The organism is Stenotrophomonas sp. Bg11-02, assembly GCF_002836635.1.
Lineage (GTDB): Bacteria > Pseudomonadota > Gammaproteobacteria > Xanthomonadales > Xanthomonadaceae > Stenotrophomonas > Stenotrophomonas lacuserhaii.
In genome coordinates, this window is record NZ_PJAY01000070.1 from 1 (window position 1) to 113474 (window position 113474).

Annotated in this window: 109 protein-coding genes, 1 tRNA gene and 1 pseudogene (1 of these 111 running past the window's edge); 39 read left to right on the forward strand and 72 right to left on the reverse strand. The window is 65.1% G+C overall.

Annotation, left to right across the window (positions count from 1 at the left end; all coding sequences use genetic code 11):
* Positions 1-111: 111 nt before the first annotated feature.
* Complete coding sequence (gene glmS, locus CXG43_RS17160) at positions 112-1950, reverse strand: glutamine--fructose-6-phosphate transaminase (isomerizing) (RefSeq protein WP_101101194.1); 1839 nt, start codon at positions 1948-1950, stop codon at positions 112-114.
* A gap of 204 nt (positions 1951-2154) precedes the next feature.
* Between glmS and CXG43_RS17165 the strand changes: the two genes are divergently transcribed.
* From CXG43_RS17165 to CXG43_RS17190, 6 genes are all read left to right on the forward strand, one after another.
* A complete protein-coding gene (locus tag CXG43_RS17165) occupies positions 2155-3432 on the forward strand; it encodes an efflux RND transporter periplasmic adaptor subunit (RefSeq protein WP_042614583.1) in 1278 nt (425 codons plus the stop codon).
* 30 nt (positions 3433-3462) lie between these two features.
* Positions 3463-4179, forward strand: a complete 717-nt coding sequence (locus tag CXG43_RS17170; RefSeq protein WP_042614582.1) for an ABC transporter ATP-binding protein — start codon at positions 3463-3465, stop codon at positions 4177-4179.
* Positions 4180-4187: 8 nt separating this feature from the next.
* Positions 4188-5492, forward strand: coding sequence for an ABC transporter permease (locus CXG43_RS17175; protein ID WP_101101196.1), 1305 nt, complete (start codon positions 4188-4190; stop codon positions 5490-5492).
* Between the two features lie 21 nt (positions 5493-5513).
* Positions 5514-6728, forward strand: coding sequence for an FtsX-like permease family protein (locus CXG43_RS17180; protein ID WP_101101198.1), 1215 nt, complete (start codon positions 5514-5516; stop codon positions 6726-6728).
* Positions 6729-6839: 111 nt separating this feature from the next.
* Positions 6840-8183, forward strand: a complete 1344-nt coding sequence (locus tag CXG43_RS17185) for a sigma-54 dependent transcriptional regulator (protein ID WP_101101200.1) — start codon at positions 6840-6842, stop codon at positions 8181-8183.
* The gene (locus tag CXG43_RS17190) at positions 8180-9526 is read left to right on the forward strand and encodes an ATP-binding protein (protein WP_101101202.1); all 1347 of its coding nucleotides are present in this window, start codon (positions 8180-8182) and stop codon (positions 9524-9526) included. Before CXG43_RS17185 ends, CXG43_RS17190 begins: the two co-directional genes overlap by 4 nt.
* A gap of 49 nt (positions 9527-9575) precedes the next feature.
* On the opposite strand, the gene glmU is transcribed toward CXG43_RS17190, so the two are convergent.
* A complete protein-coding gene (gene glmU / locus CXG43_RS17195; protein ID WP_101101204.1) occupies positions 9576-10943 on the reverse strand; it encodes a bifunctional UDP-N-acetylglucosamine diphosphorylase/glucosamine-1-phosphate N-acetyltransferase GlmU in 1368 nt (455 codons plus the stop codon).
* An 82-nt stretch (positions 10944-11025) separates the two neighbouring features.
* Here glmU and CXG43_RS17200 point away from each other — a divergent pair, with 82 nt between their 5' ends.
* A complete protein-coding gene (locus CXG43_RS17200) occupies positions 11026-11409 on the forward strand; it encodes a GtrA family protein (RefSeq protein ID WP_101101207.1) in 384 nt (127 codons plus the stop codon).
* Positions 11410-11518: 109 nt separating this feature from the next.
* On the opposite strand, the gene CXG43_RS17205 is transcribed toward CXG43_RS17200, so the two are convergent.
* The 11 genes from CXG43_RS17205 to CXG43_RS17255 all read right to left on the reverse strand — a co-directional run bounded on the left by CXG43_RS17205 (position 11519) and on the right by CXG43_RS17255 (position 21644).
* Complete coding sequence (locus CXG43_RS17205) at positions 11519-13720, reverse strand: YfhO family protein (protein WP_232767860.1); 2202 nt, start codon at positions 13718-13720, stop codon at positions 11519-11521.
* 15 nt (positions 13721-13735) lie between these two features.
* The gene (gene aroQ, locus CXG43_RS17210; RefSeq protein ID WP_101101210.1) at positions 13736-14284 is read right to left on the reverse strand and encodes a gamma subclass chorismate mutase AroQ; all 549 of its coding nucleotides are present in this window, start codon (positions 14282-14284) and stop codon (positions 13736-13738) included.
* 197 nt (positions 14285-14481) lie between these two features.
* Complete coding sequence (locus CXG43_RS17215) at positions 14482-14904, reverse strand: F0F1 ATP synthase subunit epsilon (RefSeq protein WP_042614575.1); 423 nt, start codon at positions 14902-14904, stop codon at positions 14482-14484.
* A gap of 113 nt (positions 14905-15017) precedes the next feature.
* Positions 15018-16424 carry a F0F1 ATP synthase subunit beta gene (gene atpD / locus CXG43_RS17220; protein WP_042614574.1) on the reverse strand — a complete coding sequence of 469 codons (1407 nt, stop codon included), beginning with the start codon at positions 16422-16424 and terminating at the stop codon, positions 15018-15020.
* 37 nt (positions 16425-16461) lie between these two features.
* On the reverse strand, positions 16462-17325 hold the full coding sequence (atpG, locus tag CXG43_RS17225; protein ID WP_042614573.1) for a F0F1 ATP synthase subunit gamma: 864 nt from the start codon (positions 17323-17325) through the stop codon (positions 16462-16464).
* A gap of 58 nt (positions 17326-17383) precedes the next feature.
* Positions 17384-18931, reverse strand: a complete 1548-nt coding sequence (atpA, locus tag CXG43_RS17230; RefSeq protein ID WP_101101212.1) for a F0F1 ATP synthase subunit alpha — start codon at positions 18929-18931, stop codon at positions 17384-17386.
* A gap of 44 nt (positions 18932-18975) precedes the next feature.
* A complete protein-coding gene (locus CXG43_RS17235) occupies positions 18976-19503 on the reverse strand; it encodes a F0F1 ATP synthase subunit delta (RefSeq protein WP_057508091.1) in 528 nt (175 codons plus the stop codon).
* A gap of 1 nt (position 19504) precedes the next feature.
* Entirely contained in the window at positions 19505-19975 is a 471-nt protein-coding gene (locus tag CXG43_RS17240; RefSeq protein ID WP_042614570.1) for a F0F1 ATP synthase subunit B, read from the reverse strand.
* Positions 19976-20089: 114 nt separating this feature from the next.
* Positions 20090-20392 (reverse strand): F0F1 ATP synthase subunit C, encoded by a 303-nt coding sequence (atpE, locus tag CXG43_RS17245; protein ID WP_042614569.1) that lies wholly within the window; start codon positions 20390-20392, stop codon positions 20090-20092.
* 65 nt (positions 20393-20457) lie between these two features.
* On the reverse strand, positions 20458-21246 hold the full coding sequence (atpB, locus tag CXG43_RS17250) for a F0F1 ATP synthase subunit A (RefSeq protein ID WP_101101214.1): 789 nt from the start codon (positions 21244-21246) through the stop codon (positions 20458-20460).
* A 32-nt stretch (positions 21247-21278) separates the two neighbouring features.
* A complete protein-coding gene (locus CXG43_RS17255) occupies positions 21279-21644 on the reverse strand; it encodes a hypothetical protein (protein WP_182657364.1) in 366 nt (121 codons plus the stop codon).
* A gap of 549 nt (positions 21645-22193) precedes the next feature.
* On the opposite strand from CXG43_RS17255, the gene CXG43_RS17260 reads away from it, so the two are divergent.
* Complete coding sequence (locus CXG43_RS17260) at positions 22194-23012, forward strand: hypothetical protein (protein ID WP_042614566.1); 819 nt, start codon at positions 22194-22196, stop codon at positions 23010-23012.
* 91 nt (positions 23013-23103) lie between these two features.
* Here the strand turns inward: CXG43_RS17260 and lpdA are convergent, their stop codons facing one another.
* The 3 genes from lpdA to CXG43_RS17275 form a co-directional block, all read right to left on the reverse strand.
* On the reverse strand, positions 23104-24918 hold the full coding sequence (gene lpdA / locus CXG43_RS17265; protein WP_101101469.1) for a dihydrolipoyl dehydrogenase: 1815 nt from the start codon (positions 24916-24918) through the stop codon (positions 23104-23106).
* Between the two features lie 107 nt (positions 24919-25025).
* On the reverse strand, positions 25026-26759 hold the full coding sequence (gene aceF / locus CXG43_RS17270) for a dihydrolipoyllysine-residue acetyltransferase (protein WP_101101216.1): 1734 nt from the start codon (positions 26757-26759) through the stop codon (positions 25026-25028).
* A gap of 181 nt (positions 26760-26940) precedes the next feature.
* Complete coding sequence (locus CXG43_RS17275) at positions 26941-27495, reverse strand: DNA-deoxyinosine glycosylase (protein WP_101101218.1); 555 nt, start codon at positions 27493-27495, stop codon at positions 26941-26943.
* A gap of 155 nt (positions 27496-27650) precedes the next feature.
* Between CXG43_RS17275 and CXG43_RS17280 the strand changes: the two genes are divergently transcribed.
* The 4 genes from CXG43_RS17280 to glpK all read left to right on the forward strand — a co-directional run bounded on the left by CXG43_RS17280 (position 27651) and on the right by glpK (position 32372).
* Positions 27651-28304: an OmpW family outer membrane protein gene (locus CXG43_RS17280; RefSeq protein WP_101101220.1), complete on the forward strand. Its 654-nt coding sequence runs from the start codon at positions 27651-27653 to the stop codon at positions 28302-28304.
* A 159-nt stretch (positions 28305-28463) separates the two neighbouring features.
* Positions 28464-29969, forward strand: a complete 1506-nt coding sequence (glpD, locus tag CXG43_RS17285; protein ID WP_101101223.1) for a glycerol-3-phosphate dehydrogenase — start codon at positions 28464-28466, stop codon at positions 29967-29969.
* A gap of 21 nt (positions 29970-29990) precedes the next feature.
* Positions 29991-30824 carry an MIP/aquaporin family protein gene (locus tag CXG43_RS17290; RefSeq protein WP_101101225.1) on the forward strand — a complete coding sequence of 278 codons (834 nt, stop codon included), beginning with the start codon at positions 29991-29993 and terminating at the stop codon, positions 30822-30824.
* A gap of 57 nt (positions 30825-30881) precedes the next feature.
* Entirely contained in the window at positions 30882-32372 is a 1491-nt protein-coding gene (gene glpK / locus CXG43_RS17295) for a glycerol kinase GlpK (RefSeq protein WP_101101227.1), read from the forward strand.
* Between the two features lie 45 nt (positions 32373-32417).
* Here the strand turns inward: glpK and CXG43_RS17300 are convergent, their stop codons facing one another.
* Entirely contained in the window at positions 32418-33209 is a 792-nt protein-coding gene (locus tag CXG43_RS17300; protein WP_101101471.1) for a MetQ/NlpA family ABC transporter substrate-binding protein, read from the reverse strand.
* Positions 33210-33234: 25 nt separating this feature from the next.
* Positions 33235-34200, reverse strand: a complete 966-nt coding sequence (locus CXG43_RS17305; RefSeq protein ID WP_101101229.1) for a YafY family protein — start codon at positions 34198-34200, stop codon at positions 33235-33237.
* A gap of 83 nt (positions 34201-34283) precedes the next feature.
* Between CXG43_RS17305 and CXG43_RS17310 the strand changes: the two genes are divergently transcribed.
* Positions 34284-34958 carry a hypothetical protein gene (locus tag CXG43_RS17310; RefSeq protein WP_101101231.1) on the forward strand — a complete coding sequence of 225 codons (675 nt, stop codon included), beginning with the start codon at positions 34284-34286 and terminating at the stop codon, positions 34956-34958.
* 100 nt (positions 34959-35058) lie between these two features.
* A complete protein-coding gene (locus CXG43_RS17315) occupies positions 35059-35835 on the forward strand; it encodes a DUF481 domain-containing protein (RefSeq protein WP_042614557.1) in 777 nt (258 codons plus the stop codon).
* 68 nt (positions 35836-35903) lie between these two features.
* Here CXG43_RS17315 and hemC read toward each other — a convergent pair whose 3' ends face one another.
* The 11 genes from hemC to CXG43_RS17365 form a co-directional block, all read right to left on the reverse strand.
* Positions 35904-36812, reverse strand: a complete 909-nt coding sequence (gene hemC / locus CXG43_RS17320; protein WP_101101473.1) for a hydroxymethylbilane synthase — start codon at positions 36810-36812, stop codon at positions 35904-35906.
* Between the two features lie 488 nt (positions 36813-37300).
* Positions 37301-38029, reverse strand: coding sequence for a LytTR family DNA-binding domain-containing protein (locus CXG43_RS17325; protein WP_057507507.1), 729 nt, complete (start codon positions 38027-38029; stop codon positions 37301-37303).
* A gap of 12 nt (positions 38030-38041) precedes the next feature.
* Positions 38042-39085, reverse strand: coding sequence for a histidine kinase (locus CXG43_RS17330; RefSeq protein ID WP_198551470.1), 1044 nt, complete (start codon positions 39083-39085; stop codon positions 38042-38044).
* 3 nt (positions 39086-39088) lie between these two features.
* The gene (locus tag CXG43_RS17335; RefSeq protein WP_101101233.1) at positions 39089-39748 is read right to left on the reverse strand and encodes an alpha/beta hydrolase; all 660 of its coding nucleotides are present in this window, start codon (positions 39746-39748) and stop codon (positions 39089-39091) included.
* 39 nt (positions 39749-39787) lie between these two features.
* Positions 39788-41698 carry a glucans biosynthesis glucosyltransferase MdoH gene (mdoH, locus tag CXG43_RS17340; protein ID WP_101101235.1) on the reverse strand — a complete coding sequence of 637 codons (1911 nt, stop codon included), beginning with the start codon at positions 41696-41698 and terminating at the stop codon, positions 39788-39790.
* Positions 41699-42087: 389 nt separating this feature from the next.
* Positions 42088-42261, reverse strand: coding sequence for a hypothetical protein (locus CXG43_RS19340; protein ID WP_198551471.1), 174 nt, complete (start codon positions 42259-42261; stop codon positions 42088-42090).
* A gap of 126 nt (positions 42262-42387) precedes the next feature.
* Positions 42388-45603 carry an error-prone DNA polymerase gene (locus CXG43_RS17345; RefSeq protein ID WP_198551472.1) on the reverse strand — a complete coding sequence of 1072 codons (3216 nt, stop codon included), beginning with the start codon at positions 45601-45603 and terminating at the stop codon, positions 42388-42390.
* On the reverse strand, positions 45600-47018 hold the full coding sequence (locus tag CXG43_RS17350) for a DNA polymerase Y family protein (RefSeq protein WP_101101237.1): 1419 nt from the start codon (positions 47016-47018) through the stop codon (positions 45600-45602). Before CXG43_RS17350 ends, CXG43_RS17345 begins: the two co-directional genes overlap by 4 nt.
* Positions 47019-47027: 9 nt before the next feature.
* Complete coding sequence (gene imuA, locus CXG43_RS17355) at positions 47028-47654, reverse strand: translesion DNA synthesis-associated protein ImuA (RefSeq protein WP_101101239.1); 627 nt, start codon at positions 47652-47654, stop codon at positions 47028-47030.
* Between the two features lies 1 nt (position 47655).
* Positions 47656-48261, reverse strand: a complete 606-nt coding sequence (lexA, locus tag CXG43_RS17360) for a transcriptional repressor LexA (protein ID WP_101101479.1) — start codon at positions 48259-48261, stop codon at positions 47656-47658.
* 66 nt (positions 48262-48327) lie between these two features.
* Positions 48328-49518, reverse strand: a complete 1191-nt coding sequence (locus CXG43_RS17365; RefSeq protein WP_232767861.1) for an MFS transporter — start codon at positions 49516-49518, stop codon at positions 48328-48330.
* A 95-nt stretch (positions 49519-49613) separates the two neighbouring features.
* On the opposite strand from CXG43_RS17365, the gene CXG43_RS17370 reads away from it, so the two are divergent.
* The gene (locus CXG43_RS17370; RefSeq protein ID WP_101101244.1) at positions 49614-50570 is read left to right on the forward strand and encodes a LysR family transcriptional regulator; all 957 of its coding nucleotides are present in this window, start codon (positions 49614-49616) and stop codon (positions 50568-50570) included.
* Between the two features lie 12 nt (positions 50571-50582).
* Here CXG43_RS17370 and CXG43_RS17375 read toward each other — a convergent pair whose 3' ends face one another.
* The 4 genes from CXG43_RS17375 to CXG43_RS17395 all read right to left on the reverse strand — a co-directional run bounded on the left by CXG43_RS17375 (position 50583) and on the right by CXG43_RS17395 (position 54646).
* The gene (locus CXG43_RS17375; protein ID WP_157825028.1) at positions 50583-51548 is read right to left on the reverse strand and encodes a hypothetical protein; all 966 of its coding nucleotides are present in this window, start codon (positions 51546-51548) and stop codon (positions 50583-50585) included.
* A gap of 347 nt (positions 51549-51895) precedes the next feature.
* Positions 51896-52936, reverse strand: coding sequence for a hypothetical protein (locus CXG43_RS17385; protein ID WP_157825298.1), 1041 nt, complete (start codon positions 52934-52936; stop codon positions 51896-51898).
* Positions 52937-53066: 130 nt separating this feature from the next.
* The gene (locus CXG43_RS17390; RefSeq protein ID WP_101101250.1) at positions 53067-53957 is read right to left on the reverse strand and encodes a hypothetical protein; all 891 of its coding nucleotides are present in this window, start codon (positions 53955-53957) and stop codon (positions 53067-53069) included.
* A 2-nt stretch (positions 53958-53959) separates the two neighbouring features.
* The gene (locus CXG43_RS17395; RefSeq protein WP_157825101.1) at positions 53960-54646 is read right to left on the reverse strand and encodes a hypothetical protein; all 687 of its coding nucleotides are present in this window, start codon (positions 54644-54646) and stop codon (positions 53960-53962) included.
* 352 nt (positions 54647-54998) lie between these two features.
* Between CXG43_RS17395 and treA the strand changes: the two genes are divergently transcribed.
* Positions 54999-56618, forward strand: coding sequence for an alpha,alpha-trehalase TreA (gene treA / locus CXG43_RS17400; protein ID WP_101101254.1), 1620 nt, complete (start codon positions 54999-55001; stop codon positions 56616-56618).
* Between the two features lie 21 nt (positions 56619-56639).
* Here the strand turns inward: treA and CXG43_RS17405 are convergent, their stop codons facing one another.
* On the reverse strand, positions 56640-57074 hold the full coding sequence (locus CXG43_RS17405; protein ID WP_101101256.1) for a BLUF domain-containing protein: 435 nt from the start codon (positions 57072-57074) through the stop codon (positions 56640-56642).
* A gap of 229 nt (positions 57075-57303) precedes the next feature.
* Here CXG43_RS17405 and CXG43_RS17410 point away from each other — a divergent pair, with 229 nt between their 5' ends.
* Positions 57304-57906 carry a hypothetical protein gene (locus tag CXG43_RS17410; protein ID WP_101116326.1) on the forward strand — a complete coding sequence of 201 codons (603 nt, stop codon included), beginning with the start codon at positions 57304-57306 and terminating at the stop codon, positions 57904-57906.
* 80 nt (positions 57907-57986) lie between these two features.
* Entirely contained in the window at positions 57987-58760 is a 774-nt protein-coding gene (locus CXG43_RS17415) for an EAL domain-containing protein (RefSeq protein WP_101101260.1), read from the forward strand.
* A 94-nt stretch (positions 58761-58854) separates the two neighbouring features.
* Here CXG43_RS17415 and CXG43_RS17420 read toward each other — a convergent pair whose 3' ends face one another.
* Complete coding sequence (locus CXG43_RS17420) at positions 58855-59316, reverse strand: VOC family protein (protein WP_101101262.1); 462 nt, start codon at positions 59314-59316, stop codon at positions 58855-58857.
* A gap of 110 nt (positions 59317-59426) precedes the next feature.
* On the opposite strand from CXG43_RS17420, the gene CXG43_RS19520 reads away from it, so the two are divergent.
* The 6 genes from CXG43_RS19520 (at position 59427) to CXG43_RS17450 (ending at position 63975) form a co-directional block, all read left to right on the forward strand.
* Positions 59427-59531 carry an SOS response-associated peptidase gene (locus CXG43_RS19520; protein ID WP_223181836.1) on the forward strand — a complete coding sequence of 35 codons (105 nt, stop codon included), beginning with the start codon at positions 59427-59429 and terminating at the stop codon, positions 59529-59531.
* A gap of 659 nt (positions 59532-60190) precedes the next feature.
* Positions 60191-61036 (forward strand): HNH endonuclease signature motif containing protein, encoded by an 846-nt coding sequence (locus CXG43_RS19525; protein WP_232767862.1) that lies wholly within the window; start codon positions 60191-60193, stop codon positions 61034-61036.
* A gap of 114 nt (positions 61037-61150) precedes the next feature.
* Complete coding sequence (locus CXG43_RS17435) at positions 61151-61681, forward strand: hypothetical protein (protein ID WP_143570088.1); 531 nt, start codon at positions 61151-61153, stop codon at positions 61679-61681.
* Positions 61682-61894: 213 nt separating this feature from the next.
* The gene (locus CXG43_RS17440; RefSeq protein WP_099476181.1) at positions 61895-62113 is read left to right on the forward strand and encodes an AlpA family phage regulatory protein; all 219 of its coding nucleotides are present in this window, start codon (positions 61895-61897) and stop codon (positions 62111-62113) included.
* A gap of 6 nt (positions 62114-62119) precedes the next feature.
* Complete coding sequence (locus CXG43_RS17445) at positions 62120-62518, forward strand: hypothetical protein (RefSeq protein WP_101101264.1); 399 nt, start codon at positions 62120-62122, stop codon at positions 62516-62518.
* Positions 62515-63975, forward strand: coding sequence for a YfjI family protein (locus CXG43_RS17450; protein WP_101101266.1), 1461 nt, complete (start codon positions 62515-62517; stop codon positions 63973-63975). Before CXG43_RS17445 ends, CXG43_RS17450 begins: the two co-directional genes overlap by 4 nt.
* Positions 63976-64188: 213 nt before the next feature.
* Here CXG43_RS17450 and CXG43_RS17455 read toward each other — a convergent pair whose 3' ends face one another.
* The 9 genes from CXG43_RS17455 to CXG43_RS17495 form a co-directional block, all read right to left on the reverse strand.
* Positions 64189-65049: a MobA/MobL family protein gene (locus CXG43_RS17455; protein WP_228756291.1), complete on the reverse strand. Its 861-nt coding sequence runs from the start codon at positions 65047-65049 to the stop codon at positions 64189-64191.
* A gap of 186 nt (positions 65050-65235) precedes the next feature.
* Complete coding sequence (locus CXG43_RS17460; protein ID WP_101101268.1) at positions 65236-68565, reverse strand: type I restriction endonuclease subunit R; 3330 nt, start codon at positions 68563-68565, stop codon at positions 65236-65238.
* A gap of 4 nt (positions 68566-68569) precedes the next feature.
* A complete protein-coding gene (locus CXG43_RS17465; protein ID WP_101101270.1) occupies positions 68570-68926 on the reverse strand; it encodes a hypothetical protein in 357 nt (118 codons plus the stop codon).
* 3 nt (positions 68927-68929) lie between these two features.
* Positions 68930-69265 (reverse strand): type II toxin-antitoxin system Phd/YefM family antitoxin, encoded by a 336-nt coding sequence (locus tag CXG43_RS17470; protein WP_101101272.1) that lies wholly within the window; start codon positions 69263-69265, stop codon positions 68930-68932.
* A gap of 71 nt (positions 69266-69336) precedes the next feature.
* Positions 69337-70536, reverse strand: a complete 1200-nt coding sequence (locus tag CXG43_RS17475) for a restriction endonuclease subunit S (protein WP_101101274.1) — start codon at positions 70534-70536, stop codon at positions 69337-69339.
* Positions 70533-72713 (reverse strand): class I SAM-dependent DNA methyltransferase, encoded by a 2181-nt coding sequence (locus CXG43_RS17480; protein ID WP_101101276.1) that lies wholly within the window; start codon positions 72711-72713, stop codon positions 70533-70535. Before CXG43_RS17480 ends, CXG43_RS17475 begins: the two co-directional genes overlap by 4 nt.
* Positions 72710-74605, reverse strand: a complete 1896-nt coding sequence (locus CXG43_RS17485) for an N-6 DNA methylase (RefSeq protein ID WP_101101278.1) — start codon at positions 74603-74605, stop codon at positions 72710-72712. The genes CXG43_RS17480 and CXG43_RS17485 overlap by 4 nt, the downstream gene beginning before the upstream one ends.
* Positions 74606-74607: 2 nt before the next feature.
* Positions 74608-74853, reverse strand: coding sequence for a DUF4258 domain-containing protein (locus CXG43_RS17490; RefSeq protein ID WP_101101280.1), 246 nt, complete (start codon positions 74851-74853; stop codon positions 74608-74610).
* Between the two features lie 197 nt (positions 74854-75050).
* Positions 75051-76502 carry a phage tail tape measure protein gene (locus CXG43_RS17495; protein ID WP_101101282.1) on the reverse strand — a complete coding sequence of 484 codons (1452 nt, stop codon included), beginning with the start codon at positions 76500-76502 and terminating at the stop codon, positions 75051-75053.
* Positions 76503-76673: 171 nt separating this feature from the next.
* On the opposite strand from CXG43_RS17495, the gene CXG43_RS17500 reads away from it, so the two are divergent.
* The gene (locus CXG43_RS17500) at positions 76674-77579 is read left to right on the forward strand and encodes a hypothetical protein (protein WP_157825097.1); all 906 of its coding nucleotides are present in this window, start codon (positions 76674-76676) and stop codon (positions 77577-77579) included.
* Between the two features lie 99 nt (positions 77580-77678).
* On the opposite strand, the gene radC is transcribed toward CXG43_RS17500, so the two are convergent.
* From radC to CXG43_RS17525, 6 genes are all read right to left on the reverse strand, one after another.
* Positions 77679-78182, reverse strand: a complete 504-nt coding sequence (radC, locus tag CXG43_RS17505) for a DNA repair protein RadC (protein ID WP_101101285.1) — start codon at positions 78180-78182, stop codon at positions 77679-77681.
* A gap of 131 nt (positions 78183-78313) precedes the next feature.
* A complete protein-coding gene (locus CXG43_RS19230; protein ID WP_157825095.1) occupies positions 78314-78472 on the reverse strand; it encodes a hypothetical protein in 159 nt (52 codons plus the stop codon).
* 24 nt (positions 78473-78496) lie between these two features.
* Positions 78497-79396, reverse strand: coding sequence for a hydrolase or metal-binding protein (locus CXG43_RS17510; RefSeq protein WP_228756293.1), 900 nt, complete (start codon positions 79394-79396; stop codon positions 78497-78499).
* Positions 79393-80370 carry a lambda-exonuclease family protein gene (locus tag CXG43_RS17515; RefSeq protein ID WP_101101288.1) on the reverse strand — a complete coding sequence of 326 codons (978 nt, stop codon included), beginning with the start codon at positions 80368-80370 and terminating at the stop codon, positions 79393-79395. Before CXG43_RS17515 ends, CXG43_RS17510 begins: the two co-directional genes overlap by 4 nt.
* Before the next feature lie 76 nt (positions 80371-80446).
* A complete protein-coding gene (locus tag CXG43_RS17520) occupies positions 80447-80764 on the reverse strand; it encodes a hypothetical protein (RefSeq protein WP_101101290.1) in 318 nt (105 codons plus the stop codon).
* 3 nt (positions 80765-80767) lie between these two features.
* Positions 80768-81724 (reverse strand): DUF932 domain-containing protein, encoded by a 957-nt coding sequence (locus tag CXG43_RS17525; protein WP_101101292.1) that lies wholly within the window; start codon positions 81722-81724, stop codon positions 80768-80770.
* A 451-nt stretch (positions 81725-82175) separates the two neighbouring features.
* Here CXG43_RS17525 and CXG43_RS17530 point away from each other — a divergent pair.
* A pseudogene (locus CXG43_RS17530) lies at positions 82176-82907 on the forward strand (transposase); the annotation flags it as partial.
* Positions 82908-83001: 94 nt separating this feature from the next.
* Here CXG43_RS17530 and merA read toward each other — a convergent pair.
* From merA to merT, 3 genes are read right to left on the reverse strand one after another with little or no spacing between them, the layout of a single operon-like run.
* Complete coding sequence (gene merA, locus CXG43_RS17535) at positions 83002-84696, reverse strand: mercury(II) reductase (protein ID WP_101101294.1); 1695 nt, start codon at positions 84694-84696, stop codon at positions 83002-83004.
* 7 nt (positions 84697-84703) lie between these two features.
* Positions 84704-84982 (reverse strand): mercury resistance system periplasmic binding protein MerP, encoded by a 279-nt coding sequence (gene merP / locus CXG43_RS17540; RefSeq protein WP_028839823.1) that lies wholly within the window; start codon positions 84980-84982, stop codon positions 84704-84706.
* Between the two features lie 11 nt (positions 84983-84993).
* Positions 84994-85344 carry a mercuric ion transporter MerT gene (gene merT / locus CXG43_RS17545; protein WP_046621378.1) on the reverse strand — a complete coding sequence of 117 codons (351 nt, stop codon included), beginning with the start codon at positions 85342-85344 and terminating at the stop codon, positions 84994-84996.
* A 71-nt stretch (positions 85345-85415) separates the two neighbouring features.
* On the opposite strand from merT, the gene merR reads away from it, so the two are divergent.
* Positions 85416-85877 (forward strand): Hg(II)-responsive transcriptional regulator, encoded by a 462-nt coding sequence (gene merR, locus CXG43_RS17550; protein WP_046621380.1) that lies wholly within the window; start codon positions 85416-85418, stop codon positions 85875-85877.
* 385 nt (positions 85878-86262) lie between these two features.
* Here the strand turns inward: merR and CXG43_RS17555 are convergent, their stop codons facing one another.
* The 5 genes from CXG43_RS17555 to dsbD all read right to left on the reverse strand — a co-directional run bounded on the left by CXG43_RS17555 (position 86263) and on the right by dsbD (position 91425).
* Positions 86263-86883 carry a hypothetical protein gene (locus tag CXG43_RS17555; RefSeq protein WP_101101296.1) on the reverse strand — a complete coding sequence of 207 codons (621 nt, stop codon included), beginning with the start codon at positions 86881-86883 and terminating at the stop codon, positions 86263-86265.
* 360 nt (positions 86884-87243) lie between these two features.
* Positions 87244-87750 carry a DsrE family protein gene (locus CXG43_RS17560; RefSeq protein ID WP_157825093.1) on the reverse strand — a complete coding sequence of 169 codons (507 nt, stop codon included), beginning with the start codon at positions 87748-87750 and terminating at the stop codon, positions 87244-87246.
* A gap of 41 nt (positions 87751-87791) precedes the next feature.
* Positions 87792-88622: a thiol:disulfide interchange protein DsbG gene (dsbG, locus tag CXG43_RS17565; RefSeq protein WP_101101300.1), complete on the reverse strand. Its 831-nt coding sequence runs from the start codon at positions 88620-88622 to the stop codon at positions 87792-87794.
* The gene (locus CXG43_RS17570; protein WP_232767863.1) at positions 88622-89476 is read right to left on the reverse strand and encodes a TlpA disulfide reductase family protein; all 855 of its coding nucleotides are present in this window, start codon (positions 89474-89476) and stop codon (positions 88622-88624) included. Before CXG43_RS17570 ends, dsbG begins: the two co-directional genes overlap by 1 nt.
* Positions 89473-91425, reverse strand: coding sequence for a protein-disulfide reductase DsbD (dsbD, locus tag CXG43_RS17575; RefSeq protein ID WP_232767865.1), 1953 nt, complete (start codon positions 91423-91425; stop codon positions 89473-89475). The genes CXG43_RS17570 and dsbD overlap by 4 nt, the downstream gene beginning before the upstream one ends.
* 155 nt (positions 91426-91580) lie before the next feature.
* Between dsbD and CXG43_RS17580 the strand changes: the two genes are divergently transcribed.
* Together CXG43_RS17580 and CXG43_RS17585 are read left to right on the forward strand one after the other, a co-directional pair.
* Positions 91581-92246 carry a response regulator gene (locus CXG43_RS17580; protein WP_036210692.1) on the forward strand — a complete coding sequence of 222 codons (666 nt, stop codon included), beginning with the start codon at positions 91581-91583 and terminating at the stop codon, positions 92244-92246.
* Positions 92243-93571 carry an ATP-binding protein gene (locus CXG43_RS17585; RefSeq protein ID WP_101101304.1) on the forward strand — a complete coding sequence of 443 codons (1329 nt, stop codon included), beginning with the start codon at positions 92243-92245 and terminating at the stop codon, positions 93569-93571. The genes CXG43_RS17580 and CXG43_RS17585 overlap by 4 nt, the downstream gene beginning before the upstream one ends.
* 39 nt (positions 93572-93610) lie before the next feature.
* Here the strand turns inward: CXG43_RS17585 and CXG43_RS17590 are convergent, their stop codons facing one another.
* From CXG43_RS17590 to CXG43_RS17605, 4 genes are read right to left on the reverse strand one after another with little or no spacing between them, the layout of a single operon-like run.
* Positions 93611-94375: an MBL fold metallo-hydrolase gene (locus CXG43_RS17590; protein WP_036210686.1), complete on the reverse strand. Its 765-nt coding sequence runs from the start codon at positions 94373-94375 to the stop codon at positions 93611-93613.
* A complete protein-coding gene (locus tag CXG43_RS17595; RefSeq protein WP_052101369.1) occupies positions 94372-94812 on the reverse strand; it encodes a sulfur transferase domain-containing protein in 441 nt (146 codons plus the stop codon). Before CXG43_RS17595 ends, CXG43_RS17590 begins: the two co-directional genes overlap by 4 nt.
* A gap of 36 nt (positions 94813-94848) precedes the next feature.
* Positions 94849-95634 (reverse strand): sulfite exporter TauE/SafE family protein, encoded by a 786-nt coding sequence (locus tag CXG43_RS17600; protein WP_036210683.1) that lies wholly within the window; start codon positions 95632-95634, stop codon positions 94849-94851.
* Positions 95631-95945 (reverse strand): metalloregulator ArsR/SmtB family transcription factor, encoded by a 315-nt coding sequence (locus CXG43_RS17605; RefSeq protein ID WP_036210680.1) that lies wholly within the window; start codon positions 95943-95945, stop codon positions 95631-95633. Before CXG43_RS17605 ends, CXG43_RS17600 begins: the two co-directional genes overlap by 4 nt.
* Before the next feature lie 117 nt (positions 95946-96062).
* Between CXG43_RS17605 and CXG43_RS17610 the strand changes: the two genes are divergently transcribed.
* The 5 genes from CXG43_RS17610 (at position 96063) to CXG43_RS19350 (ending at position 98760) form a co-directional block, all read left to right on the forward strand.
* Positions 96063-96935 (forward strand): MBL fold metallo-hydrolase, encoded by an 873-nt coding sequence (locus CXG43_RS17610; protein WP_101101306.1) that lies wholly within the window; start codon positions 96063-96065, stop codon positions 96933-96935.
* On the forward strand, positions 96932-97348 hold the full coding sequence (locus CXG43_RS17615) for a YeeE/YedE family protein (RefSeq protein ID WP_101101308.1): 417 nt from the start codon (positions 96932-96934) through the stop codon (positions 97346-97348). The genes CXG43_RS17610 and CXG43_RS17615 overlap by 4 nt, the downstream gene beginning before the upstream one ends.
* Positions 97349-97350: 2 nt before the next feature.
* Positions 97351-97767, forward strand: coding sequence for a DUF6691 family protein (locus tag CXG43_RS17620; RefSeq protein WP_101101310.1), 417 nt, complete (start codon positions 97351-97353; stop codon positions 97765-97767).
* A gap of 9 nt (positions 97768-97776) precedes the next feature.
* Entirely contained in the window at positions 97777-98316 is a 540-nt protein-coding gene (locus CXG43_RS17625) for a sulfur transferase domain-containing protein (RefSeq protein ID WP_100441027.1), read from the forward strand.
* Between the two features lie 249 nt (positions 98317-98565).
* Positions 98566-98760: a hypothetical protein gene (locus CXG43_RS19350; RefSeq protein WP_198551474.1), complete on the forward strand. Its 195-nt coding sequence runs from the start codon at positions 98566-98568 to the stop codon at positions 98758-98760.
* 406 nt (positions 98761-99166) lie between these two features.
* On the opposite strand, the gene CXG43_RS19235 is transcribed toward CXG43_RS19350, so the two are convergent.
* The 7 genes from CXG43_RS19235 to dtd all read right to left on the reverse strand — a co-directional run bounded on the left by CXG43_RS19235 (position 99167) and on the right by dtd (position 105348).
* Entirely contained in the window at positions 99167-99808 is a 642-nt protein-coding gene (locus tag CXG43_RS19235; protein WP_157825091.1) for a hypothetical protein, read from the reverse strand.
* 183 nt (positions 99809-99991) lie between these two features.
* Positions 99992-100162, reverse strand: a complete 171-nt coding sequence (locus tag CXG43_RS19240; RefSeq protein WP_153854612.1) for a hypothetical protein — start codon at positions 100160-100162, stop codon at positions 99992-99994.
* 14 nt (positions 100163-100176) lie between these two features.
* Positions 100177-101355 (reverse strand): integrase arm-type DNA-binding domain-containing protein, encoded by a 1179-nt coding sequence (locus tag CXG43_RS17635; RefSeq protein WP_101101312.1) that lies wholly within the window; start codon positions 101353-101355, stop codon positions 100177-100179.
* A 179-nt stretch (positions 101356-101534) separates the two neighbouring features.
* Positions 101535-101610 (reverse strand) — tRNA-Ile (locus CXG43_RS17640).
* A gap of 112 nt (positions 101611-101722) precedes the next feature.
* Positions 101723-102634: a cyclic nucleotide-binding domain-containing protein gene (locus CXG43_RS17645; RefSeq protein ID WP_198551475.1), complete on the reverse strand. Its 912-nt coding sequence runs from the start codon at positions 102632-102634 to the stop codon at positions 101723-101725.
* A 331-nt stretch (positions 102635-102965) separates the two neighbouring features.
* On the reverse strand, positions 102966-104816 hold the full coding sequence (gene rpoD, locus CXG43_RS17650; RefSeq protein WP_101101316.1) for an RNA polymerase sigma factor RpoD: 1851 nt from the start codon (positions 104814-104816) through the stop codon (positions 102966-102968).
* Positions 104817-104907: 91 nt separating this feature from the next.
* The gene (gene dtd, locus CXG43_RS17655) at positions 104908-105348 is read right to left on the reverse strand and encodes a D-aminoacyl-tRNA deacylase (protein ID WP_101101318.1); all 441 of its coding nucleotides are present in this window, start codon (positions 105346-105348) and stop codon (positions 104908-104910) included.
* 60 nt (positions 105349-105408) lie between these two features.
* On the opposite strand from dtd, the gene CXG43_RS17660 reads away from it, so the two are divergent.
* The 4 genes from CXG43_RS17660 to CXG43_RS17675 all read left to right on the forward strand — a co-directional run bounded on the left by CXG43_RS17660 (position 105409) and on the right by CXG43_RS17675 (position 109603).
* Positions 105409-106326 (forward strand): lauroyl acyltransferase, encoded by a 918-nt coding sequence (locus tag CXG43_RS17660; RefSeq protein ID WP_101101320.1) that lies wholly within the window; start codon positions 105409-105411, stop codon positions 106324-106326.
* Positions 106327-106388: 62 nt separating this feature from the next.
* Positions 106389-107504, forward strand: coding sequence for a GTP cyclohydrolase II RibA (ribA, locus tag CXG43_RS17665; RefSeq protein WP_101101322.1), 1116 nt, complete (start codon positions 106389-106391; stop codon positions 107502-107504).
* 84 nt (positions 107505-107588) lie between these two features.
* Positions 107589-108062, forward strand: a complete 474-nt coding sequence (locus tag CXG43_RS17670) for a PH domain-containing protein (RefSeq protein ID WP_101101324.1) — start codon at positions 107589-107591, stop codon at positions 108060-108062.
* A complete protein-coding gene (locus CXG43_RS17675; RefSeq protein WP_101101326.1) occupies positions 108059-109603 on the forward strand; it encodes a PH domain-containing protein in 1545 nt (514 codons plus the stop codon). The genes CXG43_RS17670 and CXG43_RS17675 overlap by 4 nt, the downstream gene beginning before the upstream one ends.
* A 19-nt stretch (positions 109604-109622) precedes the next feature.
* Here the strand turns inward: CXG43_RS17675 and CXG43_RS17680 are convergent, their stop codons facing one another.
* Positions 109623-110657, reverse strand: a complete 1035-nt coding sequence (locus CXG43_RS17680) for a CDP-glycerol glycerophosphotransferase family protein (RefSeq protein ID WP_101101328.1) — start codon at positions 110655-110657, stop codon at positions 109623-109625.
* 100 nt (positions 110658-110757) lie between these two features.
* On the opposite strand from CXG43_RS17680, the gene CXG43_RS17685 reads away from it, so the two are divergent.
* A complete protein-coding gene (locus CXG43_RS17685) occupies positions 110758-111552 on the forward strand; it encodes a glycosyltransferase family 2 protein (protein WP_101101330.1) in 795 nt (264 codons plus the stop codon).
* 6 nt (positions 111553-111558) lie between these two features.
* Here CXG43_RS17685 and CXG43_RS17690 read toward each other — a convergent pair whose 3' ends face one another.
* Positions 111559-112869 carry an O-antigen ligase gene (locus tag CXG43_RS17690; RefSeq protein ID WP_317450769.1) on the reverse strand — a complete coding sequence of 437 codons (1311 nt, stop codon included), beginning with the start codon at positions 112867-112869 and terminating at the stop codon, positions 111559-111561.
* 103 nt (positions 112870-112972) lie between these two features.
* On the reverse strand, positions 112973-113474 hold the 3' end of the coding sequence (locus CXG43_RS17695) for a glycosyltransferase family 39 protein (protein WP_101101332.1). 1220 nt of this gene lie beyond the right edge of the window; the window shows 502 of its 1722 coding nt (coding positions 1221-1722); its start codon lies beyond the right edge, outside the window; its stop codon occupies positions 112973-112975.

The following is a 113474-nucleotide window of genomic DNA, read 5'->3' on the forward strand; positions in this document are numbered from 1 at the left end:
TGGACGTACTTGCGCGTGCCCCGCACAGCCTCCCCGCCCGGCCCACCCCCAGCTGTGGCTTCAAATACCAGCCACCCGCGAGGAGGTCTCTTTCCGTCCCGCCTCCGGGATTTACTCGACCGTTACGCTCTTGGCCAGGTTGCGTGGCTTGTCCACGTCGGTGCCGCGCGCCAAGGCGGTGTGGTACGCCAGCAGCTGCACCGGGATGGTGTGCACGATCGGGCTCAGCACACCGGCATGGCGCGGCGTGCGGATAACGTGCACGCCTTCGGATTCGACGAAGTGGCTGTCCTGGTCGGCGAACACGAACAGCTCGCCACCACGCGCGCGCACTTCCTGCATGTTGGATTTCACCTTCTCCAGCAGGCTGTCGTTGGGCGCGATCACCACCACCGGCATGTCTTCGTCCACCAGCGCCAGCGGGCCGTGCTTGAGTTCGCCGGCCGGGTAGGCCTCGGCGTGGATATAGGTGATTTCCTTCAGCTTGAGCGCACCTTCCAGCGCGATCGGGTAATGCAGGCCGCGCCCCAGGAACAGCGCGCTGCTCTTGCGTGCGAAGCGCTCGGCCCACGCGGCGATCTGCGGCTCCATGTTCAGCGCATGCTGCACGCTGCCCGGCAGGAAACGCAGCTGCTCCAGGTAGTCCGCTTCCTGGGCGGCATCGACACGCCCATGCAGCTTGCCCAGCACTACGGTCAGCTGGAACAGCGCCGCCAGCTGGGTGGTGAACGCCTTGGTCGAGGCCACGCCGATTTCGGCACCGGCCCGGGTGTAGCAGACCAGCTCGCTGGCGCGCGGGATCGCACTTTCCGGCACGTTGCAGATGGACAGCGTGTGCAGGTGTCCCAGTGACTTGGCGTACTTGAGCGCTTCCATCGTATCCAGCGTTTCGCCGGACTGGGAAAGGGTAACCACCAGGTGCTTCGGATCCGCGTACGCAGCGCGGTAGCGGTATTCGCTGGCGATCTCCACGTTGCACGGCAGGCCGGCGATCGATTCGATCCAGTAACGCGCGGTCATGCCGGCGTAGTAGCTGGTGCCACAGGCCAGGATCTGCACTCCGGTGATGCCCGACAGCACCGCTTCGGCGTTCTTGCCGAACAGTTCGGCCGGGAATCCACCCGCGTCGATCGCCGCTTCGATGGTATCGCCCAGCGCGCGCGGCTGCTCATGCACTTCCTTCTGCATGAAATGGCGATACGGACCGAGTTCCAGCGAGGCCAGCGAGACATCGGACAGGTGCTCGCCACGATCGATCGGCTGGTCATGCGCGTCATACACCTGCACGCCATCGCGGCGCACGTCGGCGGTGTCGCCCTCTTCAAGGAAGATCACCCGGCGCGTGGAGGAAATGATCGCCGATACATCGGAGGCGACGAAATTCTCGCCTTCGCCCAGGCCAACCAGCAGCGGGCAGCCCATGCGGGCGCAGACGAAGTGCTCCGGCTCGGCCCGGCTCATCACCGCCAGCGCATAGGCGCCGGTCAGTTCCTTGACCGTGCGCTGCAGCGCGGACAGCAGGCTTCCGCCATCCTTGAGGTGATGGTGCATCAGGTGGGCGATGACTTCGGTATCGGTCTGCGATTCGAACACGTAGCCCAGCGCGCGCAGTTTCTCGCGCTGCGCTTCGTGGTTTTCAATGATGCCGTTGTGCACCAGCGCCACGCCGTCGCTGATGTGCGGGTGGGCGTTGGCCTCGGTGACGCCGCCATGGGTTGCCCAGCGCGTATGCCCGATGCCGAGCACGCTGTTGAAGCCTTCGGCACCGGCGGCAGAGGCCATCTCCGAAACGCGCCCGGTGCGGCGTACGCGGCGGATCTCCGCTTGGTCTCCAGGCTCAAGCACGGCGATGCCCGACGAATCGTAGCCGCGGTATTCCAGCCGCTTCAGGCCTTCGATGAGCACCGGCACCACATCGCGATCAGCGATCGCACCCACGATTCCGCACATAGTCCCGCATCCCTTGGTGTTGATCCGCACATTCTAGCGTGGCTGTCCGCCCTGGCCGCCTGGCCGCTTAACGAAAGTGTCCGCGCGCCTGTCCGCGGACACACGGACACCCGCGCGGAAATCACAACTGCTTGATCGTAAAGGGATGAAAAGTTGGCATGCTCCCTGCTTCCCTACAGGCAGTCCGACCACCCAGGCCCTTCGATGATCCGTGACACTTCTGCCCAGGACCAGATCGTTTCCACCGCCACGCCCGGTTCGGCCGCCAGCACCTGGCGCCGTTACCGCTGGCCGGCGCTCGCCGCGCTGCTGGTGCTGGCTGGCATTGCCTTTGCCGTGCATGGCTGGCTCAACGCCAGCCGCTCGTTCGACAGCAGCCGGGTGCGCATCGCGCAGGTGGAGCGCGGCGACCTGGTGCGCGACATCGCCGCCGACGGCCGGGTGATCGCGGCCAACAGCCCGGTCCTGTACGCGATCTCCGCCGGCACGGTCACGCTGAAGGTGGTGGCCGGTGACGTGGTCAAGAAGGGCCAGGAGCTGGCCTTGATAGACAGTCCGGAACTGCGCAGCAAGCTGGCACAGGAAGAGGCCACCCTGGCCGGGCTGGAAGCCGAATCCAGCCGTGCCGCACTGGATGCCACCCTGACCCGCGCCAAATCGCGCAAGGACACCGACCAGGCCGGCATCGAGAAAGTCGCCGCCGAGCGCGACCTGCAGCGCTACCAGCGTGGTTTCGACGGCGGCGCGGTGCCGCAGATCGACCTGGCACGCGCGCAGGACGCCTTGAAGAAAGCCGACATCAACCTGGTGAACGCCCAGGCCGACACCCGGCTGCAGGGCCAGGGCGCCGACCTGGACGCGCGCAACAAGCGCCTGCTGGCCGACCGCCAGCGCGCGGTGGTGGCCGAGGTCAAGCGCCAAGTGGACGCGCTGACCCTGCGCGCACCGTTCGACGGCCAGGTCGGCCAGGTGCAGGCGGTGCAGCACACCAACCTGGTCGCCAATGCGCCGGTGCTGGGCGTGGTCGACCTGTCCAATTTTGAAATCGAGATCAAGGTGCCGGAAAGCTTCGCCCGCGACCTGGCGATCGGCATGCCGGCGCAGCTGACCAGCGGCAGCGGCCAGCCGTTCGCCGGAGAGATCAGCGCGGTGTCGCCGGAGGTGGTCAACGGCGAGGTCAATGCCCGCGTGCGCTTCGCCGACAAGCAGCCGGCCGGCCTGCGCCAGAGCCAGCGCATGTCCGTGCGCGTGCTGCTGGATACGCGCAAGGACGTGCTGAAGGTGGAGCGTGGCCCGTTCGTCGAACAGGGCACCGGCAATGCTTACGTCATGGACGGCAGCACCGCCGTGCGCCGCCCCGTGCAGCTGGGCGTGAGCAGCCTGGGTGAAGTGGAGATCCTGTCCGGCGTGCAGCCGGGAGATCGCATCGTGGTCGCCGGCAGCGACCTGTTCAAGGACGCCGAGCGCGTTTCCATCAACTGACACCACCCCTTACCGAATCTGGAGAGAACCATGCTTGAGATGCGCGCTGTCGCCAAAGTGTTCCGCACCGAACAGGTGGAAACCCATGCCCTGCGTTCGCTTGACCTGCTGGTCAACGAGGGCGAGTTCGTCGCCGTGACCGGTCCGTCCGGCTCGGGCAAGACCACGTTCCTCAACATCGCCGGCCTTCTGGAAACCTTCACCAGCGGCACCTACCTGCTCGATGGCCAGGATGTCAGCAAGCTCGGCGACGATGCGCGCAGCCGCCTGCGCAACCAGAAGATCGGCTTCATCTTCCAGGGCTTCAACCTGATCCCCGACCTCAACCTGTTCGACAACGTCGATGTGCCACTGCGCTACCGCGGCATGTCCGCGGCCGAACGCCGCGAGCGCATTGAAAAGGCGTTGAGCCAGGTCGGCCTGGGCTCGCGCATGAAGCACTATCCCAGTGAGCTGTCCGGCGGCCAGCAGCAGCGCGCGGCGATCGCCCGCGCACTGGCCGGCAGCCCGCGCCTGCTGCTGGCCGATGAGCCGACCGGCAACCTGGACAGCACCATGGCGCGTGGGGTGATGGAGTTGCTGGAGGAAATCAATGCCGCCGGCACCACCATCGTGATGGTCACCCACGATCCGGAACTGGCCGCGCGTGCGCAGCGCAACGTGCACATCGTGGACGGCCAGGTGACCGACCTGCTGCGCGAGCCGGTGCTGGCCACCGCGCGGCGCATCGCCGCTGTCAACGAGTGAGGTCGGCCATGTTCGCTTACTACGTCCGCCTGGCCGTACGCAGCTTCCGCCGCAACAAGGTGCTGACCGCCTTGATGGTGGTGGCCATCGCACTGGGCATCGGCGCTTCGATGACCACCCTGACGGTCTTCCACGTACTGTCCGGCGATCCGATCCCGGGCAAGAGCGACCGCCTGTTCTACGTGCAGCTGGATCCGCGCCCGAAGTCGGGGTATGTCCCCGGTGAAGAGCCCGAAGAACAGATGACCCGCTTCGATGCGGAGGCGCTGCTGCGTGACAAACGCGCGCAGCGCCAGGCCGTGATGACCGCCGGCGGCGCCACGATCGTGCCGGAGAGCAGCACGCTGAAGCCGTTCTCGGTGGATTCGCGCTACACCTCGGCCGACTTCTTCCCCATGTTCGAGGTGCCGTTCCAGTACGGCAACCCCTGGACCGCCGCCGACGACGAGGGACGCGGTCGGGTGGTGGTGCTGTCCAAGGCGCTCAACGACAAGGTGTTCAACGGTGCCAACAGCGTAGGCCGCAACCTGACCGTCAGTGGCCATTCGCTGCGCGTGGTCGGCGTGCTGAAGGCCTGGCAGCCCCAGCCGCGCTTCTTCGACCTGTCCTTCAGCGCCTACGGCCAGGAAGAAGACGTGCTGATGCCGTTCTCCACGTCGGTCGACCTGAAGATGGGCAGCACGGGCAACATGAACTGCTTCGGCGACGGCTCCCCGGACGGCTCCAGCTCCGACCTCAACGCCCCCTGCACCTGGCTGCAGTACTGGGTCGAACTGGACCCGGCCAAGGCCGATGACTTCCGCCAGTACCTGGTCAACTATTCGGACCAGCAGCGGGCAGCGGGTCGATTCCAGCGCCCGGCCAATACCCGCCTTTCCAGCGTGATGGAATGGCTGGACTACAAGAAAGCCGTTCCCAGTGACGTGCGCCTGCAGGTCTGGCTGGCCCTCGGCTTCCTGGTGGTATGCCTGATCAACACCGTCGGCCTGTTGCTGGCCAAGTTCCTGCGCCGCAGCGGCGAGATCGGCGTGCGCCGCGCCCTCGGTGCCAGCCGTGGCCAGATCTTCCTGCAGTGCGTGGTGGAAGCGGGCGCGGTCGGCGTGGCCGGCGGATTGCTGGGCATCGTACTGGCGTTGATCGGCCTGTATGCCGTGCGCCAGCAGCCGGTGGAATACGCAAAGCTCGCCCATCTGGACGGCAGCATGCTGGTGCTGGCCATCGGCCTGACCCTGTTCGCCAGCCTGGCCGCCGGCATGCTGCCAGCGTGGCGCGCCATGCAGGTCACCCCGGCCATCCAGCTCAAGTCGCAGTAAGCACGTCAACGAGGAATCACCATGGACATCCGCCCCATCCTCAGCACGCTGCGCCGGCACAAGACCGCCGCCTCGCTGATCGTGCTTGAAGTCGCACTGACCTGCGCCATCGTCTGCAATGCGCTGTTCCTGGTCAGCCAGCGCGTCGAGAAAATCAGCCAGCCCAGCGGCCTGGCCGAAAAAGAACTGGTGGTCGTGCGGGTCAGTGGCATCGGCAAGCAGACCGATGCCATGGCGCGCACCCGCGAAGATCTGGCATCGCTGCGCGCGATCCCCGGCGTCACCAGCGTGACCCGGGCCAGCCAGCTGCCGTTCCGCACCAGTTCGTCCAACAGCGGTATCTCGCTCACGCCCGAACAGGAAAAGCCGACCATCCATTCCACCATGTACTACGTCAACGAAAACGCGCTGCCTACGCTGGGGTTGAACCTGGTGGCCGGACGTGACTTCCAGCCCGGCGAATTCGTCGATCGCGAAGAAGCCATGAAGGCCTTCCCCAACGACAAGGCCGTGGCGGGCATCTTCAGCAAGGCCGCTGCCGACCGGCTGTCGCCGGGCACGTCCGCTGTCGGCAAGACCTTCTACATCGGCACCCAGCCGGTGCATGTGGTGGGCGTGGTGGAGTATCTGGCGACGCCTACCGGTTGGGACGACAACACCGACATGTCCTTGCTGCTGCCGATGCGTACCGCGTTCACTGAGGGGCTGTACCTGCTGCGTACCGATCCGCAGCGCCGGCAGGAAGTGCTGAGCGCTGCGTTGGCGGCGCTGGAACGCAACGATCCGAACCGGCTGGTGCGCGAGAAGCTCACCTACGAAGAGCAGCGTGACAGCTACTTCAAGAACGACCGGGCGATGGTCGGCCTGCTGATCACCGTGTGCGTGGCCCTGCTGGTAGTGACCGCGCTGGGCATCGTCGGCCTGGCCAGCTTCTGGGTGCAGCAGCGCAGCAAGCAGATCGGCATCCGCCGCGCACTGGGTGCGACGCGGGGACAGATCCTGCGCTACTTCCAGACCGAGAACTTCCTGCTGGCCACGGTGGGTATCGTGCTGGGCATGCTGGCCGCCTACGCGATCAACCTGGCGCTGATGAACACCTACGAGCTGCCACGCATGCCGCTGGTCTACCTGCCGGTGGGCGCGGTGCTGCTGTGGCTGCTGGGCCAGGTGGCGGTGTTCGGGCCGGCACGGCGCGCCGCCGCAGTACCGCCGGCGGTGGCCACCCGCGGCAGCTGAGGCATACCCGCCCCGGCTTGTATATCCTGCTGCCATGATGTCCGTAGCGCCGTGCCCTGCCCGGCGCCTGCATTCGGCCGAGCACGGCTCGGCGCCAACTGAAGCTGCCGCATGCCCGCGATCCTGATCATCGACGACAACACCAGCGTGGCCACCGCGCTGGACGTGCTGTTCTCGCTGCACGACATCGATACCCTGCAGGCGACGTCGCCGGAACAGGGGCTCGCGCTGCTGCGCGACCATCCGGTGGACCTGGTGATCCAGGACATGAACTTCACCGAGGACACCACCTCCGGCGAAGAAGGTGAGGCATTGTTCGCCCGCATCCGCCAAGCCCATCCGGACCTGCCGGTGATCCTGCTGACCGCGTGGACCCACCTCGGCACGGCGGTGGAGCTGGTGAAGGCCGGCGCGGCCGACTATCTGCCCAAGCCGTGGGATGACCGCAAGCTGCTGACCACGGTCAACAACCTGCTGGAACTGTCCGAGGCGCGCAGCGAGCTGGATCGTCGGCGTCAACGCGAGCAGCGCCAGCGCAGCGCCCTGGAGCAACGCTACGATCTGTGCGGTGCGGTCTTCGCCGATCCTGCCAGCGAGCGCGTGATCGCGCTGGCCTGCCAGGTCGCGCGGTCGGCGCTGCCCGTGCTCATCACCGGCCCGAACGGCGCCGGCAAGGAAAAGATCGCGCAGATCATCCAAGCCAATTCCGCGGCGGCGAAGGGCCCGTTCGTGACGGTCAACTGTGGCGCATTGCCGGCCGAGCTGATCGAAGCGGAACTGTTCGGTGCCGAGGCAGGTGCCTACACCGGAGCCAACAAGGCGCGCGAAGGAAAATTCGAGGCCGCCGACGGTGGCACGCTGTTCCTGGACGAGATCGGCAACCTGCCGCTGGGCGGCCAGATGAAGCTGCTGCGCGTGCTGGAAACCGGCCGCTTCGAACGGCTCGGCTCCAACCGCGAACGCCAGGTCAAGGTGCGCGTGGTCAGCGCCACCAATGCCGACCTGGGCGCGATGATCCGCGAGGGCAGCTTCCGCGAAGACCTGTATTACCGGCTCAACACTGTCGAGCTGACGCTGCCGCCACTGGCCGAGCGGCCCGGCGATATCGTGCCGCTGGCCGAGCACTTCCTGGCAGCTGACAAACCACTGTCCGCCGCTGCGCGCACGGCATTGCAGCGCCACCCCTGGCCAGGCAACGTACGCGAACTGCGCAACGTGATCCAGCGCGCCGAACTGCTGGCCATCGGCAACCGCATCGAAGTGGCCGACCTCAACCTGCCGCGCGCGCCCGCCGCCCCGCGTGGCGCCGGCGCGATGATCGACCCCGACCGCCAGCGCATCGAAGGCGCGTTGGCCAGCAACCACGGCATCATCGCCCAGGCCGCTGCCGAGCTGGGGCTGAGCCGGCAGGCCCTGTACCGGCGCATGGACCGCTTCGGCATTCCGCGCGAATGAAGCAACGCTCCTTCACCTTCCAGCTGTTCCTGCGCCTGCTGCCGGTATTGGCCCTTGCAGCGGCACTGCCGTGGCTGCTGGCGTATTGGATGGACCACGGTTGGGGCGTGGCCATCCTGTCGGGAATCGTGCTGCTGGCGCTGATGTGGTTCAGCCTGAACCGCGCCATCGCACCGGTCCGCTCGCTGATGCGCGCGCTGTCCGGCGTGGTCAGCAGCTACAAGGACGGCGAGTTCAACTTCAGCGTGCACTGGTCGGCGCAGGACGAGCTGGGCCATCTGGTGGAGGCGCACCGCGAACTGGGCGACGTGCTGCGTGAACAGCGGCAATCGCTGGTGCAACGCGAACTGCTGCTGGACACGATGGTGCAGAACACCCCGGTGGCGATGCTGCTGCTGGCGGCCGGCGGTGATGGGCTGCAGCGTGTGGTGTTCTCCAACCTGGCCGCGCGCAAGCTGCTGCACGGCGGGTTCAAGCTTGAAGGACAGCGCTTGGCCGAACTGCTGGAACAGATGCCGATCGCCCTGCGCGATGCCATCTCGCGCGGCGGTGACAGCCTGTTCGCGGTGCGCGAAGAGGACAGCGAGGACGAGGAAGACGAGCAGATCTACCATCTATCGCGACGCGCCTTCCATCTCAATGGACGACCGCACGACCTGCTGCTGATCCGCCTGCTCACCGCCGAACTTCGCCGGCAGGAAGTACAGACCTGGAAAAAAGTCATCCGCGTGATAAGCCACGAGCTCAATAATTCATTGGCTCCCATTGCGTCCCTGGCGCACTCCGGCGGTGAACTGGTCAAGCGTGAACGCTTCGACCGCCTGCCGGAGATCTTCTCTACCATCGAAGACCGCGCACGCCATCTGGAGGGCTTCATCCGCGGCTACGCGCGGTTTGCCAAGTTGCCGCAGCCGCAGCTGCAGACGGTGCACTGGGCACCGTTCCTGGCCAGCCTGCAGCAGCAGATTCCGTTCCAGATGGACGCGCTGGATGAAGACCTGCACAGCCGGGTCGACATCGCCCAGCTCGGCCAGGCGCTGCTGAACCTGGTCAAGAATGCGCACGAAGCCTGCGCCGACGCCGACCCGCCCAACGACGACGTGCGGGTCAAGGTCACCCGCCTGCCGCAGTGGCTGCGGCTGGACGTACTGGATCGCGGCAAGGGCATGAACGAGGCCGTGCTGCAGAACGCACTGACGCCCTTCTATTCCACCAAGCGCAACGGCACCGGCCTGGGGCTGGCGTTGACCCGCGAGATCGTGGAAGCGCACGGCGGTCGCATCGCGCTGCAGAACCGCACCGAAGGCGGCCTGTGCGTGTCGCTGTTGTTGCCGCAGAACTGACCCGCGACGCCGAGCATGGCCCGGCGCTGCCGGGCGTGCCGGGAACCGCTCAGGATTTCTTCTGCGGCCGCTGCCAGCCTTCGACCACCTGCTGGCGTGCCCGCGCCACGGTCAGCTGGCCATCCGGCGCGGTGCGGGTGATCACCGATCCCGCGGCGATGGTCGCGCCCTCGCCCACCAGCACTGGCGCCACCAACGAACTGTTGGAGCCGATGAAGGCGTTGTCGCCGATCGTGGTCTGCGACTTGTTCACGCCGTCGTAGTTGCAGGTGATGGTGCCGGCGCCGATGTTGACCTTGCTGCCGATGACCGCATCGCCCAGGTAGCTCAGATGGTTGGCCTTGCTGCCCACGCCCATGCGGATCTTCTTGGTTTCCACGAAGTTGCCCACGTGCACGCCGTCGGCCAGCACGGTGCCGGGGCGCAGCCGCGCGAACGGCCCGATGTGCGCAGCGCCTTCGGCCACTACGCCCTCCACGTCGCAGTGGGCCAGCACGGTGGTGCCCGGGCCCAGGGTGACGTCCTTGAGCCGCGTGAAGGGCCCAATGCTGACCCCATCGCCCAGTTCCACGCGACCTTCCAGGATCACGTTGACATCGATCTGCACGTCGCGGCCGACGATCACCTCGCCCCGGATATCAACCCGGGCGGGGTCCAGCACGCGCGCGCCCTGCACGCACAGCGCACGCACCGCGCGCTGTTGCCAGGCCCGTTCCAGCTGCGCCAGCTGCCACGGATCATTGGCCCCTTCGGCGTCCTGCGGATCGGCGACCAGGGTCATGTCCGCAGCGGTGTACTCGTTGGCGGCAAAGGCGAACACGTCGGTCAGGTAGTACTCGCCCTGCGCGTTGGCATTGGACAGCTGCGACAGCCAGCGACGCAGCGCGGTGGACTCGGCGGTGATGATGCCCGTATTGATGGTGCGGATCCGGCGCTGTTCCTCGCTGGCGTCCTTCTGCTCCACGATCGAGCCGACCTTGCCCTCGGCATCGCGCACGATGCGTCCGTAGCCGGTCGGGTTGTCCATTTCCGCCGCCAGCACCGCCAACCGGCCGGGCTGGTCCAGCAGCTCGCGCAGGGTCTGCGCACGGATCAGCGGCACATCGCCGTACAGCACCAGCACCTGCGCGGCGTCCGGCACCTCCGGCATCGCCTGCGCCACGGCATGTCCGGTGCCCAGCTGCTGCGCCTGCTCGGCCCACAGAAGGTCGGGCTGGCTGGAAAAATGCGCGCGCACGGCATCACCGCCATGGCCGTACACGATGTGGATCGCATCCGGCTTCAGCTCGCGTGCGGTGGCGATCACGTGGGCCAGCATGGGTTGTCCAGCCACCGGCTGCAGCACCTTCGGCAATACGGACTTCATGCGCTTGCCGGCGCCAGCGGCGAGGATGATGACGTGCAGGGCTTGGGTCATGGAAAAAGGGGTCCGCGATGGTTTCGCGACATTCTAGAACGGCCGCCGTTAACATGACTCACGCATCCTGCATCTTCCGTCCATGACCCTGCTCCGCCAAGGTGGCTCCTACCTCATCGTCGGCCTGCTCCAGCTGCTGCTGGACTGGTGCGTGTTCGTCGCCGTGACCGCGTTGGGCGTGCCGGTGGTGCCGGGCAACGTGATCGCACGCGCCTGCGGGATGCTGTTGGGCTTCTGGCTCAACGGACGCTACACCTTTGCCGATGCCGGCAAGCAACGGCTGGGATGGAAGCGCTTTGGCCGTTTCATCGCACTGTGGGCCGTGCTCACCGTGCTCAGCACCGTACTGGTCACTGCAGCAGATCAAGCATTGGGGCTGAAGTACGCATGGTTGGCAAAGCCGCTGGTGGAAGGTGGGCTGGCCGGGCTGTCGTTCCTGCTGATGCGGCGCCTGGTGTTCCGCTGACCTGCCCCGCCCGCTGCGCTCGCCGACCATGGGTCGGCGCTACCACTCCGTTAGATGGTCTCGCCCCGGTAGCGCCGACCCATGGTCGGCGGCATCGGTCAGGCGATGCTCAGCGGCCGAGGCGCTGCCCCAGTCCATCGCGCCATAACTGCAGCGGACTGAAACGGAATGCCACCTGGTGGCGACCGGCCGGTACGCAGACCGCACGGAACAGCCCGTTGGCGCGCATCAGCGGGGTTGCCGCCCCATCCACGCTGGCCTGCCAGCCCGGAGCGGACACCTCATTGACCACCAGCCAAGCCGGCGCGGCCGCGTCCACCTGCACGCTCAGCCCGCTGGCCCGGTAGACCGTCGCGCCCACCTGCAGCGTGCCCGCACCGGCATCGGCACACGCCGCCTGCGTAGCGCCAGGCAGCCAGACCGTGCTGTTGAAGTCGGTCCGGTTGAAGGCCGCGGCAGGCGGCAGGTCTTCGTCATGACGATGCACTGCCGTGGGGTTGAGCATCCGCGGCAGCATGCTGTCACGTTGCATTACCTGCAGTTCGGCGTCGTAGGCATGCGAACCCGGGAACGCGGTCGGTGCCAGCACCCAGCGCACGCCGATCAGATCGTAAAGCGGCGCATCGAAGTCCGGCGTCCATGGCGTTTCCGGTTTCTGCTGCACGCTGTCGAGCGGATCGCCGGGCATGCCGAGCATCTGCAGCGCGCGGCGGTCGAGCAAGGGATTGTAGCCATTGGCCAATGCCAACCCATGCACGGCCGCACCATTGGTCAACGGCCCGACGCCGAAGGCCAGTGCGCGTTCCGGCAGGCCTTCGCTGCGCTGGGCGGACAACAGCTGGTACGCACTCTGCGCCGGGCCGGGCCGCGTTGCGGTCAGCACCGGACGGGTGGCGCTGCGCGCGTTGAACGACGTGCTGACGTTGAAGATCAGCAGGTCCAGCAGCATCAATCCCAGCAGCCAGCGCGAGGGCGACCGGTGGCGTATCAACTGACGCACCGCGACCGCCCCGATGGCGACGCTGATTGCCAGCCACGCCGCCCCCTGCAGGCGTCCACTGCCCAGCACCAGCCACGCACCGGCGATGGCCAGCAGGACCACCACCAGCAGCGAGGGCAGGTGCGGGCGCAACGGATCGCGCTGCAGGGCCGACTGCAGCGCATGCGCGGACAGCCATGCCGCCGCCGGGACGGCGAGGAACAATCCATCGGACGGGCGACGGAACAGGTCCAGCCCCGGCAGCCAGCCGAACAGCCACGGGAACAGGGGCGTGGCACCGCCCAGCGCGAACAGCACGGCCAGCACGAAGACCGCCAGCGCGATGCGCGCGCCGCGTGGATCGCTGCGCACCACCGCGCCACCCCATGCGAGCCACACCGCCAACGGCACCGCGCCCATGTACAGATAGTCGGTGGTGATATCCCCGAAGGCCCAGCTGTCGCCGCGCCCTTGTTCGAACACGTTGCCGGACAGCAGCGTGACAAGGGACTGCCAGTGGATGGCGCCCGGCAGGGCGGCCTGCAGTGACACCCCATCACGGTTGGTATGGGCCAGCCACGCGAACGTGGACAGCCATTGCGGGGCACTGATCGCCGCGGCAATCGCGCCTACCGCCGCAAGCTGCAGGCACAGTCGGGTGCGCCGTGCGCGCGCCATCGCGATAGCCGCCATCGTATACACCGCACACGCCAGCACGATCAGGTAGGTGACCTGGGTCAGCTGCAGCGCACTCAGTCCGCCGACAACGCCGGCCAGCACGGCATGGCGCCAGTGCAGATGACGGCGCAGCTGGTCCAGCGCCAGCCACAGCCAAGGCAGCAGGCAGTAACTGACGATCATCGGGGTGTGCTGCAGGCGCGCCGCCGCGACCCCGCCGAACAGGAACACCAGTGCGAACATCAGCTGCGGCAACCGCTGCAGGCCCTGGGTTGCCGCAAGTTTCAACGCCCCCAGCCCCGCCACCAGCACATGCAGCAGGATCACCACCGTGAACCAGTGCAGCGAGGCAGGCGCCAGCAGCATCGGCAGCACCACGGTCGGCTGAAGGGTCATCATCTGCGGGTCGGCCAGCTGCGGATAGCCGCCATGCAGGTACGGATTCCACCAGGGGACGTCCCCCAGCAGCAGCTGCTGGGCGGTGAAGCTCACCGCAGGGAAAAACTGCTGGACGGCATCGAAGGGAATCGTCCAGACGCCGAGCAGCCATGGCAGGCACAGCACCAGCCACAGGACGCACCAGGCGAAAGCCGGCGTCGCGGTTGCACGGGTCCAGCGGTCGGTGACCGAAACCGCGCCGATAGTCTGCTGCACCCTGCTCTCCTTGCCTTATCGGCGCCTGCCGCCAGCCTCGGGGCGGCAAAGATCAATCATAGCCCGCACCAGCGCGACATGCCCGACGGCCTCCTGCATGCTGTGATCCACCGCTTCGGCGACCGTCTTCGTGCAGCCCGGCTGGCCGCGTTGCGGGGCGATGCCGGGCCAAAGCGCGAGCAGCGTTTCGTCCGCCACGTCGATCATGCCGCGCAGTTCCTCCAGCGAAGGCGTCGGCGCCGGCACCTCGCCTGCCGCATAGCGATGGAACGCCACGTGCTGGATCAGCTTGTTGGCCTCGATCAGCTGGCGGTAGAAGTGCACGACCGCCTCCGCGTCCAGGCCGAGCTGAGTCGCCCGGACACGCTTGTCCTGCAGCACCTGTGCTTCGCGGACGGGATCTTCCACCGGGCGCGCGGCCGGGTACTTGAACGCCGCCACCTGATGCGCGATGGCATTGCGCTCGGCGGCGACAGCAACGAAGCGATCCATCGGGGTGGCCTGCACGGCGGCAGGCAGCAACGTGGCGAGAAGCACTGCCCGGCAGCAGTTGAGAACAGGCATGGCGCACCTTCCGGAAGAAAGAAGCACACAGGGTGAACACCTTGGGTCGCCAGCACGAGGAACCGGCGCACAGTTCGGCAGGCATCATCGGCAATGCGCGGAAAATACAAACGCCGGCACAGGGCCGGCGTCGGAACAACAAGCGGAGACGGAGCGTGACGACCAACGGCCGTCACCCACCGGACCCACCCAGGGGTTCAGTGCTTCAGGTTCTTGCGCAGGCGCTCCAGCGCCTGCAGCTGGGCAGTCACTTCGGCCAGCTTCTGCTGGGCCTCGGCGATCTCCATGCCTTCACCACGGTTGGCCAGCATGCGCTCGGCTTCTTCCTTGGCCTTGCGCACCGATGCTTCATCGATATCCTGCGCGCGGATCGCGGTGTCAGCCAGCACGGTAACCACCTGCGGCTGCACTTCCAGGATGCCGCCGGAGATGAAGAAGTCCAGCTGCTCGCCATTGGCCTGGGTCACCACGATCTTGCCCGGCTTGAGGCGGGTGATCAGCGGTGCGTGCTTGGGCGCGATGCCCAGTTCGCCCAGCTCACCGGTGGCCACGACCAGGGTCGCTTCACCCCGGAAGATTTCCTGCTCGGCGCTGACGATGTCGCAACGGATCGTGCTCATGCAAATCTCTTCACTGTTCGCGGCGGCACGATGCCACCGGGGAGGAGCCACGGCGCGGACGGGTGTCCAGCGCCGGTGTCAGGTCGGGCAGGATCGCTCCCGCCCGATCCGGATCAGGCCTTTTCGGCCATCTTCTTGGCCTTTTCGACCGCTTCTTCGATGCCGCCGACCATGTAGAACGCCTGCTCCGGCAGGTGGTCGTACTCACCATCGACGATGGCCTTGAAGCCACGGATGGTGTCCTTCAGCGACACGTACTTGCCCGGCGAACCGGTGAACACTTCGGCCACGTGGAACGGCTGGCTGAAGAAGCGCTCGATCTTGCGGGCGCGGGTCACGGCCTGCTTGTCTTCTTCGGACAGTTCGTCCATGCCCAGGATGGCGATGATGTCCTTCAGTTCCTTGTACTTCTGCAGGGTCTGCTGGACGCGCTGGGCGGTGTCGTAATGCTCGTGGCCGATGACCAGCGGATCCATCTGGCGGCTGGTGGAATCCAGCGGATCCACCGCCGGGTAGATACCCAGCGAGGCGATCGAACGCGACAGGGTCACGGTCGAATCCAGATGGGCGAAGGTGGTCGCCGGCGACGGATCGGTCAAGTCATCGGCCGGCACGTAGACAGCCTGGATCGAGGTGATCGAGCCGTTCTTGGTGGAGGTGATGCGCTCCTGCAGGACGCCCATTTCCTCGGCCAGGGTGGGCTGGTAGCCCACGGCCGACGGCATGCGGCCCAGCAGTGCCGACACTTCGGTACCGGCCAGGGTGTAGCGGTAGATGTTGTCGACGAACAGCAGCACGTCCTTGCCCTTGCCCGACGCGTCCTTCTCGTCGCGGAAGTACTCGGCCATGGTCAGGCCGGTCAGCGCGACGCGCAGGCGGTTGCCCGGCGGCTCGTTCATCTGGCCGTACACCATCGCGACCTTGTCCAGGACGTTGGAATCCTTCATCTCGTGGTAGAAGTCGTTGCCCTCACGGGTACGCTCACCCACGCCGGCGAACACGGACAGACCGCTGTGCGCCTTGGCGATGTTGTTGATCAGTTCCATCATGTTGACGGTCTTGCCGACGCCGGCGCCGCCGAACAGGCCGACCTTGCCGCCCTTGGCGAACGGGCACATCAGGTCGATGACCTTGATGCCGGTTTCCAGCAGCTCGGTGGCCGGGGACTGGTCTTCGTACGACGGTGCGGCACGGTGGATTTCCCACGTGTCGCTGGCGGCAACCGGGCCGGCTTCGTCGATCGGGCGACCCAGCACGTCCATGATGCGACCCAGGGTGCCCGGGCCGACCGGCACGGAAATGCCGCGTTCGGTGTTGGTGGCGACCAGGTTGCGCTTCAGGCCATCGGTGGAACCGAGGGCGATGCAGCGGACCACGCCGTCGCCCAGCTGCTGCTGGACTTCGAGGGTGATTTCGGTGTTGTCGACCTTCAGTGCGTCATACACCTTCGGAACCGACTCACGGGGGAACTCGACGTCGACGACCGCGCCGATGATCTGAACGATCTTGCCCTGACTCATTGCTGCATCCTCTAGATTTGTGCTTTGGACGTGCGCGTCAAACTGCTGCTGCGCCGCCGACGATTTCGGAGATTTCCTGGGTGATCGCTGCCTGGCGGGCCTTGTTGTAGACCAGCTGCAGGGTTCCGATCAGCTTGTTCGCGTTGTCGCTGGCCGCCTTCATCGCCACCATGCGTGCCGCATGCTCGGAGGCCACGTTTTCCAGCACGGCCTGGTACACCAGTGACTCGATGTAACGCGTCATCACGTGCTCCAGCACGGTCGCGGCATCGGGTTCGTACAGGTAGTCCCAGTCGTGGTGCGCGACCTGCTTCTCAGCGGCCGGCAACGGCAGCAGCTGGTCGAAGCTGGCGGTCTGGGTCATGGTGTTGACGAAGCGGTTGTACACCAGGTACACGCGGTCGACCTTGCCCTCGGTGAACGCATCGAGCATCACCTTGATCACGCCGATCAGCGATTCCAGGCGCGGCACGTCACCCAGGTGGGTCACGCTGCCGACCATGTTGACCTTGATGCGACGGAAGAAGGTCGATGCCTTCTGGCCGATCGTCACCATGTCCACTTCGGCACCCTTTTCCTGCCAGGCACGGGCTTCGCCCAGCGTCTTGCGGAACAGGTTGTTGTTCAGGCCGCCGGCCAGGCCGCGATCCGACGAGATCACGATGTAGCCCACGCGCTTGACCTGTTCACGCTCGACCAGGAACGCATGCTGGTAATCGGTGCTGGCCTGGGCCAGGTGACCGATCACCTGCTTCATCGCCTGCGCGTACGGACGCGATGTCTTCATCCGCTCCTGCGCCTTGCGGATCTTGGAGGCCGAGACCATCTCGAGCGCGCGCGTCACCTTGCGGGTGTTCTGCACGCTCTTGATCTTGGTTTTGATTTCGCGTCCGCTTGCCATCTCTTATTCCCGTATGTTCAACGGTAGAGCGGGGACCTGCCCCGCTCCACGTGCGCTGTTACCAGCTGCCGGTGGTCTTGAACTCGGTGATGCCCTTCTTGAAGGCACCTTCGATGTCATTGTCCCACCCGCCGGTGGCGTTGACCTTGCCGATCAGCTCGCCCTGGGTGTTGGCGAAGTGCGCGTGCAGGCCTTCTTCGAACGCCAGCAGCTTGTTGACCGGCACGTCGTCGAGGTAACCCTCGTTGACGGCGTAGATCGACAGCGCCTGGTTGGCGATCGACATCGGGGCGTACTGCTTCTGCTTCATCAGTTCGGTGACGCGCTGGCCGCGCTCGAGCTGCTTGCGGGTCGCTTCGTCCAGGTCCGAGGCGAACTGCGCGAACGCAGCCAGCTCGCGGTACTGCGCCAGCGAGATACGGATGCCGCCGGAGAGCTTCTTGATGATCTTGGTCTGGGCCGAACCACCCACGCGCGACACCGAGATACCGGCGTTGACGGCCGGACGGATACCGGCGTTGAACAGGTCGGTTTCCAAGAAGATCTGGCCGTCGGTGATCGAGATCACGTTGGTCGGCACGAACGCGGACACGTCGCCGGCCTGCGTTTCGATGATCGGCAGCGCGGTCAGCGAGCCGGTCTTGCCGGTCACCGCACCGTTGGTGAACTTCTCCACGTACTCTTCGGACACGCGGGCAGCGCGCTCGAGCAGGCGGGAGTGCAGGTAGAACACGTCGCCCGGGTAGGCTTCACGGCCCGGCGGGCGCTTCAGCAGCAGCGAGATCTGGCGGTAGGCAACAGCCTGCTTGGACAGATCGTCGTACACGATCAGCGCGTCTTCGCCGCGGTCCATGAAGTACTCACCCATGGTGCAGCCGGAGTAGGCGCTGATGTACTGCATCGCGGCCGATTCGGACGCGGTGGCGGCCACGACCACGGTGTGGGCCAGGGCGCCGTTTTCTTCCAGCTTGCGCACGATGTTGGCCACGGTCGATGCCTTCTGGCCGATCGCGACGTACACGCACTTGATGCCGGTGTCCTTCTGGTTGATCACCGCATCGATGGCCAGGGCGGTCTTGCCGGTCTGGCGGTCACCGATGACCAGCTCGCGCTGGCCGCGGCCGATCGGGATCATCGAGTCGACCGACTTGTAACCGGTCTGCACCGGCTGGTCGACCGACTTGCGCCAGATCACGCCCGGGGCCACGCGCTCCACCGGAGCGGTCAGCTGGGTGCCCAGCGGGCCCTTGCCGTCGATCGGCTCGCCCAGCGCGTTCACCACGCGGCCGAGCAGTTCCGGACCGACCGGCACTTCCAGGATGCGGCCGGTGGTCTTGGCCACGTCGCCTTCGCGCAGGTTCTGGTATTCACCCAGCACCACGGCGCCGACCGAGTCGCGCTCCAGGTTCAGGGCCAGGGCGAAGGTGTTGTTCGGCAGTTCGATCATTTCGCCCTGCATCACGTCGGCCAGGCCGAAGATGCGCACGATGCCGTCGGACACGCTGGTCACGGTGCCTTCGTTGCGCGATTCCGCGGCCAGCTTGACCTTCTCGATGCGGTTCTTGATCAGTTCGCTGATTTCGGAGGGGTTGAGCGTGGTTGCCATCGTCGAGTCCTAGTGCCGGCGTTGAGGCCGGACGGTAATTGAATTCAGTTAGCGAGCGCGGTCTGCAGGCGGGCAAGCTTGCCCTTCAGCGAACCGTCGATGACCACGTCACCGGCGTCGATCACGGCGCCGCCGATCAGCGAGGCATCCACCGCGGTGGACACTTCCACGTCGCGGCCGAAGCGCTTGCGCAGGGCAGCCTTGATCGCATCCAGTTCACCGGCGGCCAGTTCGTTGGCCGAGGTCACGGTGGCCTTGACCACGTGTTCGGCTTCGGCACGCAGCTGGTCGTACATGCCGGCGATTTCCGGCAGCAGCGGCAGGCGGTGGGCATCGGCCAGGATGGACAGGAAACGCGAGAAGGTCTCGCTGCGCTGTTCCGGGGCCAGCAGGGCGACGGCATCGTCGCGACCCAGCTCCGGGTTGGCGAGCAGGGCCGACACGCGCGGGTCGGCAGCGACGTGGGCGGAGAACGCAAGCGCGTCCGACCACGGCGCGAACGCACCTTCGTCGCGCGCGGTCGCAAAAGCGGCGCGGGCGTAGGGACGGGCAAGCGTGAGGGCCTGGCTCATGTCAGATCTCCGAAGCCAGCTCGTCGAGCAGCGCCTTGTGGGCGTTGGCGTCGATTTCGCGCTTGAGCAGCTTCTCTGCGCCGCTTACGGCCAGCGCGGAAACCTGCTTGCGCAGTTCTTCGCGGGCACGGTTGGCAGCCAGGTCAATCTCGGCCTGGGCCAGTTCTTTCTGGCGGTTGGCTTCGGTGATCGCTTCATTCTTGGCGGCTTCAACGATCTGGTTGGCGCGCGCGTGGGCCTGGTCAATGATTTCATTGGCCTTGCCGCGGGCTTCCTTCAGCGCTTCGTTGACCTTGTCCTGTGCCTGGGCGAGGTCCTTCTGGCTGCGATCGGCAGCGGCGAGACCTTCAGCGATCTTCTGCTGGCGCTCTTCGATCGCGTTCATCAGGGGCGGCCAGATCTTGGTCGCGATGATCCAGATCAGGGCAGCAAAGGCCAGGGCCTGGGCGATGAGGGTAAAACCGATATCCATTGTTTTCGCTCAGTCAGTGGTGACGGGGTGGACGTGCCGCCTTGCGGGCGGCACCTCCGAACCTTCATCCGCAACCAGGCGCCGAAGCGCCCGGTCGTTTCACTTGGGGCTGGATCAGCCAGCCACTGCCGGCAGGCGGGCGACGAACTCGCCGACCATCGGGTTGGCGAAGGCGAACAGCAGGCCCACGGCGACCGAGATGATGAACGCGGCGTCGATCAGGCCGGCGGTGATGAACATGCGGACCTGCAGAACCGGGATCAGTTCCGGCTGGCGCGCGGCCGATTCCAGGAACTTACCAGCCATGATGGCCAGACCCAGGCCTGCGCCCAGCGCGGCCAGGCCGATCATGATGCCGACGGCGAGGACGGTGGAGCTCTGGACCTGGGCGAGATTGGTCAGGACGGCGAAGTACATGGTTTTCTCCGGGAACGTGATTGCTAAGGGATTTGGAAACTAACGGATGAAGGGTGCAGCGAAACTCAGTGAGCGTCTTCCGACAGGCTCAGGTACACGATGGACAGCATCATGAAGATGAAAGCCTGCAGCGGGATCACCAGCAGGTGGAACAGCATCCAGCCGAAGCCGGCGAACGCGCCTGCGAAGATGCCGGCGATACCTGCACCGCCCAGCACCCAGATCAGCAGGAACACGATTTCACCGCCGAACATGTTGCCGAACAGTCGCATCGCCAGCGAAATCGGCTTGCTCAGCCACTCCACGATGTTCAGGATCAGGTTGAACGGCAGCATCCATTTGCCGAACGGGGCGGTCAGGAATTCCTTGGTGAAGCCGCCGATGCCCTTCGAGCGCAGCGCGAAGAACAGCATCAGGAAGAACACGCTGATCGACATGCCGAGGGTGGCGTTGACGTCGGCGGTCGGCACCGGCTTCCAGTACGGCACGCCCAGCATTTCCAGCGGGATGGCGATGAAGTCGGCCGGGATCATCTTGATGAGGTTCATCAGGAGGATCCAGAAGAAGATCGTGATCGCGATCGGGGTCACCAGCTTGCTGGTGCCGTGGTAGGTGTCCTTGGCCTGACGGTCAACGAACTCCAGGCAGATCTCCACGAAGGCCTGCCACTTGCCCGGCACGCCGGCCGTGGCATTGCGGGTCGCCATCCAGAAGGCGAAAACCATCACCAGACCCATCAGGACCGACGTGGCGATGGTATCCAGGTGCAGCGCCCACGGGCTGCCGTGCCCAACGGTGAGGTTGTGCAGGTGATGCTGGATATAGGAGGTGGGTGTCAGCGCCTCGCCTGCCATGTGTCCGGAACCTTAGTTATTAAGAAATTCGATCAACGCCTGGCCAGAGCCAGGACCTGGAACATCAAGCCGACCGCGATACCGGCCAGCAGTGCCACCGCCGGCAGCCTGAACACCAGGATGCCTGCGATCAACACGCCAAATACCACGGCCCACTTGGCAACGACGGCGATGATCAGCCTTGCCATTGCCGAGCCAGCTGCCTGCACCCCACCGCCCAGCGCCATCCGTGCCGCCACCCAGCCACCGGCCGAAACCGCGAGCCCGGAAAGCAGTGCGCCAAGCGCATGTTTCGGACTCACCAGCAGGAAGCCAAGGGCCAGGACAATCACCGCGGCCAGCGGGTAGACCGCGGCGCGCAGCATCAGTCGCCGACCCGGATCAACGGAATTCAGCACAGAGACGTCCCGCACATTTGGAGTGATAGGCATGAGGCAGCAGCGTGGTGCCTCGTCGAGCCGCCAAATTATAGCAATGGGACAATTTGCGAGACAACCGCTGCGTGTTCATCCCGGATCGATGCAAGTTGCGGGATGACCGGGATTTTTCCGGCCGGGGGCGGGACAATCAGGCCCAGCGGGGCTCCCGCCCCTGCGGCGATGCAGCATTGAACTTTCGTCGCGGCGGTGTGTCCAACCCCTCGACCTGCACTCTCTCATCCTCGTCGGCGCAGTTGCGCAGGTCTGCACGGGGTCCCGCCGCTGCCCGGCGGGACTCTTTTTTCTGCCGCTGCGCTCGCCGAGCATGGCTGGGGTCTACGGTGCCGTGGTGGGTGACGACCGTGCTTCGGTGGGTGACGACCGAGCTTCGGTGGGGGACGACCGTTGGTCGTCACGCTTTAGAGCGACCTGTGAAGACGCCGCCTACACAATACGCTCACGAATGGTGGACGCGAAGATAGCGATAGTGGCGCAACTTTCGTTGAACCACTGCAAGGATTCCTGCCGATGCGCCCCGTTACCACCCTGCTTGCTCTTTCGCTGGCCGCCGTCGGCGCCGGCTTTGCCTCCAACGCGCATGCTGCCGAAGGCGATGACCGCTTCACGCTGCGCCTGGGTGCGATGAACATCGATACCGATAACACGATCCGCGGCAGCACCACCGTTGCCGGCCAGGACGTGAATCTCAATGAAGATTTCAGCATGGGCGGCAAGGAATGGGAGCCGCGCGTGGATGGCGTGTTCCGCTTCAGCGACCGCCAGCGCCTGATCTTCGATTACTTCAAGTGGGACAAGGACCGCCGTGAGACGCTGAACGACGGCATCGCCTTCGGCGAGATCAACGTTCCGGAAGGCAGCTTCGTCAAGGCTGAGCTGAAGTACCAGGTCGCCACCCTGGTCTATGACTACTCTGTCGTGGACACCGACCGCTTCGACCTCGGCCTGCAGATCGGTGCCGAATGGGCGCAGATCAGCGCCAAGGGCTATGCCGACCTGGGCAACGTCTACAACGGCCGCTTCCTGGATGAGAAGGAAAACGGCGTGGCGCCGGTGGTCGGTGCACGCTTGACCTTCAACCCGGCTGATCGCTGGATGATCAACCTGCAGGGCCAGTACCTCAACACCAGCTGGGGCAGCTTCGATGACTACGAAGGCGACCTGAGCCGCGCCAACGCGATCGTCGAGTACCGCCTGACCGACAACTTCGGCCTCTTCGCCGGCTACGACTGGTTCAAGCTGGACGTCGACCAGAAGGGCAGCGACGGCGTGATCGGCCTGAAGCAGGAGTTCAAGGGTCCGGTGGCCGGCGTCAGCCTGTCGTTCTGATCCCCACTGCGCAGACGAAAAACCCCAGGCATGCCTGGGGTTTTTTTTGTGCCGGGAAACATCACCCGGGCTGCGCGCGGCGCCTGGCGGCTTACTTCTTCTTCGGCATGTACAGGTCGGTGATCGTGCCGTCGTAGATTTCCGATGCCATCGCCACCGATTCGCTCAGCGTCGGATGGGCATGGATGGTGTGGCCGATATCCTCGGCTTCGGCGCCCATCTCGATGGCCAGGCCGATTTCCGCGAGCAGGTCGCCGGCGTGCACGCCAACGATGGCGCCGCCGATGATGCGATGGGTCTCTTCGTCGAAGATCAGCTTGGTGAAGCCTTCGGTACGGCCGATGCCGATGGCACGGCCACTGGCCGCCCACGGGAACTTGGCCACGCCGACCTTCAGGCCCTTGGCCTTCGCTTCGGTTTCGGTCACGCCGACCCAGGCGATTTCCGGATTGGTGTAGGCCACCGACGGAATCACCCGTGCGACCCATTCCTTCTTGTGCCCGGCAGCCACTTCGGCAGCCAGCTTGCCTTCATGGGTCGCCTTGTGCGCCAGCATAGGGTTGCCGACGATGTCGCCGATGGCGAAGATGTGCGGCACGTTGGTGCGCATCTGGCGATCCACCGGGATGAAGCCGCGATCGGACACCTGCACGCCGGCGTTTTCCGCACCGATCTTGCCACCGTTCGGCGAGCGGCCCACGGCCACCAGCACGCGGTCGAAGGTGCCCTGCTGCAGCGCGGGCGTCTCGCCTTCCGCGGCGGCTTCGAAGGTGACCGTCACGCCCTTGGCGTCGGCACTGACGCCGGATGCCTTGGTCTTCAGGTGCACTTCGACGCCCTGCTTCTTCAGGCGGTCGGCCAACGGCTTGACCAGGTCCTTGTCGGCACCCGGCATCAGCTGGTCCATGAACTCCACCACGGTGACCTTGCTGCCCAGTGCGGCATACACGGTGGCCATTTCAAGGCCGATGATGCCGCCACCGACCACCAGCAACGAACCCGGCACATCGGCCAGTTCCAGCGCATCGGTGGAGTCCATCACGCGCGGGTCGTCCCACGGGAAGTTCGGCAACTTCACCGCCTGCGAACCCGCTGCGATGATGCACTGCTGGAAGCGCAGCAGCTGGGTGCTGCCGTCTTCAGCGGTGATTTCCAGCTCATTGGCCGACACGAAGCGGCCCACGCCCTGCACGCTGCGCACCTTGCGCTGCTTGGCCATGCCGGCCAGGCCCTTGGTCAGCTGGCCGACCACCTTTTCCTTGTACTGGCGCAGCTTGTCCAGGGTGATCTTCGGCGCACCGAATTCCACACCGAAATCGCCGGCATGGGCGACTTCATCGATTACCGCCGCGGCATGCAGCAGCGCCTTGGACGGAATGCAGCCGACGTTGAGGCAGACGCCCCCCAGGCTGGCGTAGCGTTCCACGATGACGGTATCCAGGCCGACGTCGGCGGCACGGAACGCGGCGGTGTAGCCGCCCGGGCCGGAGCCCAGCACGACCATCGCGCATTCGATGTCGGCGGCCTTGCCGGAAGACAGCGCAGGCTTCGGCGCGACCGGCTCGGCCGGGGCGCGGTGCGACGGGGTCACCGGCGGCTTGCTGTTGGGGGCGGCAGCCGCCGAGGGTGCGGCCGCCTTGGCCGGCGCGGCCGGTGCGGCGCCCTCGCCTTCGGCTTCCAGCAGCACCACGACAGCGCCTTCGGACAGCGTATCGCCGAGCTTGACCTTCAGCTCCTTGACCACGCCGGCGGCCGAGGACGGCACTTCCAGCGTTGCCTTGTCCGATTCCAGGGTCAGCAGACCCTGGTCTTTCTTCACCTTGTCGCCGACGGCGACCAGTATTTCAATCACCGGCACATCGCTGTAATCACCGATGTCGGGAACCTTGACTTCAATCGTGGCCATGGTGGTTTCCTTCATGCCCGCGCGGAATGGCCGGCGGGCGTCTGCTGCAGTTCGTCACGCGGCCGCGCGCAGGGCGGCGGCCACACGGAGGGGGCTTGCCGGCTCGATCAGAGCAGTACGCGGCGCATGTCCGCCAGTACCTGCGACAGGTAGGTGGTGAAGCGTGCGGCCAGTGCACCGTCGATGACGCGGTGGTCGTAGCTCAGCGACAGCGGCAGCATCAGCTTCGGCGCGAACTCCTTGCCATTCCAGACCGGCTGGATGGACGACTTGGACACACCGAGGATCGCCACTTCCGGCGCGTTGACGATCGGCGTGAACGCGGTGCCACCGATGCCGCCCAGCGAGCTGATCGAGAAGCAGCCACCGCTCATGTCGGCCGGACCCAGCTTGCCGTCACGTGCCTTCCTGGCCAGCTCGCCACTTTCCTGCGCGATCTGCACCACGCCCTTCTTGTCGACATCGCGCACCACCGGAACGACCAGGCCGTTCGGGGTGTCGGCGGCGAAGCCGATGTTGAAGTACTTCTTCAGGGTCAGGTTCTCGCCGCTGGCATCCAGGGAGGCGTTGAACTCGGGGAACTTCTTCAGCGCCGCGGCACTGGCCTTGACCAGGAAGGCGAGCATGGTCAGCTTGATGCCGGCCTTCTCGTTTTCCTTGTTCAGCGCCACGCGCAGGGCTTCCAGCTCGGTGATGTCGGCCTGTTCGAACTGGGTGACGTGCGGAATCATGGCCCAGTTGCGCGCCAGGTTCGCACCGGAGATCTTCTTGATGCGCGACAGCGGCTGGACCTCGACCTCGCCGAACTTGCTGAAGTCGACCTTCGGCCACGGCAGCAGGTTCAGGCCACCGCCGACAGCAGCCGGTGCGGACGTGCCAGCAGCGCCGCCGCCGGTGAGTGCGGCCTTGACGAACTTCTGCACGTCGCCCTTGGTGATGCGGCCGCCCTTTTCGGTACCGCTGATCTGCAGCAGGTCCACGCCCAGTTCGCGGGCGAACACGCGCACCGCCGGGGTGGCATAGGGCACCTTGGCCGGCAGCACGCTGTCGGCGTTGAACTGCACCGGCGGGCTGCTCGGCGCCCCGGCGGACGGGGCGCTGGCGATCTCACGGGCAGCCAGCTTGTCCGGCTGTGCCGGCACGGCGACCGGCTCGACCTTGGTGGCGGTTTCGGCCGCTTCGTTGGCCGCAGCATTGGCCTTGGTCGGCGCCGGAGCGGCATTGGCCGCGCCTTCGGCTTCGATGATCGCCACGACCTTGCCCTGCGACAGGGTGTCACCGACCTTGACCTTGATTTCCTTGACCACGCCGGCAACCGACGAGGGTACTTCCATCGTGGCCTTGTCACTTTCCAGCGTGACCAGGCCCTGGTCCTTCTTCACCGTGTCGCCCACGGCGACCAGGATCTCGATGACCGGGATATCCGAGTAATCGCCGATGTCCGGGACCAGCGCTTCCACCGCGCCACCACCGGCGGCGGGGGCCGGGGCGGCAGCGGCCGGGGCGCTCTGCTGGGCGGCCTGCGCCGGCGCAGCGGCAGCCTTGGCCGGCGCAGGTGCGGCAGCGGCGGCGGCCGGCTTGGCGGCCGGTGCGTCACTTTCAGCGACCTCGATCAGCGCCACGACCTTGCCTTCAGACAGGTTGTCGCCGACCTTTACCTTGATCTCCTTGACCACGCCTGCGACCGACGACGGCACTTCCATCGTCGCCTTGTCGCTTTCCAGCGTGACCAGCCCCTGGTCCTTCTTGACCGTATCGCCGACGGCGACCAGCACCTCGATTACCGGGATATCGCTGTAGTCACCGATATCGGGGACGAGGGCTTCCTTGATTTCGGCCATGGGGATAACTCCGGCAATCTGGTGTAGGGAATCCTCTATTGTGCGGCCAGCATGGCCCCCTCGCCAACCGTTGATGGCGTTTTCAGTCCGCACTGTCCCGGGACACGCTGTTGTAGCAGCGCGCTTGCGCTGCGAGGGCATGGCGCCAGCCGCTTCCAGTCGGTGGCGTATTGTCCCTTCATTACAGGCGCGCCAGTGACTCACCGACCGCCCGCCAAGCGTGCTGCAGCGCCGGCAGCGAGGCGGCCGCATTGGCAGGACTGGTCGAGGGCAGCGCCAGAACCGGCACGTCCAGCGGCCGCTGCAGGCCCGGAACGATGAAGCGCTGGAACGCGCGGTGTGCGGCGGCACCATTGCACGCCACCAGCTGCAGTGCCGGCAGCGTCGCCAGTACCTCCGCGAGCTGATTGGGCACCTCGCTGCCACGCACGATGTCTGCATCCAGGCTGCCCCGCCGGCGGCATCGCCCGATCACGTCCCAAAGGCCGATGCCGGCCTCGTTCAGCGCAGCCACCCGCGCCGCGTACGGCAGCCCCGCATCGATCCCCGCCAACAGCGACATCAGCGGCCAGAAGCGGTTGCGTGGATGGGCGTAGTAACGGGCCTCGCGCAGGGACGCCACCCCCGGCATCGAACCCAGCACCAGCACCCGCGCCTGCGCATCGAGCTGCGCAGGCAACCCGATGCATATGTCGTTTCCAGTCACATCCCGACGATCTGCATGAACATCTTTCATTGACGCAACTCTACATCGCAGTAGGCATTTCCCGCGTTTTGCTGAACGCATCCAACTATTTTTTAACGCGCGTCGGACTCGATTCATGTTCACGGGAATACGTTGGCTGCGCCCCGACAGGGGACCCATAACAAGAACCCCGAGGAGATTCCCCCATGCGCTCCATCCGTATCCTGAGCCTTTCCCTGCTGACCGCCGCCGCGTTTGCTCCGAGCGCCTTCGCGCAGGACTATTCGGCCACTGACAGCAGCACCGACACGGCTTCGGGCAAGCACTTCGCCGTGGTCGGCGGCGTTGCGCTGCTGCAGCCGAAGAACGATCCGGTTGAAGGCATCCGCAAGTTCGACGGCGGCCCGGCACCGACCCTGAGCCTGAGCTACTACATCAACGACAACTGGGCCGTTGAGCTGTGGGGCGCAGCCGACAAGTTCAACCACCGCGTGCGCGGCGTCGGCAACGAGCGCCTGGGCACGGTGGAACAGCAGCCGATCGCACTGAGCGGCCAGTACCACTTCGGTCAGGCGGACAACGTGTTCCGTCCGTTCGTCGGCGTCGGTTACTACGAGTCGAACTTCAGCAATGAAGACCTGACCGCTCCGGGCGTCACCGAGCACATCGGCCTGGAAACCGCCAAGGGCGCCATCGGCACCGTCGGCGTGGACATGAACATCAACTCCACCTGGTTCGCCCGAGCCGATGCGCGCTACATGCACGCACGTCCGGAAGTGAAGGTCGGCGGCGAAGGTACCGGCGCAGACGCCAAGCTGGATCCGTGGACTGTCGGCTTCGGTATCGGCGCGCGCTTCTAAGCACGACGCAGGCAACATCGTTTCACCGCAGCGGGCCCTTCGGGGCCCGTTGTCATTTCACCGCGCACGCGTAACGGTGCGCATGCCACGTTTCCGCCAGCCGCAGTGCGCTAGGCTCGGGCCCAGAGACGGCAGATGCCTGCCGGAGGGCGACCGCAGATGCTCGACATGCTGGTGGTGGGCGGGGGGATCAATGGAGCCGGGATCGCCCGCGACGCGGCGGGACGCGGGCTGGAGGTCGCCCTGTGCGAACAGCACGACCTGGCTTCGCACACGTCCAGCGCGAGCTCCAAGCTCATCCATGGCGGGCTGCGCTACCTGGAACACCGCCAGTTCGGCATGGTCCGCAAGTCGTTGAAAGAGCGCGAGGTCCTGCTGCGGATCGCGCCGCACCTGGTGCAGCCGCTGCCCTTCGTACTGCCGCATGAGTCCCACCTTCGGCCCGCGTGGCTGATCGGTCTGGGATTGTGGCTCTACGACCACCTGGGTGGACGATCGTCGCTGCTGCCAAGATCGCGTTCACTGCGGCTGTCCACCCATCCGCTTGGCGCACCGCTGCACGATGGCCTGCGCCGTGGATTCACCTACAGCGACGCGCAGGCGCCGGACGCCCGGCTGGTGGTGGCCAACGCCATCGATGCCGCCGAGCGTGGTGCCCGCATATGGACGCGCACGCGCTGCGAGCAGGCGTGGCGGGAGGCCGATGGCTGGTCGGTCGACCTGCGCGACCCGGATGGCAGCCAGCGCAGCGTGCGCACGCGGATGCTGGTCAACGCCACCGGCCCCTGGGTGCCCGCATTCGTCGACGACATCAGCCTGACCCGGAGCGTCCCGCTGCGCCTGGTACAGGGCAGCCACATCGTGGTGCCGGCGCTGTACGCGCATGACCATGCCTACCTGCTGCAGCAACCCGATGGCCGCATCGTGTTCGCCATTCCCTTCGAAGACCGCTACACCCTCATCGGCACGACCGACGTGGACTTCGATGGCGATCCCGGCGCTGTGCACGTGGACGACGCCCAGCGTGACTATCTCTGCGCGGCGGCCAATCGCAGTTTCCGCCAGCAGACCAGCCCACGCGACATCGTGTGGGAGTTCAGCGGGGTGCGCGCGTTGCTGGATGACGCGGACGCCGAGGCCAGCACGGTGAGCCGTGATTACCGGCTGGAGCTGGATGCCGAGGGCGCGCCGCTGCTGAACGTACTCGGGGGCAAACTGACCACGTATCGGCGCCTGGCCGAAGAGGCGGTTGACCTGTTGGCGCACCTTGGCGGCAATGCAGCGCCTGCATGGACAGCCAGCGGCGCGCCGCTACCCGGGGCCGAACGCGGTACGCCGGCGCAGGGCGCGGCCTGGCTGGCAACGCAATGGCCATGGCTGCCGCCGTCGCTCGCGGCGCGCTGGGCCCGCACCTATGGCGCGCGGGCCGCGTTGATCCTCGGCCAGGCCGATTCGATGGACGCGCTCGGCACGCACTTCGGCGCCGATCTGTATGAAGCCGAGGTGCGCTACCTGTGTGCGCGCGAATGGGTTCGCCAGGCAGATGACGTGCTGTGGCGACGCACCCGACTGGGCCTGGCGCTGGACGCTTCGCAGCAGCATCGGCTGGCCCGCTGGCTGGACACCCACGCACCCACCGGCCGACGTGCCCTGGGCTCTCCCTGATTGCACGATGAGGAACACCGCATGACACGACGGCAGCTTGCAGGCGAACTGATTTCCGAAGCGGTCGCGGTGGCGATCATCATCAGCATCGGCTGCTCTGCGGCCGCCATGTACCTGCTGTACGACCCCAGTCCCTACCAGCATGCCTACTGGGGGTTGTGCATCACCTGGGGACTGGCGGTCACCGTTGCGATATACGCCACGGCGTCGGTATCGGGCACCCACGCCAATCCGGCGGTGACCCTGGCCCTTGCGCTGTATCGCGGTTTTCCGTGGCCACGCGTGCTGCCGTACTGGGCGGCGCAGGTGCTGGGCGGTTTCGTCGGCGCGGCGATCGTGCTGCTGCTGTATGGCCCGGTCCTCGACCATTACAACGACCTGCACGGGATGACCCGCGCTGAAGGGGGCGCGGCCGGGGTGTTCCTCACTGCGCCGGGACTGGCGGTAACGCCGCTGCATGCGCTGCGCAATGAGGTCATCCTGACCGCGTTCCTGGTGTTCGGCATCTTCGCCATCACCGAGCGTTACAACGAGGCCGCACCGGGGGCGAACGGCGGCGCGCTGATGATCGGCCTGCTGGTGGCCTGCATCGGCGCATCGATGGGCTATCTGGAGGGCTGGGCGATCAATCCCGCCCGCGATTTCGGTCCGCGCGTGTTCGCCTGGCTCGCCGGCTGGGACCGCGCCGCGTTGCCGGCCGAACATCATTACTGGTGGATCCCCATCGTCGGCCCGCTGATCGGCGGCGCACTCGGCGGGGCCGCCTACCGCTGGCTCATCCTGCCGTTCCTTCCGGCGCGCCAGCGTGCGCTGGCAGATTCCACGGTCGTTGCGAGCGACTGCGGCGCACAATGAACTCCCTGCCGCGCGCGTCGCTGCCGCAGCGTCCAACGAACCGACCAGGACACCTTCATGGAACCTGATTTCATCCTTGCCATCGACCAGGGCACCACCAGTTCCCGCGCCATCCTGTTCGACCGTGATGGTCGTATCGCGGGCAGCGCGCAACGTGAGTTCGCCCAGCTGTTCCCGCAGCCCGGCTGGGTGGAACACGATCCGCGCGAGATCCTGACCAGCGTCTATACCACCCTGACCGAACTGCTCAACCAGCAGCAGGTCGATCCGCGCCGCATCGCCGCCATCGGCATCACCAACCAGCGCGAAACCACGGTCGTCTGGGACAAGGCGACCGGCCAGCCGATCCACAACGCCATCGTCTGGCAGTCGCGCCAGAGCCAGGCGATCTGTGAGCAGCTGAAGGCCGACAACCATGAGGCGCTGATCCGCAGCCGGACCGGGCTGGTGGTGGATGCCTACTTTTCCGCCACCAAGATCCGTTGGATCCTGGACCATGTGGACGGTGCGCAGGCGCGGGCCGAACGCGGCGAGCTGCTGTTCGGAACCATCGACAGCTGGCTGATATGGAACCTCACCGGCGGCGCGGTGCACGTGACCGACATGACCAACGCCGCGCGCACGCTGCTGTTCAACATCCACACACTGGCCTGGGACGAGGAGCTGCTGGCGCTGCTGGACATACCGCGCGCGATGCTGCCGGACGTGCGCAGCAGCAGCGAGGTGTACGGCCATACGCGGCCGCAGTTCTTCTTCGATCGACGGATTCCCATCGCCGGCATCGCCGGTGACCAGCAGGCGGCGCTGTTCGGGCAGGCCTGTTTCGAACCGGGCATGGCCAAGAACACCTATGGCACCGGCTGCTTCATGCTGATGAACACCGGCCGCCAAGCGGTCACTTCAGCCAACGGCCTGCTGACCACCATCGCGTGGAATGTGGACGGCCAGGTGGAATATGCGCTGGAAGGTTCGATCTTCGTCGCCGGATCGGTGGTGCAGTGGCTGCGCGACGGGCTGCGCATGTTCGGCAAGTCCAGCGACTGCCAGGCCTACGCCGAACGCGTGCCCGATACCGGCGGCGTGTACCTGGTTCCCGCCTTCGTCGGGCTGGGCGCGCCGTACTGGCGCAGCGACGCGCGCGGCGCGATGTTCGGGGTCACCCGCGGCACCACCAAAGAACACTTCATCCGCGCGGCGGTCGAATCCATTGCCTACCAGACCCGCGACGTGTTGGCCGCCATGCAGGCCGACGCAGGCATCGAATTGAAGGAACTGCGCGCCGACGGCGGGGCGATCGCCAATGACTTCATGGGGCAGTTCCAGAGCGACCTGCTGGGCGTGCCGGTGCTGCGCCCGCAGGTGGCGGAAACCACCGCGCTGGGCGCGGCCTACCTGGCCGGGCTGGCGACCGGCTTCTGGGAGAGCCGTGCGCAGATCGCGGCCCAGTGGGGCGTGGACCGGCGCTTCGAGCCGACGATGTCCGCGGCCCAGCGCGAGGCGCTGTATGCGGGCTGGCAACGGGCCGTCAATGCGGCCCTCGCCTGGTGATGCGGGGTTCTGTCAGCGCCGGGCCATGCCCGGCGGACCGATGGGTCAGAACGCCGGCAGCACCGCGCCCTTGTACTTCTGCGCGATGAATTCCTTCACCTGCGGGCTGGTCAACGCCTTGGCCAGCTTCTGCACGCGCGGGTCGTCCTTGTTGTCCGGCCGCGCCACCAGGAAGTTCACGTACGGCGAATCCTTGCTCTCGATCGCCAGCGCATCCTGGGTGGGATTGAGGCCGGCATCCAGCGCGTAGTTGGTGTTGATCAGCGCCAGGTCGACCTGGTCCAGCACGCGCGGCAGCATCGCCGAATCCAGCTCGCGGAACTTCAGGTTCTTCGGGTTGGCGATGATGTCACGCTGGGTGGCCAGGGCGTTCTTCGGGTCCTGCAGCTGGATGACCCCGGCGTTGTGCAGCAGGATCAGCGCGCGGCTGTTGTTGCTGGGATCGTTGGGGATCACCACGTCGGCGCCTTCGCGCAGTTCATCCAGCGACTTGACCTTGCGCGAATACGCACCGAAGGGCTCGATGTGCACGCCGGCCACGGTCACCAGCCCGGACTTGCGATCCCGGTTGTACGCGTCCAGGTAGGGCTCGGTCTGGAAGTAATTGACGTCCACCTGCTTCTGCACCAGCTGGTCGTTGGGCTGCACGTAGTCGTTGAACACGCGCACATCCAGGTCCACACCCTGCTCCTTCAGCATCGGCTTGACCACCTCGAGGATCTCCGCGTGGGGCACCGCCGTGGCGGCCACGATCAGCTTCTGCGAGGGTTCGCCGGATTTGCCACAGGCGGCCAGGGCCACGGCAGCGAACAGGGACAACAACAGGGACTTCTTCATCATGGGAGGGTCTCGGGGGAGAGGGTCATTCGTAATTGCTGAGGGCCAGGGCGAGCAGGCTCTTGGCCTGTTCGCGCAGCATCACCGGTTCGATGATCTCGGCATCGGAACCGTAATGCAGCACATCCATCAGCAATTCGCGGGAAACACTGTAGGGCACCTTCAGTTCATAGCGCCCATCGGCCAGGTAGCGGCCCTGCTGGTTGGCGTGCCAATGCTCGTCGGCCACCCATCGGGCGGCCTTGGCGCTGAACAGGATCGTCGCCCAGCCTTTCGGGGCGCCGGAGAAGATGCCATAGCTGGCACCCAGCTGGGCGTCCAGCACGGTGTCATCGACATCGGTGGCCGGCGCATCGATCACCCGTGCCTTGTTGATGCGGTCCACGGCGAAACTGCGCAGGGCATCGCGGTCGTGGTCCCAGGCATCCAGGTACCAGTTGTCGCGGTAGTGGGTCAGGCGCTGGGGGGATACCGTGCGGCGGGTGGCCTCGTCGGTGGAACGCGCGCGATATTCGAACGCCAGTTGGCGCCGTTCCAGCACCGCCGACGCCACGCTGCGGAAGCTGCCTTCGTCGAACTTGCGTACCCGGTGCGGAATCACCCGGACCCGGTCCACCGGCCAGCTGGAGACGCCGGCCTGGGCCGCCAACAGCCCTTCGATGCGCTGCTGCAGCGGGGCCAGCACCGAGGACAGCACCCCACCACCGGTGCGTGCGAGCAGATGCTGGGAGGCCAGCAATGCGTGCAGTTCCTCCGAACTCAGCCACAGCCCGGGCAGCTCGAAGCGGTCGCTTTCATCGGCCATGTAGCGGAAGCCCGCCTCGCCGTCGCCTTCGATCGGTGCCATCAGCGCATCCCGCAGGAAGGCCAGGTCGCGGTAGACCGTGGCACGGGAACAGCCAAGCTTGTCCTGCAGCGTCGCCACCGTGACCGGATAGCGGGCAGACTTGAGCAGACGATGCAGGGCAGTGATGCGTTCGTATCGGTCCATGACCCCGATTATGTCCGACTCGCGGCCATTGTGGCGGCCATGATCGGCTATCGTGTCGATCCCCACGCCTCGGCCTGCCCCGCATGCGCCTGCTTCCCCTGTGTTCCCTGATCCTGGCGACCGCGTTGCTGGCGGGTTGCCAACAACCCAGCCCACCGCCGGCCAGCGTGCCATCGGCCGATGCCGCGCACCCGGCGGCAGCGCCGGCGGCGGACCCGGCGTCGGCCGTGCTGGAGGCCAGCCGACGTTTCGCCAGCCTGCGCAGCTTCCATGCCGAAATGACACTGCACGGTGCACAGGCGGGCCAGGTGGTCCGCAGCGGGATGGACTTCGTGGCCCCGGACCGCTATCGGCTGGAGACACCGGCCGGCGTGCAGACGATCATCGGCGACACCTTCTTCCTGCAGGCGGAGGGCCGCATGCAGCAGGTGCCGCTGCCAGCTGGCACCCTGGAACAATGGCGCAGCCCGCTGCCCTCTGAAGCGCGCCTGCAGGACCTGCGGGTGGAAGACCGTGGGCCGGCCGACATCGATGGCACGGCCACGCGCGTGTACCGGATCGACGGCCCGGCCGGCAGTGGCGAAACGCTGCAGTACTGGATCGGCGGCGACGGTCTTCCGCGGCAGATCCAGCGCGATGGCTTCAACAAGCAGCAGCCCTACCGGATCACCCTGCGCTATTCGCGCTTGAATGATCCGTCGCTGCAGGTCCCGCCGCCCGGAGATGCAGCTTCGCCTGTCCTGAATGGGGATTTGTAGAAACGCCGACTGAAGCGCGGCGTCGTCTGCGGTCGAGGCAGCGAGGGGTTAACGCTATCATCACGCACTGCGCTCGATCCCCGCCCCCGGAGAATTCCTGATGTCCCTGCGTGTTTCCCTGCTGGTTCCGTTGTTGCTGGCCGCCCCTGCGGCATTCGCCCAGGACCCCGCCGAACTGGCGGCGATGACCTCTCCCTGGAGCGGCAGCGGCGGTGAACTCGGCTTCGCTTCTGCACGCGGCAACAGCACCACCGAGAGCGCCAACGGTCGCCTGCGCCTGCGCTACACCGATGACGACTGGGTGCACAGCATGGACCTGTTCGGCCTGCGTTCGCGTTCGGAATCGATCCAGACCAACGATGACGGCACCGAAAGCAAGGTCAGCAACACCACCGCCAACCGCTACACCGGCAGTGCCGGCAGCGCGTTGCAGCTGGGCGAGCACCGCCAGATCACCGCCACGGTCCGTTACGAGCGCGACGATTTCGCCACCTATGATCGGCAGAGCTCGTTCGGTCTGGGTTACGGCACCCGGCTGTGGGGCAATGACCGCTTCTCGCTGGACGCCCAGGTCGGCCCTGGTGTGCGCCGCACCCACAGCACCGAAGACGATCAGACCCGCACCGGCCTGATCGGTCGTGGCTTCTTCGACATCAAGTATTCGCTGACCCCCAACACCGACCTGGTCAACACGCTGCTGGTCGAATCCGGTTCGTACAACACCTTCGCGCAGAACGATTTCGGCGTGTCGGTAAGCATGAACGAACATCTCGCGCTGAAGGCCGCCTGGCAGGCGCGCCACAACAGCGACGTGGCCGACGACAAGCAGAAGACCGACACGCTGACCACCATGAACGTGGTCTACAAGTTCAAGTAAGGCGACGTCGTGCCGACCCTGGTCGGCACCGTCATGCATGCCGACCAAGGTCGGCACGACGCCCGGCGCTACGCCAGCAGTTCGCCTGCCCCGCCATCCAGCAGCAACTGCGCCACGGTCCTGCCCAGCGCCTCGGGATCAGTGCCGGGGCCCACGGCTTCGGCACGCACCGCAGTGCCATCGGCCACGCCGCCGACCAGCCCCTGCAGGTGCAGGTCCTCGCCCTGCCACAGCGCGATCGCCGCCACCGGCACATGGCAGCTGCCATGCAACGTGCGATTCATTGCGCGCTCGGCCTCCACGCAGCTGCGGGTGCGTGCGTCGTCCAGCGCCGCGAACAAGCGCAGCAGCTCGGCATTGCCGCCATCGCATTCCACGGCCACCGCCCCCTGCGCCGGTGCCGGCAGCCAGTGCGGCGGCTGCAGGCGTGCCACGATGCGCTGCCCCAGTCCCAGCCGCTCCAGTCCCGCCACGGCCAGTACGATGGCGTCGTAGCCGCCGTTGTCCAGCTTGGCCAGGCGGGTATTGACGTTGCCGCGCAGGTCCAGCAGTTCCAGGTCCGGGCGCAGCGCGCGCAGCTGGGCCTGCCGGCGCAGCGAGGAGGTGCCTACGCGCGCGCCCAGCGGCAGCGCATCCAGCGAGGCATACAGATTGGAAACGAAGCCGTCGGCCGGGTCATGCCGCGGCAGGATCGCCGGCAACACGAACGGCGCATCGAGTTCCATCGGCACGTCCTTCAGCGAATGCACCGCGCAGTCCGCTTCGCCACGCAGCATCGCCAGCTCCAGCTCCTTCAGGAACAGACCCTTGCCGCCGATGGCGGCCAGCGAGCGGTCCAGCACTTCGTCGCCGCGCGTGCTCATCGGGATCAGTTCGACATGCAGGCCGGGATGGGCGTGGCGAAGCCGGTCAGCGACGTATTCGCTCTGCCAGAGGGCGAGCGGGCTCTTGCGGGTGGCGATGCGCAGGGTATCCATGCGGTCATTATCGCGCATCGGGATGGGGGGCGAACGGGTGAGACCCCCTCGTGGCGGGCTGCTGCGAAAAGCAGGCTGCGTGCCTGGCGCCGGGTGGTGGGGCTGGTCGGGGGACGGCAAAAACTGCCCCTCCGGGGTCCGGCCCAGCCGCTGGGCGGCTGTGCGTTCGGGCGCTTGCGAAGCCGTGCTTCGCAAGCAAAGCGCCCTCACCCATGCGGGCCTCGTTTCGCGCCATCCATGGCGCTCAACGCCCCCGCCCAGCCCCACCGCCCGGCGCCCTGACAGGTTCCGGGGCCGCCCGCCACGTAATGAAAGAAGGAAAAGCGGTAGCGCCGACCCATGGTCGGCGGCTCTTTATCCGTTCACCTGAAACATTCCGCCGACCATGGGTCGGCGCTACCAGGGCCGCATGTTCCATGGCCACCCCGCCCCGCCAACACACAGCCCTGCAGCTTTTGACGTTGACGTTGACGTTGACGCTGATGTTCTTAAAGGTGACGCAGATCCTGCCGCAGGGTCGCCACGCAGCGGCGACTTACCTCCAAAGGCTGCTTGCCGTGCCGCAGTACCGCCTGCACCTGCCCGGCCGTGCCGCGGCGCAGTTCGATCAGCTCGTGCCGCGCCACCAGGCAATTGCGGTGGATGCGCACGAAACGCGCAGCGAACTCTTCTTCCAGCGACTTCAGCGATTCCTCGATCAGGTCTTCGCCACGTGCATGGTGTACCACCACGTACTTTTCCTCGGCCTGCAGATAGTGGATGTCTTCCACCGGAATCAAACGCAGGCCACCGCGCAGGCGCGCGCACAACACGGTGCGTGCACGGCCATCGCCGTTGCCCTGCGCGTCGCCGCGCCCGGCCAGGAAAACACGTGCGCGCTCGATCGCTGCCGCCAGCCGTTCCGGCCGCACCGGCTTCATCAGGTAGTCGATCGCCGCCGCTTCAAAGGCCGACAACGCATGCGCATCGTAGGCGGTGCAGAACACCACCGCCGGGCGCGGTTCGAAGGTCGCAAGATGCCGCGCGGTCTCCAGCCCATCCAGCCCGGGCATGGCGATATCCAGCAGCACCAGGTCCGGCTGCAGCTCCGCACAGGCGTGCAGCGCCTGCTCGCCATTGGCCGCTTCAGCCACCACGGAAACATCGGGAAGATCGGCCAGCAGCGACTGCAGGCGCTCACGCGCCAGCGGTTCGTCATCTGCGATCACTACCCTCACGGCGCGCTCCCCTCATCGAACCGGTATGGCGATGCGGCATTCATAGTAGCCCCCGCTCCAGCCTGCCGTCATCCGCGCGGCCGGACCGAAGCGCCAGGCCAGCCGGTGGGCGATGTTGTGCAGGGCGTGCCCGGTGCCGCGCGACAGCGACAAGGCCGGTGCGCTGGGGTCCGGTGCCGGATTGCGGATCAGGATCTGCAGCACCCCATCCACGCAGGCCAGCTCCAGTTCGATCAGGCCCCCTTCGGGCAATCGCGATATGCCGTGCAACACCGCGTTTTCGACCAGCGGCTGCAGCACCAGGCGCGGCATCGGCTGCTGCCAGGGCAGTTCGGCAGGTCGCTGCCAGCGCACCTGCAGACGTTCGCCCAGCCGCAGCGATTCGATGGACAGGTAGCGCTCGGCCAGCTCGCATTCTTCATGCAGCGTCGAATCGCCCTCGCCCGCACCCAACGCGGCGCGGAACAGATCGGACAGGTCGAGCACCGCGCGTTCGGCCACCACGGCATCGCGCCGTACCAGGCTGGCGATGAGGTTCATGCTGTTGAACAGGAAATGCGGGCGGATGCGTGCCTGCAGGGCATCGGCTTCGGCACGGGCCTGCGCCTGCACCTGCGCCGCCCAGCGGTCGCTGACATAGAAGTAGCGCAGCGCCACCGCGCTGATCAGTGCGGTGGTGGCCGCACTGCCCAGGGTGAACCGCCAGAAGCCGATGCCGTTGGCGAAGTCATCACCGAGTGCCGCATACAGGGCATGGATGATGCCCGCGCCGATGACCGCGATCACCGCCGTCAGCGCGATGGCTGCCACCGATCCCGGTAGCGCAGGCAGGGTCGAAAGCAGCTTGCGAAGCCCACACAGCGCCACGGTGACCGCCAGCGCCAGCCACAGCGCAAAACCACTCGCCGACAGCAGCCGGCCCACGCTCCAGTGGCGCCCATCGTCAGGCGCCAGCGCCAGCACCACCACCACCAGCAACGCCAGCCCGCACATCGCGGCAAGCCGCGGCAGGCGGCACAGTTCAGGCATCCAGGGGGTGGCGGCAGGCGTGCTCATGGGTCAGCCAGCCTGCAGGCGGGTCTGCAGCCAGTCTGCGAGTGCACTGATCTCTTCGCCACACACCTGGTGGGCCATCGGATAGGACTGCCACTGCACCTCCACGCCCAGCGTGCGCAGCGTGGCGGCGGTGTGTTCGGCCACCTGCAGCGGAATCACCGGATCCTGCGTGCCGTGCGCCATGAACACCGGCACCTGCACGGCGCCATCGATGCGCGCGGCGGTTTCGGCTTCGGGCAGGTAGGTGGACAGCGCGATCAGCCCGGCCAGCGGCGCGGTACGTTGCAGGGCAGCGGTCAGGATCACCGCCCCGCCCTGCGAGAAGCCCGCCAGGAAGATGCGCTCGGCCGGAATGCCACGGTCGATCTCGCGCTGGATCAGCGCATCCAGTTCAACCACCGAGGCACGCACACCGTCCATGTCCGCACGCGAACGGAAGTCCATGCCGACGATGTCGTACCAGCCGCGCATCGGCACGCCGTTGTTGATGGTGATCGGACGTACCGGCGCATGCGGGAAGACGAAGCGCAGCGCCGGCCAGCCCGGACGCACCAACTCGGGCACGATCGGGGCGAAGTCGTTGCCGTCCGCACCCAGTCCATGCAGCCAGATGACTGCCCATTGCGGCGATGCGCCGGTTTCCTGTTCCACCGTCTGCAGCATGTTGCGGCTCCTCTGTATCGAAGCCGCATTATGCGCGACTCAGTACAGCGGCGGCTTCGACAGCGCTTCGCGGCGCAGCTGCGCGGCACGCACCAGCACGTCCGGCGGGTCGCGTTCTTCCGGGATGTCCATCAGCTTCAACCGGCGCAGCCAGCTGCCCGGACCGCGCGAAGAGGTCAGCGCCACCACCGGGATGGACAGCATCATGCCGATCACCACCGGGGCCATCCAGGCCGCCAGCGCCGGCGAAACCGCCCAGGCCAGCACGCCCATGAAGGCGCCGAACAGGCTCAGGCCACCGTAGGCCTTGACCAGGGCGAACCAATCCACGCGGCCATCGTCGCGCTGCTGGGCATCCCAGCCCGAATCCTTGCCCGCCAGCACTTCGGCCACGCCGCGCGACTGCACGTACATCACCACCGGGGCCATCAGCGCAGCCAGCACGGTTTCCAGCAGCATGGCGATGAACATCCGCACCGCCCCGCCACAGCCGCGGCGGCAGGCCGGCTCAAGCAGGGTGGCCAGGTAGCCGAGGATCTTCGGCATCAGCAGCACGCCCATGGTCACCGCGAACAGCCGCACCACGTGGGTTTCGTCCTGGGTACGCCAGTAGACACTGGGCGAAAGGTGCAGCACGCCGTTGAGGTCGATACCCTCCTGGAACAGCGGGATGGCGATGCCGATCAGCATCAGCATCGCCCACATCGGGGCGGTGAAATAATGGCCGATGCCGATCAGCATGTGCACCCGGCTGATCCAGTGCAGGCCGCGGCTGCCGACGATCTTGCCGTGCTGCAGGTTGCCCTGGCACCAGCGGCGGTCGCGCACCATCATGTCGGTCAGCGTCGGCGGGCCTTCTTCGTAGCTGCCTTTCAGGTAGGGCACCATGTGCGCGGCCCAGCCACCGCGACGCATCAGCGCCGCTTCCACGAAGTCGTGGCTGAGCACGTGGCCACCGAACGGCTCCTGCCCGGGCAGCGCGGGCAGGCCGGCATTCTCGGCGAAGGCCACGGTGCGGATGATCGCGTTGTGGCCCCAGTAATTGCTCTCCGCGCCGTGCCACCAGGCCACGCCGCGGGCGATCACCGGGCCGTACACGCGGCCGCCGAACTGTTGCATGCGCGAGAACAGCGTGCGGCCGCCGACCACCACCGGCAGGGTCTGGATGATGCCCACGTCCGGGTTGTGTTCCATGCCCGCGGCGAGGCGGACGATGGTGTCGCCGGTCATCAGGCTGTCGGCGTCCAGGATCAGCATCTGCGGATAGTCGCCACCGAAACGGCGCACCCAGTCGGCGATGTTGCCGGCCTTGCGCCCGCCGTTGTCGGCGCGGCGGCGATAGAACAGATGGTCGTGCGCATCCAGCGTTTCGCGCAGTTCGGCGAATACCTGCTCTTCGGCATGCGAGATGTCTTCGCGGCGCGTATCGCTGAGCACATAGAAATCAAAGTTGGCCAGCTGGCCGGTGGCCGCCACCGATTCGTAGATCGCCTGCAGGCCGGCCAGCAGCCGCCGCGGGTCTTCGTTGTAGGTGGGCATCAGCAACGCGGTACGCGTATGCAGCTGCGGCAGCGGCTCGTCCGGGTCGATGCCCAGCCGGTAGCCGCGATCGAACACCGCGGTCAGGAAGCCGGCCACGGCACTGGCGAAGGCCAGCGCGATCCAGCCGAACAGGCCCACGAACAGCACCAGCAGGCAGGCCTCCAGCACGCTGACCCCGTTCGGCGACAGCACCCGCCACATCATCACGGTGGCCGCAGCGGTCATCAGTGCGGTGCCGCCGAACAGGTAGGCACGGCGCAGCCCGATCAGGCGCGGCGAGGTACGGTGGCGGCGGATCTTCAGCTCGCCCCGGTGCAGTTCCTGTTCGGGCATGGGCAGCGGCGAGCCGCCATCGGGCAGCATCGCCAAGCCTGCATCAAGCCGGACGCGGGTGGGGGTCTCAGTCATCCAGGTTACCTCGCGTCAACGCGCAGGCCTGCCGTGCTGCCTGCGCAACACGATCCATCCCACGCTTCCCCGTTCCGCACATCGCGCTTCAGGGCCCGCAACCGATCTCTCTCATTACAGGAGCCCACGAATCGCTCACCCGGTAGATTCAAAAATTGCGCCTCAGTCTAGGTCGCTGCGTGTAAGCCGAGCGCGAAAGGGTCTCGCCGGGGTTTTCCCCCATTCAGGATAAACCGCGACACGCGCCGGCGCACTCCCCCCGAAGCCCGATGATAATGATAACAGTTACCATTTGAGAGGGTGGGGCAGGCCGTGCCGTGGCGGCCACGGCGTGCCGACTCGATCAGAGGGTGACGACCGTTGCCGTCATCGCCTCCACCACGCGCAGGTCAGCGCGACAGTACGGCGTGGCGTTCGGCGATATCGGCGTCGGCCGCGCGTCGGGCGCGCTCCATCGCCACCGCGATCTGCTGGCGGGCGAGCAGGTGCTGCGCCTGCTGTACTTCCGGGGTCGGCAGCAGCACCGGACCGGGGGTGGTTTCCACTGAAGCGGACTTGCTCATGCATCCTCCAAGGACAATCCGGCGGGCCCGGGCAGCGGGGCACAGGGCCGACGGATTGCGCACCCTATCCTAAAACCGTGACTGTTGCGTGCAGGGCGCAACCCCGCCCGGTAGTGACGGCCGCCACTACCGGAAGTCGCGCGATGGGGCGTTCAGCCCGGCCAGCAGGTGGCTGTAGTCGTGCAGGTCGCCGGCGATCAGGTGGCGCACCCCGTCCACGCACTCCCAGCGCCCGCGCACTCCCAGCAGCCGCGACCCCAGCAGCGCCTTGCGCCGGCGCAGCGCCAGATGCGACCAGACCACCACGTTGACCATGCCGTGCTCGTCTTCCAGGGTGACGAACACCGTGCCGTTGGCCGTGCCGGGCTTCTGTCGCTGGGTCACCAGCCCGATGGTGTGCACGCCGCGCCCATGCGCGGTGGCGCGCAGCTGGCGCGAGTCCAGCGCGCGCTCCTGCTGCAGCCGCGTGCGCAACAGCGCCAGTGGATGTTCACCCAGTGTCAGCCCGCTGGCACGGTAGTCGGACAGCATTTCCTCGGCCACGTTGGGCGCCGGCAGCACGATGTCCTGCTCGTCCGGACTGCCCTGCAGCAGCGGCATCGCGCGTTCGATGCCGGCCACCGCCCAGCGCGCGGCATTGCGGTTGCCGGCCAGCGCGGCCAGTGCCCCGCCATCGGCCAATACCTGGCGGGCCTTTGCATCCAGCCGTGCACGGCGGCACAGGTCGGCCACATCGGCGAAGGGAGCCTGCGCACGGGCCGCCATCACCGCCCGTGCCGCCGCTTCGCTGCAGCCGGCCAGCTGCCGCAGCCCCAGCCGTATGGCCGGCTGGGTGCGGGCATCGCCGCCTTCCAGGGTGTTGTCCCAATCACTGATGCATACATCCACCGGCAGCACGGCCACGCCGCCCCGCTCGGCGCTGCCACGGCGCGCGTCCTGCACGATCTGGCTGGCCGAATAGAAGCCCATCGGCTGCGCATTGAGCAGCGCGCAGGCAAACGCGGCCGGCTCATGCCGCTTCAGGAAACAGCTGATGTACACCAGCTTGGCGAACGAGGCGGCATGGCTCTGCGGGAAACCATAGGCACCAAAGCCCTTGATCTGTTCGAAGATCTGATCGATGAACTCCGAGCTGTAGTTCTTTTTCTCCATCAATCCGCGGATGCGCTCGCGATGCGGGTTCATGTCACCCCCGCTGCGCCAAGCCGCCATCGAGCGGCGCAGGTGGTCGGCCTCGTGCGGCTCGTAACCGGCATGGATCACCAGCTCCATCACCTGCTCCTGGAACAACGGAATGCCCAGGGTACTTCCGAGGATGTCCTGAATGCCCTCGGACGGGTACGTCACCGCTTCATGGCCCTGGCGGCGGCGCAGGAACGGATGCACCATGCCGCCCTGGATCGGCCCGGGCCGCACGATCGCCACCTGGATCACAAGATCGTAGAACGTGGTGGGCTTCAGGCGCGGCAGCATGCTCATCTGCGCACGCGATTCAATCTGGAACACGCCGACGGTGTCGGCCGCCCGGATCATCGCGAAGGTGGGGGGATCATCGATCGGCAGGCGAGTCAGGTCGATGCGATGGCCGCGATGCTTTTCTATCAGCGCCACTGCCTTGCGGATGCAGGTCAACATGCCCAGCGCCAGGCAATCGACCTTGAGCATCTTCATGGTTTCCAGATCGTCCTTGTCCCACTGGATGATGGTGCGGTCGGCCATCGCGGCGTTCTCCACCGGCACCAACGTGCTCAACGGTGCATCGTTGATCACAAAGCCGCCCACGTGCTGGGACAGATGCCGCGGATGGTCGCGCAACTGCTCGGTCACCGCCATCACCTGCTGCAGCAGCGGATTTTCCGCATCGAAACCGGCCTCGGCCAGTCGCTGCTGCATCGGGGTTTCGCCATTGCCCCAACCGAAGCATTCGGCCAGCAGCGCCACCTGGTCCGACGGCAGCCCGAACGCCTTGGCCACGTCGCGCACTGCACTTTTCCCCCGGTAACGGATCACCGTGGCGGCCAGCGCCGCGCGTTCGCGCCCGTATTTTCCATACACGTACTGCAGCACTTCCTCGCGTCGTTCGTGTTCGAAGTCCACGTCGATGTCCGGCGGCTCGTCGCGTTCCTTGGACAGGAAGCGCGCCATCAACAAGCGGCTTTCGGCCGGGTTGACCACGGTGATGCCCAATGCGAAGCACACCGCCGAGTTCGCCGATGACCCCCGTCCCTGGCACAGGATGTCGCGTGAACGCGCGAAGCGCACGATGTCTTCCACGGTGAGGAAGAAGGCTTCGTACTTCATGTCGGCGATCAGCGCCAGCTCACTGTCGATCTGCATGGCCACCGCGTCCGGCACGCCTTCCGGCCAGCGCTCGCGCATGCCGCGCAGGGTCAGCTCGCGCAGCCAGCTGCTGGGCGTATGTCCATCGGGCACCAGCTCGGCCGGATACTGGTAGCGCACCTCGTCAAGCCGGAACCGGCAGCGTCGGGCAAGCATCACGGCGGTGTGCAGCAGCGCATGCGGATGGATGTTGCCCAGTGCACGCCGGGTGCGCAGGTGATGTTCGCCATTGCGGAACAGGAACGCACCGCATTCTGCCAGGGGCAGCCCGTGGCGGATCGCGGTCATGGTGTCCTGCAGGACGCGGCGGCGGCGCACGTCCATGTGTACGTCACCGCAGGCCAGTGCGTCGATGCCCAGCTGCGTGGCCAGCGCCAGCAGCTGGGCCAGGCGTGCGGCATCGTCGCGTTCGCGGTGCAGGTGCACGGCCAGCCAGGTGCGCTGCACGAATACCTGCTGCATCCAGACTGCCTGCGCGGCATCAGGCTGTGCACCCGGCACCCACAGCGCAAACAGGCCAAGCCCTTCACCGGACGCATCGCCCAGCACCCGTTCCACGTCCTGCCGGGCCAGCCGGTAACTGCCCTTGCCTGCCGCACGCCGCCCGGTGGTGATCAGTTCGCACAGGCGCACGTAGCCGCTTTGGTTCTCCACCAGCAGCACCAGCTTCAGCCCGCACTCCAGCACGAACTCGCTGCCGACGATCAGCGGCACGCCGGTGGCCCGCGAGGCTTCCAGCGCGCGCACGATCCCGGCCAGCGAGCACTCATCGGTGATCGCCAGGGCTTCGTAGCCGCACTGGTGCGCACGCGTGAACAGTTCTTCGGCACTGGCCGCGCCGCGCAGGAACGAGAAATCAGACAGGCAGTGCAACTCGGCATACGCCGGCAGCGTGTCTTCATGCTGTACATCGTCGTTGGCCGCGGCCAGTCGCTCGCGGGTTTCCCACGCACGCGGCATGCGCTTGCACGGGGCATCATCACGTTCTTCGATACGGCTCATGCGAACCAGCCGTGCAGCATCCAGTCGCCCTGCTGGCCCGGCATGGCGAAGGCCCAGGCCTGCTGGCCCTGCGAAGTCTCCAGCACGTAATAGTCACGCCGTGCTTCCTGGCCATCCCACCAACCGCTTTCCAGCCGCTCCGGACCGGACACGATGCGCGCGCGCGGATCGCGCAGCGGCACCGGCGTGGGCAGCAGCCAACACGGACGCGGTGGACGCAGCGGGGCTTCGGCAATGGCCATGCCATCGCCTTCCACGCGCTGCCACGCACGCTCCGGGCGCGGGTCACCGGCCGGCCCAACGCGATATACCGAGCCATCACCGAGCCGCGCACGCAGGCGTTCGCGCAGCTGCGGCCACGGCAGCTGCTGCTGGTTGCGGGTATCGAACAGATCGCGGCTGGCCGGCACGAAGGTCGGCAGTTCACGTGCCAGCAGGCGCACGGCGACCACCGGCTGGTCGATGCTGGCGCGCTCCAACCGGTTGCGGGTGAGCTCGAACAGCAGCGTGGCATCGCGTTCGGCGGCCAGCAGGCCCACCTCCACGTCGGTATGGCCTTCTTCGTGTTCCAACCGCAGCACGAAGCGCTGCACGCCGCCATCGCGGATCGACAGGCAGGTACACAGATCGCCGATCAGACGACGCAACGGGAACAGCAGGGCCATGTGGTTTTCCACCTCATAGCCCAGCTCCACCCGCGAATCGAAATGGTCCGGCGGCGCATACCAGGCCAACGGCTCATCGGCCTGGCCGTACAGCCGGTCCAGGTGTTCCAGCAGCGGCAATCCGAAGCGCCGGCGCAGGCCATCGCGCGGCAGCGCACGCAGCGCCTGCAGGCTGCCGATGCCCATCTGCTGCAGGCGCGTGCCGCCGTCATCGGGCAGCCGCGCACGGCGCACCGGAACGCGGTCCAGCAGCGCCTGCATCGCCGCGATGTCCTGCACATCCAGGCCATCGCGGATGCCGGCCAGCACCATCGCCGCACGCGGCGTCGGCGCCAGCGCGATGCGGTGCTGGAAGCCCAGTGCCTGCAGTTCCTCACGCAGGCGCGCCTGCAGCACCGGCCACGGGCCCAGCAGCTGGAAGCTGGCGCGCACTTCCAGCACGATGCAGCCCGGCCACTGCGCGCTCACCAGCGAGCTGTGCCGGTATGCCCAGGCAGCCAGGAAGCGCTGCCAGCGCGCATCGGACTGCGGATCGTGTTCCACCATCTGGAAGTCCGGCAGCAGCGCCAGCGCAGCCGTCAGCCGCATGCCGGCCTGCAGCCCCGCCTGCGCGGCGGCGGCATTCACCGCATGCAGGGTGCGCAGCTGCACCGCCCCGCCGACCAACGCCAGCGGCGTATCCGGATCAGGGTGGCGGCGAAGGACGGCATCCAGCGCCAGCTGCGGCAGCAGTACACAGGCCCAGAGCATCGGCGTATCTCACCCTGCCCTCAACGCGAATGCCTGCGACGGCGCAGGGCCGCCACGGCACTTGCGCACCTGCCACTGGGTGGCCTGGCCGTCACGCACCGCCTCCAGGCGCAGCGCGGCCGGCGATGGATTGGCCGCATGCTTGCGGTCACGCAGGGCAAAGCCGAGGCACTGGCCGGTATCTGCGGCCACCTGCAGCCGGCGCAGCGCCTGGGCATCGGCCTGTTTCGGCCAGCCCAGCACTGCCGCGCAGGCGCCACTGCGCAGGCACTGTTCGAACGCCCACAGCGCATCGCGCGGGGCCGCGTCGATCAACTGCAGATGCTGCAGCGACACCCCGGCCGCCTGCCACGCCGGTGCATACGGCAGGTAGGGCGGGGCGATCACCGCCACCGCCGCGCCAGCCTGGCTGAGCCGCGCCAGCGTGGGCAGCAGCAGCTGCAGTTCGCCCACGCCATCGGCGGGCAGCAGCAGCTCGGTCAGCGCGCGACGCGGCCAGCCGCGCTGCGGCAGCAATCCATCCAGTGCCGGATGCCCGGTGGACTGGCCTTCCACGCCCTCCTTCGCACTGCCCCGCCCCGCATGCCAGAGCGTCTGGGCGGACAGCAGCTGCTGCAGTTCGGGCGCGGTGTTCATCTCAGCCCTGCCGGACCAGACCGCAGTAAACGCCTTCTACTGCGAAGTCCTGGCCGGCCTCGACCACGATCGGCGCATGCGCCGGATTGCGCGGCAGCAGGCGCACGCCATCGGTGGTCTGCTGCAGGCGTTTGATGGTGAGCTCGCCATCGATGCGCGCCACCACGGTCTGGCCGTCGCGGGCGCTGGGGGTACGGTGCACGCCGACCAGGTCACCATCGAGGATGCCGTCGTCGATCATCGAATCGCCCTGCACTTTCAGCAGGTAATCCGGGCGCGGGGAGAACATCCGCCGGTCCAGCCACAGCTGCTGGTCCAGGCCGATATCCGCGCCGATCGGCTGGCCGGCCGCCACCCGGCCCAGCACTGCCAGCGGCAGCAGCTCGGTCGGGCCACCGGGCAGGGCCAGCCCGCGCTTGCGGCCCGGCGCCTGGTCCAGCAGGCCGGCTTCGACCAGCGCCTGCACATGCTTCTGCGCGGCATTGCGCGAAGCGAAACCGAAGGCGGCGGCGATGTCGGCCAGGCTGGGCGACTGGCCCGAAGCCAGTGACTGGCGCAGCCAGGCCAGCACGGCCGCACGTTGGGGAGGGAGGTCGATGGGATCCATGGTGTACATTTGTACACCCCCGCTTTCAGAAAAGCGACATCGGCCACGTTCAGCGAGAACGGCTTTTTACCGCCTCACCCACAGCGCCAGTGCACTGGTCGCGCAGGCCAGCAGCACCACCGCATGCCAGCCACCCTGGGCCAGCGCCATGGCGCCCAAGCCACCGCCCGCGGCCATGCCCACGAACACGCCGGTGAACAGCAGGGCATTCAGGCGGCTGCGCGCCTGCGGCTGCAGACCGTAGACCAGGGTCTGGTGTGACACCAGCGCGGCCTGGAAACCGAAGTCGAAGATCACCGCACTCACCGCCAGCAGCACCAGCTGCAGCGACACCGGGAACAGGCCATCCAGCAGCAGGCTGGCAAAGCCCAGCAGGGCGATGCCAATGGCCAGCCGGGCCACCCGCTGGGTACCGATGCGGTCGGAAAAACGGCCGGCCAGCGGCGCAGCCAGTGCACCGGCCGCGCCGGCGATTCCGAATGCCCCGGCGCCCGCACTGCCGATGCCGAAGCGGGCATGCAGCATCAACGCCAGCGTCGACCAGAACGCACTGAAGCCCATTGCCAGCAGTGCCTGGGCCAGTACCGCACGGCGCAGCGGCGGCAACTGCATCCACAACCCGCCCATTGAACGCAGCAGCGCGCCATAGCCCAGCGTGGTGGTAGGCGCAAAGCGCGGCAGCGTGGCACGCAGCAGCACACCCATCAGCACCACCGACACCGCGGCGGCGATGAACATCGCGCGCCAGCCGAACTGTTCGGCCACCACGCCACTGACCACGCGTGACAGCAGGATGCCCAGCAGCAGGCCGGTCATTACCTTGCCGACCAGCGCACCGCGGTGTTCCGGCGGTGCCAGGGTGGCGGCGGCGGGCACCACGTCCTGTGCCACGGTGGCCATCAGGCCGACCAGCAGGCTGGCCAGCAGCACCCCGGGCAGGTGGCCAGCCAGGCCGGCGGCCAGCAGCGCTGCGCCCAGCAGCAAGGATTTGACCAGGATGATGCGCCGGCGTTCGAAGCGGTCACCGAGCGGGGCCAGCAACGCAATGCCGGCCGCATAGCCGAGCTGGGTCAGGGTCGGCACCAGGCCGATGGACGCGTCGCTGGCCCCCAGCGAAGCCCCCATCGCGCCCAGCATCGGCTGGGCGTAGTACAGCGAGGCCACGCTGAAGCCAGCGCCGGCGGCCATGACCGGAACCAACAGGCCGGGCAAGGTGGGCGGCGGTAGTGGCAGGGTTGCGTCATGCGCAGTAGACATGGGAGGAGCCTTGTTGGTGTGATGGCGCGCAGTTTCCTCCTGCCAAGGCGGCCGGTGTAGTAGGCTCGGCCGCATCAGCCCCATACGTACTGCGCATGAGCCATTCTTCCGCCCCCGCCAATGCAGACCGCATCGACCTACTGCGCACCTTCGTGCGCATCGTGGATGCCGGCAGCCTGTCCGCCGCAGCCGTACAACTGGGCACCACCCAGCCGACCATCAGCCGCCGCCTGCAGGCATTGGAAAAGCATTTCGGCCTGCGCCTGCTGCAGCGCTCCACCCATGGCATGCAGCTCACCCACGATGGCGAACGCTGCCTGCAGCATGCGCGTGAGCTGCTGGAAAGCTGGGAAGGCATCGAACAGGACCTGCGCGGTGCCGCACAGCAGCCCAGTGGACGCCTGCGCGTGCTGGTGCCGCATGCGTTCGGGCAAGGCCAGCTGATGGCGCCGATGCTGGCCTTCCTGCGCCGCTACCCGCAGATCAGCCTGGAATGGCGCCTGCACGATGGCCTGTCCGACCTGGTCGCCGAAGGCATCGACTGCGCCATCCGCGTAGGCCCGCTGGAACAGCAGGACGTGGTGGCCGTGCAGGTAGCCGAGGTGCCCCGGATCGTGGTGTGCGCCGCGTCGAGCGCGCCCGATCCGCTGCCCACCACGCCCGCCGCGCTGGCAACGCTGCCGTGGGTGTCCCTGACCAATTTCTATCGTGAAAGCGTACAGCTGCAGCGCTGCCAGGGCGCCGGCATCGGCAAGACCCAGGAGCGCATCGCGATCCAGCCCCGCCTGCTCACCGACAACCTGTTCGTGCTGCACCAGGCGGTCTGCAATGGAATCGGCGTGGGCATCGGATCGGCCTGGATGATGACCGAAGAGCTGCGCAGCGGTCGGCTGGTGCAGCTGCTGCCCGGCTGGGAAGCCGCGCCATTGCCGGTGCACCTGGTGTTCCCGGCCGGACGCCACCGGCCCGCACGCCTGCAGCTGTTCCTGGATGCGATACGCGAAAGCATCCCGGGCATTGAAGGGATGCGGGTGCGCCAGGAAGCCCGGTGAACTGCCCCCGCCCTACTCGTCCGTGCGGATCAAGGCCCCGGGGGGCTTGCGCTCCTCATTGCCCCCGAAATTCATGCGCAGCTGCACCTTGGGCGAGGCACTGCGGTGCTCAAGCACTTCCAGCACCTCGTAATCGGCTTTCAATCCGTCTTTGTTCAGGCGCTGGGTGCGCTTGATGCGGGCCTTGATGATGTCATCCTTGGCAAACTGCTCCTGATTCAGGTGCACTCGGCTCAAAAATTCCTCATCAAGCACCACGGCAAAGTAGGTATTGCCGCCGCCCTCGGTGAAGCGCCATTTGTTGCCATCCTGGAAGGCCAGGGTCAGCACCTGCAGGGTGGTGACGTATTCATCGGTCTGCAGGGTTTCTTCTTCCGGGTTGGGCGCCTTGAAGTAGGCCCCCTGCGTGCGATCGATTGAAATCAGTACCTGCTGGGCTTTCTGATCAACCATGGCAACCGTATCGATGCCTTCCCTGCTCAGCGGGTCGGCGATGACGCCTTCGAGGGCGCGCCGGATACGATAGTCCTGCAGCAACTGCAGGACCCGCTCCTCTACATCCAGATGCTCCTCATCGACAAACAGACGCACCACGCCGTTGCTGATGGGTTCTATGCGCTTTACCCCGCGACCGCGCAACCAGACGATCGCTTGCACCATGCCAGTACAGGTGGTCTTTCCAATCCCAAGCAGGCCGACGATGCTCACTATGCCCGTCACCGGATTGCTGTTGGCAAAATCCAGTGCTCGCTGCCACAGCGACTGGGCCAACTCCAGATCGATTCCGAACGAGCCGGACTTGAACGATGCGTGCACGTTGACGGAAACCTTGGCCTGGCTGCCGTTGAAGAGCTCGTTGGCACGCTCCACCAGCTCGCCCATGGCCAGAAGCGCGGGGGCGAGCGCACGCACATCCATCTGGTGCTGAACGAGAGCAGGGCCGTCATATACAAGGTGGAAGCGGGCGTGCTGGGCCATATCTGTCACGTGACTGTTGCTCCGTCGCAGCGTGGTACCTGCGGCGCGAAGTGTAGCAACCCCAGCGGCCTCTGCTGCAGGCCGCGTGGCCGACCTTCGTCATCCTCGAGGCCGGTCACATCTTCCGGGAATTCTTGCACGGATCAGACTGGGCAGATGCGCCTGCGATGTCTTCCCGCCCGCCCAGGCGCCCATCGGGATGCGGCCACTGTCGATCGCAAGCGCGCGGGTCAGGTTCGCCACTGCACCTTTCACCGCGTTGTAGGCCGGCATGTTGCGATCAGCAGCGAGACCAGAGACCTTGCGCCAAGGGCGCCTGGTAGCGCAGCGCCATGCTCGGCGAAACCTCAGCCCTCCAGCAGACCGCGCATCCTCTTCACTGCTTGCTCAAGCTGATGCGCCTCGCCGTCCTCTTCAACGTTGTGCCACAACAACGCAGGAAAATCGGCAAACGTGCATTGCATTCCCGTCAGGCAGATGTCATCCAGCATCACCGACCCTTCGCCGCACGCAAGACCGCGCTGGCAGGCAATCACCTGCATCGCGTAGAAGTCGAATACGTCGAACGCCATCCCTTCATATCCCGGCAATGACTGCCCGCCCCTGCCCATCTGGAACAGCAGCGCCCCCATCTCGGCGATCGCCGCTGCATCGCCGCTGGCAATGACGCGGTCCAACAGTTCTGCCGCAACTTGTGGATCGCGTTGCGCCTCATACAGCGTGTTGCGGATGGTCGCCGTCAGATCGCCCGCCTCCGCGGCACGATCGCGCCAGAGTCGCCCGAAGGCACGCAGGTCACTGCTCCAGGTACCCAGTACTTCACACTGCGCTTCCAGCCTCTGCCCAGCGCTGCGATACGTTGCCGCTGCTTCGGGGCTGCGCATTTCCAGGTTGGCCGATGCTCCATCCAGCGTGTGCTGGATCCCCTGCCTGCCGTGTCCCATGCCCGCACAGTGTGCACTGGTGAAGGCTATCTCGCGCATGGCGGCGGCATCCCCGCCATCGGCAGCGGTTTTCACGGCCCATAGGCGATGGACTTCGGACAGCCCGCGGGTCACCTGCGGCGGCTGCGTTCCAGGCAGCGCGGCACGTTGCCCGGCAGAACCGGGAGTTGCGGATACCCCGGTGAAATCCTGCACGGGTGCGGCCTCGTCACCGCTACGTGACAACCCCCCTCCAACTGCTGCCAGCAGCGCCACCGCAGCGACAAGCGCCGCCCTTGATCGTGATCCTGCGCCGCGTTCCACCACGCCTGCGCGCCTCGCTGCGTCCTGTTCGGTGACCGATGCTAGCATCGGTGCACCATCATCAAGGCAGAACCAAATGGGAAGTTTCAGCATCTGGCACGGGTTGATCCTGCTGGTCCTTTTCTGCATACCGGCAGGCATCGCGCTGCTGGTGTGGCTGATCGTGCGTTACTCACAGAAGCGCGCATCTGCCAGGCAGCTGCCACCACACGATCAGCAACCATGATCCCCGGTAGCGCCGAGCCACGCTCGGCGGCTTGACCCACGCAGCTCAGCGCGCGCGATCCACTTCATCAAGCAGCGTGCGCAGCCACTGCATGCGCGCCTGCACGTCCTTCGTGGCACCTTCTGCGCCAGCCGCCCGCCACAGAAGCGAATCCAAGCCTCCTGCACAGTCGCCACTGTTCAGACATATATCGTCTGCATAGTCCGACCCTACGCCGCAGTCCAGCCCGCGCTCGCATGCCAGCAGCACCAATGCGGTGTGGTCATGCCGGCTGGACCCGATGCCTGCCTGCACGGGTGCACCCGGCCTCAGCGTGTACAGGTACGCCATTTCATACAGCGCCCGCGGGTCGTCCGATATCAGCGCATCCTCAACCAGCGCCGCGGCATCGTCAGGCAGGGCGGTTTCGCGCTCGGCATCCCAGGCCCGGCTGCGCTGCCGCAGGCGCGCCAACAAATCACCCTGCTTCGCTGCATCCTGCAGCAACTGGCGGTACTGCAGCGCCTGGGCTCTGCGGTCACCCGGGATGTTCTCGCATAGCGCACCACGCCGGGCGGCGGCGGCGCGCAGCAGCGGCACGTGGTCCGTCCTCATATGCCCAGCCAGAAAATCGACCTGCGACCACAGTCCTGCACCGTGCGAGGTGCCGAAGCCGCAGCGAAGGATCAGTTCGGCGAGATCGCGCATCGCCACTGGATCGCCGGCCGCAACATCACGACGCAGCGCCAGGACGCGCTCTGCGCCGGACTTGGCAGGCGCTGCCTGGATCTCGCGTGGCGCCGCAGGGCGTGGCCTGTCGTTACGCTGCACAGCGGCTTCGGCAGCCGGCACCGCAGGGACTACGGACGTCGCCGCAGGCCTGGGCCACAGCAGGACGGCGATGACCGCAAGCAGCACGGCGGTCAAGCCGATCAGCAACCGGTAGCGCCGTGCCATGTTCAGCGCGCGCGATCCACTTCGTCGAGCATCGTGCGCATCCATTGCATGCGGGCCTGGACCTCCTCCGTCCTGCCCTCGGCAGCAGCGGCGTTCAATACCACTGTATCGAGATCCTCCGTGCACATTGCACTGGTAATGCACAGATCATCGCCGAATTCAGAGCTCGCGCTACAGTCCAGGCCGCGCTCGCAAGCCACCAGGACCAAGGCAGCGCCATCGCTGCTGGTGGTACGCATGCCGGCCTTGGCCAGCAGTTCCGGTGACGTGTTATGCAGGCTAGCCAGCTCGAACAGCGCGCGCGGATCGCTGGACATCAAGGCTTCGTCGATCAGCGCATCGGCATCATCCGGCAACCCCGCCTTGGCCTGCTGGGTAAACGCACGGGTGCGCTGGCGCAGCCGTGCCAACAGGTCGCCTTTGCCCGCGGCATCCTGCAACAGCTGCCGCTGCTGCTGAACCTGCTCGTCAAAGGTGCCCGGGATGGTTTCGCACAGCGCCTGCCGCCGCGCCGCAGCGGCACGCAGCAGGTGCACCTGGTCAGCCTTCATCTGCGCCGCCATCTCGTCCACATGTTTTTCGAACAGCGGGCCGTGCAGCTTGCCGAATCCGCGGCGCTGCATCACATCGGCGAGATCGCGCATCGCCGCCGGGATCCCGGCGGCGGCGTCCCGGCGCAGCGCCAGCATGCGTGCCTGCGCGGATTGACCCACCGCAGGTGGCGTGTCGGACGGGGTGGCGGCGGCTGGCGGCGGCTCGTTCGGTGGCACCGCGTCGAAGCTGGCCGCGCCAGCTGCTTCAGGCGCATGCGGACGCTCAGGCCACAGCAGCGCGGCGATGGCCGCAAGTACCACCACGACGGCCCCGATCAGCAGGCGACGGGCGTTCCGGGGCGTTGTGCGGTCCATGGCCAACCTGCTTCCTCGAGGGGTTCCCTGTGATGGACTGTACAGACAAAGACAATCACGACCAATGGCCATCACCTGCCCGACGCGCGTCGCTGTACTAGAGTTGAGGCCACGCTCATCCCAAGGCTCTCACATGCGCGCACGCAACTGCCTGGCCACTCTGCTGCTGGTCCCGATGGTGTGGAGTACGGCGCTACACGCCGCAGACCCCACGCCACCGGACCAGCGCCTGCAGCCGCTGTTCCAGCAGGTGCAGGGTGCGCACCTGTTCGCGGACCAGAAGACCTTCGCCGATGCGGTACCACGCCGCGCGCCCGAGGCGATCGTGCAGGCCTGGCAGCGCGAGCACACCCAGCCCGGTTTTTCGCTGCACGCCTTCGTCAACGACAACTTCGATATCCCCAGCGACGCAGCGCCCTACGTGCCACCGGCAGGTGAAACCCTGCGCGCGCATATCGAAAGCCTATGGCCGGTACTGACCCGCCAGACCGGCACGGTCGATCCGAATGGTTCCCTGCTGCCGCTGCCAAAGCCCTACGTGGTGCCTGGCGGGCGCTTCCGCGAAGTGTATTACTGGGACAGTTACTTCACCCTGCTGGGGCTGGCGGCCAGCGACCAGTGGCAGCAGGTGCGCGACATGGTGGACAACTTCGCCTACCAGATCGACACCCACGGCCACATTCCCAATGGCAACCGCAGCTATTACCTGAGCCGTTCGCAACCGCCGTTCTTCAGCCTGATGGTGGACCTGCTGGCCACCCACGAAGGCGATGAGGCGTATCGGCGCTACCTGCCCCAGCTGCGCGCGGAACATGCATTCTGGATGAGCGGCGCCGACGGGCTGGCGCCGGGGCAGGCGCATGCACGCGTGGCGCGGCTGGCCGATGGCAGCGTGCTGAACCGCTATTACGATGCCCGCGCAGTGCCACGCACCGAATCCTGGACCGACGACCTGGCCACGGCTGCGCAGGCACCGCAGCGCGCACCGTCGCAGGTTTACCGCGACCTGCGTGCGGGCGCGGAGTCCGGCTGGGATTTCAGCTCGCGCTGGCTGGATGACCCGGCCGCGCTGTCCAGCATCCGCACCACCGACATCCTGCCGGTGGATCTGAACAGCCTGCTGTTCCACCTGGAACGCACGCTTGCCCACGCCAGCGACGTGGCCAAGGACACGCAGGCACGCCGTGACTTCAAGCGGCGGGCACAGGCACGCCAACGCGCCATCAATACCCATCTGTGGGACCAGGCGCAGGGCTGGTACGTGGACCGCGACCTGCAGACCGGCCACACCCGCCCTGCCCTCACCGCCGCCGCACTGTTCCCGCTGTGGCTGGACATCGCCAGCAAGCCGCAGGCACGACGCACCGCCGCCGCCGTGGAAACTCAATTGGTAAAAGAAGGCGGCTTGCTGACCACCACGCTCCGTACCGGCCAACAGTGGGACGCGCCCAACGGTTGGGCACCGCTGCAGTGGGTGGCCGTGGATGGCCTGCAGCGCTACGGCCAGGACAGACTGGCACGGCAGCTGGGCACACGCTTCCTGCGCACCGTGCAATCGGTGTATGACCGCGAGCAGAAGCTGGTGGAAAAGTACGTGGTGGATGGATCGGCCGGCGGTGGCGGCGGGGGCGAGTACCCGCTGCAGGATGGCTTCGGCTGGAGCAACGGGGTCACGCTGGCGCTGTTGGATCGGCTGTGTGCGCCGAAGAAGCAGAAATGCGAAAGCGCGGCGGACGTCGAGGCGGATGACTGAAGCGCCCGGGCTCGGATCGCTTCAGCCCGGAGTGCGCATCTGCTGCCGGTGCCGGGACACGATACCGTCCAGATGGTCAACCGCTGTGGGCCGTACCGCGGTTCCCCGGCGTACGAAGCTGTTCCAGTCGGCCGTCGCCACCTTCCCCAGGTCCCGCCGCTCCGTGTCCACCCGCGTCATGGACCAGAAGGGACATAGCCGGGTCCCGACGAGCCCCCGCGCGAGCTGCAGGATGTCGACATGGCTCGATGCGGCGAGCACCCGCCCGTAGGCTGCATGCACGCCCTGCTCCGGGCCCTCCAGGTACTGCAGAAAGCGCTCACCGTCGAACAGCAGCAGCCCGGTCACTCCTGCCAGATGATTGAACCTCGCCGCATCCTGGACGAGCTCTTCGAGTCGTCCGGCCGGAAGGTCGGCGGCCATCTGGCTTGCATAGACAAGGGCATGGAGCGGCACGGCGTTCTCCGGAGGCGGAGACTGAGCTTAGCCCGGAGGCGAATAAAGAATCGTGATGATGGCGTCGACACGCGCATGCTGCCCCGGCCCTGCTGGTGGATGCTTCACAGGATGCAGGCTGTTCAAGGGCGATGATGCGCGTCAGCGCGCTGGCGTGCGTCGACTCGACTGGATCAATTTCACCGTGCTTCAGAAGCTTCTCCATTTCGCCCCCCTGATAACCGCAGCCATGACCTGCGTGACGGCGTTGATCTGGGTCGTCTACCTGAGTTTCTTCCTGCGCAGCTATCGTCGCCAGCAGCGCCCTTCCATCCTGATCACGTCCGGGGCCGGGAAAGACCTGGATGCGCACTGCTTGGTGACCAACCTGGGGCTGGAACCGGTCTACCTGCTCGATGTGGTCATCGACCTGATCGAGCCCACCGGCAGGGTCGTTCGCGCGGTCATTCCCGAACGCACGGAGCGCTGGCGCCAGGCTGCTCCCGGCGATGACGATGACCTCCGCCGCGCAACCACCGTGGGGGCGCTCATCAGCGGCGGCGAACGCGACCTGGGACGATTCCGCACGCTTATCGAGCGCGCCAGCCTGGAGAATCCGGACATCGCCACCGAGGCAGCTTTCTCCAGCCTGGAGGTCACGGTGATCCTGGTCACCGCCAGCCAGGCCGAGCTGTGTGGGGCATCGCGTTGCTACCGGGTGGAGCATCGGCCAGACGCCCAACCCCGGCTGAAAGCGATGACCATCAAGGCGCGACAGCTGCAGGGCTACTTTGCCCGCCGCAACCTCACCCGCCTGCTGACCGCGCAGATCAGGTCAAGCAGCGGAGGTTGAGTAAAAGACGTTGGCGTCCACATGACCGTTATGGGCGTCGGCTATTCTCATTGCCTCGACCCGAGCACGGATTCAACCGCATGCCCCCCACCGATCTGCGCGCTGGATGCAGCCTATGCCGCGATGCGGATCCGCTGCAGTTCGACTTCAGTTACGCATTCCAGCCGATCGTCGATGTGCAGGCTCGCCGGGTGTTCGCGCACGAAGCGCTGGTGCGTGGTCCGGCTGGCGAGCCGGCAAGCTCGGTACTGTCACGTGTAACGGCGGACAACCGCTACTCGTTCGACCAGGCCTGCCGTGAGAAAGCCATCCGGATCGCGGCGTCGTTGAATCTGGAATCACACCTTTCAATCAACTTCCTGCCCAACGCGATCTACCGGCCAGAGGTATGCATACGCTCTACGCTCCAGGCCGCAGCCCGGCATGGCTTTCCGGTCCAACGGATCATCTTTGAAACCGTCGAGGGCGAGCAGGTCAGCGATGGCAAGTGGCTGGCCGAGATCCTGAGCGAGTACAAACGAATCGGCTTCAAGACGGCGATCGATGATTTCGGTGCCGGGTTTGCGGGGTTGAACCTGTTGGCCGACTTCCAACCGGACATGGTCAAGCTGGACATGGCGCTGATCCGGGGGATCGACCACAGCCCTGCACGACGCGCGATCGTTGCCGGCGTGGTATCCATGTGCGGGCAGTTGGCTATTGAGGTCATTGCCGAAGGCATAGAGACCGGCGATGAGGCGCAGTGTCTGTCGGATCTCGGCATCCGCCTGATGCAGGGCTATTGGTTCGGTCGGCCGCAGTTCGAGCGCGCCGTGCACCAGGCCGACATTGCCCTGCCAGACATGGGTCGATAACCCAACGAAGAACTGGCGATAACACTCGCCAAGAGCGCGTGTCTTGATGGCCGCACCTGACAGTGATGCCAGTTCACTTTCCTCTGCACGCCCATCACCTGCTTGGCGGCTGCATGAACTCGATTGTGATGTGATCGGGGCCGGAGACGTAGGCCGCTAGTGTCCCCTTGCGTGGACCGCCTGGAATGGGTTGTGGACTGCCCTTCGCCTTCCATCCCGCAGCCTCTACACGGGCGATGGCGGAGTGAATATCCTCCACGGTCAAAGCCAGGTGTGCAGCTCCGATCGCACCCGCACTTTCCGGCGCGGCTCCATGCTGGCGACCTCCAGAGTACTGCAGCAGCTCAACCATGAACCCATTCGGCGCCGAGACGATTGCCGTGCGCACGTTCGGATCATCAACGCCTGTAACCTGATACAGGAAATCGCCTCCCATCTCCGATTGGCGTTGCAGCTCGAAACCCAGCGCCTGGGTCCAAAAGTGGATGGATTCGTCCAAGGAGGAAACCGTAAAGCCGGCGTGATCAACGCCAACGAGGTGCGTCGTCTTGGTCATGGCTGCATGATCATAGGGGCCGACTCGGCATGTGGGCCGTCTTTGGGGTTACGGCGTAATAGTGGGTTTCATCAGGAAATCTAGGTGGCGCGGCTTGTTCGGTCAAGCGAATGCGCAATGGCGGCCTCGGCGCCTTCACCGTCATCACCGACGGCAGCAGCGGCGTGTCAGCCGATATCCACGACAGGATGCCGGTGTGGCTGCAGCTTGGCTAGGTCGATAACTGGATGGACGCCGAGCGGCGACGACGACGCCATGGCGATGCTGCTGGCCAGCGAGCCCCCACTTCTATGGAGGCATGCCGAGTCAGCCGGGCGGTGAACATCCCTCACAACGATGACGGGCAGCCTTCGCAGTTTCTCGGTTGATTGGGTTCTGCCCCGATATCACGGACGGCTCTAAAAAGCTGCAACCTTCTGATCCTGCCTGGCGGCTCTGATGTCTCCAGGATTGCCGCGCCTGATGTGCCCTCGCGCTTATCGCCCCGCAGACTCAGTGAAGGACAGGACCTAGTTCTACGCGTGTGGCCATCTTTTACCTTTTTTACCCTGATAAGTTGTCCGAAGCGGCCAACTTATGGTGTTAGGAACACGGAGATACAAGCCATTGATTTAAATGGTGGCCCACCATCAATCACATTCATCCTCCAAGCGATTGCTGGGGAAGAACTTCTCTCAGACGGCGAGCTGCGGTTACTCGCACCGTTACTCACATTCCCCAGAAGGGGACTGGATTCGAAGCCTGACGATCGCTGTGAGCAGTGGAGCAATAGTCCCACGCTGTACAGGAAAGTACTATCCAGTCTTCTTCATCTCGCCGCGCTTGGGGCTCACCTCCATGGGCCGTGGGGACAATTGGACGGGGGACGTAGCCGATGGCCGCCACACAGAAGCCGGGACGCGATGGCGTCAAGTATTGGCGAGCCGTCGACGCCATTGAGGCGTTGGGTAGCGCGTCGCTGGCCGAGGTCGAGGAGTGGGACTTGTCGCACCACCCTAACGACCCGCTGGGCAACGCCCGCTCCGACCTGGAGCTGTTCACTGTCAACTCCCCCAGTCGAATCCACTACAACTACTCCCGCACGAACTGGCGAAGTAATCAGGATCACCCGCACGACCGCTTGTTCAAGCTGGTCGATCCGGGCCCGCCGCGGCGCACCCGCTACGTGTTGTTCAACCCAGCGGACCACGGACACGTGGACCTGCTAAAGGGCGGCGACGGAAAGTGGAAGGTCATGCCTCTGGTCATGGTCGACCAAGCGCGGGTGGAGGCCGAAGCGCAGGCAGGGGCGTTCGCCGCTCAAGTGGATAGCGACCACGACGCCCGCGTCTCGGCGATGCGCGCTGTGGCCCAGCGCCGCGGCCAGCCTTTGTTCCGCGCCAAGCTGCTGGACGCCTACGGCGGCCGCTGCGCTGTCACCGGGTGCTCCGCGCTGGAGGTGCTGGAAGCCGCGCACGTGCTGCCTTACAAGGGCGCGCATACGAACCGGGTGGACAACGGCCTGTTGCTGCGCGCCGACCTCCACACGCTCTTCGATTGCCACCTGCTCTGGATCACTCCCGAGCATACGGTGGCTTTGGCACCATCGCTGCTGATCACCGACTACGCTGTCCTGCAGAACAAGGCACTGGTCCTGCCTGCAGCATCGGTTCACCACCCCAACCCGGCTCACCTCGCCCATCACGCTGCGCGGTGCCAAGCTGGCCATCCGAGAGCATGAACCCATGCGACTGTTTGAGCTGCTCAAAGTGTCTGTGTTCCATCGAGCGAACCAGCGCACAGACCGTCGAGTTAAGCTTCTCAAGTACACGAATCGTTGCGGATGGTCGTACAGGTGAAACAGAAGAGCGTTCAAGAAACCTTGGCAGCACTCGCAGCCATGTTCGACAGTACACCCGAAAAGTCCAGCCGCAGCGACGTCATCTTTTTCAACGGGCTGAAGCGCGAATCGGTAGTCGATCTGCTGAAGGCAGCCGCCGGCGCCATCCAAGAGAACCAAGAACCTGCTGCCTGGTCCTATCTCGTCCAAGCATCGGAACACTTGGGGTACCTCATTGGCATCAATGAAGCCGAGTCCCTGACTACGCCAGAACAGGCCATCAATGCGAAGCTAGAGCAATATGGCCGCAAAGGCGGATTGAAGAAGGGCGAGAACGCCAAGCAGCTTCAAGACGCTGTCGCCCGCAAACTCATTGCCGCGACACCCAAGAACGGATGGAAGAGCCGCCCAGAGGTCCATCGGCAGTTTTTCGAACTGGCCGACGAGGTCTCCGGATTCAATGCAACTGACTATCAGTGGCGCGCGTTGCTCAAGCGCCAGGACATCAAGAGAATCTTGCCTCCGACGAGCAGGCGAACCCGCTGATTGCATCTGCAGTACCGGCCAATGCGCTCCTGATACATCGCGGACTCCTGGCGAGCGTGCGGCACGCTCGTCCGAGTGCATCACAACGACGTTGAATTGCCGCTATTATTCAACCCGATAGCCGCTATAAAAGCGGATTGCATCCAGTAGGGATCGGCACTTTCTCTCCGAATTTTTAGCGTGTGTCCCAAGCATCAGCTTGCCGACACACTCATGAATTCGCAGCCACTCCAAATCATTTCCCTGCTCGAGACTACGAAGCGCCTGAACCTTGCGCGCTCCACGCTCTACACGCGTCTCGATCGGAAATCACCCTACTTCGACCCTGACCTGCCGAAGCCCGTGCGCTACGGCTCAAGCGTCGGCTTCATCGAGCACGAAATTGACGACTACATCCTTGGCCTGATGCAGGCCAGAGGGGGTGTGGACTGACAGTAGATGCGCGACTGGTTCGCGACTGTCCTGCGGGGCGTTGTTTTAAACGCTACCTGCCACACCCCGCCACACAACGTGGCGGACCACCTCACAAGACTCTGGGTAAACAAAATGCAGCACAACATCAACGATGACCTTCAGTTCGAAGCCGACGACATCATGGGAGCGCTTCGGGAATTGCAATCCAACCCTCAGCACCGGAAGGGCCAGCTCTTCTCGCTGCTCTATCCGGCGATCGTCGAGATGCTGGAAAAGAACGTCACACAAAAAGCGATCCTGGCCACCCTCGCGGAAAAGGGGCTGAAGCTCCATCCTGCCCGCTTCAAGGAGATGATGGCGATGGAGGCCCAGAAGATCCCCAGCATTTCGGGCTCCCGCGTTGAAGAGGAGGGTAAGGAATGAACACTCCCTATCTGCCTCGCGCCTACCCCATCCACGCTATGTACAGCGCCATCCGGGACGCGATCCTGGAAGTCCAGCACAACCTGAAAGCGCCCGACGCGCTGATCGCCGGTTCGTTCCTCACGGCGATGTCCATCGCGTCGCAGGGAGATGTGGATGTCGAACTCCCCACTGGCCAGCTCCGCCCGGTTTCGTTGGATGTCTTGGTCATTGCCGATTCCGGCGAACGCAAGTCGGCCACCGACAGTATTGTTGGCGCGCCCATCTACGAGCACGACGAGAAGGTGGCAAGAGATCACGCCCTGGCCCTGCTCGCCTACAAGGCAGACCGGCGCCTTTGGGATGCCAAGGAGGCGTCCCTGCAACGCAGGGTAGCCAAGGCACTGGACAGCGGCACAGACGACGACATCGAACAACTGCGCGAAGAACTCATCAGCCATGGCGCGTGCGAGCCCGCCAAGCCTGTCCTCAGTCGCATCGTGCACCAGAACATCACCGAACGCCCCCTGATGGAAAGCATGCAGGGCGATGGCAAGTCGATCGCAATCCTGAGTGATGAAGGCGAAATCGTGCTCAAGGGAGGTGCCATGAACAAGTTTGGCACGCTCAACAAGGCTTGGGACGGCGCCAAAACACTGACGCTGGATCGCGCAGACGACAGCATCGTGGTCAACAATCCTCGCCTGACCATCAGCATGATGGTGCAGGAAAGGGTGTTCAGGGAGTTCATGAACAAGCGGGGTGAGGTGGCTCGCGGGTCCGGTCACCTCGCGCGATACCTCGTCGCGTGGCCCGCGTCCACGCAGGGCTTCCGCTTCATGTCGCTTGAGGAACCTGTCTGGGAGCAGCTGCCCCGATTCCATCAGCGTGTGAGCGAACTTCTCACGGCCGCACAGGCACGTCGTATCGCCGGTGATAACACCCGTAAGACGCTCACGTTCACGCAAGAGGCGAAAGAGCTTTGGGTGAACACTCAGAACGCGATCGAACCGCGCCTGCGCCAGGATGGCGATCTGTCCAGTGTTCGGGACTTCGCATCAAAATCGATGGAGATCACGGGACGGGTTGCCGCAATCCTGCACCATTTCAGCGCACAGGAGGGCAACCTGATCACTAAGGAAACTCTGGGCCGAGCGCTGGAAGTCGTGGGCTGGCACTTCCAAGAGTTCCTCGATGTATTTGGAGACAGGAATCACGAGCCTGAGCAGGCCAAGGATGTCCGCACTCTGGCCATGTACCTGTGGAGGCGCTACTGGTGTGCTGGATATGGGGCGGCTGTGCGCAACGAAGTACGAAAGAGCGGCCCGATCCGGAACCAGGGACGCTTCGAAGCGGCACTCCATCAACTGCAGATGGAGGACTCTGTCCGCGTGATGCATCAAGACTCCGCCCGAGGGAAAGGCAGGCTCTGGATCCACTTGAACGGGGCAGTCTTCAGCCAGATCACGACCCAGTAGGAGACCCTGCCAACTACAGCGACCGAGGCCGCCCCGTTAACGGGGCGGCCTCGCTCCTTATCCCCCTGCCGAAAGGCCGATTTGAGGGAACAACCGATTGCACGACGTGCGATTCTGCTACAAGTGCCGCAAATCGCCCCCAGCGCAGGCCTACCGGCACGCCGCTAGGGTCATGGCACTGACCCACCAACCCATCGTAGCCCCCACGGCAGGTCAGGCCGAATCGCTCTCGCCATTTCGACGTACCGAAACGTATTGAGCCTTCTCCTGCGGTGACATTCCTCGAATCCTCGCCGGTCCGAGATGGCGTTCAGCCCTTCTATCAGCGCCCTGCTCCTTGAGCGTCCGGTGATCGACCCTCGCAGCATGCCCGTTGATCTCAAGATGCTGATTGATGGTGTCCGCCACCGACTTTCGCATCGCGATGACCTCGTCCCTGAGCTGCATGCGATTGCGTCCTCCACTGGCTTTCCTGCGACCGCCATCCTCCGGTCGCTTACTGTTGTACCGAGTGAAGAAGCGATCTGAAGATCGCTCGACTCCATCATCCATGCGATCACACGTCATCAGGTGGAGATGTGGATTGGCCTCACCCTCCAGCGAGGATGATGGCGCATGGATTGCAAACTGGTATGGCTTTCCAGGCGTCAGCTTCGCAACGATATCGTCCACCAAAGCCGCGTTCTGCTCTGCTGTCAGCTCAGCAGGCAGCGCAATGATCGCCTCCCGGTATGCGGCACCGTTCTTGCGTTCGTACTTGTCCGCGGCCCTCCACATGACCTTCGGATTGTTGTCCGCCCACCGCGGCAGGTTTCCATGGCTCGCATGAACCAGATCGTCGCGTTTGCGGTGAAAGCCATTTCTGGCGATGTAATCCGCATGGTCACCTGCGGTTCCTTTGCCTCCACTCTTGATTTGAACATGAAACGTTGCCATCAGCGCACTACCCTTTTCTTGGTTGTAGAAATGAAAAGACCGGCCAGGTTGCCTTGGCCGGTCTTTGAGCAATTGAAGTGATTCGTGGGGAAACGGTAAGTGCGCGAAGGCTTTGCCCCCCCTATCAATATGGGACAAGCCAGCACTGATTACTGCGAACTACCAATCATCGAACCCACCCTTGCTCATAGGGTAGTGTTACGCAGGTATAAAATTACTTTTACTGGTTCTTCATGACACTGAAGTTGGATGGCGAAAGCGGCTCGCTTGAGCAACACAGCCAGACCTTCGGCGGTCCAGGCCTGAGATGCCTACCGACACGCGTCAATGAAGCATCCGCGCACTGCCGCTGGCAGCACCGGCAAACAGATAGGCGAACACGGCATCGCCCTTGCTCACCACCTCGTCTTCGGAATAGCCCATGTCGGCCATTCCGCTGTCCCACAGATGGTTCTCGATCTCGTGACGCAACTGCGCCTGCTTCGCTGCCATGTCGCGCAGGTGGCCCATCAGCAGATTGCGCTCCTCCAGCCTCGCCAGCAGCTCGACGGCCGCCTTCTTGACCGCCTCCCGGTCCTTCCGGCTGAGTGACTTCTTCCGCAACAGGTCGAACACGGCGAGCTGCTGCTCGGTCTCCAGGCCTTCCCGCTGGAAGCGCCTGGCTTCCTCGTCCATCTCGTCATGGGTAGCGAACAGCTCTCCCATCACTTTCTGGATCTCAGCCTCGTCCTTGTCGGTGTTGTACTCGGCAACGATGCGCTGGAACTTCTCGTACAGGTCGATCCGCGTCGGGTTCTCAAGCACCATAGCCTTCAGCCCTTCCTCGATCTTCTCCATGAGGTTCAGCGCGACCAGATTCTTCTGCTTGATGTTCTGGAACTCCGCCCGCAACCGGTCGAAGTCGATGGTGCTCAGGTCGAACTGCGCAGGCGCCTTGCTGGCCCCCTGCTCCAGGCCAATGCCAAGGTCCACCACGTCATAGAAACCCTGCAGCAGCCTGGTGATATCCGGCGACGTGCGTGCCGCCTGCAGCTTGTTGTAGATGGCGTTGAGGGCGCTCTCCTGCTCGTCATAGGCGAACAGGCCGGGATTCGGGAACAGGCCGCGATACTTGGCCGCAACGTCCTCCACGATCACCATGAAGGTCTTGCGCCGCTCATGGCTGGCCGCCAGCAGATCGCAGGCCTCCAGGATTTTCTCGCCCTTGTCCATGCCCTGGGCGTCGATCACGTCCTGCAGCTCGAAGCCAAGGTCCGCCAGGAACTCGGCCGCATGCTCGATGCTCGCGGCATACTCGGCAATCCCTTCGGCGTCGTCTTCCAGATAGCCGGGGTCCTCGCCTTCGCCAACTTCCAGCTTGCCGTCCCGGTCGCCCTGGGCGAACGTCGCCAACGCCTTGCGCAGGCTCTTGATCATGCCGTTGTAGTCAATGATCAGGCCGTTGGCCTTACCTCCCCCAACGCGGTTCACCCGGGCAATGGCCTGCATCAGGGTGTGGCCCCGCATTGGCTTGTCCAGGTACAGGGTGGCCAGTGACTTCACGTCGAAGCCGGTCAGCCACATCGCGCAGACGATGGCGACCCGGAACGGGTTCTCGGCCTTCTTGAACTCCTGCTCCAGGTTGCGCGAGGTCATCTTGGCCCGATGCGGCGCGATGTCGAGCGGCTCACCACGGTGATTGGTCCACTTCGTGAACTCCTCCACCTCGCCCTGCTCGCTGGACACCACCACGCAGAATTCGGTTTCGCGCATCCACTCCAGGCGTTCGCGCTTTTGCTGCATGATCCTGGGCAAGGGGCGCTGGGGATACTTGGCATTGAAGATCGCCTCGTCGGCGAGCAGCTCCACTTTCAGCATGTCGCCCAGCGCCTTCCACTTGTCGGCGATCAGGTCGTACATCTTCACGCAGGTGATCTTGTCGATGCAGACCATCAGCGCCTTGCTGTTGCCACCGGAAACGGCATTGCGGCGCTGCGAGTAGTGCTTGACGAAATCCTCCGCCACCGCGTCCAGGCGCGTGGGCGAGGTGAAGATGGTGTATTCCCTGGCCAGCTTCCTGTAGAGCTTGTCTTCCTTCTCGTCCGTCCACGGGTCTTCCGCCGTGGAGTCGAGCCTGGCTTCCTCGATGTAGCGGGTGATCTTTTCGTTCAGATCATCATCAACGATCTTCAGCTTCTCACCGTGGTTCTCATACTTCAGCGGCAGGGTCGCGCCATCAGCGACCGCACGCTGGAAGTCGTAGACAGAGACGTAGTCGCCAAACACTTCGCGGGTCAGCTGCTTCTCCGCCGCTTCGATCAGCGGCGTGCCGGTGAAGCCGATGAACTTGGCATTGGGCAATCCCTTGCGCATGTTCAGGGCCAGGCGTCCGTACTGGCTGCGATGCGCCTCGTCGCTGATGACGATGATGTCGCCGCGCTCCGAATAGGGCTCCGTCACGCGCTCGCGGTACTTCTGGATCAGGGTGAACACATGGCTGCGGTTGCTGTCGCGGAGCATGGCCCGCAGGCTGGCGCCGCTCTGGGCCTGGTCATCCTTGGCATTTGCGCGCCCGCAATGGGTGTAGGTGCCGGCGATCTGGTCATCCAGCTCGCTGCGATCGGTGACGACAACAAAGGTGTAGCCCGCCGACACCCTGCGCCGGATCTTCTCGCTCAGGAACACGATGGAGTACGACTTGCCCGACCCCTGGGTATGCCAGAACACGCCGAGCTGGCCCTTCGCCAGTTCGGCTTTCACCTTGTCATCGTCCGACTGCAGGCGCGCAATGACGCGATTCACGCCCAGATACTGGTGATTGCGGGCCACGATCTTGGCGGCGCCGCCTTCGCTGGTGTCGAACAGGATGAAGTTCTCGACGATGTCCAGCAGCCGCGCCCTGTCCATCATTCCGCGCAGCAGCAGCGGAAGCTGCATCGTGCTCTTTCCCGGCTCCGGATCGTCCTCGTCCAGCCGCTTCCACTGGTAGTGATGCTCGGGCGTGGCCGTGATGCTGGCGTACTTGGCGATGTGGCCATTGGAGAACACCACGAACTGGTTCCAATGGAACAACTGCTCGATACTGCCCTCGATGGCGGCCTGCTTGCCGGATTCGTCGGTGCCACGATAGTCGCGGTAGTTCTTCTTGTAGGCGTCGCGGTAGTCCACGTCGAAGCGCTTGAGCTCGACGAACACGAGCGGCAGGCCGTTGACGAAGCCCACCAGGTCGGCGCGACGCAGGTAGTTCCTCCCGCGCACCCACAGCTCGCGCACGGCCTTGAAGCTGTTGTTTTCCTGATCGACGAAATCGACCAGCCGCAGGCGGCGTTCCACGGCTCGCCCGACGCCATCCTTGAACCGGACCAGCGCGCCATTGCGCAACAGCTCGTACTTGTCCTGGTTGATGGCGACCAGGGTCTTGGCGTGGTCGTGGGCGGTGGCCTGGTCGATGGCCTGCCGGTAGGCCTCCTCGGGCAAGCCGGGATTGAGCCGCTCCAACGCGGCGCGCAGATCGTGCTTAAGCACCGTCTCGGTGAAGTTGCTACGCCCGGTGAGGTGCGGCCTGTCCTCGGTCTCGGCCTGGGCATGGATCGACGACCAGCCAAGCTCACCCAGGATTGCCGCGGCATCCTTCTGGATCATCCCGTCTTCACTGTAATCTCCCCGTGCGTTCATCGCCTTACGCCTCGCTGAAGTCGAAGCCGCACTGGCGGTGATGGCGCAGCGTCAGCAGATGGATGCAGCCCTGATCGATGGCATACAGCGCCAGGTACTCTTCCAGAATGTACTCGCGCAGCTCGATGTCATCGCCGAGCAGCTGTCGCACGGCCGCCCAGGCGGCGAGCACTTCAGGCGCTTCGGGGTTGTGGGCCATGAACTCTCGCCCGATGCGCGGCGCCTGCGCCAGGCGCTTAGGCAAGTCGTCGTACGCCTGGTCCAGCAGCTCCTGCGCCGCGGCATCCGCGCCAACGTCAAGCAGGTACGCCACGGCCTCGTCCAGTCTGCGCTCGTAGATCGCGCCGAGGACGACCTGCATGCGTCAGGCGCGTGTCTTGCGTGCGGCCTTGGCCGCTTCCAGCCGGGCCTGCGAGCGCGCCCTGGCCTCCTCCACCGGGATTCCTGGCTTGCCCGCGCGAATGTCCTGCAGACCCGCTGCCACGTCGTTCAGCAGGCCAAGCTGGAAGTTGGCCCGTGCCAAGGTTTCGCGCTCAAGCCGGTGGTAATAGTCCAGCTTGCGCGCATCCACCAGCGCCACGTAGCTCTCTCCGTTGCGGGTGATGATCTTTTCATGGCCCGCGCGGACTTCGTCGGCCAGCCGGGTCAGGTCGGCGCGGGCCTTGTTGAAGGGCACGATGTCCTGTGAGGTGATGGGCATGGCGGACTCCGGGTGTTGATGCATGCAAACCTTAATGTATTCGTCTATCTCTGGCAAATCCGCCTGTTCGGCTACGCCGCTTCCGGCTTCGGCAGCGTGATGCCGGATAAATCCAGTTCTCCGCTCAGCAGCTTCGGGAGCAGGGCGTCGCGAGCGTCTGCGAGCATTGCATTCTTCTCGCGCAGCAGAACCCCCTGCCAGAGCATTGCATTCAGCGATTCCAGTTCTTCATCAAGGCCAGTTGGAGTCAACAACTCAATCATCTTCAGGTGCTTTGCACCAAGATGTGCAACGGTCGCACCCTGAATTGTTTTCTCAAGATCCTTGATGGGGCCTCGCAAAGAGAGGCCGACGAATGCTCTGAACTTCTCATCAAGAGGCCGAACACGACAGACTCGCTGAACCAAATAGGCGCCCCCCCCGACCCAATGGTTCATGTGAAAAATGCCGTCCATGCCAATCAAGAAGTCACCCCGCTCAATGATGTACGAGCTATCCACGTCTTCCGTTGTGTATGTGGAAGTCGAAGCGTTAAGTATGTCTCGAATGCGAACGGCAGGCACCCCAACGCCTTCGCTATTGAACTGATTAGCTTTGAACGCGAAGCCATAATCAACTTCAGCAATATCAAACAGGTTCTTTCGCTGCCACCCCTCCGGTAAGCCATCCACCACCTTGACGGCTTCATGTCCGGGAAAGCGTAGGTGCACGAACCATTCGCGGTGTAGGCGACGGGCGGCTTCCTCCAGCAGAATGATGCGGCGCTGATTGGTGGAGATAAGGGAATCATAGTTCTTGATTACCCTCGCACGCGCCTTCTGCTCATCTATTTCTGGCAAGGCGGGAATATCTAACGCACGAATATCTTTCATGTTCAAGTGGTGGACAGTTGCCCCACCAGACTTGCCGAGAAGCACCCCTCGCATCTTCGGCGTCAACATCAAGTAACAAAGGTAGTCAGGGTCAACCCTTTCCTTGTCGGGACGAATCAGAACTGTGCGCTGCCCGAGACAGAACTTTTGGCCTGCTGGGACTACAGCAACATTTCCAACTGGCGCTTCACGAGCAAGAATCAAGTCGCCGCATTGAGGAACCGCTCGCTTCGTCCACTCGACGTACGTCTGTTCTGAAACGCGGTTCACACCGTCAAGAATGAAGTATCCGCGTCCGATGTTCGGCGTGCGAATGGATGGATAGCCATCACCCTGAGTCGGCGCAGTCCTATGTTCGCAGTCAACGATCAACTCGCACAGATCAATCAATTTCGTCACGCCACCAGCTCCTCGAAGTTGGCGCTGATGGTCGCGGCAAGCTCGCCCGCCTTCTCATTCAACTCCGCCAGCTCGTCGTGGATGGCCCGCATCCGCTCGACAAACCCTTCTTCGTCATCGTCGGTAACCACCGCCACGCCAACATAGCGCCCCGGGGTGAGCGACCAGTCGTTCTGCGCGATGCACTCACGAGTGACCGCAGCGCACAGGCCCGGCACGTCTACGAACACGCCATCGGGAAACCGCGACAGCAGCCAGTGCGCCTGGGCGACGAAATACCCGGATTGCTTGAGCGCCTCCAGCGCCAGGTCGCGAACCGTGGCCTCTTCGTTCCGATTTCGGTCGGCGGCCAGCAAGGCGCGCCTGGCCTCTCGGATGGCCTTGGCATCGAAGGCGTCGCTCTTGCGCCCGCGCAGTTCCTTCTCAGCCTTGTCCAGCAGCTTCAGCCATTGCTTGTGTCGGGCCTCAAGCTGCCGGGCCGTGGCCTTCAGTTGCGGCGCAAGGTCTTCCAGCGCGGCCTGCGCGACCTTCACGCTGGCAAGTTTGTCCGGCCGGGCCTTCGCAACGACCTTGCGTGCAAGCTTCACCGCCGCCTCTAGGTCTGCGACGGCTTGCCCGGTGTCCTTGCCGTCCTCCCGAGCCGCGTCCAGCTCTGCCTTGAAGGCCTCCAGCGTTGTTTCATCGAGCCGGGCCTCGTCGTCAACGCCGTCATTGAGCTCGGCCAGCGTCGCGCCTGTGCCGAACACGGTCAGATTCCGGGCCAGCGCCTCGATTGCCGCCGTGTCGTCGGCCAGCCGCTGCGGCAGCTGCGCCAACCAGCCATCCGCTTGCTGCTGATGGCTGGCCACCAGCGCCGCAAACCTGTCGCCCTCCCCCCGATACAGCCACACCACCGCGTTGAGGTTGGCGAGCTGCTCCTCGGTGAAGACATGCGAACGCGCGGAGACGACCGTATAGACGTTGCGTGCATCCAGCATCAGCACCGTGTCCCTGCGCGACTCCGGCTTGCCCTTGTCGAAGAACCACAGCGTGCACGGCAGGCTGCGGGTGTAGAAGAACTTGTTGCCGATGGCGACCATCACGTCCACATCGCCGGTCCTGACCAGCTTCTCGCGGATCTCCTTGTCCTTGTTGCCGGCGTCCGATGCACTCGACGCCATCACGAACCCGGCGCGGCCGGTCGGGTTCAGATAGGAGTGGAAGTACTGGATCCACAGGCTGTTGGCATTGGAGATCGCCCCGGTCTTGGCGTTCAAGCCGGGCAGACCGAACGGCAAGCGGCTACCGAGCGCGACCTGGCTTTCGACCTTCTTGGTCTCCACGCCGTCCACGTTGAACGGCGGATTGGCCATGACGAAATCGCACTCGCCAATCAGCGGTTCAATCTGGTCGTAGAAGGTATTGCCTTGGCGGATGTTGCTGGCATCCAGTCCGTGCACCGCCAGGTTCATGCGCGCCAGCTTGGTGTTGGTGTCGCTCTTTTCCTGCCCGTGAAACACCACGCCGGAGTCCAGCGGATCCTGCCCGCGGCCCTCGATGAAATGGCCGGACTGCACGAACATGCCCGCCGACCCACAGGCCGGATCCAGCACGAGGCCGTGGTCGGGTTCGATGACGTTGACGATCATCCGCACAAGCGATGGCGGGGTGAAGAACTCACCGCCCTCCTGGGCGCCAGTCATGGCGAACTTGTTGAGGAAGTACTCGTAGATGCGCCCGAACACGTCGCCGGTAGCGTTGCGGATCGCCTCCCCGTCGAAGACCTTGATGAGCCGCGCCAGCAGGTCCGGTTCGAACGCGGGGAAGCCACGCGGCAGCGCGCCTCGCAGGACTTCATGCTCGGCTTCAATGCTGTCCATGGCCGCATCGATCGCTTCGCCGACTCCTGGGCCCGCCGGCAGGGCGGCGATGTTCTCGAAGCGCGCCGCCTCCGGCAGATAGATTGCGGCCTTGCCCTGGAAGCCGAGCTTGATGAGGGCTTCCCGCCGTGAAGCGGGAACCTTCGGGCCGATTCCGGCGGTGATCCCGGGCAGGTAGGCATTGAAGCGGTTGCTGGCGTGGCGCAGGAAGATCAGCCCCAGAACCGGCATCGAGTATTCGCTGGCGGTGAGCTTGGAGTTGGCGCGCAGGTCGTCTGCCGATTGCCACAGGTCGCTTTCGAGTTGCTGGATGTTCATGGGGTGTTCTGACCCTTGTCGACCTGCTGTAGCTGTGCGAGAAGTTCCTTCCAGAAGTCCTCTGCAATCCCGGCTTGCTCATCCTGCAAGCTCTCAATCTGCCATTGCAGCTCTTTTTCTCGTTCGATGATTTCGACTGCGGCCTCAGTCAATGCCGCGTTCAGCGCAAAGACCTTGAGCTTGCGCAGCGTACTGATGGACATCATGGGAATGGTCGCGCCGGTCTTGATGCCGTCCAGCACCTGCTGGCCCATCTTCGACCGCAACCACAAACCCAGGCCACGGAGGTCCACGCCGGGCTTTGCCCCCCGCAGGACCACGAACGACTGTCCGGCAATCCAGCCACCATCCCCGGGTGGCGGCACGTTGTCGGGCACGATGCCAATCTTTCCAACGGTGCCTTTCACGACCAACAGCAGATCATGCGGCCGCAGGAAGATATCCATTACATCGCCGGAACGCTTGGCGGCCAGTTGCACTCTGACACTCTTCTCGGGGGTCCGGATGTAGCCTGCGCTGGGAAGATCGACGGCCCCGACCTCGAGAACATCGACTCCTGCTGACACATCCACTCCGCGGTCCCTGTTGGGTATTGGAATGAGAATGCGGACCACATCTTCCAGTGTTTCGGTTGGCAGGGTTTCCATCCGCGCTTGCGCTTCACGCTGCTGGTCTGGAATGACGTAGCGACCGACATCCAGCGTGGCATCGTTGTCGAAGATGGCGTCCAGACTGACGACTTGCGTATACGAGTCCTCTTCTTGACGTCCAGCAGCCGCTTGGATATCAGACTCGACGCGCACCTGCCTGCAGAAGTCCAGAATGAGGCCAGTACTCTGCAGCGCAACCCGCCCCCTGCCCATCGACGCACGGAAGTGCGGCAACGATGCATCGACGAATCCAACGCGACGGTGGCGTGCCTGCGTGTTCAACACCAGCATGGATGTTCCCAGCCCGCTGGATTGGAAGATGCCATTGGGCAGCGCAATGACCGCCTCGACCCAGCCTTGCTTCAACAGGTATTCGCGAACGTCCCTGTCCTTGCCTGAGCTGAAGAGAAAGCCATTAGGTACAACGATGGCGGCAATGCCACGTGTCTGCGCTGCAATGTGCTGCACCATCAGACCTGTCACGCTGGCCTTGACCACAGGAAAGCGGCTGTAGATGTCCTGCATCACCACGTCATCGACGCCGCCGGCCATGCCCATCGGTGGAATCGAAAGAGTTGCGTCAAATCTTTCCAGGTGTCCGCCATGAACTGCTGCAGGCGCACGCAGCGGATCGTTTGACGCAACGTCTGTAGGCGCTCCACGAAACAGGGCCAGCAATGCCGCAACTTGCGATCCGAGATGTGCTTCAGCGTGGACGCGGAGGTCAGGCTGATCCATCAGCACCCCGACAAGCTGGCCGCTAGTCTCCCAAGGCAAGTAGGCCGCACGCGTAGTCTCACCGACCGCTACATCTTTCATCAGACGCGCCAGCTCGACGGGCACATCGAAACCCTCGAAAGTGCCACCGACCAGGTCACCGGCGACATCGACCGGCGAGAACCTCTCGAATACACCGCCGTCGACCAGGTACTTCACCGTTCTCAGCGCAGCGAAAACCGCATCATTCGCCTGCTCGACGTATCGATTGGCATTGAAAAACGCCATTCCGAGCGCGCCGGGTTGCCAGAACAGTTTCTTCAGAACGCTCAACAGCCCCTCGACGCCTCCCTGAGCCACGGCGGTATCAAGCGTGACACTGGGCTCAAGCCTGTCCTTTGCCGACAGATGCGCCCAAGTGAGCAACTGGAACGCGAGCAACTTGGACTCGTCGACGCTGAGAGAGGTGCTGCGGAAGTGCTCCATCACCTGGAACAGGACCTGTCCGGCATTGTCCTTGGACATAGTCACTGGCTCCTGCCCGCATAGTTATACGTGGTGATCTGGGCATCGCCCTCGGCAACGACCACCAAGCCGCCCTTGTCTACGATCTTCATGAGGGTGCGAAGCGCTTCGCGAAGCTGCTCCGACTTCTTGCGGCTCAGGACCACCTTGCTGCCCTCGTTTTCGCCGTACCCCAAAACCAGATCGATCATCGCCTGGTTGATGCCCCGCTGGCCCATCCGCTGCTGAAAGTGCTTCGTCTTATGCATTGCAGCTCCCTCCGCTGTTAAGCGTAGGCTGCACCTATGCGCGGCGCAAGTCAATGCGAAAGCTGCAGTAATTGCCTAATGCGGTTGTGTTTATTTAAATTATGTTCAGTTTTTTCGGTAGGCTAGCGTGCCAAAAGCACTCTATCCTATTGAAAAAAAAGAGAAAAGAGGAACAGAGGCCCTCCGCGCTCCCCCTTCTAGCCGAGCGGAAGCGGCCCCATTGCCACTGCCGCCGCAGGCGTGAAGCCCGAAGACGGCGGCGGAAGGACTTCGCACTCGCCTTTGGGCGCCGGCAGTTGCCGAATGACTCTGGCGGACTCTAGCCGGTCGATGAAGTCGTTGACGGGGGTGTAGAAGTTCGGAATCCGGTCGTTCTCTTCGTCAGTGAATACCCAGTAGGCCAGCCGCCTTTTGGGAAAGCCCGCGCGTTGGGCCTCGGCTCGGTTGGCATATTGGGTGACGAAGAGCCTGTATAGCGCCCTCTCTGTGTAGAAGCTCCGGCGAACCCAAGTGGCGACGTCCCTCTGGTTGAACCGATCACCTGGGGATCGTTTCGTGATGAAGTGGTCATGGGCCAGGAGCTGCCAGAGAACCGGATCCACTCCAAAGATCCAAGCATCCTTGTGGGCGCGCAGACAGGCCGAGCGCACCGCCGCCGGCACAGAGTTCAGGAGCTCGCTGACCCGATCTTCTGCACTGATCCGGTACTCGCGCAGGACCCGGTCGATTCGCTCAGGCGACGTCAGCTCGATTAGATGCTCCAGGTCCTCGGCGTGTTTCGCGCGCTTCTGTCGACGCACGTAGGCCTTCCGGCCCTCCTTGTCCTTGGTCTCTTGGGCCTCACGCTCCTGGCGTGCCTGGGCCGCCTTGACCATTTGGTCGCGCTGCTGGGCGATCTCCAGGTTCCGGGCTGCAACCTGCTCGTCCAATTCCAGCTTGGAGGCCTGCCACTCCGCAACTGCTTTGGGGCAGGAGATCCAGCTGCGATTGGCGGGGTCGACAAGCACCGCATGCTCGAAGGCCGCCACGTCGTGAGGAATGTCCCGGTGCAGCTGGGAGAGGTCGACTTCGACCATCCTCCGGCCCTCGGCTTGAACTCGCGCCGCCTTGATGTCGCCAACGGCATGGGTCACGCGGATCTCTATCAGGAGCTCGCCGACCTCATCTCGGGCAACCACGTCGGGCTGGTAGGTGCCAAACGATCGCTCAATCTCGATGTCGCGCAACTCCATGCCGCGGGTCGGATGATCGATCTGGCGGCCCCAGTGGAGCAGACCATCTGCGTCCCGGGCATGCGGCGGATTGGGCATGTCTATTGGGTCACCGGTCCAGGCCGGGATCACCAGCCGCCGATGATCGGCAATCAGTTGCTTGGCTCGCTCGTGGATTCCGGTCTCGCGACCAGTGTGGCAGCCAGTGTCGACCAGGTGAGCGAAGTGGGGGCGCTTGCGCCGGCTTTCTTGGGCCTTGGCGGACAAGGGGGCATGGCACCCCGGGCAAACGCAGCCGCACGCTTTGCCCTTCGGGACCTCGCTCGGCGCTAAGACACGGCCATCTTTCAGTCCAAATGGAACGCGAAACCCGCCGCGCCGTGCCAGCGGATTGCCCGACGGATTGCGGAGTGAGAACCGCTCTGGGATGGTGTCCATGGTGCTTTCCTTGATCGGAGGGAAAGCAGAAATTCGCGGCAGGCCATGGACGAAAACAGATCTAAACCCGCTCAAACGGGTAATCCGCAGGTTGAATCCCTCCAGTTGGCCCTTGGATGGCTTGATCGGGAGGGGGGCCAGCAGCGCAACGCTCGTGTCCTCCGGGAGGTCATGGACACGACCCTGACGGCGATCTCGCGCGGAGAACCGCCTCCTGAGACGGACACCACGACACTTCGAGCACTCTTTCACCAACTCGAAGGAACCGGCGATGGCCTCTCCAAGGTATTCCGGGCGACCGAGCTGGAGAAATGGTGGGACTCGCGACAGGAGCAGCTCCGACAGCGGTGCGCCCAGCAGGGCTGCGCCCTGACCCCCGACCTCGTGGTCAAGAAGGGTGGCGGCCGTGGCCTACCCTCCCGGCTGTCCTTCGGGTTTCGCCCGACGCGTGAGGCGGAAACTGAGGACAACACGACGCCCGAGGTCAACCCGACCTCGATGCGCTACCAAATGGATCCGGTCAAGCCTGCGCTGTGGCTAAGGCTGACGGTCGGCAGCCGGCCGTTCCCTGTGCAGTCCTGGCGTGGCTACGTGCTCATCGGCAGTGCCACCATGAACATGGTGCTGATGGGAATCGCCTGGTTCTTGCTGTTTTCCTCATGGGGCCGGAGCGCCCCTGTGACCACCGCAACACTGGCTCAGCTCGGCCTCGTGATGCTGGTGACAGCCGGGCTGTGGTGGTTGTCGCGGCCGGTGTTCCAGCTGCCCACACAGCGGGTCACCATGGCAGGGCCGTCATTTCTGGCTCTGAGCGAGCTCTACGGCCAGCTTCGCACCATGCCGGCACCTGGTCGAAAGCTGAAGTCCCGCGAATTCGCCGTCGTGCGCCACTGGGGCACGTGCCCGATCTGCTCGGCCGAAGTGGATCTCGACCACGGACGGGCCGCGTTCCCGGATCGGCTGGTTGGTCGCTGCCATGATGCACCGCTGGAGCACGTGTTCTCGTTCGACCCGGTGCGCCTAGTGGGTCGGCCGCTGGTCGAAACAACGCGCGAAGAGACTAATTCACCCTCGTAAGACCAAAAAAATGAAGACTCGACCCCAGCCTGCCAGCCCCCATTGGCTGGCAGGCTAGTCGATCAGGTTGCGCTCCCCACCGGGCGTCGCGTGTGGCAGTCAAAGCCAGCCACGTTCCGCCAAGGTCACCGTCTGCAGTCCACCGACTACCACGTGATCGATCAGGCGCACATCGACCAGGGCGAGCGACTGCTTGAGGCGTGTTGTCACGGCGCGATCGGCAGCTGAGGGATGTTCCGAACCAGAAGGGTGATTGTGGGCCACGATCACCGCGGCGGCGTTGCAGCGGAGTGCATGACGGACTACCTCCCGCGGATGGACTTCGGCTCCATCGATGGTTCCGTGAAACAGTTCCACGTACTCGACCAGACGGTGACGGGTGTCCAGAAAGGCAGCGGCAAAGACCTCCTGACCCAACCCGCCCAGCTTGTCGCGGAAGAATGCCTTGGCGGTCTGGGGGTCCGAAAAGGCGGCCCCACGGTGCATCCTCTGCCCGACGACGGCGCGGGCCGCCTCCAAGACCTCGTCGGCGCTGGCAACCTTGTAGGATCGCGTGCCGCTTCGAACGTACAGCGGGGGCAAGCTCATGGGTGGTGACTCCATCTGGTTCTCCTCGATGAATTTTCGTGTCCTGATTCGACGGCAACAGAAAAGGGGCGCGGATGCGCCCCTTGTTCCCTGCCCTCACGTTGCCCTGCCTTGCCCGCAAGCCAGGCAGTTCCGACGAGCCCCCGCTACGCGACGGGGACGTCCTCCTGCCCGGCAACCTGACCGGGATCCCCCAGATCCAGCGGTCGCTTGACGCGCTGCATGACCTTGACCTTCTCCATGAAGGTGTTGAGGTCGTAAAGCGCGAAGCCGTACACCACAGCCCCACCAATCGCTTTCAGCATTGTCTTTCTCCTATTCGTTGACGACTAACCGGTCCCCAATCGGGCGACCTTGTTTTCCAGCCTGTCCTGCAAGTTGCCGCCTGCAGGCCCGTTCGTGACGCCATTCCCGCCCACACCCGCCTCGGCGGGATAGAACTCCTCCACCACGGCCGGTACGTCCTCCACCAGGTCCTCGAACGCACCGTTGGCAAAACCGTGCCTGGCGGCCTCATCCAGCGCCGCCTGATCGAATCCCGCGTCCTTGCGGGCTTGGTCAAGCGTCCTCGCCTCCACGATGGCCTGCTCCAGCGACAGGCCTGACCTGATCACCAGGTCGACGTAGTAGATCGCCGACCTGAAGCTCATCGTCGTGGACTTGCCGCGGAGCTTCAGTTCGAGCGGCATGCACGCCAGACGACCACCCGAGACGGCATCGAAGTACGCCAACCGGGCTGCCAACGTCCGGATCGTGTTGTACGACGTGGTGCGGAGCACGAAGCTTCCGAGTTCGTCCTCGTCCCCGACCCTCACGTTCAAGCGGGCGTACGCCTTGCACTCGCCCATGGCGAAGGGGCAGCCGTCGGGGCCAGGACAAGCTTCCTGCGTGATTCCGCCCTTGCCCATCCTCCGGCTGGTCTCCCCGTTGCCGACACACACCGGCCTGCCGGTCGTCCGGTCAAAGAGCGAATAGTCCGCGCGCAGGTTCAAGCCGGGATCGTTGAAGAGCAGGCAAACCGGAATCGAACGCAGCTTGCCGCCGGACTCCTTGCGCAACGTTTCATCCAGCGGATGCAAAATCCAGCCTTCCCGATTCTGGACCTGGCTCGTCAGAGTGAACTGGTCATCCTTCTCCGGCAGGCGTTTGCCGTTGCGCTCGACCACGCGGCCGATTGAGATCCGCCCGATCACGGGCGGTGTGATCGCCAAGCCTTTCAGCATGATCATGCTCCTTCGTTCTGGTTGGGGACGATCCGGAACCGCCGGGATCCGGGACGCTCAACGGTGAAACCGACCACGAGATCCGGGTGAGCCTCGGTCAACCTCTTGAGGTCGACGCTCGTGCCGTCCTTGGAGCGCCGGTAGGTGATCTCGCCGGTCGGGAAGATCGCCCGGGAGGCATCCCCCATCGACTGCTCCAGCTGCTGGCGCATCTGCTCTGCCCGCTTGTCCATCTGCGCAATCTCGTCGCGCAGCAGCACCAGCCCGTCGAAGGTGGCCGACAGCTCGGCGTCTTCGCTGAAGTCGATGCTGGTGTCGTTGCCGGTGTAGAGGCTGCGTAGCGCCCGAGCGGCAGACTCGCTTCCATCGGCCGGCGGCGGGGTGTCCTGGGTCACGTGCTCCCAGAACCTGGCCTCCAGCACGATCAGGCGGGAGATCACCTCCTCGTCCCGTTCGATCCGATGGACCTCAAGCTTCTGGCCGCACAGGAGGACCGCCACATCTGCGGCCTGCTTGCCGGTCACGGCCAGCTGGTGCTGGACCTGGAGCTGGACGTACTCCGGCACACCGTCGCGCCAGAGCCGTGACCCGAACTCCCCAGCTGTCTTGCACTCGAGAATCTGGACATCCGGCACACCGACCACTTCCCGATCGATGTTGGCCAGCATGAAGCTGTAGGTCGGATGCTGAAGCACCGCATTGACGCGGCGCACCTTTCGCTCGGTCCGCTCGGTGTAGGCCGCGGCGACAAGCGGCTCCAACAGGGTGCCCCAATACATGGGACTGTCCTGACCCGGCTCTTCGCCACGAACGGCCCTGCCGGTCTTCTCCATCCAGAGTTCCAGCTGGCTCTTGTACGGACACAAGCCCACCGCGGCCGCCGCGTCTGAGCTGCCGATGCCTTGCTTGCGAACTTCCAACCACTGCTCTCGCTCCAGGGAGCGTGTATCGACCAGGCGAATCGCCGCTGATCTGCTCATTTCCGATTCTCCAATAGAAGAAGCCCGGCCTCCGTGGGGAGGCCGGGCTTATGGGGTTGCCTGACAACGTCGAAACTTAGGCCGGCGATGTCGCCATCGCTGCGGCCACCACGCCGTTGAGGATGCTCTGAGCGCTCTCAGGACCCCCTCCGGCCAAGAGGTGCTTGCCGAAGGCCACGCCGAAGGGCTCGGCCACCTCGTAGCACCAGACACCGGGGAACACCTCACTGCATGCGCGCCAGGCGCGAGTCAGAAGCTCGGCCTGGTCGATACATACCTGGACGTAGCCCAACTCCCCCTGGAACGGAACCTTCGCGTACGGGGCCCCGCTTTTGTCCAGCGCCTGTTTGGCGCCTATCGCGATGTACGCAACGTCGAGCTGATCGACTTCCATTGGTCAGGTCACCAGCTTCATGGCTTCGTCCCACGCCCGCCGCTTGATCTGGGCACCCGCCCCGAACCATGCCGCCTCCCTGCGATGGTCGTCGCTCCTGGCCCGCCGGTGGTGATCGACGAACTCGGTCACGCTGCTCAGAACACCCCAGGCCGTTCCCTTGGCACTCGCCAGATCCGAGCCCTTGCCTGCTCCGTCGTACAAGGCCCGGGCCACCGTGAACGCCTGTTCGTTGACCGCCACCCCTTGCCCGTCCGGGTTGGGGTAGGTCAGCACCCGGCGCAGGAGCCCATCCACCGAGTCGGGATCCACCGGGCACTCGACAAGCGCCTTCATCCGGGCCACGAACGAGTCCCAGCTCGACACGGTGATCCCCAACTGGCGCTTCACCACGTCGGGATCGAAGTGGCTGCGATGCGGCACCTTGACGGCTCCCGCGTTGCTGCCGAGCGCGATGGCCAAGGTGTTGTTGCACACGACCCGCACCGAAGTAAATTGGGCGGTGGTCGCCAGTGTCCCATCACAGGCCGTGGCCAGCAGCAGGTAGCCGTCAACGCGATCCTTCCTCTTCAGGACGGTGCTCTGGCCGGTCTTGGCCAAGGCCCAGAACTTGCGGCCTTCGTGCAGGACACCGGCCGATTCCAGCTCGAAGCCACCGACTTCGGTCAGATCGCGGTAAAACTCCAGGATCTCGCCCGGCTGGACCACTTTGTACCGCTTGGACACGACCGACAACGGCGCGTGCGTGTCGGACCGGTACAGGACCTTCTGGTCTGGGAAGGCGTTGATGGCCCCGATCCCGTTCTTGCCGACCACGTAGCGGACTTCGGACTCTTCGATCGACCAATCCATCCCGGCCTCTCGCTTCCAGACATCGATCGGCTGCTGCGGCGCCAGCTTGTGACCGAGGCCGTGCCAGGGCTGCTCGCCGGCATAGGCCATTGTTTCAACCAGGTGCATCGTCTCATCTCCTTAATCTCGGGCATAAACGCACAAGGCCCGGCGATTGCCGGGCCTTGTGGTCTGTCACGGGTTGGAACAGGGGAACTTCGGGCGTTTACAGTGGACGCATCTGGCAACACTCACCAGAGCTGCTGCGATTACTACAAGGACGCAGTAGATCGCCTCCGACCTGTCACTCATAGAGAATCCATGATGAAGGCGCACAAGGAGCGCTGTGCCCTTGCGCAAAGCCAGACCCTACTGGCTTCAACGGGGTGATATGTGGATGAAACATTTTTGAATCGAGTATTGATGCGTTGTTCAACCCCTCGGCCGACAGTGCGTGCGCTGATGCCGCTGCGTCACGGATCAGTTGTGGCGGGTCAGCCTCTGCCGGCACCGACCAGCCAACGTCCGCTCCCGACCCAGAGCGGACATTGCTCTCGGCTTGTCCCGCCAGTCGTATCGCATGTACCACGTTTACAAGCAGGTGGTGCGTGCCACGCTGCCGCAGGCGCGGATTGTGGTCGATCGTTTCCATATCCAGCGGATGGCCAATGACGCGCTGGAGAAGCTGCGCAAGCGCATTCGCAAGGATCTGCCGGCTCGGCAGCGCCTCAAGCTCAAGGATGAGCGCTTCCTGTTGCTCAAGCGGCAGCACGATCTGAAGGGCGCAGACATGACACGGGCCCTGGAATGGTTCCGCCAGTTTCCCCAGCTCGGGGAGGCGCACGCCCTCAAGGAAGGCTTCTTGTCGATCTGGGATCACAAGAGCCGTCCGGAGGCTGAAGCGGCATGCGCGACGTGGTTAGGCAACATTCCGCCGGAGCTGGCGGCCACGTTCAAGGATCTGACCACCGCCGTGCACAACTGGCACGACGAAATCTTCTCTTACTTCGAACAACCCATTACCAATGCCTATACTGAATCCGTCAACCGACTGGCCAAAGACATGAACCGCATGGGCAGGGGCTACAGCTTCGAGGTGATTCGGGCGCGGATGCTCTACAACGAGAAGGCGCGCAAGGACGGGGCCGTAGTCGAGACCGTAGATGTCGATGATGACCAGGTATCAACGAACTTCGAGTTCCAGCGAATGACGATGGCATCGATCCGCAAGAAGCAGGTCGGACGCGTGGTCGAATATGGACCTTACATTCCGACGTTGGTGCGGCTGCTCGAAGAGGGGTATTTCGAGTAAACCTTGACCCATCGCACAAGCCCCGAAGCTTCAACCTGGGTGTTTGGCTCAACGGATGAAGCTGAGCATTTGGGCCTGAACGCTCAGCACAGCACTACCCCGCGCAGCAGGACAGTTGCTTCACATCCTTGGTGAAAGTCTGCGCTGCGAGCTTCAGTCCCTCGACCATGGTCAGGTAAGGGAACAACTGGTCGGCCAGCTCCTGCACCGTCATCCGTGCCCGGATGGCGAGCGCGGCCGTCTGAATCAGTTCGCCCGCCTCGGGGGTCACCGCCTGCACACCGAGCAACCGGCCAGTGCCGGCTTCCGCGACCAGCTTGATGAAGCCACGTGTGTCGAAGCTGACGAGCGCCCGGGGCACGTTGTCGAGTGTCAGCGTGCGGCTGTCGGTCTCGATGCCGGCATGGTGTGCTTCGGCTTCGCTATAGCCCACGGTGGCGACCTGGGGATCGGTGAACACGACCGCCGGCATCGCCGTCAGGTCCAGCGCCGTGTCGCCGCCGGTCATGTTGACCGCGGCGCGGGTACCGGCCGCCGCTGCGACGTAGACGAACTGCGGCTGGTCGGTGCAGTCGCCCGCGGCGTAGATGTGCGGTGTGCCGGTGCGCATCCCATTGTCGATGATGATGGCGCCCTGCGCGTTGACCGCGACACCTGCCGCGTCGAGATCCAAGGCGCGGGTGTTCGGTGTGCGGCCGGTGGCGACCAGCAGTCGGTCAGCGCGCAGTTCGCCGCGCCCGGTCGTGAGCACGAATGCTCCGCTTGCAAAGGCCACCTCACTGGCCTGCGTGTGCTCCAGCACTTCGATGCCTTCGTTGCGGAACGCGGCCGTGACGGCTTCACCTATAGTGGGATCTTCGCGGAAGAACAGCGTGTTGCGCGCCAGGAGAGTCACCTTGCTGCCGAGTCGGGCAAAGGCCTGCGCGAGTTCGACCGCCACCACCGACGAACCGATCACCGCCAGCCGCTCGGGAATACGGTCGCTGACCAGCGCCTCGGTGGAGGTCCAGTAGGGGGTGCCCTGCAAGCCGGGGATCGGCAGAATCGCCGGGCTGGCGCCGGTGGCGATCAGGCAGCGGTCGAAGGCGACTGCGCATTCGCCGCCTTCTGCCAGTTGCACGTTCAGATGGCGGTCGTCCAGGAAGCGGGCGTCGCCGCGAAGCACGGTGATGGCGGGAGTGCTGGCCAGAATACCTTCGTACTTGGCGTGACGCAGTTCGTCGACGCGCTCCTGCTGCTGCGCCAGCAAACGCTCGCGCAGGATCGCCGGCGAAGCGGCCGCAATGCCGTCGTCGAACGGACTCTCGCGCCGTACATGGGCGATATGCGCGGCACGGATCATGATCTTGGACGGTACGCAGCCGACATTGACGCAGGTACCGCCGAGGGTGCCTCGCTCGATCAAGGTGACGCGCGCTCCTTGCTCGACGGCTTTCAGCGCCGCCGCCATCGCCGCGCCGCCACTGCCAATCACAGCGACGTGCAATGCCGGCTCTGCATCTCCGCGCTTCGGCTCGCCGTTTAACCCGCCCAGCGTCTTGTTCAACAGGTCCGCAGGCTTGCTCGGCATGTCGGCAGCCTGCGCCCGGTAACCGAGTGCAGACACGGCGGCGACCAGCGGTGCCATCTCCAAATCGGCGCCCGCATCAGCCGTGATTTCAGCCCGCCGTTGCGGATAGGACACCGCTGCCGAACGCACACCGGGCACCTTCTCCAAAGCTTGCCGGACGTGCTCGGAGCACGCCCCGCAGGTCATGCCATCGACGTGCAGTGTGATCGCCTCGGTCATGGGACGATCACTTCTTGACCGTGGAAGGGTAGCCTGCGTTCTCGGTGGCTTTGGTCAAGGCGGCTGGCGTCGTCTTGGTGTCGTCGTAAGTCACCACCGCTTCCTTGGGCTCCCAGGTCACCTTGGCTTCAACGACGCCTTCGACCTTGGACAACGCCTTCTTGACCGTGATCGGACAGGTGGCGCAGGTCATGCCCGGTACCGACAGCGTGACGGTTTTGGTGGCGGCCCAAGCTGGAGCGCTCAGGGCTACAGTCAAAGCGAACAGTGCGACAAATTTCTTCATGACAGTCTCCTTCAGTAGAACAGGGGCATGACGTAGGGGAACGCGAGGGCGATCAGTACCAGGGCGGACACGATCCAGAAAATCACCTTGTAGGCTGTTCGCACCTGGGGCACGGCACACACGTCGTCCGGTGCACAGGCGCGGGCGGGCCGGAAGATGCGGCGCCAGGCGAAGAACAGCGCGACGAGCGCGGCGCCGATGAAGATCGGCCGATACGGTTCGAGCGCGGTTAGGTTGCCGATCCAGGCGCCAGAGAAGCCTAGCGTGATCAGCACCAGCGGGCCGAGGCAGCAGGTCGAGGCAAGGATGGCGGCCAAGCCGCCGGCAGCCAGTGCACCGCGGCCGTTGCTAGGTTTTGCCATGAGGGTCTCCTTCCGGGACTTTGCGTGATGCGCTAACGTTACTTCCGTAGCCAAGTACGGAGTCAAGCGCCATGATGAACATCCCGGAAACCCTGACCATCGGGGCCTTCGCCAAAGCAGCCGGGGTCAACGTGGAGACCATCCGGTTCTATCAGCGCAAGGGCTTGCTGCTGGAGCCGGATCGGCCCATCGGCGGCATCCGCCGCTATGGGCCGACGGACGTGGACCGGGTGAAGTTCGTGAAGTCCGCTCAGCGCTTGGGCTTCAATCTGGACGAGGTTGCGCAATTGCTCAAGCTGGAGGACGGCACCCATTGCCACGAGTCCGCCGACCTCGCGGCAGCGCGGCTTGCGGATGTGCGCCTGCGGCTGGCCGATCTCCAGCGCATGGAGTTGGCGCTATCCCAATTGGTCAAGGCATGCAGTTCGAGCCAAGGCAAGGTGACCTGCCCACTGATTGCTTCCTTGCACCGACATGCGCCAGCAGGAAAAACCCACACTGAAGGCTTGAAACGGACGAGCCTGCGAAACTAGAAACCTACAAGCAAGAACAGTCAGACAAGCAAGTGCTTTAGCTGTCGTCCCACACTAAAATCCGGATACCCTTAATTTTGTGCTCGCCTGAAAGACCTTCGTTGGCCCCGCACAGGCAACACAGATCGGTTAGAGGCTGGGCAAAAGGTGTCATTCGGATCAGTAAACCTAGATTGACCAGATCGGCATATACGGCTGCATTATATCGAGCCGGCTGAGGCAGGCCTGAGGCATCCACCTTGTGCGGGCATGCCGTGCCCGCTCTCAGCGTTCGAGGCCCTCTCCGCGATTGTTGGCGGCCATGCGACCACTCTGCACCGTTAGAGGTTGAGCAGCTTGCCGACGCCTATAGGTTACGTCCGCTTCTGGCCGGAAGCGGACTTCGTCAGCGATGGCGGGGCAGGACACTCTGGAACGTCGCTGTAGACGCTTGCACGTCAGACTGAATCCCCGGCATGCCGCTGAGCACGCCAAGGTGGGTGAAAGCCAGTACGCAAAGCCCATTGCTGACTCGAAACGTCTGATCTACAAGAACCTCGGGCCATCCAAATTTGGTGTGTATCACCGCGTGTAAGCCTGCGTGCACGAAAGAGTTCAGCGGATGCCACGCAGAAGACTTGAACTCGTTCAGCGCGATCAAGAGGTTCGCAAGGTGCGGTCGCTGCTCAATGTCCTCTAGCATCTTGGCAGCTAGCGGTAAGTTCTTGGCCCCTTGCACGCTTTCAGCTGTGAGCTCGTTGATGGACAGCCGATCAACCTGATGATCCGTCGCACAATGGAGTGCCCAGACACTGCGTACTAGCGATTCGAACTGGCTTCTCAGGCAGACAGTCGCGCCCAGCAATTGATCGGCGTGGCACAGAACTCGAACCGATCTCGCCAGCTCAAGGGACGTGCCCGCTAACGTGGCACTCAGCTGCAGCCGAGGTGACTCGTCGTAGAGCGGCTCATCGACGACATCAAATAAGAGATCCATGAGCTTGTCGGCTCGCCCGAGGTCAACCATTAGCAATCGCTCGAAGGCGCTGAATAGGGGTGTCAACTCTATCCCGACGCGGTCGTTCCGTGTCTACGTTACAGGCCGTGGCTTCGAAGAGACCTTGGCCGTGAGTCGCTGCTGATGTTTGCTTTCGACCCAAAGCGGACATCGCTGGCTCCAAGTCTCCGTCGCGGTCGACTGATTCTCGTGATCAACGCTTCGACCGCATACCTAGAAGCGGTACAGGAGCCGACCCTGGAGCAGCTGGCCGGCGAGCCCCCCCCCTCAGTGACTGCCGACGAACTCCTATTGCGGAAGGCACCGAGATCGGTGTCCGGAGACCATCGCTGGGCACAGTCGATTCAGCCAGCGGCGTCTGCTGCTGGTTCACAGCGGAACCAGCGCATAGCCTTGCTGCTGCAGCGTGATGATGCTGGTCAACGCCGAAAGCGATATTGCGATGCTGGGTGCCAGCGAGTTGCTGTCCAGCTGCCGGGAGTGCAAGGCCTGGCCGCACACGAACATTTGCACTCCCGCCGCCGACAGTTGCGCGATCAGCCCGAGGTTCGGGTTAGCGACCCCATGGCGGACGCGGTACGCGGGATCAGCCAGCGCTGAATCCGTTGCTCCTTCGCTGAGCAGCACGACGAAGTCCAACTGCTTCTTCGTCACTCCGCTTGCCTTGAGCAGGTTGACGGCGCGCGCGACCCGCTCCAAGCCCGGATCCGTCGCAGCGGGTGAAGCCGGCGCCACGGTCAGGCTGAATACCGCCCGCTGGCGCATTTTCGGGTCGGGTTGGTGGGCGGCGTCCGGCAGGACGATCGCTTTGCCATGCATGGCGGTAGTGTGGGCGGGAGACGTCGCCGGCGTCGCCGCCTGCGCGAAGTAGGTCATGCCCGCCAGCACCAGGCCCAATAGCAAGGATGTGCCCCGCATCAGCGCGGTCCGAGCACGGTGGCCAGGTCATCTGGTGCCGGCATGCCGGCTCGGCGCTGGACCGTGCCGTTGTCGTCGCGGAACAGGATGCCCGGCGTGCCTTGGAACCCTAGTTGGACCATCAGTCTTTGGTTCGCATCGAGGGTGGCGCGCACATTGGCGGGCACGGAGGCCGCCGGCTTGATGCCGCCTGAGCTGTAGCTGGTTTCATTGCGACGGAGCGCCTCCGACGGCGAGCTGGCGGTCATGATCGTGGCAACCTTGTTGGCGCTGTCCGGACGGATCACACCGACCATGATGTGCCGCAGTTGCACCTTGCCCGAATCCACCCACGGCCGCGCTGCATTCCAGAACTTGTTGCAGAACGGGCAGTTCGGGTCGCTGAACGTGTAGATCACGCGGGGCGCATCGGCCTTTCCGTCGGCGATCCATTCGCTCGCCTCCAGCAGTGCCCAGGTGCGGGCCGACATCGGACCGGCGACAAGTCGCTGCAGCGCCTCGGCGCCGATGTCCTCGCCCTTTGCATTGATCAGCGTCCCAACGACGGCATGTTCGCCGTCGTTGGTCGCGTATACCGCCACGGGCTGCTGGCCTGCGACGCCTGCAAAGCCGCGAAGACCCGATGGGGCGTCGAACTCGCCGAGCACTTCGAAACCCTGGGCTTCAATGGCTTCGATCACGGCGGGCCTTTCAGTCTCCGGGTTGCTGGTGGCGTTCGTTGGGACAGCCGGTGCGGTGGAAACCGACTTTTCCTCGGCGGCCTGACTGCAACCGGTGGCGAGCAGCAGGGCGGACGAAAGCAGTATTGCAGTGGGGTTCACTCGTGCCATCACGGCACCTCCTTGGTTGGAAGGGTTGGGGGACTCGATGAGGGCGCAGCACCGAAGCGCCGCAGCTTTACGGCAAGGCTCGCATTCGAGAGTTCGCCCATGTGGGTGTCCACAAGCCGGCCGTCGGCATCGAAGAACAGCGTCGTTGGCAGGCCGCGCGAGCCGGACTCCTGCATTACGGACGAGAATGGATCGAGCAGCACATTGCTCAGTTGCAGGTGACTCTCGCGCAGGTAGTCACGGATCTCCGATTCGGATTCCCCCTGATTGACGAAGACGAACGTCACGTCGCCGCGTTCTTCCTGCGCCTTGGCCAGGACCGGCATTTCGCGGCGACACGGCGGGCACCACGTCGCCCACAGGTTCACGACCATCGGCTCGCCGGTCATCGCCGAAAGCTTCGTGCTGCCGCCGTCGAGCGTGCTCAGTTCGGTCGCCGGCAGTTTCACCACCGACTGCTGCATCAACAGCAGCGCGCCACCGAGAACGGCCCAGGAAGCCAGCCCTGCGATCGCACCGAACAGCAGCGGACGTCGCAGCGCGGGAGCGTTTCGCGCTCGCCATGCGCCGAATGCGAGGCCCGCGAGCACGCCCGCCCAGATCGAGAAGCCGCCGTCGCCGATGCGGACAATTGACCACGGATCCGCGAGGTACTGCGGCCACCATGCGAGCACGAAGGCTAGCCGCGCCGCGAGCACGCCGACCATCAGCATGTCGAGGAACGTCGAAGGCGGCTTGATCGCGGGTTGCCCGGGCAAGGGCACAACGAACTGCCGGGCGACCAGTGCGGCAATCGCGAGTGCGACCAGCAGCACCACCAGGGACATGGGAAACGGGCCAAGACTGACCATCATTGCGCTCCTTGCTGGACGCGCTGCAGGCGGGCCAGGAATGCTTCGGGGGTGATCTCGCCCACCGTGCGCTCGGCGCGGTGTTCTTGGCCGTCGGGTCCGATGAGCAGCAACGTCGGCGGACCGGCCACCTGCCATGCCTTCATCAATGCCCGATCGGCCACATCGTTGGCGGTGACGTCGGGCCTCACGACCTGCATGCCGGCGAGCATCGATGCCACCTGCGGATCACCGAACACTTCCCGTTCGATGACATGGCAGGAAACGCACCAGTCGGCGTAGAAATCGACCAGCGTCCATTGGCCTCGCGCACCGGCTTCGGCGATGCGACGTGACAGGTCGTCGGCCGTCTTGGCTTGGACGAAGGCGACCGTCGGCGCGGCTGTCTGCGCACTCGCATCGCCGGCACCGAGTCGTTCCAGGGGGCGCCACGGATCGCCGGAGCCGCTGGCACCGCCAATCATGAGTGCCAGTGCCCAGACCGCCGACGCGGCTGCAAAATAGCGCGGCAGCCACAGGCGCAGCGGGCCGCTTGCAGGCGGTGCGACCAGGGCCAGGAAACCCGCCGCCACGCCGAGCAGCCAGGCGCCCCATAGCACCAGCGCCGTCGCCGGTGCCAGCACCCGCGCCAGCATCGATATCGCCAACGCCAGCAGGACGTAGCCGAAGACCGCCTTGACGCGATCCATCCACGCGCCGGGGCGCGGCAGGATGCGTGCGCCGAACACCGCAATCGCGAGCAGGGGCAATCCCATGCCCAGCCCAAGCGCGAACAGCGCCAGGCCGCCGGTCAGCGCGCTGCCGGACTGGCTGATGTAGAGCAGCGCGCCGGCAAGTGGCGCAGTCATGCACGGTCCCACCAGCAGCGCGGACAGGAACCCGAGCGCGGCGGCGCCAGCGAGCGTGCCGCCGCGCTGCTGGCGACCGGCGCGATCCAGGCGGTTGCCGAGCCACGCCGGCAACTGCAGCTCGAACGCACCGAACATCGACAGCGCAAGCACCACGAACACCGCCGCGAAGGCGCCCAACAGCCACGGGTTCTGCAAGGCCGCCTGCAGGTTGGCACCGGCGATCCCGGCGGCCACGCCGAGCGCGGCGTAGGTCAACGCCATCGGCAGAACGTAGGCCACCGACAAGGCGAGCGCACGCCGCGTGGTCGGCTGTCCGCCAACGATCAGGCTGGAAACGATCGGGATCATCGGCAGCGTGCACGGCGTGAACGCGAGCAGCAGCCCCATGCCGAAGAACACCGCGACCGACGCGAACAGGCTGGCATCGGCGAGGCGGCTGGCGAAGCGCTGGTCCTCGCCGGCAACGGAAGGCGCCGGGGCGGCCTCCCTGATCGAGCCCGTGACGGATGATGCGCCGACGCCTGCCGAGTTTTGTGCGACGGAGGCCGCAGAGGGGGCGGTGGGCGGCTGCGGGGCGCTGTCGCTTGTCGCCTTTTCCGAGGGCGGCGTCGTCGCTGCGGTGTCCACAGCGGCATTGGTTGCCGGTGGCGTCTCGACCGATGGCAGATCGACCGGCATGGTCTGCGGCGGATAGCAGATGCCGGCATCTGCGCAGCCCTGCCAATGCAGCGTCGCCGAGCGCGCGTTGCCACCATTGACTACGATTTCGACGGTGTCGTAATAGACCTCGGTGCGGCCGAAGAACTCGTCGGTTTTCGCCTTGCCGTTCGACAACTGCAGCGGCAACGCCTTGCCGCCGTCGACAACAACGCTCAGGCGGTGTCGATAGAGGTAATAGCCGGGCGCGATCGTGCCTCTCAGCCGGGTCGCGCCATCCTTCACGGCCGTTGCCTCGACCCTGAACACCTCGCTGGCCTCGAGGAACTCGGGCTGCTGCCCGTTCGGTGACGCGAGCCAGTCTTGCGCCATTGCGGCCACGGGAACGGCCAACATCGGCAACATCAACAGGCTTAGCAACAACCGGCGCAGCAACCGCATCATTCAGTACTCCGGAGACCCAGGCCGGTCACGATGAAGGTGCGCGATTAAGTCACGATTAAAGGCCCCCTCCAGGCTGAACAATGACCCGGCGGTGGCGGCGCCGGGTACCCTGCGCTAGGATGCAGCGCGCATCTGGTTTCCCGGGGTTGGCATCAATGAGGATCCTGGTCGTTGAGGACGACGAATTGATCGCCCGGGGCATAGTCTCCGGTCTTCGGGCTTTTGGCATGACAGCCGATCGCGTGGAGAGCGTCGCGCACGCCGAACTTGCGCGACAAACGACCCATTGCGATGCGATGGTGCTGGACCTTGGGCTGCCCGACGAGGACGGCATGCAGTTGCTCTCGCGCATGCGCCAGCGCGGTGATGAATTGCCGGTATTGCTGCTGACCGCGCGCGATGCGGTGGAAGATCGCATCGCAGGCCTGCAAGGCGGCGCCGATGACTATCTGGTCAAACCGTTCGATCTCGGCGAGCTAGTGGCACGGCTGCACGCCTTGTCGAGGCGTGCCGCTGGCCGCAGCGTGAACCTGATCGAAGCCGGTTCACTGGCGCTGGATCCCGCCAGTGGCCAAGCGTGGCTCGACGGCGAACCCGTCGATCTGTCGCGTCGCGAGACCGCACTGCTCGCCAGCCTGATGCAGGCGGGCGGGCGTTGCCTGTCAGGCGAACAACTCAAGGACAGCCTGTACGGTTTCGAACAGGAGGTCGGCAGCAACGCGATCAACGTGCACATCCATCACCTGCGCCGGAAACTCGGTGCCGATGTCATCCAAACCGTGCGCGGACTCGGATATCGGTTCGGCCGGGCCGAGCCATGAGCCTGCGACTCCGCCTGGTGCTGACAATCGGCATCGCCTTGGCGGTGCTGTGGAGCGTGGCGGCGGCGTGGATGCTGCGTGACCTCGATCGCAACCTGCAGCATACCCTCGACGACCGGCTGGCGATGTCGGCACGCATGGTGTCCGGACTGCTGGCGCAGGGCGCGTTGGTGGGCGCCTCGCCGGTAGCGGCGGCTGATGCGGTGACCGTTGCCGGCAGTCGCGGGATGGCGTGCCAGATACGCTCGCTGCGTGGGGAGGTGATCGCCACCACCCAGGGCGCATCCAGCGCACTGATGGCGACCGACGCGCCGGGCTATCGCACGCGTGAGATCGAGGGTACGGCGTGGCGTACCTACACGATGGAGGCGAATGGTTACAGCATTACCACTGCCGACAGTCTCGGTGAGCGTGCCGAACTGAGCCGCCAGATCGCGCTGGCGGCCGGGCTGCCGTTCCTGATTGCCGCGGTGGGTGGCTTGCTTGCGTTGTGGCTGGGCGCGGGCCGTGCGCTCGCGCCGCTCGATCGGCTGCGTCGCACGCTAGCGCAGCGCCAACCCGATGCCGACGAGCCCCTCGACGCGCAACCAATGCCGGGCGAACTCCGGCCGTTGGTCGAATCCCTCAACCACCTGCTGCAGCGCGTTTCCGACGCGGTGTCACGCGAGCGCAGCTTCACCAACCATGCTGCGCACGAACTGCGCACACCCTTGACTGCGATTGACACTCACCTGCAGGTTGCGCGGCTGACTGGTGGCGACGACTCACGACGTGCGCTGGCCGATGCCGGTGAAGGCGTGCAGCGTATGCGTGCGACGCTGGACCAGTTGCTGATGCTGGCGCGGGTCGAAGGACGGCTGCCGTTCGACGACGGACAGTGGATCACCGCCGCGCAGGTGGTGGAGCAGGCGGTGGCGGCCAGCAGTCCGGCGGCCAATGGCCGGGTCGTTGTCGTGGCTGGAAGCGGTAGTCAGGCGGTGCCGGCGGTGCCTCCCGCGCTGTCCGTGGCGGCGTTGCGCAACCTCGTCGACAACGCGTTGCGCTATTCGCCTCCGGGAAGTGCCGTAGACCTTGTTGCTGATGCCGATGCCACCACGGTACGGTTCCGTCTGACCGATCGTGGCGCTGGTCTCGAACCTGACGAGTACCGGCAGGCGACGCAACGGTTCTGGCGAGGACGCGCGACCGGCAGCGCAGGAGGCAGCGGGTTGGGGTTGACGATCGTCGAGGCAATCGCCGAGCGTCATGGCGGGTACGTGGTCTTGCGTCCCGGCGACGGAGGTGGGACGGTCGCGGAGCTCGTCCTGCCGAGGCAGGACGGTTAGATTCGGCGGCCGTGGAATGCCTCCAACCCCCGACCCTCGCTAACCTTGGGGGCTTTCCGCCATTTCCTGACAGTACTGGCGAAGGTGCTCCGGCAGGTCCGGAGGACACTGCCCGCACGCCTTGTTACCCGGCACGGCATAGTCGATGAACTTCGGGTATGGCAGGTTCAGGTTTTCCATCAGCTCGACGAAATCCTCGAGCGTGCGTTCGGCGCCGAGCCGCGGGTTGCGCTGCTTCTCCTGCGCGATGCTCGATACCCACCGCCCCTGGTAGTCATGCGCCGGGTACACGAGCGTCTCGCCCGGGAGGCCGAACAGCCGACCGCGTACGCTCTCGTACAGTTCACGCGCGTCGCCGCTCTGAAAGTCCGTACGGCCGCAGCCGTCGATCAGCAGCGCGTCGCCGGTGAACACGCGGTCATTCATCACCAACGCGAAGTGGTTGTCGGTGTGGCCGGGCGTATGCATCGGGTCTATGCGCACGCCGCCGACCTGCAGGGGGACGCCGTCTTCCATCGGCACGTCGGTACAGGACAGTGCATCGAGCGCGGGGGTAGCGATGCGGCTGCCTACCTCCCGCCGGAGCATCGACGCCGACGTGATGTGGTCCGCATGAATGTGCGTGTCGATCGTCATAACGAGATTCAGACCGAGCTCGTTGACTACCTGCAGGTCGCGCTGCCAGGCGGGCATCACCGGATCCACAAGGGCGGCTTCGCGTGTTTCGGGGCAGGCGATCAGATAGGTGTAGGTCGAAGACACCGGCTCGAAGAGCTGGCGGAAGATGGTGGCGGGACCGATCATGACCGGGCTCCTTCTTTTTCCGCGAGCGCCACTACGGCCGGCTCCAGCGTCGCCAGACCGGCCTCACGGCCGCGTTTGAGCGCCGCTTCCAGCGAGCAGCCGCGATTGAGTGTCGCGTCAAGCGCGATCATCGCGCCCACGCGGTTGGAACTCCCGCAATGGATCAGGACCCCGCCTTCGCGGCGCGCATCGTCCAGCGTCTGGCCGAACTCGCGCACCCGGGCTCGGTCGAGATCGGCGGCGCCGGCGATCGGCAGCGACACGTAGTTCAGGCCGAGCCGGGCGGCCTCGGCGGCTTCGTCATATTCCGCGGGCTCGTCCGGGGCCCGCAGGTTGATAACCGTGCGCACGCCCTCGCGCACGAGTTCGGCCAGATGCGCAGGCGTGGGCTGCCCACCGGCGTAGTGATCTTCAGCGAAGCGCCAGGATGTGTGCATGGGAGCCTCCGGAACGTTTGCGGGGAAGAACGAAAATCAGATCCAGCCGAGTTCACTCGCGGTGCGGTACAGCATGTACACCGCGACGACGACGATCAGGCCGGCAAGCACCGTGTTGAGCACGCCCTTGCGGTCGCCCAGGCGTGTGGCGAGGCGGGCGCCGAACAGACTGCCGACCGCGCCGCCGCCGATGAACGCCACCGCAAGCGACCAGGCGACCAGTCCGGAGCTCGCGTAGCTCAATGCGGTGGTCAGTCCGAAGGCGGTAACGGCGAGCAGCGATGAACCGACCGCGAACAGGATCGGCATGCCGGTCGAGGCGATCAGGCCCGGTACCACCAGAAAGCCCCCGCCAATACCGAAGAAACCCGACAGGAGCCCGGTGACCGCGCCCGAACCCAGCAGCTTCGGCGCGTTGCCTCGATTGAGCACCACCGCCGGATCCCCTTCACTTCCGCGCGAGCGGAACATCATGCCGGCGACCACGAGCATCAGGAGCGCGAACAATGCAAGCAGCTGCTGCCCGTCCATGGTCTTGCCGAGCATCGCCCCGAACCACGCGCCCAGCACGCCAGCGATAGCGAACGCCGCGGCGCAACGCCACTTCACGTTGCGCTTGCGGGCATGGTTGGTCAGGCCGATCAGTGCGTTGGCCGCAACCGCAAGCGCGCTGGTGCCGATCGCCACATGCGGGTCGCGCACCCCGACGAGGTAGACCATGAGCGGCACCGCGAGAATGGAGCCGCCGCCACCGACCAGCCCGAGCGTGAAGCCGACGACGCCGCCGGAAAGGACCCCCATCACTAACTGGAACGTGGTCATTGGACAGCCTCCTGGCTGCCACAGTAGGCGGCGTATAGCGTATCGAGCACGCTTGCAGCAGGGCCCTCGGCTAGCGCGTAGTAGATGGTCTGCGCCTCGCGACGCGTCGTGACGAGCTGCATCTCGCGCAGTACGGCCAGGTGCTGCGACAGGGCGGACATGCTGAGCCCGGTAATCGGCTGCAACTCTCCTACCGGAGCCTCGCCCTCGACCAGCTGGCACAGCACGAGCAGGCGTGCCGGATGGGCCAGTGCCTTCAACAGTGCGGCCGCTTCATTGGCATGTTGCGCCATCTGCTCGGGCGAGGGCATCGGACGTATCTTCTTTGATGAACGGGCCATGGCGGATGTAGTTTAGTAAGTTCTTGACAAGGATAGGTGACGAATCTAATTTAGCAGTACCTAAATTACAGAGCAAGGAGCTGTAAGATGAATCCGCAGGTCCAGAACTTTTACGACCCGGCCACGTTCACCTTCACCTACGTGGTCTACGATCGTGACGGCGGCCATGCCGCCATCGTCGACCCGGTGCTCGACTACGATCCCGCGAGTGCCCGCACCTCGACGGCCGCGGCCGACCGCGTGCTCGCGTTCGTGCGCGAGCATTCGCTGATCGTGGACTGGATCCTTGAAACCCATGCGCATGCCGATCACCTGACGTCCGCGGCATACCTCAAGCGCGAAACCGGCGCGAAGGTCGCGATCGGTCGCGGTATCACCCAGGTGCAGGAGCGCTTCAAGGCGCTGTTCGGCCTGGAGCCGGAGTTCGCCACCGACGGCCGTCAGTTCGATCGGCTGTTCGCTGATGGAGACACGTTCGCCATCGGGGAGCTCCAAACGCGTGCGATCGCGACACCCGGTCACACCGACGACAGTCTGACCTATCTCGTAGGTGACGCCGCGTTCGTGGGCGATACGGTGTTTGCCCCTGAAACGGGCACGGCGAGGGTGGACTTCCCAGGAGGCGACGCGCGCAAACTCTACCGGTCGATCCGCACCTTGTTCGATCTGCCCGCCGACACCCGCCTGTTCCTGTGCCACGACTACCCGCCGGCCGAGCGCGAGGCGCATCCGCAGAGCTCGCTCGACGAGCAGAAGCAGCGCAATGTGCATGTGGGCGGCGGGGCAGATGAGGAGACGTTCGTCAAAATGAGGACCGAACGGGATGCCAGACTGGCGGCGCCCAAGCTAATTCTGCCGGCGTTGCAGGTGAACATTCGCGCGGGCGAGCTGCCGCCGACGGACGCGAACGGCATCCGCTACCTGCGGCTGCCCCTGAACCAATTGGGAGGTGAGGCATGACCACGTGGATGATCGCCCTGGCAGGCGGAGTGTTGATCGGCCTGTCCGCGACCTTGTTGCTGTGGCTCAACGGACGGGTCGCGGGCGTCAGCGGCATCCTCAACGGCGTTCTGTTCCCGAAGGCAGGTGATGTGTCGTGGCGCGCCATGTTTTTGCTGGGCTTGATCGTCGCCGCGGGCCTATACATGGCACTCGTGCCCGGTGCACCACTGCCGCGGACGGACTATTCGCGCGTCGGGCTGGTAGTCGCTGGGCTGCTGGTGGGCTTCGGCACGCGCATGAGCAACGGCTGCACGAGCGGCCACGGCGTGTGTGGGCTCGGCCGACTGTCCATGCGCTCGCTTGCGGCCGTCCTGACTTTCATGGCCACGGCCATCGTCACCACCTTCCTTGTGCGCCACGTCTGGAGTTGATGATGAAGAAGTTTTTACTTGCCGCGCTGCTGTCGGGGGCCCTGTTTGGGCTGGGATTGGCGATGTCGGGCATGACTGACCCCCGCATCGTGCTCGGCTTCCTCGACGTATTCGGCGATTTCGACCCGACGCTGATGTTCGTGCTCGGCGGCGCCGTCGCCACCACCACGCTGCTGTTCCGCTTTGTGCTGCGTCGCGGCAGCCCGGTGCTCGCCGATACGTTCCAGCTGTCGAACCTGAAGCACGTCGACCGCAGGCTGCTCGGCGGTGCGGCATTGTTCGGAATCGGCTGGGGTATCGCCGGCTACTGTCCAGGTCCTGCACTCGCGGGCCTGGGGATCGGCTCGGTCGAAGCGCTGTGGTTCATCCCGGCCATGCTGGCTGGCATCCTGTTGCACCGTGTCGTCAACCGCGCCTGAGGTTATGCCATGAAGCCTATTCCATTGCTCTTCCTTGTCGTTGCGCTCGCAGGCCCCGGCTGCGCCTCCGCCACGTACCCGACTGCACTGCCGACCGTTGCGGATGCGGTGTCACCTGCGCCGGGCATCGTGTCGGCGGGGCGGCTGGATGCCGACGACATCTCACGCGTGCGTGATGCTGGCATCCGCCACGTCATCGACCTCACCTTGGATGCGGAGACGCCAGATTTCGACGAGGCGGCAGCCGTCCGCGCGGCCGGCCTTCTGTACTCCAACCTGCCATTACGCGGTGCAGTGGATCTCACCCGTGAGAACGTGATGGCGTTTGATGCCATTGTTCGAGACGCGAAACGTCCGGTGCTCGTGCACTGTGCCAGCGGCAACCGTGTCGGTGCGATGGCAGCGCTCCGGGCCGCATGGGTGGACGGAAAGGAGGCCGATGAAGCGATCGCGATCGGAAGAACCTGGGGGCTCAAGGGTCTTGAGGAAGAGGTGCGCCGCAGGATCGAGGCCGACGCTTCCCAGGCCAGGAGCAAGGTCCCGGGCTAACGACCGCTGCGTGCCGGGTCCGGTCAGTGCCGGACTGCGTCCATGATCCGGTAAGCGTTCGCGCCGGCGACCTGCCATTCTTCGTACCCGGCACCGAGGGCGTGCTGATACATCCGAAGGTAGCCCCCCAAGACGACGAGCACGTCATCACAAAGAACTATCCGAACTCGTTCCACAAGACGGACCTCAAGGAGACACTCGATTCCGACGGCATCGAATAAGTCACGGTTATTGGCCGATGAGCCACATGTGCATCGACGCGACAACTTGCGCCGCGGCTATTTTGGTTACAAGACAACGGTCGTGCACGACGCCTGCGCAACCCGCGAGCTCGAGTTCGATGGGAAGAGCGTGCCCGCCGAGCAAGTGCATACGGCCCTGATGTCAACGCTCGCATTCGGGTATGCGGAAGTCATTTCAGCCGACACCTATCTGGCCAAATGACATCTGTTGGGGCGTGCAGCGCGATTTGCTTGGCGGTAAGTCATCGGCCGCTCTCTCATCCCGGGCGTTGCTACGTGATGTCCGCTCTTGTCCGGAAGCGGTCGTCGCTTGAGGGGCGGCTTACGACCCAAGGCGGACGCGCATGCGTTTATCTTGTCTGTGGACGCATTCTTTCCACGGAACCCTACCGTCTGGTCCAGCAGGTCAGAGCAATCTTGCTAGCCGTAACCGCCATGCACCGTTGTGCCGACTGAAACGCGCATTGGCGGCGGGCCGGCCTAGATAATCGCATCCTCGACTAGCTGCGTAGCACGGCTTTTCGTCGGACTCGGCCACTCGTCGCGACTTAAATCTCTAACGTCAACACTACCAACTTCCCACGCCACTGCCTGAAATTTCGCTGCTCCTATCGGATAGGGAGCGCCCCAGAAACAGAAAATCGAATTGGCACTTTCAGGTTCGCTTGATGAAACGCAGCGATGGCTGCAGCAAAAGCGCTCTGGTGGGCGGCGTCCCTATGCAGAAACTTAAAGCTCTTGCTGGCGTTGTCTTTGGAGGGCATAACATCACGGGCTCCCCCCACAAAGGGTCTGCGCGAGAGAACTTTGTTGATATCTCTCGAATGACCAGCAAGTACTAGCAGACATGTTGCGTTCGGGTGCGCTCGCTTCATGAGGCAGAGACGGATGAAATCCGCCATCAAATTCGTCACCGAGCAGTGCGACGATCCGGCCCATTTTGCCTCAATAAGAACTTGTGGATCTGATGCAGGCTGTCTTCCGTCATCATAGATCAGTGCGAAGTCGACGCTACGCTTTCGACCACCGCCAATCTTGCGCTCGGCATCTGGGACGCGCTGGAGCGCGGCCAGAGGGTAGTCCGCATGGACCCGGGCTGCTTTGTGGTCCCCATGCAGAGAGCTGGCGACATTACCAATTGCGCTCTTGAACGAGCTCTCGGAAAACAGACCTGCCCTGAAACAGCAGGTTTCGAAGTGCATCCAACTGCCTAGCGCTTCAGCAAAGCGCCTTGTGTCCGTCATTCGCATGATTGTCACCTTGCCGGAAAATTAAACCTGCTCCCCGGGGTCTACGTCGCGCGATGGGCTGTGTGGTCAAGCCTTCGAACCACAGCAGACGCACTCCCCGGAGCTGCTGACTCAGCGAAAAGCACGACTTCGTCCAGTCGAATGCAACAACAACGCTGGCTCATTCACGCCATTTCAGTCAGGTCAGGACCGCACCATCATCAGCATCAAGCCGAACACATCGGCGCGTGCCTCAACTCGAATGAGCCCAAGTAGCTGGCGACGCAGTACGCGTTCTTCGACGCCAAGCGGCACCCCTACCACGAGTTGCTCCACGCGCATTGTCGTCAATTGAGCGACGATGCGCGAACTCATCTGTGACTCGAAGCCTATGCGCGACGTCTCAACTCGTCTAGGTAGTTTGCCCAAGCCCGCATCATCCTTCTGCGCTCTTCTAGGTGGGTAGTCCGGTTATACGCCCGCCCCAGCGGATCCCGTACCGCATGGGCGAGTTGATGCTCGATGAAGTCCGGCCTGAATCCAAGCACCTCGTCCAGCAGGGTTCTCGCCATGGCCCGAAAGCCATGGGCAGTCATCATCTCGCCGTCGAACCCGAGGTTGCGCAGAGCAGCGTTGATCGTGTTCTCACTGATTGGCTTCTGGATGCTGCGCACGCTCGGAAAGACGTACTGGCTTTTCCTTGCGTAGGGCCGGACATCCTCCAGGAGCTCGACGACCTGCCCCGCCAAGGGAACGATGTGCTGGGTCTGAGTCTTGCTGGTGATGTAACGCCACTCAGCCGCATCCAGGTCGATATCCTCCCAGCGCGCCGCACGGAGCTCGCCCGGCCTGACGAACAGGAGCGCCGAAAGCTTGAGCGCAGCGGAGACGATGGGCGACCCTTGGTAGCCGTAGATCGCCTTGAGAAGCTTTGCCACCTCGTCTGGCTCAGTCAGGCTTGAGAAGTGCTTGGTTTTCGTAGGGGTCAACGCACCGGCAAGACTCAGGGCGGGGTTGTTCTCTGCACGGCCGGTGGCGATGGCATAGCGAAAGACCATGCCCGCAGCGGCGCGAGCCCGATGCGCCGTCTCAAGCGCTCCACGGGCCTCGATCTTCCGCAGGGCCTTCAGCAGGATTGGCGCAGTCACGCTCCGAACGGGCAGATCAGCGATGCTCCCTAGGTCGCGCTCCAGCATCCGGCGCTCCCGAACGACTGACCCGGGGGTCAGCTTCTTGGCCCGTTGCGCCACTAGTTCTTCAGCAAGAGAGCCAAAGGTATTGCCGGCCTCTTCCTCCTGTGCCGCCCGCTCGATCTTCACCACGAGAGCCGGGTCCATGCCCTTCTTGAGCTGGGCCCGGGCCTTGTCCCGCTCGGCGCGAGCTTCTGCAAGGGAAACCGCCGGGTAATCGCCGATGGTCAGCATGTTCGCCTTGCCGGCGAACCGGTACCGATAGCGCCAGATCCTGGCCCCCGAAGGCCTCACCTCGACGCACAGCCCATTGGCGTCGGCTAGGCGATAGACCTTGCCCTGGGGCTTGAGGCTGCGCAGCTTGGTGTCCGTCAACATGGCTGTGAGTAACCGGTATGTGAGTAAGCGAAGACCTTCCGGTCATCTTACTCGCACCGTTACTCACGTTCCAGCTGGATGAAGGCGCACGCGACCGGACCTGGCTGGACATGAAAGCCGAGAATGAGGTCGTTTTTCTAGGATATTCGGACTGACCTGGACGTTGCCGGATCAGTAGATGGTGGGCCCACCAGGATTCGAACCTGGAACCAAAGGATTATGAGTCCTCTGCTCTAACCGTTGAGCTATAGGCCCGCTTGCGGCCGCCCAGTCTAATGCAAGCCCGTGGTCGCACTCCAGACACCGGCGCGTCATCGCGCACTACCCACAACGTGCCGACCGCTGATGGTCGGCACGTCACCACCCATCACGCCACCGCGAACGGCCCCTGCCGCTCGAAGTAACGTCGCAGGCGGGTACAGGCCGGGGCGAGCACGGCCTCCAGCTCATCGCTGGGGTCCGGCTGCCACGTCACGTTGACCACACCCGGCAGGTCTTCCACGCCGGCATGCTCACCACGTGCCTCAAGCAGCACGGTGCGGTCGCTGCCGAGCACGCCCAGCAGCACGCCGGTCTCCAGCAGCAGCGCGTCCCGCGTGGCCGGCCATGCATCGGCCGTTGCCGGTGCGTTGTCGTCACCGGAGATCACCACCGCGAAATCAACGCCCGCCGCCAGCTCCTGCAGGCGCTGCACGGACAGCCCTCCACTGCGGGCCAGGCCATCCTGCCACTGGCGCACGGTGAAGCCTTCGCAGGCCAACGTTTCCTGCACCACCTGCGCCGCCGCAGCCGCCTGCGGCGACGCCAGCACCAGTACCTTGGTGCGGTCGCGGGCACTGCCGATGTGGTCGTTGCGCTGATACAGCCTGCGCGCCAGTTCCTGCGCCACGTAGCGGTGGATCTGCGGGAACTGCTCGGCAAGGTCCTCCAGGCGGGCCGCACTGACACGCGCGACGACGCTCGGTTCGGCAGCTACCACGGTCGCCGAGCGGATCTGCGTCGGCTGCACGGCGGCCATCTCGCCCACGTGCTCGCCGGCATGGCGTCGTGCGACGCGCTTGCCATTGACGAACACGTCGAAGGATCCGGTCACGATGAAGTAGACGTCATTGTCCACTCCACCCTGGTGAATGACGGCGGCACCGGTCTGTGCCTCCAACAAGGTCACGCTGCTGGCGAGTGCTTCGGCGAGCGCCTTGTCGCCGCGTACCAGTTTCTGCTCGGACAGCGTGTACAGCAGATTGCGGCGACCTTCGTCACCGGTGAAGCGAGCCAACATTGAAGTCCCCCTGTGGACTGCATCCGTCATGGATGGCATGTGCAGATTAACCTCTGATCTGTGACGTAGAGCACACGTTTTTGGCAAATTCATGTGGACCAGCTGAACAACCTGAATACGGTCATACACATCAAGGATCCGCTGGAACCCAGGGGCCTGATACGGCAGTCCATGTTACGGAACATGTTACGGAAAATTCGACATTGTTTCGTTTGATCCTTTTAAAAACAGTGCCTTATCAACGTTACTGTTACGTAAAAACTCCTTCATGACCAACGAAAAAACCCCGCCGGAGCGGGGTTTTTCAGAACGCTTCAGGCACCGACAGGGATCAGTCGATATCCAGGAAGCTGCGCAGCTGCTCGGAACGGCTCGGGTGACGCAGCTTGCGCAGCGCCTTCGCTTCGATCTGGCGGATGCGCTCGCGGGTGACGTCGAACTGCTTGCCGACTTCTTCCAGCGTGTGATCGGTGTTCATGTCGATGCCGAAGCGCATGCGCAGCACCTTGGCTTCCCTCGGGGTGAGGCCGGCCAGCACGTCGCGCACGGTTTCAGACAAGTTGATGTTGGTGGTGTTCTCGATCGGGGACTCCACGTTGGTGTCCTCGATGAAGTCGCCCAGATGGGAATCCTCGTCGTCGCCGATCGGGGTTTCCATCGAGATCGGCTCCTTGGCGATCTTCATCACCTTGCGGATCTTGTCTTCCGGCATGTCCATTTCCTTGGCCAGCTCCTCCGGCGTGGCCTCGCGGCCGTACTGCTGGAGCATCTGGCGGGAAATGCGGTTCAACTTGTTGATCGTTTCGATCATGTGCACCGGAATACGGATGGTGCGCGCCTGGTCGGCGATCGAACGGGTGATGGCCTGGCGGATCCACCAGGTCGCATACGTGGAGAACTTGTAGCCGCGACGGTACTCGAACTTGTCCACGGCCTTCATCAGGCCGATGTTGCCTTCCTGGATCAGGTCGAGGAACTGCAGGCCGCGGTTGGTGTACTTCTTGGCGATGGAGATGACCAGGCGCAGATTCGCCTCGACCATTTCCTTCTTGGCCTTGCGCGCACGGGCTTCGCCGTAAGCCATCGCACGGCTGATTTCCTTCAGGTCATCCAGGCTCAGCAGGGTGCCCTTCTCGATATCGATCGTGGCCTGCTGTTCGGAGATGATCTGGTCCTTGACGTCACGCAGGGCCGAGGACCACTTCTGCTTGCGCTTCAGTGCGTCTTCCACCCACTCAAGGTTGGTCTGGTTGCCTTCCCACGAACGGATGAAGTCCTTGCGCGGCATGCGCGCGGTGACCGTGGCCAGGTTCAGCACGCGACGCTCATGCGACTTGATGCCAGCCATGGTGTCGCGCAGCTGCTTGGTCAGCACGTCGGTCAGCGGCAGCGGCAGCTTCAGCGTGACGAACACCGCCGACATCTCCTCGCGGAGCTTCAGCAGGTTCTTGCCATCGCCCTTGGCGGCCGCCTTCTTGAAGGCATTGAAGGCATCGGCCAGCGCCTGCATGCGCGCGGCGACTTCTTCCGGATCCGGGCCGGTCGGGCCGGCTTCTTCCTCGGCATCGTCGCCGTCTTCTTCCTCGTCGTCGTCCTCGTCGGCATCAGCGTCGTCGCTGGTGTCCTCGACAACGGCCGGGGCCGGCACTTCTTCGGACAGGTCGTTGAAGCCGACGATCACTTCGGCCAGGCGCTTCTTGCCTTCCTTGTGCGCTTCGTAATCGGACAGCAGCGATTCGACCGACACCGGGAACAGGCCGAGTGCGGCCTGGACCTGGCCCAGGCCTTCTTCGATGCGCTTGGCGATGGCGATTTCGCCCTCGCGGGTCAGCAGCTCGACCGTACCCATTTCGCGCATGTACATGCGCACCGGGTCGGTGGTGCGGCCACCTTCGGTGTCGAGTGCGGTCAGTGCGGCAGCGGCTTCTTCAGCGGCGGTGTCATCCACCTCGCGATTGCCGGTGTTGCCGTCATTGAGCAGCAGGGTTTCCGCATCAGGGGCCACTTCATGGACATCAATGCCCATGCCGTTGATCATGCCGATGATGTCTTCGATCTGCTCCGGATCGACCATGTCGTCGGGCAGGTGATCGTTGACTTCGGCATAGGTCAGGTAGCCCTGTTCCAGGCCCTTGCTGATCAGTTGCTTGATTTCGGATTGGGCAGGACGTTCGTTGGCCATGGATGCTCGCGCCACCGGCTGGAGTAGGAAAAGGGAACGTAGCATTATACCAGCCCCTCGCCCGGCCTGCCCGGGCGGTGGTCCCGGGGGGTCAGGGCCTGAGCAGGAAGGTCACGGGACCGTCGTTGACCAGGCTGACGACCATATGGGCGCCAAAGCGTCCCGTTTCCACCCCGAAGGCATGCTTTTCACGACATATCTCCGCAAAACGGTTGAACCCGCGTTCAGCCTCGGCCGGCGGCGCCGCCGTGGTGAAGCTGGGACGCATGCCGGAGGCGGTGTCTGCGACCAGCGTGAACTGGCTGACCAACAGCAACCCGCCGCCGGTGTCGCGAAGAGACCGGTTCATTTTTCCCGCCTCGTCTGCAAACACACGGTAGCCGAGCAACCGATCGGCCATCCGCTGCAGCTGGGCCTCCGAATCGCCAGGCTCCATGCCCACCAGGGCCAGCAGGCCGGGGCCGATCTGCCCCACGGGGTGATCATCGACGTGGACGGCGGCCTGGCTGACGCGCTGGATCAGGACGAGCATGGGGACCTCGAAGCGGGGGCAGCCCGCCACCTTAGCAGCGGCCACGCTAAACTTGGCCGGATGAATCCGGAACGCAAAGCCCGGCTGGCCTACCGGGCCGCCACCCTGTTCACCCGCCTGCCGTGGCCGGTCCTGCGCGGCTTCGCCCACGCCCTGGCCTGGGCATGGATCCGCGGCAACGCGCGGGAAAGCCGGGTGACCCGACGCAACCTCGAACTGGCCTACCCGGAACTGGACGGCGCACAGCGCGCGCGGATGCACCGCGACGTGTTGCGCTCCACTGCCCTGCAGGCGGTGGAGACGCTCTGGCTGTGGACCCGCCCAGCGGCGAGCAACCTGCGCGATAACCTGAAGGAACGCCACGGCGAGGCGCTGTACGACGCCGCGCTGGCTTCCGGCAAGGGCGTGATCGTGGCCGCTCCGCACTTCGGCAACTGGGAGCTGTTGAACCAGTGGCTGGCCTCGCGTGGGCAGATCGCCATCGTCTACAAGGCGCCGGAAGATCCGGCCGGCGATGCCTTCCTGCAGATCGTGCGCGGCGGCCACAATGTGCAGCAGGTGCGTGCCGAAGGCCCTGCGGTGCGCCAGTTGTTCAAGGTGCTCAAGGACGGCGGCGCTACCGGAATCCTGCCCGACCAGCAGCCCAAGGCCGGCGACGGCGTGTTCGTGCCGTTCTTCGGCATGCCCGCCCTGACCATGACCCTGGTCAACCGGCTGGCCGAGCGCACGGGCGCTACCGTGCTGTATGGCTGGTGCGAACGCACCGGCCCGGACATGCAGTTCGCCCTGCACCTGGAAGCCGCCGATGCGGCAGTTGCCGACCCGGACCTGCACGTGGCCGCCGCCGCACTGAACGCCGGCATCGAGCGCATCGCACGGCGTGACCCGGCGCAGTACCAGTGGACCTACAAGCGCTATACCCTGCGCCCAGACGATCAGGAGCCCAACCCGTACGCCACCGCCAGGCATCCACACTGACGGTTGATTCCGTCGTCGTGGCCCCCATTTATCGCTTGCTTACTCCCTGCCCCGGTCCTGCCATGCCTGCTGCTGCCCCCTCCCTGTTTGGTGACCCGGCGGCGATCCGTTGCGAACGCGCGGTCGCCGAACTGCGATCCGGACGCCCGGTGGTGATCACCGGCGATGCGCAGCAGCGGATGGCGGTGATCGCGCTGGACAGCGCCACCCGGCGCAGCTTCGATGCCTTCGCCGGGCTGGCCGCCGGCCGCCATTACCTGTTCCTGACCGAGACCCGTGCCCGCGTGCTGGGCATGGAAGCGCCGCAAGGCGTGCGCCTGCCACTGCAGGGGATCGACTTCGATGCCCTGCCCTCGCTGGGCTACCTGCGCGAGCCCGGCCCGATGCCGACAGAGGCAAGCGCTGGCGATGCGCTGGATGCCGGTGCGGTGGAGCTGGCACGGCTGGGGCTGCTGCTGCCGGCAATGGTCGGCCTGCCGCTGGATCCGGCGGATTCGCGCTTTGAAGCGGCCGCCCAGGTCGCCCTGTGCGACCTTGCCGAAGGCGCCGCCCATGCGGCCCATGATTACGAACTGGTGGCACGCTCACCGGTACCGCTGCGCGACATCGGCATGACCACCTTCGCGGTGTTCCGCGGCGGCGTGGCGCAGCGCGACCAGGTCGCGATCATCGTCGGCCAGCCCGACCTTGCCGCCGTGGTGCCGGTGCGCGTGCATTCGTCCTGCCTGACCGGCGATCTGTTCGGCTCGTTGAAGTGCGATTGCGGCGACCAGCTGCGGCGCGGCCTGCACAAGCTGAAGGACCTCGGCGGCGGTGTGCTGCTGTACCTGGACCAGGAAGGCCGTGGCACCGGCATCGCCGCCAAGATGCGCGCCTACGGTTACCAGCACGACGGACTGGACACCATCGACGCCGATGCGCAGCTGGGCTTCGGCGCCGACGAGCGCCGCTACGGCAGCGCGGTGGCGATGCTGCGGGGCTTGGGCATCGCGCGGATCGCACTGCTCAGCAACAACCCGACCAAGGCGCAGCGCCTGCGCAATGCGGGCATGGACGTGGTCGAGTGCATTCCGGTAACCGGTGACATCACCACCGAGAACGAGCACTACCTGCGAACCAAGGCCGAGCGCGCCGGCCACCTGCTGGACGTGGACGCACTGATCCAGGCCGCCCAGTAGCATGGCGCAGGCCCGGCCCTGCTAACGTTGTCGCCATTGCCTGCACCCGGAGCCTGCGTGACCTCACCTTCAACCTCCACTGACATGCCCGACGGCTGGCAGCTGCTGCCGCTGCGCGCGGCACGCCTGGCCGCGCTCGGCGGCCTGCCGGCCGGCGCGGTATTCCCCGGCCTGCCCGCCGCTGCGGCCTGGTGGCTGCTGGACCTGCCGGGCGGTATCGCAGCGGCCGTCGCGTGGCTGCTGGCCGGGGCGCTGCTGGGGGCACGGATCGGCTGGCGCAGGATGCGCCGCACCTGGTGGAGGCTGGATGACACCGGGCTGGGCCTGCGCCGGGACCTGTGGTGGCAGCGCGATACCCGCGTGCCGACCTCGCGCGTGCAGCACCTGGACGTCCGTCGCGGCCCGCTGCAGCGCCGCGCGCGGCTGGCCACGCTGGTGGTCCACACCGCCGGCAGCCGCTTCAGTGCGGTGGTGCTGGACGGCCTGGACGAGGCCGATGCCGAGCACCTGCGCGACACACTCGCGCGCCAGCTGGACCAGGACGCCGACGCCCTGTGAGCACCGCGCCTCCGCCCCTGCCGAGCGCCGACCAGGAGCGCCGGTTGCATCCGTGGTCCTGGCTGTTCGTGCTGATCCTGCAGCTGCGCCAGTACCTGCTGCCGCTGGTCGCGCTGCTGGTGTTCGGCCAGCGCGGCGACCGCGACCCGCTATGGGCCCAGTTGGGCCCGCTGATCGTCATCGTGGTGCTGGTGCTGGCTTCGGTGCTGCAGTACCTGAGCTACCGTTACCGCATCGGCGAGGAAGGCATCAGCATCCGCAGCGGCGTGTTTTCCCGCAACCGGCGAGAGATCCCGTTCGCGCGCATCCACAACGTGGTGGTGCACCAGAACCTGCTGCACCGGCTGTTCGGGGTGGCCGAACTGCGGCTGGAATCGGCCGGTGGCAACCGCCCTGAAGCCGAGATGCGCGTGCTGCGGCTGGATGAGGCGTTGGCGCTGGAGCAGCGCGTACGCCACCGCGGCCCGGCGCCGCAGCTGGACGCTGGCCGTGCTGAAGACGGCACGCGGCCGCCGCTGCCGGAGGCCGACGAGCGCCACCTCCTGCTGCGCATGACCCACGGCGAAGTCGTGAAACTGGGCCTGCTGTCCAACCGCGGCTGGGTGATGGTGGCCGCAGCGCTGGCGGCATTGGTGCAGGTGGTGCCCCGGCGCAGCATGGATGCCTTCGTCGAGCAGGGAGGTCGCCAGGCCTTCGGCTACGCCAGCGGCCTGCAGCCCGGGATCAGTGGCCTGCTGCTGGTCGCAGCGGGGCTGATGATCGCCGGGTGGCTGATCCTGCGCGCACTGTCGGTGCTGCTGGCCCTGTTGCGCTATTACGGCTTCGAGCTCAGCGAACAGCAGCGGCGGCTGACGGTCAGCAGCGGATTGCTGAGCAAGGTGCGCAGCAGCGTGGCACTGCGCCGCATCCAGGCCTGGACACTCAGTGAAACGCTGCTGCAGCGGTGGGCCGGCCGGCGCCAGCTGCGCATCGACAGTGCCGCCAGCCAGGGCACCGAAGACCACCAGCAGCGCGGACTGCGCGAGCTGGCTCCACTGGCCACCCCACAGGCCTGCGATGCGCTGGTGAGCCACCTGCTGCCACAGGTGCAATGGCCGCCTGCGCAGTGGCAGCCGGTGCCGCTGCGCGGAAGCTGGCGCCTGTGCCTTACCAGCCTGTGGCTGACCCCGGTGCTGGCGACAGGATTGACCTGGCGCTGGGGCTACCTGGGCCTGCTGGTGCTGGCCTGGATACCGGTGGCGCTGTGGACGGCACGCCTGCAGATGGCGCGCATCGGCTGGCACATGGACGGCCAGCATGTGGCGCTGCGGGGTGGCTGGTGGCGCCGCTGGTGGCGCTGGGCAGAACTGGACAAGCTGCAGGCGCTGCGCCTTTCACGCTCGCCGCTGGACCGTCTGCTGGGCACCAGCAGCGTCTGGCTGGATACCGCCGGTGCACGCGGAGACGTCGCGCTGTGCCTGCGTTATCTGCCACAGGCGCAGGCCGCGGAGGTGCTGGAAACACTCGGTGCGGCGCTCGCCCGGCGCAAGCTGCGCTGGTGATCCAGCGCTGCACGCGGGGTCAGCGGGTGCGCGCCGGGCCCCAGTAGCCGATGCGCCGGCGCAGTTTGATCTTGCGCCAGAAGTTCAGCGGCTTGGGCTTGCGGTTGCGCCCCCCTTTGGCGACGAAGTCATCGATCGCCTGCAGGATCCGCTCGCTGGAACGCCCGTCGCGATAGGGATGCAACGTATCGGCGAACTCGCGGATGGCTGCCATCAGCTCCGGCGGCCGGGCGAGTGCACGCCGGATCGCGCCTTCGAATTCGGCCGGGTCATCGATGTCGATGAGCTGTGGGCCGGGGCGACGGTTCTTGAAGGTAACCACCGGCTTGTAGGTCAGCAGGAACTCGTTCAATGCCGAAGACGTGTCCGAACACATCAGGTCGACCTGCGGGAACAGCTCCAGGATGTTGTCGTTGTCTGCAAACCGCAGGTACTCGTTTTCCAGCGCGCGGTAGCGCGCCACGATCTCCGGATCCATCTTCGGATGGAAGGTGACGATCCAGCGCCATTCGCCGGTGCGCGACAGCCGCGCGATCTCGTCATGCAACACGCCGGCCGCGCTCCAGGACGGTGAGAACGTCGAGTGGTACAGCACCACCGGCGGTTCACGCACGGGTTCGGGCTGTGCCGGCAGCTGGCTCATGAACGGGTCGATCTTCGGGAATCCGGTCTCCACCACCGCGAAATGCCCCTGCGCCTCGGCCAACGCCGAGAACGCGGCCGTGTCACGCGGGCCGGTGGTGCAGTACAGATCGAAGAAACCGCGCACGTAGATGTGCCGCGGCTTGCCCGCATCGAAGCCATGGAAGGTTTCCACCTTCACGCCGGGAAAGAAGTGCGGCACCGCATTGGACGAGGTGATCACCGCATAGGGGTCCCAGGCGCGCACCTGTTCCACCGTCAGCAGGGTTTCATCCGCGGCGAGGTCTTCCGCGCCGGGGCCGTCGAAGAACCAGGCCGTCTCGTCGCCGCGCGCCCGGATCGCCGCCTGCACGGGCCGCAGGATGGCCAGCGCGTAACGTTCCGATCCGTACAACAGGTAGTGGCGTGGCACGTCGGTCTGCTCCTCTTCGATGGCCGGCGGCTAGTATCGCATCGCCAATCAGCGGTGTCGCTGCTAGGCTCTGCCACGAACACGCCCAAGGCCCGGTTGCATGACCTCTACCCGACCCGAACCGCGCGCGCCCTTGTCGGCCTGCATCATCACCTTCAACGAGGCCGACCGGCTGGCCGACTGCCTGGCCTCGCTGTCCTTCTGCGAGGACATCGTAGTGGTGGATTCTTTTTCCACCGACGCCACCGTGGAGGTCGCTCGTGCCGCCGGTGCCCGCGTGCTGCAGCGCCCCTTCGATGGCTTCCGCAGCCAGAAGGACTTCTGCGTACAGCAGGCCGCGCATGACTGGGTGCTGTGCCTGGACGCCGACGAGCGCGTGTCCGCACCGCTGCGCCAGAGCATCGAAGCGGCGCGCGCGGACGGCTTTGGCAGCGTCGCCGGCTATCGCTTCGCGCGCTGCTCGGAATACTACGGACGCTTCCTCAAGCATGGCACCGCCTACCCCGACCGGGTGCTGCGGCTGTTCGACCGTCGTCGTGGCGGCTGGCGCGGCGACCGCGAAATCCACGAAGCGGTATCACTGGACGGACCGGCCGGCCTGCTGCCAGGCGACCTGCTGCACCACCCGTTCCGCAACTTCATGCAGCTGCTGGACAAGAAGCAGAAGTACGCGCGGATGATGGCCGAACACGAGTTCGCGCGTGGCCGCAGGGCCACCCTGGCCAAGCTGGTGCTGGCCCCGGCATGGCGGTTCTTCCGCGGCTACGTGCTGCGCGGGGGCATGCTGGATGGATGGCCGGGGCTGATTGAATCCTTCGTCAGCGCCAACTACGTGCGGCAGAAGACGATCATGCTGTGGCTGCTGCAGAACGGGCAGCCGGTCGGTGGAAAGTAACCCCGCTCAGGCCGCGTCGGGCGCCGCAGCGGTGGCCAGCCGACGCTGGTGGCGCAGGGCTTCCAGGCGCGACAGCCCGGCCAGTGCGCCGACGATGGAAGCGTAGAAGCTGGCGGTGATCTGGTGGGCGAACATCGACTGGGTCAGCCCGCACAGAATGTAGCTGACCACGATCATCACCCCGGCGGCCGCCGGCCCGCGGAAGGTGGAACGGCCACTGCGCCGGTGCAGCCACAGGAACAGCCACAGCGGCACGCCGTACACGGCCAGCAGCAGCAGGGCGCCCGGCGCGCCCTGGGTGGCGCCCCATTCGGCGAGGTCGTTGTGCGCATGCCCCAGGTGGCAACGCGGTTCCATCGGGTTGTCGCGGCACTCCGGCAAGCGCTGCATGGCGGTGTCGAAATGGCCAACGCCCACACCGGTCAACGGATGGTCGACGAAGGTGTCCCAGGCAACCTGGAGGCGCTCCACGCGCGCACCTGCCGATGAATCGGTATCGCCGTGTTCGAGCCGCCGCACGTCGTTGTGCAGCTCGGTCAGCCGCACCTGCTGGCGCAGCTCCGGTACGGCGACAAGCGCCACGCCGGCCACGCCAAGCATCGCCGCCAGGATCAGCAGCCGCAGGCGCAGGGTGCGCCAGCGCAGGCTCAGCGCCATCACCAGGAACACTGCCAGCAGCGCCAGCAACGCACCGCGGCTGCCGGTCAGCACCAGCGCCGCGCACCCCAGGGCCAGCGCCGGCAGGCCCCAGGCCCAACCGCGTACACCGTGGGGCCGGCAGAACAATGCGAGCACCAGCAGCATCACCACGATGTCCGCCAGCACGATGGCATTGGTGAACAGCTCCGCACGCGGCGCGCCTCCCAGCACCTGTCGCAATGACAGCACGAAGACCAGCACCAGTCCCACCAGGGCGCCACGCCACAGCCAGCGCAGCCGAAGATCCAGCGCACACACCCACAGCGCGATCCACGGCATGACGAAGAATCGCGAGCGGTTGTCCACGTCGCGGAAGCCATGCTCGAACAGCAGCATCGACACCACCCCGCCCACGAGGACCGCCAGCATCAGCAGCGCCAGCACCTTCACCGTCGGCCCCGCGTCGCGGCGGGCATCCCACAGCAGCCCGGGCACCAGCAGGGTGCTGGCCAGCAGCAGCAGCCCGAACGGCAGCAGGTTGACCGGCGTGGAAACCACCAGCGCCGGCATCAGCAGCAGCCCAAGCTGACCCATGCCGCGGGCAATGCGCGCACGCATGCCTTGCGGCGCCCCGGATCGGTGCAGGTCGTTGGCGTAGCCGTAGGGAGGCAGACTCACTGGAGGGTCATCAGGTCAGGTCGGCAAGGGACAGCGATTCTGGCCAGCCGACACAGAACGCGCGCTGTCCGCTGGAACGCTGCAGGCAGCTGGCTGCACGTGGTCATTCTTCGAACTGCCGCGCCTGCAGCGCGCGCTCGCGCTCGCGCGCATCGGCAGGCAGCTCGCAGGCCCCGTGGACAGCGGTGGCCGGCACCAGCCACCAACGACGGCGGTTGGAGATTCCGGCCAACTCGGCGCGGCTGCGGTCCACGCAGGGCAACAGGGCGTCCTGCTGCACCAGCAGCCAGCGCGTGGCCGGCGCCTGTGCCTGCCAGGCAACGCCATCGCGGAGCTGTGCATCCCAGTCCTTCTGGAAGCCGAAGGTCGCCGCCGGGCGGTCGGCCATCAGCAGGTTCTGCTCTTTCCACGCCACCAGCCCCAGTTCGGCATCGGGCCCGATGCGCTGGCCAACGGCGTGCATCAGTCCACTGGCCGAACTGGCGCTGTTCAACAACGGATAGCCGACGAGGCTGTACAGCAACCAGACCCCGGTCAGCGTGGATACCACGCCCAGATGCGCACGTCGATGCCCCCAGGCCAGCAGGCTGACCACGCCCCAGCAG

Coding starts and splice junctions, on each gene's coding strand:
- CXG43_RS17385 (WP_157825298.1), bottom strand. CDS start 52,936: ATGCCTGCCGGTATGCAGAAAAGGACCAGCAGGATCAACCCGTGCCAG.
- lpdA (WP_101101469.1), bottom strand. CDS start 24,918: ATGGCCACGATTGAAGTCAAGGTTCCCGACATCGGTGATTACAGCGAT.
- glmU (WP_101101204.1), bottom strand. CDS start 10,943: ATGACCCAAGCCCTGCACGTCATCATCCTCGCCGCTGGCGCCGGCAAG.
- CXG43_RS17175 (WP_101101196.1), top strand. CDS start 4,188: ATGTTCGCTTACTACGTCCGCCTGGCCGTACGCAGCTTCCGCCGCAAC.
- CXG43_RS17275 (WP_101101218.1), bottom strand. CDS start 27,495: ATGAAAGATGTTCATGCAGATCGTCGGGATGTGACTGGAAACGACATA.
- CXG43_RS17615 (WP_101101308.1), top strand. CDS start 96,932: ATGACCACGTGGATGATCGCCCTGGCAGGCGGAGTGTTGATCGGCCTG.
- CXG43_RS17330 (WP_198551470.1), bottom strand. CDS start 39,085: ATGAGCACGCCTGCCGCCACCCCCTGGATGCCTGAACTGTGCCGCCTG.
- CXG43_RS17620 (WP_101101310.1), top strand. CDS start 97,351: ATGAAGAAGTTTTTACTTGCCGCGCTGCTGTCGGGGGCCCTGTTTGGG.
- CXG43_RS17420 (WP_101101262.1), bottom strand. CDS start 59,316: ATGACCAAGACGACGCACCTCGTTGGCGTTGATCACGCCGGCTTTACG.
- CXG43_RS17390 (WP_101101250.1), bottom strand. CDS start 53,957: ATGGCACGGCGCTACCGGTTGCTGATCGGCTTGACCGCCGTGCTGCTT.
- CXG43_RS17670 (WP_101101324.1), top strand. CDS start 107,589: ATGCCCGACGGCTGGCAGCTGCTGCCGCTGCGCGCGGCACGCCTGGCC.
- CXG43_RS17180 (WP_101101198.1), top strand. CDS start 5,514: ATGGACATCCGCCCCATCCTCAGCACGCTGCGCCGGCACAAGACCGCC.
- CXG43_RS17660 (WP_101101320.1), top strand. CDS start 105,409: ATGAATCCGGAACGCAAAGCCCGGCTGGCCTACCGGGCCGCCACCCTG.
- CXG43_RS17415 (WP_101101260.1), top strand. CDS start 57,987: ATGCCCCCCACCGATCTGCGCGCTGGATGCAGCCTATGCCGCGATGCG.
- CXG43_RS17685 (WP_101101330.1), top strand. CDS start 110,758: ATGACCTCTACCCGACCCGAACCGCGCGCGCCCTTGTCGGCCTGCATC.
- imuA (WP_101101239.1), bottom strand. CDS start 47,654: ATGAACACCGCGCCCGAACTGCAGCAGCTGCTGTCCGCCCAGACGCTC.
- CXG43_RS17365 (WP_232767861.1), bottom strand. CDS start 49,518: ATGTCTACTGCGCATGACGCAACCCTGCCACTACCGCCGCCCACCTTG.
- CXG43_RS17480 (WP_101101276.1), bottom strand. CDS start 72,713: ATGAACATCCAGCAACTCGAAAGCGACCTGTGGCAATCGGCAGACGAC.
- CXG43_RS17570 (WP_232767863.1), bottom strand. CDS start 89,476: ATGATGGTCAGTCTTGGCCCGTTTCCCATGTCCCTGGTGGTGCTGCTG.
- CXG43_RS17290 (WP_101101225.1), top strand. CDS start 29,991: ATGACACGACGGCAGCTTGCAGGCGAACTGATTTCCGAAGCGGTCGCG.
- CXG43_RS17595 (WP_052101369.1), bottom strand. CDS start 94,812: ATGCACACATCCTGGCGCTTCGCTGAAGATCACTACGCCGGTGGGCAG.
- atpG (WP_042614573.1), bottom strand. CDS start 17,325: ATGGCAAGCGGACGCGAAATCAAAACCAAGATCAAGAGCGTGCAGAAC.
- atpA (WP_101101212.1), bottom strand. CDS start 18,931: ATGGCAACCACGCTCAACCCCTCCGAAATCAGCGAACTGATCAAGAAC.
- CXG43_RS17510 (WP_228756293.1), bottom strand. CDS start 79,396: ATGATCATGCTGAAAGGCTTGGCGATCACACCGCCCGTGATCGGGCGG.
- CXG43_RS17370 (WP_101101244.1), top strand. CDS start 49,614: ATGAGCCATTCTTCCGCCCCCGCCAATGCAGACCGCATCGACCTACTG.
- CXG43_RS17235 (WP_057508091.1), bottom strand. CDS start 19,503: ATGAGCCAGGCCCTCACGCTTGCCCGTCCCTACGCCCGCGCCGCTTTT.
- CXG43_RS19230 (WP_157825095.1), bottom strand. CDS start 78,472: ATGCTGAAAGCGATTGGTGGGGCTGTGGTGTACGGCTTCGCGCTTTAC.
- CXG43_RS17520 (WP_101101290.1), bottom strand. CDS start 80,764: ATGGAAGTCGATCAGCTCGACGTTGCGTACATCGCGATAGGCGCCAAA.
- CXG43_RS17310 (WP_101101231.1), top strand. CDS start 34,284: ATGCGCCTGCTTCCCCTGTGTTCCCTGATCCTGGCGACCGCGTTGCTG.
- CXG43_RS17555 (WP_101101296.1), bottom strand. CDS start 86,883: ATGGTTGACCTCGGGCGAGCCGACAAGCTCATGGATCTCTTATTTGAT.
- CXG43_RS17300 (WP_101101471.1), bottom strand. CDS start 33,209: ATGAAGAAGTCCCTGTTGTTGTCCCTGTTCGCTGCCGTGGCCCTGGCC.
- CXG43_RS17450 (WP_101101266.1), top strand. CDS start 62,515: ATGAACACTCCCTATCTGCCTCGCGCCTACCCCATCCACGCTATGTAC.
- CXG43_RS17440 (WP_099476181.1), top strand. CDS start 61,895: ATGAATTCGCAGCCACTCCAAATCATTTCCCTGCTCGAGACTACGAAG.
- dtd (WP_101101318.1), bottom strand. CDS start 105,348: ATGCTCGTCCTGATCCAGCGCGTCAGCCAGGCCGCCGTCCACGTCGAT.
- CXG43_RS17280 (WP_101101220.1), top strand. CDS start 27,651: ATGCGCTCCATCCGTATCCTGAGCCTTTCCCTGCTGACCGCCGCCGCG.
- rpoD (WP_101101316.1), bottom strand. CDS start 104,816: ATGGCCAACGAACGTCCTGCCCAATCCGAAATCAAGCAACTGATCAGC.
- CXG43_RS19240 (WP_153854612.1), bottom strand. CDS start 100,162: ATGAGTTCGCGCATCGTCGCTCAATTGACGACAATGCGCGTGGAGCAA.
- CXG43_RS17190 (WP_101101202.1), top strand. CDS start 8,180: ATGAAGCAACGCTCCTTCACCTTCCAGCTGTTCCTGCGCCTGCTGCCG.
- CXG43_RS17170 (WP_042614582.1), top strand. CDS start 3,463: ATGCTTGAGATGCGCGCTGTCGCCAAAGTGTTCCGCACCGAACAGGTG.
- CXG43_RS17315 (WP_042614557.1), top strand. CDS start 35,059: ATGTCCCTGCGTGTTTCCCTGCTGGTTCCGTTGTTGCTGGCCGCCCCT.
- CXG43_RS17410 (WP_101116326.1), top strand. CDS start 57,304: ATGACCTGCGTGACGGCGTTGATCTGGGTCGTCTACCTGAGTTTCTTC.
- glpD (WP_101101223.1), top strand. CDS start 28,464: ATGCTCGACATGCTGGTGGTGGGCGGGGGGATCAATGGAGCCGGGATC.
- CXG43_RS17590 (WP_036210686.1), bottom strand. CDS start 94,375: ATGATCGGTCCCGCCACCATCTTCCGCCAGCTCTTCGAGCCGGTGTCT.
- CXG43_RS17395 (WP_157825101.1), bottom strand. CDS start 54,646: ATGCTGGCGCTGCGCCGGGACGCCGCCGCCGGGATCCCGGCGGCGATG.
- CXG43_RS17335 (WP_101101233.1), bottom strand. CDS start 39,748: ATGCTGCAGACGGTGGAACAGGAAACCGGCGCATCGCCGCAATGGGCA.
- CXG43_RS17600 (WP_036210683.1), bottom strand. CDS start 95,634: ATGACCACGTTCCAGTTAGTGATGGGGGTCCTTTCCGGCGGCGTCGTC.
- CXG43_RS17500 (WP_157825097.1), top strand. CDS start 76,674: ATGGACACGACCCTGACGGCGATCTCGCGCGGAGAACCGCCTCCTGAG.
- CXG43_RS17495 (WP_101101282.1), bottom strand. CDS start 76,502: ATGGACACCATCCCAGAGCGGTTCTCACTCCGCAATCCGTCGGGCAAT.
- glpK (WP_101101227.1), top strand. CDS start 30,882: ATGGAACCTGATTTCATCCTTGCCATCGACCAGGGCACCACCAGTTCC.
- dsbG (WP_101101300.1), bottom strand. CDS start 88,622: ATGGCACGAGTGAACCCCACTGCAATACTGCTTTCGTCCGCCCTGCTG.
- CXG43_RS17490 (WP_101101280.1), bottom strand. CDS start 74,853: ATGCATAAGACGAAGCACTTTCAGCAGCGGATGGGCCAGCGGGGCATC.
- CXG43_RS17240 (WP_042614570.1), bottom strand. CDS start 19,975: ATGGATATCGGTTTTACCCTCATCGCCCAGGCCCTGGCCTTTGCTGCC.
- mdoH (WP_101101235.1), bottom strand. CDS start 41,698: ATGACTGAGACCCCCACCCGCGTCCGGCTTGATGCAGGCTTGGCGATG.
- atpB (WP_101101214.1), bottom strand. CDS start 21,246: ATGGCAGGCGAGGCGCTGACACCCACCTCCTATATCCAGCATCACCTG.
- CXG43_RS17445 (WP_101101264.1), top strand. CDS start 62,120: ATGCGCGACTGGTTCGCGACTGTCCTGCGGGGCGTTGTTTTAAACGCT.
- CXG43_RS17585 (WP_101101304.1), top strand. CDS start 92,243: ATGAGCCTGCGACTCCGCCTGGTGCTGACAATCGGCATCGCCTTGGCG.
- CXG43_RS17375 (WP_157825028.1), bottom strand. CDS start 51,548: ATGGCCCAGCACGCCCGCTTCCACCTTGTATATGACGGCCCTGCTCTC.
- merR (WP_046621380.1), top strand. CDS start 85,416: ATGATGAACATCCCGGAAACCCTGACCATCGGGGCCTTCGCCAAAGCA.
- CXG43_RS19235 (WP_157825091.1), bottom strand. CDS start 99,808: ATGCGAATGACGGACACAAGGCGCTTTGCTGAAGCGCTAGGCAGTTGG.
- CXG43_RS17350 (WP_101101237.1), bottom strand. CDS start 47,018: ATGCTCTGGGCCTGTGTACTGCTGCCGCAGCTGGCGCTGGATGCCGTC.
- CXG43_RS17525 (WP_101101292.1), bottom strand. CDS start 81,724: ATGCACCTGGTTGAAACAATGGCCTATGCCGGCGAGCAGCCCTGGCAC.
- radC (WP_101101285.1), bottom strand. CDS start 78,182: ATGGAGTCACCACCCATGAGCTTGCCCCCGCTGTACGTTCGAAGCGGC.
- CXG43_RS19340 (WP_198551471.1), bottom strand. CDS start 42,261: ATGAGCAAGTCCGCTTCAGTGGAAACCACCCCCGGTCCGGTGCTGCTG.
- CXG43_RS17215 (WP_042614575.1), bottom strand. CDS start 14,904: ATGAGCACGATCCGTTGCGACATCGTCAGCGCCGAGCAGGAAATCTTC.
- hemC (WP_101101473.1), bottom strand. CDS start 36,812: ATGGATACCCTGCGCATCGCCACCCGCAAGAGCCCGCTCGCCCTCTGG.
- CXG43_RS17165 (WP_042614583.1), top strand. CDS start 2,155: ATGATCCGTGACACTTCTGCCCAGGACCAGATCGTTTCCACCGCCACG.
- merP (WP_028839823.1), bottom strand. CDS start 84,982: ATGAAGAAATTTGTCGCACTGTTCGCTTTGACTGTAGCCCTGAGCGCT.
- atpE (WP_042614569.1), bottom strand. CDS start 20,392: ATGTACTTCGCCGTCCTGACCAATCTCGCCCAGGTCCAGAGCTCCACC.
- atpD (WP_042614574.1), bottom strand. CDS start 16,424: ATGAGTCAGGGCAAGATCGTTCAGATCATCGGCGCGGTCGTCGACGTC.
- CXG43_RS17200 (WP_101101207.1), top strand. CDS start 11,026: ATGACCCTGCTCCGCCAAGGTGGCTCCTACCTCATCGTCGGCCTGCTC.
- CXG43_RS17610 (WP_101101306.1), top strand. CDS start 96,063: ATGAATCCGCAGGTCCAGAACTTTTACGACCCGGCCACGTTCACCTTC.
- dsbD (WP_232767865.1), bottom strand. CDS start 91,425: ATGATGCGGTTGCTGCGCCGGTTGTTGCTAAGCCTGTTGATGTTGCCG.
- CXG43_RS17185 (WP_101101200.1), top strand. CDS start 6,840: ATGCCCGCGATCCTGATCATCGACGACAACACCAGCGTGGCCACCGCG.
- glmS (WP_101101194.1), bottom strand. CDS start 1,950: ATGTGCGGAATCGTGGGTGCGATCGCTGATCGCGATGTGGTGCCGGTG.
- lexA (WP_101101479.1), bottom strand. CDS start 48,261: ATGGATCCCATCGACCTCCCTCCCCAACGTGCGGCCGTGCTGGCCTGG.
- CXG43_RS19525 (WP_232767862.1), top strand. CDS start 60,191: ATGGCCGCCACACAGAAGCCGGGACGCGATGGCGTCAAGTATTGGCGA.
- CXG43_RS17625 (WP_100441027.1), top strand. CDS start 97,777: ATGAAGCCTATTCCATTGCTCTTCCTTGTCGTTGCGCTCGCAGGCCCC.
- CXG43_RS17460 (WP_101101268.1), bottom strand. CDS start 68,565: ATGAACGCACGGGGAGATTACAGTGAAGACGGGATGATCCAGAAGGAT.
- ribA (WP_101101322.1), top strand. CDS start 106,389: ATGCCTGCTGCTGCCCCCTCCCTGTTTGGTGACCCGGCGGCGATCCGT.
- CXG43_RS17580 (WP_036210692.1), top strand. CDS start 91,581: ATGAGGATCCTGGTCGTTGAGGACGACGAATTGATCGCCCGGGGCATA.
- CXG43_RS17515 (WP_101101288.1), bottom strand. CDS start 80,370: ATGAGCAGATCAGCGGCGATTCGCCTGGTCGATACACGCTCCCTGGAG.
- treA (WP_101101254.1), top strand. CDS start 54,999: ATGCGCGCACGCAACTGCCTGGCCACTCTGCTGCTGGTCCCGATGGTG.
- CXG43_RS17560 (WP_157825093.1), bottom strand. CDS start 87,750: ATGACCTACTTCGCGCAGGCGGCGACGCCGGCGACGTCTCCCGCCCAC.
- CXG43_RS17485 (WP_101101278.1), bottom strand. CDS start 74,605: ATGTCCAAGGACAATGCCGGACAGGTCCTGTTCCAGGTGATGGAGCAC.
- CXG43_RS17605 (WP_036210680.1), bottom strand. CDS start 95,945: ATGCCCTCGCCCGAGCAGATGGCGCAACATGCCAATGAAGCGGCCGCA.
- CXG43_RS17305 (WP_101101229.1), bottom strand. CDS start 34,200: ATGGACCGATACGAACGCATCACTGCCCTGCATCGTCTGCTCAAGTCT.
- CXG43_RS17465 (WP_101101270.1), bottom strand. CDS start 68,926: ATGCAGGTCGTCCTCGGCGCGATCTACGAGCGCAGACTGGACGAGGCC.
- CXG43_RS17635 (WP_101101312.1), bottom strand. CDS start 101,355: ATGTTGACGGACACCAAGCTGCGCAGCCTCAAGCCCCAGGGCAAGGTC.
- CXG43_RS17470 (WP_101101272.1), bottom strand. CDS start 69,265: ATGCCCATCACCTCACAGGACATCGTGCCCTTCAACAAGGCCCGCGCC.
- CXG43_RS19520 (WP_223181836.1), top strand. CDS start 59,427: ATGCGCAATGGCGGCCTCGGCGCCTTCACCGTCATCACCGACGGCAGC.
- merT (WP_046621378.1), bottom strand. CDS start 85,344: ATGGCAAAACCTAGCAACGGCCGCGGTGCACTGGCTGCCGGCGGCTTG.
- aceF (WP_101101216.1), bottom strand. CDS start 26,759: ATGGCCGAAATCAAGGAAGCCCTCGTCCCCGATATCGGTGACTACAGC.
- CXG43_RS17645 (WP_198551475.1), bottom strand. CDS start 102,634: ATGTTGGCTCGCTTCACCGGTGACGAAGGTCGCCGCAATCTGCTGTAC.
- aroQ (WP_101101210.1), bottom strand. CDS start 14,284: ATGCCTGTTCTCAACTGCTGCCGGGCAGTGCTTCTCGCCACGTTGCTG.
- CXG43_RS17345 (WP_198551472.1), bottom strand. CDS start 45,603: ATGAGCCGTATCGAAGAACGTGATGATGCCCCGTGCAAGCGCATGCCG.
- merA (WP_101101294.1), bottom strand. CDS start 84,696: ATGACCGAGGCGATCACACTGCACGTCGATGGCATGACCTGCGGGGCG.
- CXG43_RS17260 (WP_042614566.1), top strand. CDS start 22,194: ATGCGCCCCGTTACCACCCTGCTTGCTCTTTCGCTGGCCGCCGTCGGC.